Genomic DNA, 111231 nt, shown 5'->3' on the forward strand with positions numbered 1-111231 from the left:
GCGCGCATCATGCTGGCCGTGATTGCCGCCCAGGGCGCCACACTGATTCCGTTCCTGTTCGGCCTGTGCACGGCCACCCTGGTTGCAACCCAGGCACCGGACTACATCGCCGCCAACAATTATGTAGGTGGCCTGCTGGCCGTGGCCCCAACCTGGTTCTTCCTGCCGGTATGCCTGATTGCGGTGATCGGCGGCATGTCCACCGGCACCACGGCGCTGTATGGCACCGGTCTGGACATGTCCAGCGTGTTCCCGCGCTTGCTCAGCCGCGCCGGCGCCACGTTGCTGATCGGTGTACTGGCGATCGGCTTCATTTTCGTCGGCCGTTTCACCTTCAACCTGGTGCAGAGCGTGTCGACCTTTGCGGTGCTCATCATCACCTGCACCAGCCCGTGGATGGTGATCATGATCCTCGGCCTGATTACCCGCCGCGGCTTCTACCACGCCGATGACCTGCAGGTGTTCACCCGCGGCCAGCGCGGTGGCCACTACTGGTTCCTGCATGGCTGGAACTGGCGCGGCATGGGGGCGTGGATCCCCAGCGCAGCGGTCGGCCTGTGCTTCGTCAACCTGCCGGGGCAGTTCGTCGGCCCGCTGGGCGACCTGGCCGGGGGCATCGACCTGAGCCTACCGGTCACCCTGGGGCTGGCTGGCGTGCTGTACCTGCTGCTGCTCAACCTTTTCCCTGAACCTGCTGGCGTGTATGGCCCTCAAGGCCCGCGTTGGGTGCGTTGCAAAAGCACCAGGCACACGCCCGTGACCACTGCCGAAATGGCCTGACAGGAAACCGACCATGACCACTTCCCACTATATCGCCGGCCGCTGGGTCGAAGGCCAGGGCAGCGACTGCATCAGCGTCAACGACCCTGCGCTGGGGCAACCGTTCGCTGAATTCATGGCTGCCAGCGTTACCCAGGTCGACCAGGCCGTGGCCGCCGCCCGTAGCGCCCTGCCCGCCTGGAAAAGCACCGGCGCCAGCGAGCGTGCAGCCTTCCTGCGCGGTTTTGCCGAACAGCTCGGGCAGCGCCGCGAAGCGCTGATCACCTTGCAGATGCGCAACAACGGCAAGCCGCGCCATGAGGCCGAAATCGACCTGGACGACGCCATCGCCACCTTCACTTACTACGCCGAACTGGCAGAGCAGCTGCCCTCGAAAAACCGCGATGTACCGCTGGCCGTGCCAGGCTTCACTGCCCGTACCCGCCTGGAGCCGGTGGGTGTAGTCGGCCTGATCGTGCCGTGGAACTTCCCGCTGGTGACCAGCGCCTGGAAGCTCGCCCCGGCCTTGGCCGCTGGCTGCACCGTTGTGCTCAAACCGTCGGAAGTCACCCCGCTGATCGAGCAGGCCTACGGCCAGATCGCCGATGCCCTGGGCCTGCCGGCTGGCGTGTTGAACATCGTCAACGGCAAGGCCGAGACTGGCGCTGCGTTGAGCAACCACAACGGCCTGGACAAGCTGTCGTTCACTGGCAGCAACAGCGTCGGCAGCCAGGTGATGCGCAGCGCTTCGGCGCAGTGCCGGCCAGTCACGCTGGAGCTGGGCGGCAAGTCGGCGATCGTGGTGTTCGATGATTGCGATGTGGACCAGGCAGTGGAGTGGATCGTCGCCGGCATCACCTGGAACGCCGGGCAAATGTGCTCGGCCACTTCGCGCCTGCTGGTGCAGGACGGTATTGCCGATGCGCTGCTGCCGCGCCTGCAGGCGACACTGGAAAACTTGCGGGTGGGTAACCCGTTGACCGAAGAAGTCGACATGGGCCCGCTGACCAGCCAGGCACAATGGCTGAAGGTGGCCAGCTACTTTGCCACCGCACGCGAGGAGGGTTTGCAGTGCCTGGCCGGTGGCAAGGCGCTGGACCGGGACGGCTGGTTCGTCAGCCCGACGCTGTATGCCGATGTGCCGAAAGACAGCCGCCTGTGGAGCGAGGAGATCTTTGGCCCGGTGCTGTGTGCACGGCGGTTTGCCAGCGAGGAACAGGCGATTACCGAGGCCAACGAAAGCCGCTTCGGGCTGGTAGCCACCGTCTGCTCCGCGGACCTGGAACGTGCCGAGCGCGTGGCCGATGCGCTGGAAGTTGGCCATGTATGGATCAACTCGGTGCAGGCCGTGTTCGTCGAAACCTCGTGGGGCGGCACCAAAGGCAGCGGGATCGGCCGTGAGCTGGGGCCTTGGGGGTTGTCGGCCTACCAGTCGGTCAAGCATGTGACGCGGTGCCTCGGCTGATACTGCAGGGGCCGCGCTGCGGCCCTTTTCGCGATACAAACCCTCCCCCGCGTGACTTTCCCCTCCCCCCGCAAAGTCCCACTTCCTGGTACCCCCACAATCACAACACCAGGCCGGACCACCCATGCACCCTCAACGCACCGCCTTGCACAACGAACTGCACGCCCGCCCGTCGCTGTATTTCGACGGCCCGGCGCATGTCTTCCACCTGGCCCTGCTCGGCGGTGATGCTGCCTGTGCGGCCCTGCTGCAACGCTGCTGCCCGGCTGCCCTGGACACAACGGCAGCCCAAGGCATCACCCGCCTGGACGGCCACCCGTTCAAGTGGGAACGGCACACCGAGTTCTTCACCCTGACACTGGTAGTGCCCTGCACGGCTGCCGACACCGATTGGCAAGCCCTGCCACCCGTGCTGGCCGAGGCCATCGCCCCGCAGGCGGCACAGGTGATCAACGCCGTGCAGGTGCTGGTACGCGACGAGCAAGGCCTGGATCTGCCCCAATACGGTTTCAAAGACCCCTGCGGCTCGTGCGTCGGTGGTGGCGATGCGGTGGTATGGAGTGACTTCCGCCTGACCGAGGACGGCACCAACCGCTTCCTGTTCATCAACCGCCGCCTCAATGCCTACCGCCAGGGCCGCATGATCCGCCGCCTGCTGGAGATCGAGACGTACCGCATGATGGCCTCGCTGACCCTTACCACGGCCAAGGCCCTGAGCCAGGAGCTGGATGCCTTCGACAAAACCCTGGTCACCCTATCCGAGCGCAGTGCCGGGGGTGAAGGGCATGACGCCAAAGGACTGCTGGAAGCCATTGCCCACCTGTCACGCCAGGTTGTAAGCCGCACGGTAAAAACCCGCCACCGCTTCGGCGCCACCCAAGCCTATGCACAACTGGTGTTCGAACGCCTGGGCGAACTGCGGGAGAGCCATGTGGGGGACTGCCAGCGTTTGGGGGTGTTCATCGAACGTCGGTTCAAGCCGACCGTGCGCTACTGCGCGGCCACCGAGCAGCGTCTGGAACAAATGGCGAAGAACGTGGCGAACCTGGGCGACTTGCTGCAGGCGCGGGTGCAAGTGGAGATGGAAGAACAGAACGCCGGCATTCTGCACAGCCTCAATGCCCGGGCTGACGCCCAGGTAAAGATCCAGCGGGCGGTGGAGGGGCTGTCGATCATCGCCATCACCTACTACCTGCTGAATCTGTTCAAGCTGCTGTATGGCGGGCTGAATGTGCTGGGGTTGGGGCTGACGGCGCGGGATGGGTTATTGGCCATGGCGCCGCCAGTGTTGTTGGTGTTGCTGGTGATTTTGCTGCGGATCAGGCAGGCCAAGCAGCATTGAGGTCGGGGGCGCTTGGCGCCCCCGCTCTTTACACCGACTCGTCAGCGGGGCGAGCGCCCTCTTGCACCAGCACCATGCTCTGTGGCGATGACAGGGGAATGCCTTCGTCGCGCAACCGCCCGAGAATGGTGAACAGCAGGTCACTGCGGGTACCCGATACCTGTCGCGGCCCGGCTACATAACCGCTCACGCCAATCACCATTCCGCTGCTGGTCAGGTCCTTGAACGACACCGAAGTGGCCGGCGCATCCAGAATCGCCTCATGCTCGTGGTACGCCGCCAGCAGCAGCTCGCGCACACGGTTGGCATCGGTTTCCAGTGGCAGCGTCAGGGTAATGCCGACCACACCCAATGCATTGCCCATGGTCACGTTGCGCACGTTCTGCGAAATGAACTGCGAGTTGGGCACGATTACCGTCGAACGGTCCGACATCTGGATCTCGGTGGCGCGCACGTTGATGCGGCGGATATCACCCTCGACACCTGCCAGGCTCACCCAGTCGCCCACTTTCACAGGGCGCTCGGTCAGCAGGATCAGGCCGGAGATGAAGTTCTGCACGATTTGCTGCAAACCGAAACCGATACCGACCGACAGGGCACTGACCACCCAGGTCAGGCTGGTGAGGTTGATGCGCAAGGTCGACATCACCAGCATGGCCAGGAACAGGAAGCCCAGATAACCCACCAGGGTCACCAGCGAAGCGCGCATGCCGGCGTCCATGTCGGTTTCCGGCAGCAGGCGATCACTCAGCCAGCGCTTGACCACGCGAATGGCGAACAGCCCACCGAAGAAAATCGCCAGGGCCAGCAGAATATCCTGCGGCACGATGTTCAGGTTGCCGAGCAGCTTGCCGCCGGTGCCGTCCCAGTCGCCCAGGCTCAGCAACAGTTCGCTGGGGCTGGTGCCCGATGGCATCAATACCAGCAACAGCGCCAGGAACAGCACGATGGTGCGGCCGATGCCGGCCAGGATGGTGCTGGCCTGTGCCTGATGGCGCGGCGCCAGGCCCAGGGTAGAAGCCAGTGCCAGGCCACCGGGCTGACGTGGCGACAACAGGGTTTCGCACAGGTCGCCAAAGAACGTGGTCAGCAAGTAGGCACAGGTGACGACCAGGCTGACCCACAGCAACTTGGCGGTGAGGAAGTAGGCAAGCGTCAGGTAACCGGCGAGCAGCGCCAGCAGAATCAACGACAACCAGATGACCATCACGAACGGGATCAGCCCGGCCAGGCCCGTGGGGCGCTCCAGGTCATGCTTGCGCAGGGTGCGGCGGTAACGCAGCAACGCGCCGGCAAAGATGAACGCCACCACCAGCGCGGTCAGCCCGTTGACGGCCACCGTCAGCGCCAGGCTGGCGCCGATCACGCTGTTCATCCGCTCCATGGTCATCATGACCATCAGTGCCAATGCCAGCACCTTGGGGAACCAGCCCAGCGCGCTGGCCACTTCGTCGTGGATCGGCGGCAGCCGCCAGGACGGACGCTGCAGCATCAGCATGGCGCGGCCCAGGCCGGTGATGAAGGCACTGAACACCACCAGGGCGAGAATGTGGTTGGTCAGGCTGGCGATATCGCTGCCCAGCTCGGCGCTGCTCTCCAGCCCCCAGCGCAGCAGCGAAACAGAACCGGCGATGGTGCCCAGGGTTGCCAGGCTGACGCCCAGGGCCAAGGCACTGCGGCGAAGACGGCCCTCAGGCAACCAGCCCACCATGGCGCTGGCCAGCAACCGCTCAAGCACGCGCCGCACCAGAGTCCAGACCAGAATCGCCGCCACCAGGCTGGTAATGAACAGCCAGCGGTTTTCGGCGCTGAAGGCACTGCTGATGGCATCGGCTGCCTCGCCGCGCAGGTCACGCAGGCGCGCCACGTCGTCCTGGGTGGGGCGGATGATGCTCTGCCAGAACGCCGGGCTCAGTGGCGAGGCCGCACGGCTGGTGATCTGCGAGTTGAACTGACTGCGGCGCAGGTTGACGATCTGCGTGGACAGGTCGCGTGCTGACTGGGTCAGCTTGGTGGCCTGATCCTGCTGGGCTACCAGCGCCTTTTTTTCAGCCTCCAGGGCTTTGCGCTGCTGGGTCAGGGTGGCGGCCTCGTCCGGCTGGACCGGGCCAATCACCTTCAGCTTATCGTCGAGCTTTTCCACATCGGTGGTGCGCTGCGCACTCAAGGCGTCCGCCTGGCGCTGCACCTGCATCGCGGCCAGGCGCAATTGCGACAGCAGGTCGTCGTTGGCCTCACTGGTGACGCCCTGACGGACCTGATCCAACCGTTCGCTCAGTTGCTCGATGCTGGCGTTTTCATCCAGCGCTGGCGCTTCGGCTGCCGCCAGGTTGGACAATGGCGTGGCCGGGGCCGACCACGCCGGGCTGGCAAGCGCCAACAGCAGGACCATAAGGCCTGCGCAATAACGGGCAAGGCTGACACGCCTCATCGAATATTCCTCTTTACAACTCGATTTGGCGGAGGATTCTACGCGGCTTCAAGCCATCAGGAGAGTGCCGTCTCTCGTTTGAGTAGCTGCTGTTTGCGCTCGACGCCCCAACGGTAGCCGCTGATGTCGCCGTCCCGACGCACTACCCGGTGGCATGGGATGGCCACCGCGATGTGGTTGGCCGCGCAGGCCATGGCGACTGCGCGCACCGCTTTGGGCGCACCGATGCGCTCGGCGATGTCGGTGTAGCTGACCCGGCTGCCGGCCGGCACCTCACGCAGGGCCCGCCACACCCGCTCCTGAAACGCCGTGCCCTGTACATCCAGCGGCAAGCTCAGGCCCAGCGCCGGCGTTTCGACGAAACCCACCACTTCGGCAACCAGCTGTTCGTAGGCGCTGTCGCCGCCAATCAGACGGGCTTTGGGGAACTGGTCCTGCAAGTCTTGCAACAGGGCCTCGGGATCGTCGCCCAACAGAATCGCGCAAATACCCTTCTCACTTTGGGCCACCAGGATCGCGCCCAGTGAACACTGACCGATGGCGAAATGGATCGTTGCCCCGGTGCCGCCAGCACGGAATTGCCAGGGGCGCATGCCCAGGCGCTGACCGGCGCTTTCGTAGAAGCGGCTGTTGGAGTTGTAGCCCGCATCGTAGATGGCGTCAGTGACTGAACGCTCACCGTCTTCCAGGTGCGCACGTACACGCCGGGCGCGGAAGGCGGTGGCATAAGCCTTGGGGGTGACGCCGGTTTCAGCCTTGAACAGGCGGTGGAGGTGAAAGGGGCTGACGGCCAGTTGCGCACTGAGCTGGTCGAGGCTGGGTACAGGGTCGCTGGCTTCGATCAGGCGGCAGGCACGGGTGACCAGTTGACTGTGGCGGGTGGCGCTGGCCTTGCTGATACAACGTTTGCAGGCGCGGTAACCGGCCGCTTCGGCGGCAAAGGGGGTGTCGTAGAACTCGACGTTGCTGCGCTTGGCCATGCGAGACTTGCAACCGGGGTGGCAGTAGACGCCGGTGGTGCGCACGGCGTAGACGAAGTGGCCGATGGCAGCGGTGTCGCGGGATTCTACAGCGTGCCAGCGTTTGTCGGGGGTGGTGTAGGCGTTCATCTTTGATTTCCGAGTATGTGGTTGCTTGTACCGGCCTCTTCGCGGGTAAACCCGCGAAAGGGCAGGCACAGGCAGTGCAAAAGCCTCAGGCCCGCCACAGGTACCAGGCGGCCACCGTGCGGTACGGCCGCCAGGCGCCACCCAGCGAGCGCATCTGCGCAGGCGTTGGCGCCTTCTCCAGCCCCTTGAGCCGTCGATAGCCCTCACGCACACCAAAATCGTCCACTGGCAGAATGTCCGACCGTTCCAGGCTGTAGATCAGCAGCATCTCCACTGTCCACCGCCCTACCCCACGCAATGCCACCAGGCGCTCGATCAGGGCTTCATCAGCCATGGCCAATGCCTCTTCCCGCGTCGGCACCAGGCCTTCCAGCCGGGCCTGGGCAATGCCCTGCACCGTGGCCATCTTGCTTGCCGAAAACCCACAGCCGCGCAGGGTGTCGGGGCTGACAGCCAACAGTTGCTCAGGTGCCGGGAACGCAACCTGCGGGAACAGCGCCAGCAAACGACCCAGAATCGCCTCGGCGGCGCGGGCATGCAGCTGCTGGTAGGCAATCGCCCGCACCAGTGCCTCATAAGGCTCACGTCCCGGCGTGGCCTGGTGCAGGCACGGCCCGGTCACCGCGACGTGCCGCGACCAGTCCGGGTCGAGCGCAGCAAGGTAATCGGTGGCCTCGCGCAAGGCCTGCGGCGAAAGGTCGGCCAGAATCATGGCACCTCCATCAAGTCGATTGCAGGTCCAGCTTAGCGCAGCCGTTCATCGGGCAAACGCCGGTTCTTGCTCGGCTAATTCCTGGCATACCATTGCTCCACGCCATCATCCCCGCATAGAATTGAGAACAATTCACAATCGCACACATCAAGGGATCGGGCCTTCGCTACGATGCAGATCAACGACACGCTCAAACCGGCCGAGGTCGCTCTGCTGTACCAGTCCCACCATGCCTGGCTGCGCGGCTGGTTGCGTAGCCGGGTCGGTTGCGGCGAGCATGCCGCCGACCTGGCTCAGGATACCTTCGTACGCTTGCTGCGCGCCCGCCAGGTGTCGCCGCTGAAAGAGCCACGCGCCTACCTCAGCAGCATCGCCCGCGGCTTGATGATCGACCAGTTCCGCCGCCGCGCACTGGAGCGGGCCTACCAGGAAAGCCTTGCGCACTTGCCCGAGGCTGAAGTGCCCAGCGAGGAAGACCGGTTGGTCATCCTCGATGCCCTAGAGCACCTGGACCGTGCCCTGCACCAGTTGAAACCGCGTGTACGCCAGGCGTTTCTGCTGGCCCAACTGGACGGTTTGAGCATCGTGCAGATCGCGCAGCAGCTGGACGTATCCCGCGCCACCATCGAGCGCGACCTGGCCAAGGCCCTGGGCGTCTGCTACCGGTTGCGCTATGCCGACACCTGACAGCGCACCCGCGCAGGCACAGGTCGACCAGGCGATCGACTGGCTGGTGAAACTGCGCTTCGACCGCCCCAGCGCACATACCGAGCAACAGTTCCGGCAATGGCTGGCCAGCCACCCGCACAACCCGCTGGCCTGGCAGCGTGTCAGCCACCTCAGTGACGAGATGGCCGCGTTGCCCAAGGACTTGAGCCGGCGCACCCTGGAGGGCGGCCAGCGCCAACGCGTCAGCCGCCGAAACCACCTTAAGTTCCTAGGGCTCTTGGCCGTGGGCGGCAGCCTGGGCTGGGCCGCACGCGAACCGTTGGGCTTGCCACAACTGTTGGCCGACAGCAGCACCGCCACAGGTGAACGACGCCAATGGCAAGGCAGCGACGGCAGCCGCATCCAGCTCAACACCGCCAGCGCCATCGACTTGCGCTACAGCTCAGCGCAGCGCCGGCTGGAACTGATCCACGGCGAGGTCAGCCTGGACAGCAACCCGAATGACAACCGACCGTTCCGTATCGACACCCGTGTCGGCCCGCTGACCACACTCGGCAGCCAGTTGTTGCTGCGCGAAAACAGCCAGGGCCTGCTGCTGTCGGTGCGTCGTGGCGAAGTTACGCTGTTCCCCTCCTCCGCCTCTGCGCGGCAAATCGAGCAGGGCGAGACCTTGCAGATCGGGGCAAATGGCAGCATCCACGCAGTGACGCTGCACAGCGACCCGTGGGGCTGGACCGACGGTGTACTCAGTGTGCGGCAGATGCCATTGGCCGAGTTTGTCGCCGAACTCGGCCGGTACCGTCCAGGCCTGTTGCGCTGCGCGCCTGAAGTGGCAAGCTTGAAAGTGTCTGGCACCTTTCAGCTGGCTGACACCGAGCAGGTCCTGCAACTGCTTACTCGCAGCCTGCCTGTGCGGGTCGACTACCGGACGCGCTTCTGGGTAAACGTCGGCGCAGCCTGAAAGGTCATCACTGCGCCACAGCGCGTATGCGCCCCGCACGCCGGTACGACTGCCTGGCAAAACACACGAACAACCCGGCCATCAGCGCCAGCGCCATGGGCAAGCCATGTGGCGCCACATTCATTGCCGCGCCACTGAGCAGCGGCCCGATCAGGCTCCCCACGCCCCACAGCAACCCTACGCTGGCGTTGGCAGTGACCAGGTCCTGGCCTTTGAAGCGCTGCCCGATCAACACCAACGCCAAGGTGTAGATACCCCCTGCCACCGCGCCCAGTACCACCAACAGCGGCCACAGCAGCCAGGTGAGGTTCAACAGCCAAGGCAGGCCGATGCCGATCGCCATCGCCACCAGCCCGCACACCAGGTGCAGCCCGGTGCGCTCCATCCGGTCGGCTAGCCAGCCCAGCGGCAACTGGAACAGCATGTCGCCAGCAAACACCACAGTCACCATCAGCGCCGCGATGCCCACGGCAAACCCATGGCTGGTGGCATACACCGGCAACAGCGACAACACCACGGCATCGAAGAACGAAAAGAACAGCACCGCCACGCAAAGCGCCGGCGCCACACGGAAGAACCCGGCCAAGCCAAAGCTCTTTTCGCCCTCTTCATGTTCGACATGGTCGTTTGGCACGGTCAGTACGATGCACAGCAGCGCCAGGCCATAGCAGGCGGTGACCACCCCGGTGATCCACGGGCTATCGGCACCCAGCACCGCCAGCATGGCCGGGCCGAGCACCTGAAAGCCAGTGAAGCTGGTGGCATACAGGGCCATGATCTTGCCGCGGTTGTGCTCCGGGCACAGCTCGTTGACCCACGACTCGCCGAGGATGATGGCGATCCCCATGCCGAGCCCGAGGCCAAGGCGCAGCAGCGCCAGCAGCCACAGCGAACCGAATGCCGGCTCGAGCAAGGCAATGCTGACCGTGCACAGGCTGAAACACAGCAAGTAGATGGTGCGCCGGGTGAGGTGACGGCAGCAGGCATCGACCAGAAACGCGGAGAGCATCATGCCCGCAGCAGGGATGGCCGAGATGATGCCAATCTCCAGGGTGCTCGCCCCCGCTTCATGCAGGCGCAACGACACCAGCGGCAAGCTGGCCCCCAAACTGAAACCCACGACCGAAACGGCGAACAACAGGCCCGCCAGCAAACGCATGTTCATGTACCACTCCTTGCAAACCGAAAAGACGTGCAGACACAGGCGCGCACGCCAGGGTGGCGAGCGACGCAAAAGCGCAGATCAGTTCAGGCGAGGTGTGGCGAGAAGGTGAAGGCAAACAGCACGCTGCGGCGGCGCTTGAGCACCGTGTCGCTCGGCCACGCACGACGCAAGGCCTGGAAGGCAGGCTGACGGGCGTTTGGCAGGGACTGGGTACGGCGCATTGCTTTGACTACTACGCAGGTGGTTGGAAAAAGAGGCGGCACTCTAGGCCAAGGGTGTCAGGTCGTCAATCGTCGGGGCTGCAACGCAGCCCCAGGGATATCAGCGTTTACCCGTAGACGGCAAGAACACCGCCAACAAGCCGAACAACGGCAGGAACGAGCACAGCCCATACACATATTCGATACCGCGCAGGTCCGCCACATACCCCAGCAGCGCCGCACCAATGCCGCCGAAGCCGAACATCAGCCCGAAGAAGATTCCGGCGATCATGCCCACGCTGCCCGGTACCAGCTCCTGCGCATACACCACGATCGCGGAAAACGCCGACGCCAGGATAAAGCCGATCACCACGCTCAACACCGTGGTCCAGAACAGGTCGGCATACGGCAGTGCCAAGGTGAACGGCGTCACGCCCAAAATCGAGAACCAGATCACCGCCTTGCGCCCGATGCGGTCACCGATCGGCCCGCCAAAGAACGTGCCGGCCGCCACCGCGCCGAGGAACAGGAACAGGTGCAGCTGCGAGCTGGCCACCGACACATCGAACTTTTCGATCAGGTAGAAGGTGAAGTAACTGGTGAAGCTGGCCATGTAGAAGTACTTGGAGAACACCAGCAAGCCCAGCACGATCAGCGCCGCGATCACCCGGTTGCGCGAGATGCCGTGGGTGGCTTGCACCGCCTTGCGCGCCTTGGCCTGGTTGAGGTGCTCCTTGTACCAGCCACGCAGCATCAAGGTGACGCCAAAGAAGAACAGCGCGGCCAGGCCGAACCAGGCGACGTGGGTCTGACCGAATGGAATGACGATGGCCGCCGCCAGCAGCGGGCCCAGGGCCGAACCGGTGTTGCCGCCCACCTGGAAGGTTGATTGGGCCAGGCCGAAGCGCCCGCCAGAGGCGAGGCGTGCAATACGCGAGGTTTCCGGGTGGAACGTCGATGAGCCGATACCGACCAGCGCCGAGGCCAGCAAGATCATCGGGAAGCTGCCCACAAAGGCAAGCATCACGATGCCCACCAGCGTGCACAAGGTGCCCATCGGCAACAGGTTCGGTGTCGGCCGGCGGTCGGTGAAAAAGCCGACCCAGGGTTGCAGCAACGAAGCGGTGATCTGGAACGTCAGCGTGATCAGGCCGATCTGGGCAAAGCTCAGGTCGTAGTTGGCCTTGAGCATCGGGTAGATCGCCGGCAGCACCGACTGGATCAGGTCGTTGATCAGGTGCGCCAGGGCGCAGAAACCAATGATGCGCATCACCAGCGGCGTGGCTTGGTTCGCCGTTGCGTTGGTGGACGCGGTGGAGGCACTACTGATGGCCATTTGCCTAAATCTCCGTCCTTAGGTTTGGGATCCGATTATCAGGAAACAAATAGATACATAGCTACCTTTTTTATCCCCCTTTGCGACGCACTTGAAAATGGTTCTCAATATAATTAGCATCCTTGACCCATACCCCTGTCATCGTTGGGCGAAACGGCCCCTATCGTGAGCAGACCTACCCATGAGCCCGATGCCCGCCATGCAACTGCAGCCCGCCCCACAGCAGGAAGCGCTGGAGTGGTTTTCGCTATTGCACCAACCCGGCTGTGATGAAGCCCAGCGCCAGGCATTCGCGGCCTGGTGCCAGGCCCCCGAAAACGCTCGCGCCTACGCCGAGCTGGAAACGTGCTGGCAGCAGTTGCAGCCACCACCCGCCCGCCCCCGCCCACGGCAGGTCACCGTGCGCCGCAGTCACCTGGGCAAATGGCTGGCACTGGTGTTCCTGCTCGTATTAAGCGCCGCAGCCTACCTCTACTGGCCGCTGATGCAGCGCCTTGCCAGCGAGTTGCACACCGACGTGGGCGAACGCCGCAGCACGCGTCTGGCAGATGGCACCACGCTTAACCTGGACAGCGCCAGCGCCATGAACGTCGACCTGCGCGGCCGCACGCGTCAACTGCACCTGGTGCAGGGCCAGGTGTACCTGGAGGTTGTGCTCGATGGGCGGGCAATGGAAGTGGAAGTGGGCAACGCACGCATCCAGGTGTTCGGCACCCGCCTGCAGGTCGCCCGCCATGCAAATCATGATGAACTCGTGGTACTCAGTGGCAAGGCCATGGTCACCCAAGGGGGGGATCAACGCATGGTCTCGGCGGGTGAGCGAGTTACCTTTGATGACATGCGTATCGACCCGGTGCAGAAAGCCGACCTGAAAACCGCCGACAGCTGGCGCAACGGCCGCCTGAAAGCCACCGACATGCCTTTGGGGCAGGTGCTGGAGCGCCTTGCCGGGTACCAGGGGCAACGCCTGTGGATGATGGATGAACAAATGGCCCATCGGCGCGTAAGCGGTGATTTCAACCTCGACCGACCACAGGAAAGCCTGCAATCCCTGGCTGCGGCCCAGCATTTGCAGCTTCAGGGCGTGCTCGGCCACTGGCTTGTGGTGCGCTGAAACCGTGCCCGGCCGCTAAGCTTTTGAAAGCGTGCAAATTTTTTTTGAAATGAGTGTTGACAGGGGGGGCGTTCAAGAGAATAATGCGCGCCATCGGCTACATAGCTCAGTTGGTTAGAGCATAGCATTCATAATGCTGGGGTCCGGGGTTCAAGTCCCTGTGTAGCCACCAAACAAGACGAAGGGCTTACCGCAAGGTAAGCCCTTTTTCTTTGCCTGCGAAAAAGTTAGCGCCGGGCAATACCCTCACTTGCAGCCAAGGCCGCCCCTGCTGCAACTACAGCGCCAGAGCCAATGCCACGATCACGATCAGGGCTATCGCTTTCAGCCCCTGACTCGACAGGCAGTGGTTGCAGATAAAAAGCGCGCTGGCTGCAGGCGCCTGCCATGGCCATCACCCCGTCATGCAATCGACACTTCACCGTATGCCGGTTACGGCTACCGCAAGGCCAAGCCCGATCAGCGCCAGGCCTATGGCACGGTCCACCAGCATTTGCCGTTCGATCATGGCCTTGCGCAGTGCCGTACTGGAGAAGAACACCGCCACCAGGCTGAACCACAGCCAATGGGTCAAGGACATGAACGCGCCGTAGGCGAAATCCAGCACCAACGGGCTGTTGGGCTGGACGACCTGGGTGAACGCACTGATGACAAACAACATGGTCTTGGGGTTGAGGGCGTTGGTCAGAAAGCCCGACCGCAGGGCTTGCAGCACGCCACCATCGGCTTGCCCTACACCCTCCAGGCTGATGCGCCGCGTATTGGTCAATGACTGGTAACCCAGATAGATCAGGTAACCCGCACCCAGCACTTTCATGGTGAAGAACAAAGCCGGGCTCTGGCTGATGAGCACTGCAATGCCCAACACCGTGTACAGCACATGCACCTGCACTCCCAGCGCAATGCCCACGGCAGCGGCCAACCCGGCCCTTCGGCCCTGTGCATAACTGCTGCGGGTGACCATGGCGAAATCGGCGCCTGGGCTGATGACGGCGAGCAGGGTGAACAGGGCGACGGCGATGAGTTCGGTCATGCGGGTGGCTCTCGATAGGCGATGAAAATGCACAGAAGGGATGATTATCGAGCGCTTATAGGTGGGGAAAAATCGATTTATAGTGAGACATATCTGACAGTTTTTCTCACAGAGGTGTTTTGCCAGTACTGGCCTTTTCGCGGGCACGCCCGCGAAGAGGCCGGGCCTGAAAACATGCAAGCCATGAAATTGCCGCCCTTGAACGCTTTCCGCTACTTCGACATCGCCGCCCAGACCGAAAGCTTCGTGCGCGCCGCCGAGCACCTGCACGTCACCCACGGCGCCGTCAGCCGCCAGGTACGCCTGCTTGAAGAACACCTCGGCGTGGACCTGTTCGAACGCCGTAACCGGGCCATTTTCCTCAGCCCAGCCGGCCGCGCCCTGCAGGGCACCACCCAGGCGATCTTCGAACAGCTCGAAGGCGCCGTGCAGCGCTTGCAACAACAGGCCCGCGACAATGTGCTGGTGCTGTCCTGCGAGCCGACCATCGCCATGCGCTGGCTGATCCCGCGCCTGCCTCGCTTCCATGCCGACCACCCCGACCTGCAGTTGCACCTGGTAGCCGCAGGCGGGCCGCTGGACTTCGCCCGAAGCGGTGTCGACCTGGCAATCCGCCGCGACGACTTTCACTGGGATAACCAGCTGTACAACCAGAAAATCTGCGACGAATGGATCGGCCCGGTGTGTCATCCCACCGCCCCCAATCAGCTGAACGGCCAGCGCCTGCTGCACAGCACCACCCGCCCCGGCGCCTGGCCCACCTGGTTACGCCTCAGCGGCCAGCAGGCGCGGCATAACGAACGCAGCGACTACGAGCACTTCTACCTGTCGATCCAGGCCGCCAACGCCGGCCTGGGCGTGGCCATGGCCTCAGCCCTGATGGTGCGCGACGAACTCGACAGCGGGCAGTTGCAGGCACCCTTCGGTTTTGTGCGCGATGGCTCGGCCTACCACTTGCTGAGCCCACAACCGGTCGAAGACGGCGGAAAGCGCCAGCGTTTTGCCGAATGGGTCACAAGCGAATGCCAGCGCTGCCTGGCTCACCTGGGCTTGATGCAGAACGACGAGCCGGCGCTGCCATCGCCGCCCCAGGTGCGATAGCCGGCGGTATCCACATGGATACGCCCGGACGGGTAGCGCCCCAGGCCCATGTTCCAGGCCTGGCCATACTGCTGCCAGAAGCGGCACAGCGGGTTGGGATCAGCCCAGGCCGGCAACAGGATATCGACGGCGAAGGCGCGGGTATGGGCACTGTTGGCAGCACCACCCGCGCAGGTATTCAGGCGTGGGTTGCGGTAGGCGGAGACCACTTCGAACTGGCGCAGGATGCCTTGGTCATCAAGCGTCTTGATCAGCGAAAGGGTCGAACGTACAGCCGCCCAGTTGCTGGCAGGCGGCACGGCAAAGGGAGACGCCTGGCACAGCTTCCAGTCCGAAGCCGAGCGCAGCAACTGGTGGATAGGCACTACGCCGTAAAGGCGGGCATCCACCAGCATTTCACGGAAAGGCCGGGTTTGGTGGTCGCCAGCCCATTGGGCGAACATCCACAGGTCGCGTTCGTCGGCGTGTGCTGCACCAACAATCAGCAGGCCCGCCACCAGAAGCCGTTTTTTCATCCTTTATCCATCCGTGCATAGAGAACAAAGAAAACCAGGCCAAAGGTGGTAGCGGCTATGCTCGGTCAGTCCTCAAGCAGGGTGCACGCCATCACCAGCGCGTCTTCACGCCCCCCGGCAACCGGATAATAGTCGCGGCGGCGGCCGATTTCGTTGAAGCCGTAGCGCTCATACAAACGATAGGCGGACTGGTTGCTGGCACGCACCTCCAGGAAGCACTCGCGACCATTGAGCTGGTAGGCCCGGGCCATCAGGTGCTCCAGCAAACGCAGGCCCAGGCCACGGCCCTGGTTTTCAGGTTTGACGGTGATGTTGAGCAGGTGCGCCTCGTCGATGATCACGTTGATCACGCCATGGCCTACCTGCTGCTGGCCGTCGAACATCAGCCAGATTTCGTACGATTTGAGCGCATCCTGAAAGATCCCGCGGGTCCAGGGATGACTGAAGGCGGCATATTCGATCTTAAGTACGGCATCCAGATCCGCCTCGGTCATCGGGCGGAAACTGATCGATTCACTCATTCAACGCTCTTCCAGCGCGCCATCAGCTGGCGCATGGCTTTCCAGACGTCCGCCTTGCGCTGCGGCTCGTCCATCAACAGTTCAAGGCCCGGCAGTGCCCAGGCGTCGCCCAGGCCGTCGAGCGTCAGGGTTTGGTAATAGGCTTCGACGTCGGCATTGGCGGCAAAGCGCAGCGCCGGCAGGCCGATCAGCCACAGGCAGGTGCTCGGGGCATCTTCGAGGCGTGCCTGGACAAAGCCCCGGACAAAATCGCGCGCGGCTTCAGGCCCCTGGTCCATGTTGCCTCGCACCAGCAACGGCCAGCGCACCGGTTCACCGATGATCTGCGGGGCGTCAGGCAGGCCGGCGGCGCGCAGCATGTCTTTGAGCAGCAGGTAGGATGGATCGCGGCTCTGGAACGGCTGGCCGGTGGCCAGTTCGACCAGCAGCAGGCAACTGCCGGCGCGCAGCAGTTGCAGCGAGAAACGCGGGGGCGGCACGGGGGCCGGCCGTGGCGGTGCGGGCTGTTCCTCGGCCTCGACAGGCTTGGCAGCCGGTTTGGGCGCACTGCCCGGGCGCGGGATTTCGATTTTTGGCCGCTCGCCGGAGCGAGCCTGAGGGGCGGCGGGCGCAGTGTTTGCAGCCGGTGCCGGCCTGACCTCGAAATCGATGTCCTCGACCGGTGCCACCGGCAGCAGCAGCTCGGGCCGCGACGGTGCGGCGAACGGCAGTTCGGCGCGCGGCAGCCAATGCACCACTTGCATGGCGGAAAGGTAGGCGCGGCGGCGGGGTTCGGTCAGCAAGGCTCGGGGGTCCGGGGTATGAAACGTCGCACATTCTAGCGTGTACGCCTCGGTTTTTGCAGGGTCTGTCCGACCGAGCGCCGCCCCGATGCGCCGCGCGGGCGGCGCTCGGTCCCACATCCAGCACAAACCTCAAGCCAAACATCTCTCATTACAGACCAAGGGGTAAAAACCTCCCCCCCGGATGCAGTACAATCGCCCCCTTTTTCTTGGCAACGAGTCGAAGCCAATGATCGAACCCAAGCGCGTCCTGCGCGCCCTAGCCGAACACTGGGCCCTGATCGAGCCGCTGTGCGAGCGTTTCGACCAGGGCACCCTGAGCCTGGTCGAGCTGCGCCAGCACGTGGCCCGTCAGCAGGTCGAGAGCACCCCGCAGGACATCACCCAGCTGCTCGACGTATGGATCCGCCTGGATATCCTGGTCCCGGTGGCCAAAAGCCCGAACCGTTTCGAGCTCAACGCGCAGATCCACGACTTCCTCGCCTACCTGCGCCGCGAACACCGGCTGGGCCTGTGCCTGGAGATCGAAGCCTACCTGCGCCACCTGGAGCGCCTGGCCGGCCACATCCAGGATGCCTTCGACAACCGCGACAGCGACGACCTGGCGCGCCAGCTGCGCCTGCTCGACATGCGTGTGCGCGATGTACTGAAAAAGCTCGATAACGACGAGCAGGCGCTGGTGGCCGTGGCCGAGCGGGCCAAGACCAGCAACCGCCAGATCCCGCTGCGTCAGCGTTATGCTGAAGTCCTGGCCACCTGGGACGAATACGTCGAGCCGATGATCCAGCTGGTGAACGCCGACGGCGCCTTCGAACAAGGCGTGCGCAAGGTCGAGACCGTGCTGCTGAAGCTGCTGGGCGAACAGGCCCGTCTGGGCCACCTGGTCGACGACGACATGCTGCTGCGTACCCACGCGCGCATTCTGGAAATGCAGACCAGCGCCCAGCTCACCCTGCGCCATGCCCGTGAACTGCTGCTGCCGCTGCGTGAAGAAGCCCGCCGGCACAACGCCGTGACCCGTGGCGCTGCGCTGGCCCTGTCGGTGATCCGGCGCAAGGGCATCGATGCCGTGCCGCAAGCGGCCATGCCGATGTTCACCCGCCCGCAAAGCACCTTCCTGGGCAGCGCGAGCCAGGTCGAGGCCTATGTGTACGCCCTGGCCCGCTTCGAGCCCAAGCCGGCGCGCTTCCCCAAGGCCCACAAGACCCAGTCCGGCGCCCTGCCCCGCGCACCGCGCACGGTCAAAGAGATGGCCGAACGCTGCGAACAGGCCCTGCCGCTGCCCGACCTGATGGTCTGGCTGCTGGAGCAAGAACCCGAAGGCGCCACCGACGAGCTGCTGTACTGGTTCTCGCGCCTGTCGCGGGAAAAGCGCTTCAAGCGCGAACGCCTCGACCGCCGCGAATACACCACCCAGGAACACTTGGTCAGCCTGCGCTCGTTCGCCCTGACCTCCAGCCGCGAAGACGCCACCAGCGCGCCTACCGAACCCAACGCGAGCCCAGCCCATGCATCTTGATCTTTCCGAACTGTCCCAGCTCGCACCGATCTTCCGCGAGCTGTTCAAAGGCTTCCACGTCAGCCGCCGCGACCCGGAGCTGTACGCCCAGCTGTCGAACTTCCAGGACCAGTACCGCACCCTGTTCAAGGCCCTGGGCTTCGAGCTGGTGTGCGACACCCGTGGTTTCTACTACTTCGTGCCGGACATGACCGCCGCACAGGTGAACAAGACCGCACAGCGCCTGTCGCTGTTCACCTTCATTCTGGTCGAGCATCTGGCCGACCAGGGCCGCGACCCGATGGCCGTGCTCGATGGCGGCAGTATTGGCCGTGACGAGCTGCCCTCGCTGCTGGACAAGTACCGCGACCTGTTCCTGCAGGCCGAAGTGCAGACGGTGGACGAGCTGGAAGAAAAAATCCTGCGCCGCATGACCCAGCTTGGCTTTGCCCACGAAGAAGGCGGCATCTACCGCTTCTTGCCGCCGATGCACCGCTTCCTCGATGTGTGCCTGTCGGTGCAGCAGGACCGCGACCTGGCCGCCACCCTGCACAGCGACCTGCCGCTGCCCACCCCGGTGCTGGTCGAGGAAGAAAGCCCCGAAGAACTCAACCGCACCGACGATCCGCTGGACCTCAGCCCGTTCGACGGCGAGGAAAGCGAAGAGCAAGCCCTGGCCCGGGCCATCCGCGAAGAGCAACAGGAGATTGACGCATGAGCCAGGAACGCTACGGCATCCGCCGCTTCGCACTGCTCAACACCGCCGGCTACAGCCTTGGCCTGTTCCCGCTGGAACACCCGCTGTCGGTGTACGGCGCCAACAACCTGGGTAAATCGGCGTCGATCAACGCCCTGCAGTTCCCGATCCTGGCACGCATGTCGGACATGAGCTTCGGCAAGTACAGCCTGGAGCAGTCGCGCCGCTTCTACTTCGCCAGCGACACCTCGTACATTCTCTGCGAACTGAGCCTGCCGCACGGCCCGCACGTGATCGGCGTGGTCGGTCGCGGCCCGGGTGGCGGTTTCGGCCACCAGTTCTTTGCCTACAAGGGCGAACTGGACCTGGCCCACTACCAGAAGAACGACACCTGCCTGCGCCAGAAAGAGCTGTTCACCAACCTTGAACGCTTAGGGATCAAGGCTTACGAGCTGAAGCCGGATGAACTGCGCCGCCTGCTGGTTGGCGGCCACACCTCGGTGCCGCTGGACCTGACCATGATCCCGCTGCGCTCCACCAGCGAGCAAAGCCTGAAAACCTTCCGCGCACTGTTCATCAACCTGCTGCACATGCGCGAAATCACCGCCGCCAAGCTCAAGCAGCTGTTCCTCGATGCGTTCGAGCACAGCCTGCGTTCGGGCAGCGTCGACTACATCGCCGCGTGCGAGGAAGCGTTCCGCGACGTGCGCCGCATGGAGCAGGACTACAACGCCCTGGTCGCCGCCGGCCCGCTGGTCGAGGCCCTGGCCGGTGGTGTGGCCCAGCGCGACATCCTGCGCGGCAAACTGCACCGCATTTCGCCCGTACTCGACACCCTGCTGGGCACCTGGCAGGAATACGCCATGGCGCGCAAGGAAGAGCTGGTCATCCAGTCCGAGCACTACCGTGGCGAGCAGGATCGCCTGCAGAATGACCAGCGCGGCGGCACCCAGGAGCTGATGCGCCTGGAGCGTGAAATCACCGGCATCCAGCGCTGGCTGGGCGAGCTGTCGGTGCTCAAGCACCGCTTTGCCCTGGTCGATGACGTCAAGGTCCTGGAACAGCAACTGTTGGCAGCCAAGGACGCCCACGACGAACTGGCCGGCGCCCTGGCCCAGTCGCGGCAGTTCAGCGCCGAAGACCTCGACGAGCGCGTACGCGACCTGGAAAAACGCCTGAAACAGGTCAAGCAGCAGCTCGACCACGCCGACAACAACAGCTACGCCCGCCTGCGCGAAGAGTTCTCGCAAGCCGACGTCGACCGCCTGATGCGCCTGTTCAACGGCGCGCTGTTCAGCCTGCCGCTGGGCGACCGTGGCATCGAGCTGGACGACAGCGACCTGTGGGTAAAATCGCTGGAAGCGGTGCTCGACGGCTTCAAGGGCGAGCGCTTCGAAGCGCCGGGCCTGGCCATCGACCTGACCAACATCGACCCGCCGGCACTGCAGGCCCTGGCCGACCGTGCCGCCCTGCGCGACCAGAAGGAGCGCCTGGAAAAAGAGCTGAAACAGCTCAAGACCCAGCAAGCCGTAGCCGCCGACCGCTCCGCCTCCAAAGCGCAAACCGAAACCCTGTATCAGGAAGTGCTGGATGCGCAAAAGGCGCTGGAAGACTTCCGCCGCACTGAAACCCTCAGCGCCGAAGAGCCAGAGAAGCTGGAACAACTGTCGCAGCTGGAAGCTGCCCAGGACGAATTGAAGCGCTCCAGCGACGCCTTCACCGAGCGCGTCCAGCAGCTGTCGGCCAAGCTGCAGCTGGTCGGCCGCCAGATCGGCGACCTCGAGTCCAAGCAACGCACCCTGGAAGACGCCCTGCGCCGTCGTCAACTGCTGCCGGCCGACCTGCCCTACGGCACGCCGTTCATGGAAGCCATCGACGACTCGATGGACAACCTGCTGCCGCTGCTCAATGACTACCAGGACAGCTGGCAAGCCCTGCAGCGCGTGGATAACCAGATCGAGGCGCTGTACGCCCAGGTGCGCCTGAAAGGCGTGGCCAAGTTCGACAGCGAAGACGACATGGAACGCCGCCTGCAACTGCTGGTGAACGCCTACGCGCACCGCACCGACGAAGCCCTGACCCTGGCCAAGGCACGCCGCGCTGCAGTCACCGACATTGCCCGTACTCTGCGCAACATCCGCAGCGACTACGACAGCCTCGAGCACCAGCTGGCCCTGTTCAACCGCGAGATCAACAAGCGCCAGGTGTCCAACCTGGAAAGCTTCCGCGTGGTGCTGGCACCGAACAAGGAAGCGCTCAAGCACATCGACCAGATCATCCACAGTGCCGGCCAGTACGAAGAAGGCGAAACCCTGTCGGTGTTCGACCTGACCCAAAGCGCCGAGCAGGACAACAAGAACGAAGAGGCCAAGGAGTACCTGGCACGGCTGGTGGCGGCCAACCACAACCAGCTGGGCCTGAAGGACCTGTTCGAGCTGGCGTTCGAGATCACCAAGGTCAACGGCCAACCGGTCATCCACGCCGACATCGACGGCGCGGCGTCCAACGGCACCACCATGACCATCAAGGCGCTGACCAACATGTACCTGTTGCTGCACTTGATGGACCGTGACCTGGCCGGGCGCATTCGCCTGCCGTACTACCTGGATGAGGCAGCAGACATCGACGAACGCAACCAGGCAGCACTGCTGGAGACCAGCCAGCAGCTGGGCTTCGTGCCGATTCTGGCGAGTGTGAAGCCTCAGGTATCGGCGCGTGTGGCGATCGACCTGGAAGGCGGTAGCGGGCCGAATGGCATCTACATCGACGAGGCGGACTGGAAGTTCATCAGCCGGCTGGATGAGGTTAAGGCGATTGTGCGTGAGGATCAGGCCGAAGAGTTGGCCTGAGGTAACCAGGGCCGCTTTGCGGCCCATCGCGACCTGCGATCGCTTCTACAGGGGTATCGCAATCTCCCGTAGGAGCGACCGCTGGTCGCGATAGGAGGCCGAAGGCCTCCCGGCGATCTGCAAGGTTATCAATGCGCCCAAGGCAAGATCGGTATCGCGGTCACCGCATTCTGCGGGCTGCCTTCGATCATGCGGTCGCTGTACACCAGGTACACCAGCGTATTGCGCTTCTTGTCCAGGAAGCGCACCACCTGCATGGTCTTGAACACCAGCGAGGTGCGCTCCTTGAACACCTCCTCGCCGTCCTTCAACTCACCCTTGAAGTTGATCGGCCCGACCTGACGGCAGGCAATCGATGCCTCCGCCCGGTCCTCGGCCAGCCCCAACCCACCCTTCACACCGCCTGTCTTGGCCCGCGACAGGTAGCAGGTCACGCCCTCGACCTTGGGGTCGTCGAACGCCTCGACCACGATGCGGTCATTCGGCCCGAGGAACTTGAACACGGTGGACACCTGGCCGATTTCCTCGGCCCCGGCCAGCATTGGCAGCACCAGCACTGCCACTCCGATCACCCGCTTGAACAGGCTCATACCAGCACCAGGTTGTCGCGGTGCACCAGCTCCGGCTCGGCGCTGTAGCCCAGCAGGCTTTCGATGGCATCGGACGGTTGGCCAATGATCTTCTGCGCTTCCAGGGCGCTGTAGTTGGCCAACCCGCGCGCCACCTCCAGACCGTCCGGGCCGACGCACACCACCATCTCGCCACGGCGGAAACTGCCCTGCACGGTCTTCACGCCAACCGGCAGCAAGCTCTTGTTGGCCTGGCGCAGCGCCTGCACGGCACCGGCATCCAGCACCAACGTCCCACGGGTTTGCAGGTGACCTGCCAGCCACTGTTTACGCGCAGCGAGCATGCCGCGCTCGGGCGACAGCAAGGTACCCAGGCGCTCACCCGCCTTGAGGCGGTCCAGCACGCGCTCGATGCGGCCACCGATGATGATGGTGTGGGCACCGGAACGGGCAGCCAGGCGCGCAGCGCGCAGCTTGGTCTGCATGCCGCCACGGCCCAGGGCACCACCGGTGCCACCGGCCACGGCGTCCAGCGACGGGTCGTCGGCGCGGGCTTCGTAAATCAGCTGGGCTTCGGGGTTGTTGCGCGGGTCGGCGTCGAACATGCCATCGCGGTCGGTGAGGATCACCAGCAGGTCGGCCTCGACCAGGTTGGCCACCAGCGCCGCCAAGGTGTCGTTGTCGCCGAAACGGATCTCGTCGGTGACCACGGTGTCGTTTTCGTTGATCACCGGCACCACGCCCAGGTCGACCAGTGTGCGCAGGGTGCTGCGGGCGTTCAGGTAACGCTTGCGGTCGGACAGGTCGTCATGGGTCAGCAGGATCTGGGCGGTGTGCTTGCCGTGCTCGCCGAAGCTCGACTCCCACGCCTGCACCAGGCGCATCTGGCCGAGCGAGGCAGCCGCCTGCAACTCGTTCATCGCGCTCGGTCGCGTGGTCCAGCCCAGCTGGCTCATGCCGGCAGCCACGGCCCCGGAGGACACCAGTACCAACTCCACGCCCGCCTCACGCAGCGCGACCATCTGCTCGACCCAAACGGCCATGGCGCCGCGGTCGAGGCCTTTGCCATCGGCGGTCAGCAGAGCACTGCCAATCTTCACGACCCAGCGCTTGGCGCCCGTCACCTTGCTTCGCATCTTCTTCCAACCTATGTCGAATCTGTAGATACCGTGGATACAAAAACGCCGCTCCAGAGAGCGGCGTTTAGTGTACTGCAACCGATCAGTCGCGCACGTAAATGATTTCCGGGCCGTCTTCGTCGTCCTCGAAATCATCGTCCCAACCGTCATCGTCGCCGATGTCGTGCACGCTCTTGACGCCGGTACGGCGCAGGGTACGCGCGTCGTCCAGGGCCTGCAGCTGGGCACGGGCTTCGTCTTCGATACGCTGGTCGAGGTCGGCCAGTTCTTCGGCGTAGGCCGGGTCGTTGGCCAGGCGGTCGGCGCGGTCTTCGAGGTAGCGCATCAGGTCGTGGCTGAGCTTTTCGGTGCCCTGCTTGGAGATGGCCGAAATCACGTAGACCGGGCCTTCCCATTGCAGGCGCTCGACCACTTCCTGAACGCGCGCATCGCGCTCGTCTTCCATGACCATGTCGGCCTTGTTCAGCACCAGCCAGCGCTCACGCTCGGCCAGCGACGGGCTGAAGCGGGTCAGCTCGTTGACGATCACTTCGGCGGCATCGGCCGGGCTGCTTTCGTCCAGCGGCGCCATGTCGACCAGGTGCAGCAACACGCGGGTACGCGCCAGGTGCTTGAGGAAGCGGATACCCAGGCCGGCCCCCTCGGAGGCGCCTTCGATCAGGCCGGGGATGTCGGCGATGACGAAGCTCTTCCAACGGTCGACGCTGACCACACCCAGGTTCGGTACCAGGGTGGTGAACGGGTAGTCAGCCACTTTCGGCTTGGCTGCGGAAACCGAGCGAATGAAGGTGCTCTTGCCGGCGTTCGGCAGGCCCAGCAGGCCAACGTCGGCCAGCACTTTCATTTCCATCTTCAGGTCGCGCTGGTCACCTGGTTTGCCCGGGGTGGTCTGGCGCGGTGCACGGTTGGTGCTGGACTTGAAACGGGTGTTGCCCAAGCCGTGCCAGCCGCCTTGGGCGACCATCAGCTTCTGGCCCGGGGTCACCAGGTCACCGATCACTTCCTGGGTGGAAGCGTCGATCACGGTGGTGCCGACCGGCACACGCAGGAACAGGTCCTCGCCTTTCTTGCCGGTGCAGTCGGTGCTACCGCCGTTGGCGCCGCGCTGGGCCTCGTGGTGACGGGTGTAGCGATAGTCGACCAGGGTGTTGAGGTTTTCGTCGGCGACCATGTACACCGAGCCGCCGTCGCCACCGTCACCGCCGTTGGGGCCACCGTTCTCGATGAATTTTTCGCGACGGAAGCTCATGCAACCGTTGCCGCCGTCACCGGCCTTGACCCGAATGGATACTTCGTCAACAAACTTCATTAAAACCGCCTCTCGTCGGCAGACGAGCTGAATGACTCAAAAACATGAGGCTCTTGCAAAAATGAGCGCGGCGGCCCCGTACGACCGTAGAAACCAACGCCGGCAACCCAGACAAACAGCTTTGCAAGAGGCTCACCACAAACGAAAAAGCCCCGTCGCATGACGGGGCTTCTGGAGCGACGTCGCGATTAAGCGGCGACGATGCTCACGTAACGGCGCATGAACTCGCCTTTTTTCTCGAACTTGATCACGCCTTCGATCTTGGCGAACAAGGTGTGGTCCTTGCCCATGCCAACGCCGTAGCCAGCGTGGAATTCAGTGCCGCGCTGACGGACGATGATGTTGCCTGGCTTGATAACCTGGCCGCCATACATCTTCACGCCAAGGCGTTTAGATTCTGAGTCGCGACCGTTACGAGTACTACCACCAGCCTTCTTGTGAGCCATGGTTCAATTCTCCAAATAAATTCAGGGGATCTAGGGGATTAAGCCTGGATGCCGGTGATTTTGATCTCGGTGAACCACTGGCGGTGGCCCATACGCTTCATGTGGTGCTTACGACGACGGAACTTGATGATGCGAACCTTGTCGTGGCGGCCTTGCGAAACGACTTCGGCCACTACTTTAGCGCCAGCAACAACTGGAGCACCGATGGTGACTTCTTCACCGTTGGCGACCAGCAGAACGCGATCGAAGGTCACGGATTCGCCAGTGGCGACTTCCAGTTTTTCGATCTTGAGGAATTCACCTTCAGCGACTTTGTACTGCTTGCCGCCGGTAACGATTACTGCGTAAGACATGGTATTTCTCCGATAATCCTGCTCACCCAGCGCTTTATATGATGAGTATTGGCTGGCATGGCTGCATGGGGCTGGAACGGCCCGGTGCAATTGCGTAAGGCAGGTGCTGCCCAGGAAGTTAGGGTGCGCGATTGTACGCAACCCAGGTTTTGCTTGCAAGTGCCGCCCCCGGCCAGCTGGCACCGCGCCTTGACACACCGGGACCTGCGACCTAGCATGCCGCGCAACCTCACTGGAGCAGCCGATGCAACCCCAAACCTTCTACCGTGCGGTGGCTGATGATTTCAGCGCCGTCGACGAGATCATCAAGAAGCAGCTGACCTCGCGCGTGCCGCTGGTATCGAAGATCGGCGACTATATCACGTCCGCCGGTGGCAAGCGCCTGCGCCCCCTGCTGGTGCTGCTGTGCGGCAAAGCCCTGGGCCGCGAAGGCGACGACCTGCGCCTGCTGGCCGCCACCATCGAGTTCCTGCACACCGCCACCTTGCTGCACGACGACGTGGTCGACATGTCCGGCATGCGCCGCGGCCGCTCCACCGCCAATGCCCTGTGGGGTAACGCGCCAAGCGTGCTGGTGGGCGACTTCCTTTATTCGCGCTCGTTCGAAATGATGGTCGAGCTTGGCTCGATGCCGGTCATGCAGATCCTGTCCAAGGCCACCCGCGTGATTGCCGAGGGTGAGGTGCTGCAGCTGTCGCGAGTACGCGATGCCAGCACCACCGAAGAAGTCTACATGGAAGTCATCCGCGGCAAGACCGCGATGCTCTTCGAAGCCTCGACCCACAGCGCTGCCGCGCTGGCCGAAGCGACAGACGAACAACGCGAAGCCCTGCGCACCTTCGGTGACCACCTGGGTGTGGCCTTCCAGCTGGTCGACGACCTGCTGGACTATAAAGGCGACTCGCAAACCCTGGGCAAGAACGTGGGTGACGACCTGGCTGAAGGCAAGCCTACCCTGCCGCTGATCTACACCATGCGCGAAGGCACTGCCGAACAGGCTGCACTGGTGCGCCAGGCGATCCAGAAAGGTGGCCTGGAGGACCTTGAGCAGATTCGCGTGGCCGTGGAGGAATCGGGGGCGCTTAAGTACACCGCAGAGCTGGCCCGTGATTACGTGAAGCGTGCCATCGAGTGCCTCGAAGTGCTGCCGGCCAGCGAGTATCGGGATGCGCTTGTTGAATTGAGCGAGTTTGCGGTCGCGCGTACTCACTGATAGACCGAGCCGTCTTCATTCGCGGGCAAACCCGCTTCTACAGGATTTGCGACTGTAGGAGCGTGTTTGCCCGCGGTGCTTTTGTCCGGACATAATCCCTTCTGGAAAAATACCTTTTACAATGCAGGCCTTTAACCGCCCGTCTGTTTGTTTGAGGAACCGAAGTGAGCACTCTGCCACCCTGCCCTAAATGCAACTCCGAATACACCTATGAGGATGGCACTCAGCTGATCTGCCCTGAATGCGCCCACGAATGGTCGGCCAGCGGCGATACCGAGGCGGCCAGCGACGAGGTGGTGAAAAAGGATTCGGTCGGCAACATCCTGCAGGACGGCGACACCGTCACCGTGATCAAGGACCTCAAGGTCAAGGGCTCGTCCCTGGTGGTCAAGGTCGGCTCCAAGGTCAAGAACATCCGCCTGTGCGACGGCGACCACGACATCGACTGCAAAATCGACGGCATCGGCGCCATGAAGCTGAAGTCCGAGTTCGTGCGCAAAGTCTGATTACACAAAAACTGCCAATTGGCGCTTGCTATTTAGATAATAAGAATTATTCTCATTGGGACTGCTATCCAAGGAGAATAGCCATGACTTATCTGATCGACGCCTGGCTGGACCGCCCTCACCCCTACCTGCGCATTCTTCATCGGGAAACCGGCGAAGTGTGCGCGGTGCTTGAAGAGGAAGCACTCGACGAGCTGCGTGACCAGGGAGACCTGGACATGAGCGGGCTGAATTCGAGTGAACCGGGGGTGCTCAAGGAGCTGGTGCGGAATCTGTTTCTGTTCTGCTATGCGCGGGCGTTGCGCCCGGCGGGAACGGATTGGAACTGACAGGTCTGGCGAGGGCTTCGCCCTCGTTCGCGGCGCAAGGCCGCTCCTACAGGGGTACGCATATTCATGGGAAAATGCATACCCCTGTAGGAGCGGCCTTGTGCCGCGAATGGGCCGCAAAGCGGCCCCGAGGCATTACAGAACGTCGAGCAGCTCGACGTCGAACACCAGCACGCTGTGCGGCGGGATGCTGCCAACGCCTTGGGCGCCGTAAGCCAGCTCGCTCGGCACGTACAGGCGCCATTTGCTGCCTGCGTTCATCAGCTGCAGGGCTTCGGTCCAGCCCGCGATCACGCCGCCTACCGGGAATTCAGCCGGCTGACCACGGTCGTAGGAGCTGTCGAACACAGTGCCGTCGATCAGGGTGCCGTGGTAGTGCGTGCGCACGTTGTCTTCGCGGGTCGGCTTGGCGCCTTCACCGGCGGTCAGCACTTCGAACTGCAGGCCCGACGCCAGGGTGGTGATGCCTTCACGCTTGGCGTTCTCGACCAGGAATTCTTTGCCAGCAGCAGCAGCGGCTTCGGCCTTGGCTGCGGCTTCGGCTTGCATCACGTCACGGATGACCTTGAAGCTGGCCGACAGGTCGGCTTCGCTGACGCGGCTGTCGGCGCCATTGAAGGCATCGGTCAGGCCGGCCAGGATGGCCTCCAGGCTGACACCTGGTGGCGGGTTGTCGCGCAGCTGGCCGCCCAGCTGACGGCCGATGCCGTAGCTGACGCGGGTTTCGTCGGTGGACAGGTTGAGTTCGGACATTGTCGTGCTCCACTGCAGGGCGCAGTGCAGCCGCGCCCTTGATGAAAAGGGCGAGCAGCCTAGCACACTGGGGCGCTGCGAGCAGCTACCAGGCCGAACGCTGGGAAATCGGCACCTTCAGGTCTTCTTCCGGGTGCGTGCCCATGCCGCACATTTCATCTTGCACCGACCAGTGCACCAGGTTCATCGAAACCATGGGGATGGTTTGCAGCAACTTGCGCGCATCCTCCACCGAGTGCACACGCAAGCGCTCACCACGGGTGTCGGACAAGGGGTGGGCACGGCCTTTGACCCGGGCCTCGAGCAGGTAGTCACCGCCTTCGATGGCGATCAGGTTCAGTTCATCGACATGGCCAGCCCTGGCCTCGGTATTGAGCTGATGCAGGTTCATGAGAGCACCTCGCGACGGGAACCACGCATGAGAGCTCATTTTTTGTACAGGTCGGCTGAAAGCACAAGCCAGAAACAACACCGCCCGTCCGTTTTGCAACGGACGGGCGGCGCCAACAGCTATCTGGCTCAGTGCTTGGTCAGCTTGTCCAGGTAGCCCATGCAGAACGCCGACACCACGAAGGTCATGTGGATAATCACGTACCACATCAGGTAATCGGTGGAGATGTTCTGCGCATCCATGAACACCCGCAGCAGGTGAATGGATGAAATCGCCACGATCGAAGCAGCAACCTTCATCTTCAGCGACGAAGAGTCCATCTTGCCCAGCCAGTTGAGCTTCTCTTTGCTCTCGTCGATATCCAGTTGCGAAACGAAGTTCTCGTAGCCGGAAATCATCACCATCACCAGCAGGCCGCCCACCAGCGACATGTCGATCAGCGACAGGATCACCAGGATCAGGTCGGCTTCGCTCAGGGCGAAAACGTTGGGCAGGACGTGGACCACTTCCTGGAAGAATTTCAGCGCCAGGGCCAGCAGGCCGAGGGACAGGCCGAAGTAGATGGGTGCGAGCAGCCAGCGCGAGGCATACATCGCATTTTCGAGGATACGTTCCATGAAGTTCAGGACTCATCAGGTGACTAAAAAACGACGGCGAGTATAGCCAGCCACCTGTAACAGCAAAAGCCTGGGGCCGCAAAGCGGCCCCAGGCTCAATCAAGTCTCAGGATGAAACTGGTAATCCCCCAGGTTCCGGCACCGCTCGCCATTGATCTTGCGCAACTGCGCCTGCAGGTGCAGGCACCAGATCTGCGGGTCCTCGGCCACCTGGTACCCGTGCAAGGTCAGGCTGTCGACAATGGCATTGAGCACCGATTCGGCCACAAGCGGCCCATGGAAAGGCCCTTGAGCCTTGATCGCAGAGGGTTGTTCACCGGCCATGCCGGCGGCAAACAGCAGCGTCCACATGCCGTTGTCCCCAGCCAGTGGGCGGATACTGCATTCGATGCGGGTCACCAGGCCCAGGCACTGGCGTGTGAGGCTGAGGTTGCGCATGGCCGCGTCCCCTCCAAAGAGCCTTGTTCAGCCTGTACCTCAGGCTGTTTCCATCCTGAACGCTGTACCGTCCTTAAGTTCCAGCATAGAAGAACCGTACAGAAAGATGGAAAACCGGCGCTGAACGGTAGCACATCGCCGCTAGCGCCGGTTTATTGACTCAGGCCGGTTTGGCCTGGGCAATCACCTCTTCCAGGCGTTCCTTTTCTGCCTTCTCGATTTCTTCCTCGCTGATCATTTCGGCGATTTCGCGCAGGCGTTCCACCACCCGGGCATTGACGCTGCCCTCGGTGAACTGGCCGTTGTCATCGAGCACTCCGGCCTCCTCGCCTACCAGCAGGCTCAGCGCCTCATCGGCCTGGCTGACCGCGTAGACGTGGAACATGCCGTTCTCCACCGCCTGAAGCACGCGCTCGTCAAGCATCAGGGTGGCAACGTTGGCACGCGGGATGATCACCCCCTGCTCACCGGTCAGGCCACGGGCCTCGCAAAGGCGGAAGAAGCCCTCGATCTTCTCGTTCACCCCACCCACTGCCTGCACTTCACCAAACTGGTTGATAGAGCCGGTGATGGCGAAGCACTGCTTGAGCGGCGTGCGCGACAAGGCCGAAATCAGCGTGCAGGCTTCGCCCAGCGAGGCGCTGTCACCGTCCACATAGCCGTACGACTGCTCCAGCGCGATGCTCGCGGAAATCGCCAGCGGGAACTCCTGGGCATAGCGGCTACCCAGGTAACCGGTCAGGATCATCACCCCCTTGGAGTGAATCGGCTGACCCAGGTTGACCTCGCGCTCGATGTCGACGATGCCGCTGCCGCCCGGGTACACGGTGGCCGAGATGCGCGCCGGCATACCGAACGCCGAGTCGCCCACTTCCAGCACGGTCAGGCCGTTGCACTTGCCAATGGCCGCGCCCTCGGTGTCGATCAGGATGATGCCGGCAAGCATGTCGTCCAGCACCCGCTGCGACACACGCCCGGTGCGGGTGGCCTTGGCCTTCAGCGCACGTTCGATGTGCCCGGCGTCGGTCATTTCGTCACTGGCCAACTGGCGGATGAAGTCGGCTTCGCTGACCAGTTGGAACAGGTCACCGATGCGTGCCGACAGGCGCGACTGGTTCTCTGCCAGGCGGGCGCTGTAGGTCGCCAGGCGCGCGACCGCGTCACTGGTCAACGGCGCCATGCCCTCTTCGTTGGTGCGGGTACGCAACAGCTGGGCGAATTGCTCCAGGTTCTCGTCGACCATGGGCATGTCTTCGTCGAAGTCCACCAACACCCGGAACATCTCCTGGAAGTCCGAGTCGTGGTCCTGCAAGGCGTAGTACAGCTGGCGCGAACCGATAATCACCAGCTTGACGTTGAGCGGAATCATCTGCGGCTGCAGGCTGACAGTGGCAACACGGCCCAGCTCACCGATCGGTGATTCCATCTTCAGCTTGCGCGACTGCAAGGAACGCTTGAGCGCATCCCAGACGAACGGCTCGCCCAGCATCTTCTCGGCTTCGAGAATCAGGAAACCGCCGTTGGCACGGTGCAACGCGCCCGGGCGCAGTTGGCGATACGAGGTGTACAGCGCGCCTTGGTCGGTGCTGTATTCGATACGGCCAAACAAGTTGTCGTAGGTCGGGTGCGGCTCGAACACGACCGGCGCACCACCGGCAGCATGGTGGCCGACCACCAGGTTGGGGGCGTACTGCTCTTCGAGCAGCTTGCGCGCGGCAGCGTCGGTCTTGCTGTCGTCGACCAATTGCTCGACTACGGTGCGCAGCAGGTTCAGTTGCACCGACTGCAGGTAGGCGCACACTGCGGCGTTCTCGGCATACTTTTCCGACAACGGCGCCAGCAACGGTTGCAAGGCCAGGGTAATGGTTTCTTCATTCAGCTGGCGCAGCTGGTTGTTCGACTCACGCTTCCATTGCGGCAGGCTGGCCAGCTCTTCGTTCAACTGCTCTTCGAGCTGGGCAATGTCCTCATGGAACTGTTCGCGCACGTCTTCCGGCAACTGGGCGAACTCGGCTTCATCCAGCGCCTTGCCGTCTGCCATCGGGGTGAAGGCAACGTTGCTGGCATCGCGGTACAACGCTACGTCCTTTTCCAGCGAGGCGCGCTCGATCACATCCAGGGCGCGGTCATAACGCTGGTTGAAGGCACGGTCGATGGCGCCCTTCTTCTGCTGATACGACGGGTGTTCGAACACGGCCGGAAAGGTCGCCAGCAGGTTGTCGATCAGCCCGCCCATGTCGGCGATGAACGCTCCGGCGCTGCCGGATGGCAATTCCAGCGCACGCGGTTCACGGGTGTCGTCGAAGTGGTTGACGTAGACCCAGTCAGCCGGGGTCTGCTGGCGCTTGCCCTCGGCCTTGAGGTAGCGCTTGACGAACGAGAAGCGGCCGGTACCCGGCTCGCCCATGACGTACACGTTGTAACCGGGGCGTGGCATGGCCACACCAAACTGCAGGGCCTCGACAGCACGCTCCTGGCCCAGGACTCCGCGAAACGGCTCCAGATCGTCGGTATTGGTAAAGGCAAACTGCTCGGGTGAGAAACGCCGGGTCAGGGCTTCAGGCGCGAGACGCAGGCGCGCAGCGACAGGATCGGGCATTGGGTTTCCTTACTTCGGCGGGGCAGATACGCAGCATTCTGGCGCTGCCTGCGCGCGCCTTGCAAGGCTCTGCGGGACTTTATGTCGCAGCCCATGCACGTCATGTGACAGCAAATTTTTCGCAATCAACAACGCAACCTTTAGATCGTGCCTAAACTCCAAGCTGCGCGGGTGGGTGAAATGCTTTCCCGACCTGGCAACCGAGTTGCCAGAAACCCTGACCCTTGGTTAAGACAAAGAGAACAAATGCTATGAAACGGATTCTTCTGGGTACTCTGTTCACCGTGGTCTCGCTGAACGCCATGGCCGAAGCGCCAGGCGGCCCGAACTGCGGTTGGGGCAACATGCTGTTCGAAGGCCAGCGCGGCACGCCGGCACACTTCCTGGCCTCCACCACCAACGGCACCTCCGGTAACGCCACCTTCGGCATGACCTCCGGCACCAACGGCTGCTCCACCAAAGCCTCGCTGACCTACGGCGGCAAGTCGTGGTTCGCCATGAACGGCATGATGAACGAGCTTTCCGAAGACATGGCCATGGGCCAGGGCGAAGCACTGACCACCTATGCCGTGGTCCTCGGTGTGGCCCCGGAAGACCGCAGCTACTTCCAGTCGGTCGCCCACCAGCACTTCAACCAGATTTTCACCAGCGCCGACGTCACGGCTGAAACTGTCCACAGCAACACCCTGGCCGTTCTGAAGAACGACCCACGCCTGGCCAAATACGCTACCGAGGCCTAAGCCCTGCTGCTCCCGCCCCACCCGGGGCGGGTTTCGCCTTTTTCGGCATCGTCAAGAAGTAGTTGCCCGATATGCTCAAACGCCTCGCTGCCCTGGCGCTGTGTGCCTGCGCCCCTGTTCATGCCGCGCCCGTACTGGATCAAGGCCGTCTCCAGCAACTGGCCAACACCCCTTACTGGATTGCCCTGGGCCATTACGAAACCGCCAAGCTCGGGGGCTGGCGCAGCTATGTGGACGACGATGCGTTCTTCCTCGCCAAGGACGGTGCACACCACCCCGACCAGGAGCTGCAAGCCACGGTCGAGGCGCTGTATGCCCCGGCCAGCCTCGGCGACAAGCATGCCCAGTGTGTATTCCCAGCACGCACCCGCTGGCTACGTGAACAGCTTGGCCTGCAGGGCCTGCCGCAACCGGATTGCCAGGAATTCAAGACCTGGTACCAGTCGATCGACCCGCACAGCGCCGCGTTGATTTTCCCGGCGGCCTACCTGAACAGCCCATCGTCCATGTTCGGCCACACCCTGCTGCGCATCGACCAGTCCAACACCCGCAGCGACGACACCACGCTGCTGAGCTATGCGATCAACTTCGGTGCCTACATCGAAGGTAGCGACAACAGCATCCTGTACGCCTGGAAGGGCCTGATGGGCGGCTACCCGGGGCTGTTCGCGCTAATGCCCTACCAGGAGAAACTGTCCGAATACCGCAGCCTGGAAAACCGCGACCTGTGGGAGTACCAGCTGGACCTCACCCCCGAAGAAACCGGGCGCATGGTCGAACATGTGTGGGAGTTGAAGCAGATCCAGTTCGACTACTTCTTCTTCGACGAAAACTGCTCGTACCGCCTGCTGGAGCTGCTGCAAGTGGCCCGACCGAGCCTGGACCTGACCTCGCAGTTCCCGTTGACCGCCATCCCGACCGATACTGTGAAGGCCGTGAAGCAGTCCGGCCTGGTCGCCAGCGAGACATACCGCCCTTCTCGCGAACGTGAATTGCTGGCCCGCGCCGAGCCACTGGACCACGACGAAAAGCAGCAGGTGCTGGCCGTGAGTGCCGACACCGCACAATTGCAGAGCCCCGAATTCAAGGCCCTGCCCCGCGAACGGCAAGCGCTCGTGCAAGACGCCGCGTACCGCCTGGAGCGTTACCGGGCCAATGGCCAGGAGCGCGACCCTGGGCAGGCGAAGCGCAGCTTCGAGCTGCTGCGGGCGATCAACAGCAACCCGCCGCCACCCTTGCAGATCGAACGCCCCGGCTTACCCGAGGATGGCCACGATTCACGCACCTGGCAGCTGGGAGTGGGCACCCGTGAAGACCGCGCCTACGCCGAGTATGGGCTGCGCATGGCCTATCACGACCTCAACGACAACGCCTACGGTTTCCCGCTGGGTGCCCAAATCGAGATCCTGCAGTTGAAAGTGCGCCAGTACGAAGGCAACGACTGGCAAGTGCAGCGCCTTGACCTGGCCACCATCCGCTCGCTGACGCCGCGCAACGCCTTGCTCAAGCCCTGGTCATGGCAAGTGGCTGGCGGGCTGGAGCGCGTACCCGGCAAGCACGATGACGAAGTGCTGGTCAGCCATGTGAATGGTGGCGCCGGGGGTACCTGGCAGTTGGCCGACGGGTTGCTGGGCTTTGCCCTGGGGACCGTGCGGGTCGAGCATCACAACGATTTTTCCCAGTTCATCGCCCCTGCGGCGGGGTTCAATGGCGGCCTGCTGTGGCGCAACGGGCTGGGCAACATGACACTGGAGGCCAAGGGCGACTACTTCACCAATGGTGAAGTACGGCGCAGTGTGAGCCTGAACCAGCAGTGGGAGATCAGCCAGAATTTGGGCGTGCGGTTAAGTGCATCGCGCGCGTTCAGCCACCTGGCGACGGCGCAGAATGAGGTGATGCTGGAGCTGAAGTGGTATCACTACTAGTGACCCAATCGACTCTTTGACACCGTTTTGACAGCTCCCCGACAAATCGCCACCTAGACTTTCCATTATCAATTGGAGGGCTGGGTGGTTATGTCGCGGTACTGGTTCGGCGTGTGCATGGCGTTGTTGCTGTCAGGTTGCGAAACCACCCACGAGCAGATGGTCAACCGTGGTTATCCGCCTGCCTACGCCGATGGCTTTCAGGACGGCTGCAGCAGCGGCCGCCAGGCCGCCGGGCTGATGGTGGGCAACTTCCGCAAGGACGTGCCGCGCTACCTGCACGAACGTCAGTATGAAACCGGCTGGGACGACGGCTTTCGCCAGTGCCACGCCATGCAGAACAGCGAAGAACAGCGCGAGTACCATGAGCGTTTCTGGGACCAGCGCGACCGCGACTGGGAGCAGGAAAAAGACCGCGACGCGGCACGCGCCTATCGCCACAACTGAGTCGCAAACGGACATCCCTTGAAACCTGCGGCCTGCCATGCTGGTCTTCAGCACAAGGAGGCCCAGCATGAGCCGAGCATTCGTCAACGAAGACCAGGCTGCCGACCAGGCCGACCCGCCCGTCGAGCGCCGCGTCAGCGAACAACCCAACTACGTCACTGCCAACGGCCTGCGCCTTTTACAGGCGCGCCTGGCCGAACTGAATGCCCTGCGCAGCGAACTGCAGGCGCAGGGTGAGCGTGCCGACAAACAGCGCATGGCCGAGACCGAGCGGGACCTGCGTTATTTCACTGCGCGGGTGCAGAGTGCCCAGGTGGTGCCGGCAGCGACTTCACGCAGCAAGGTGCAGATTGGTAGCCGGGTGCGGTTTGTGGATGCCCAGGATCAGGAGCAGGTGGTGCAGCTGGTGGGCGAGGATGAAGCGGATGCCGGCCGGGGCTTGATTAATTGGGGCTCACCGTTGGGGCGGGCGTTGCTGGGCGCAGGGCCTGGGGATGAGGTGGTTTGGCGGCGGCCGGTGGGGGATCAGGAAATCGAGATTATCGAGATTGGTGGTTGAAAAACCTGGGGCCGTGTTGCGGCCCCAGGTGATCTCGAATCAGACCACGCCTTGAGCCAGCATCGCATCGGCCACTTTCACGAAGCCTGCGATATTCGCACCTTTGACGTAGTTGATACGGCCATCCGTCTCTTCACCGTAGTGCACGCACGCATGGTGAATCGACTGCATGATGTTGTGCAGCTTGCTGTCCACTTCACCGGCAGTCCACAGCAGGCGCATGGCGTTCTGCGACATTTCCAGGCCCGACACGGCCACGCCGCCGGCGTTGGAGGCCTTGCCCGGGGCGTACAGAATGCCTGCGTCCAGGAAGATATCCACAGCCTCAAGGGTGGTCGGCATGTTGGCGCCTTCGGCCACGCAGATGCAGCCGTTGCGCAGCAGGGTGCGGGCGTCTTCGGCGCCCAGTTCATTCTGCGTGGCGCACGGCAGGGCGATGTCGCACGGCAGGCTCCACGGAGTCTGGCCCTTGCGGAACTCCAGGCCGAACTGCCCGGCCAGCTCGCTGATGCGGCCACGCTTGAGGTTTTTCAGTTCCATCACCGCATCCCACTGGGCGTCGGTCAGGCCAGCTTCGGCGTACAGGGTGCCTTCGGAGTCGGACAGCGAGATCACCTTGCCGCCCAGGTCCATGACTTTGCGCGCCGCATACTGGGCCACGTTGCCCGAGCCGGAAATCGCCACGCGGCAGCCATCGATACGCTTGTCCTGGCGCTTGAGCATTTCTTCAGCGAAGTACACGCAGCCATAACCGGTGGCTTCGGGGCGGATCAGGCTGCCGCCGTAGGTCATGCCCTTGCCGGTCAGCACCGAGGTGAACTGGTTGGCCAGGCGCTTGTACTGGCCAAACATGAAGCCGATTTCGCGGGCACCCACGCCGATGTCACCGGCCGGTACGTCGCAGTCAGCACCGATGTGGCGGTACAGCTCGCTCATGAACGCCTGGCAGAAGCGCATCACTTCGGCGTCGCTCTTGCCTTTCGGGTCGAAGTCCGAGCCACCTTTGCCGCCACCCATGGGCAGCGAGGTCAGCGAGTTCTTGAACACCTGCTCGAAGGCCAGGAACTTCAGCACGCTGAGGTTCACCGACGGGTGGAAGCGCAGGCCGCCCTTGTACGGGCCGATGGCGCTGCTCATCTGGATGCGGTAGCCGCGGTTGACCTGCACCTTGCCCTGGTCATCGACCCAGGAAACGCGGAACAGCACAGCACGCTCCGGCTCGACCATACGTTCGAGGATGCCGGATTGCAGGTAATGTGGATTGGCTTCAAGGAATGGCCACAGGGTGCGCAGCACCTCTTCCACCGCCTGGTGGAACTCGGGTTGGCCTGGGTCACGCTGTTGCAGGCGTGCAAGGAAATTGTCGACAGATTCGATCATGGTAGACATCTCACCGAAGGTTTTGGACTTATTGGTTTTTTCAGGAATGTACCAAGAAGCAATCGCACTGGAATAGGGCGCGATGTCGTTTTTTTGAAATTATTTGGTGCGTTTTATGTAAGTGTATACAAAATACCTGCCGATACAGCCGTTTTCAAGGTTCACCAAGGCACAAAAATGGGGCTCCGTAGAGCCCCATCCTTGTGCATCTCAAACCGGCTTACTGGGCCAGTTTTTTGTGCCGTACACGGTGCGGCTGGGCAGCAGCATCGCCCAGGCGCTTTTTGCGGTCGGCTTCGTACTCGGTGTAGTTACCCTCGAAGAACACCACGTTCGAGTCGTCTTCGTACGCCAGGATGTGGGTAGCCACACGGTCCAGGAACCAACGGTCGTGGGAAATCACGATCGCGGCGCCCGGGAAGTCCAGCAGGGCTTCTTCCAGCGAACGCAGGGTTTCAACGTCCAGGTCGTTGGACGGTTCGTCGAGCAGCAGGACGTTGCCGCCCTCCTTCAGGGTCAGAGCCAGGTGCAGGCGGCCACGCTCACCACCGGACAGGTCCTTGACGAACTTCTGCTGGTCGCCCCCCTTGAAGTTGAAGCGGCCAACGTAGGTACGCGACGGGATCTCGTAGTTGCCGATGCGGATCATGTCGGAACCGTCGGAAATCTGCTGGAACACGGTCTTGGCGCCGTCCAGGTCTTCGCGGCTCTGGTCCACGCAGGCCAGTTGCACGGTTTCACCGATCTCGATGCTGCCCGAGTCCGGCTGTTCCTTGCCCATCAGCATGCGGAACAGGGTCGACTTACCGGCACCGTTACCACCGATAACGCCGACGATAGCGCCTTTTGGCATGGCGAACGACAGGTTGTCGATCAGCACGCGGTCGCCGTAGCCTTTGGTGACGTTCTTGAACTCGATGACCTTGTCGCCCAGGCGCGGGCCAGCCGGGATGTAGATCTCGTTGGTTTCGCTGCGCTTCTGAAATTCCTGCGACTGCATTTCTTCAAAGCGCTGCAGACGGGCCTTGGATTTGGACTGGCGAGCCTTGGCGCCTTTGCGCACCCACTCCAGTTCCTCTTTCATGGCCTTTTCGTGGGCGCTCTGCTGCTTGGATTCCTGCGCCAGACGGTCCGACTTGGCTTCCAGCCAGCCCGAGTAGTTGCCTTCGTACGGGATGCCGGCGCCGCGGTCCAGTTCCAGGATCCAGCCGGCGACGTTGTCGAGGAAGTAACGGTCGTGGGTAATCGCAACCACGGTGCCCGGGAAGTCGTGCAGGAAGCGCTCCAGCCAGGCCACCGAATCGGCATCCAGGTGGTTGGTGGGTTCGTCGAGCAGCAGCATGTCGGGGGCCGACAGCAGCAGGCGGCACAGGGCCACACGGCGCTTCTCGCCACCGGACAGGTGCTCGATGCGGGCATCCCAGGCTGGCAGGCGCAGAGCATCGGCGGCGACGTCCAGCTGGCGCTCCAGGTTGTGGCCATCGGCGGCTTGCAGAATGGCTTCCAGCTTGGCCTGTTCGGCAGCCAGCTTGTCGAAGTCGGCATCCGGTTCGGCGTAGGCGGCGTAGACCTCGTCCAGGCGCGCCTGGGCGTCCTTGATCACGCTGACGGCTTCCTCGACCACTTCGCGAACGGACTTGTTAGGGTCCAGTTGCGGTTCCTGCGGCAGGTAGCCTACGTTGATGTCGGGCATCGGACGGGCTTCGCCGTCGAATTCCTTGTCGACGCCCGCCATGATCCGCAGCAGGGTCGATTTACCGGCGCCGTTCAGGCCGAGCACGCCAATCTTGGCGCCCGGGAAGAACGACAGGGAAATGTTCTTGAGAATTTCCCGCTTCGGCGGCACGACCTTGCTCAGCCGATGCATGGTGTAGACGTATTGAGCCAAAACCAAGCCCTCTAATCAGATAGGTAAAGACATCGACGATCGCCCCGGCGCGCTGGCCAGGGAGATGTGTGTTTGGGTGTCGTTGAACAAAGTCGACCATTCTACGCCAACGCACGGCGTTGCATAGGAGGGGGCGATGGTGGGCTGGGATCGGAGTGATCCCTGGGAGAAACGTATTGCCTGTGCTGGCCCCTTCTCGGCTTTAGCCGCGAAAGGGCCGGCACAGCAGCCGAAAATAGCTCAGACGTGACGCTGTGGGGCCTTGCCACGCGGCAACCGACAACGGTCACCCTGCTCGGCCAGGCGCGCAGCCCAGGCAGACTTCACGCTGAAGCCACCGCTGCGGGCAGGCTGCTGCTCGGCAACCTTGGCGGGTTTGGCGGCCGCAGGCGCCGTGCTGACCACCTTGGCTGCCGGCTTGTTGGCCGCAGCAACTGCAACTGCCGGCTCTGCTGCCGCCTTGGCGGTCTTGCGCAGTTCAGCCAGCGATGGGGCCTTGCTTTTGGCGGCGTTGGCCGCCTCGGGTTTGCTCAGCGAACGCTGGCAAGACTTGCAGGATACGTCCTCGGTCACGGCAGTGCTGACAAGGGTCTGACTGCTGCGCCCACAGGCGGAATCGAGGCCATTGGAGGAAAAGTGAGTAACCAAAACCGAACATCTCCGATGCGTTGTCATGTGAAGCGGGCGCTATTCTCGCACAGGTTGCAGGGGCTTGCCGAACCACCCGGCAGGCACCATCGGTCAACATGGCTGGCACTTTGCCATAATCCTAGGCATGCTAGCCGGTTTCAGGTGTCCGGCCTTATAGTGCGCCACCGCGTTGCGCCAGCCAGGTACCGGCACACACCGTGCATGATCCTTCCCTGCCATCGCCAGCCCAATCGCAGGATCAACGCTTGACCAACCTAACTCATCCGTCGTCATTGCGTTCCGCGCCACAAGCGCCCGCCGCTACCCTGCGCGGGTCGATCAAGGGTGCGCTGGCGCTGCTGGCCCTGATCCTGCTGGGCCTGCTGCTGTGGCAGCTGTTCGCCCAGTTCAACCACACCCAGGCCGACCTGCGCAAACAAAGCCTGGACGCCACCGCAGAGCTGGCCGACCACCTGAGCCTGAACATGGCGTTCAAGGCCCAGCAGGCCGTGAACGTGGTACAGCCCTACGTCAATGCGCCGACGCCTGCCGCCCTGCCCAGCCTGCTGGATACCCTGCGCCAACGCCTGCCCGCCCTGCAGAGCATGGCCTGGCTGGACAGCGCCGGGCAGCTGCGCAGTGACAGCCTGCCAGGCAGCCCAGACCGCCAGTTGCTTGACGAGCTGCTCACGCTGAACCAGGGGCGCCCGTACTTCTTTACCAATTCGGTCGACAATCGAACCTTGTACCTGCTGCTGCGCCAGGCCGCCGAACAGGACCGCGGCTACTGGCTGCTGCGCCTGTCACCGGACTACTACCGCGAACTCACCACTCACCTCGATGGCGGCGGCCACCCGCTGTGGCTGCTGGAAAACAGCCGCAGCGGCGAAGTGCTGCAGCAGCACGCCCCAACCGACACCAGCCACGAGCCGTTGCAAAGCGTGATGCTGGCCTTCATCGACAACAGCACCTGGCAACTGCGCGGCCTGTTCGACGCCAAGCTGACCCAGCAAAAATTGCTGCCTGCGCTGATCGGCAAATGCCTGCTGGTGCTGTTCTGCGCCCTGCTACCCGTGTTGGCGCTGATCAACATGCGCCGCCGCCAGCGCGCGCTGCAGGAAGACCGCCGGCGCTACCAGGAAATTTTCGAAGGCACCGGCGTGGCCCTGTGCGTGCTCGACCTGTCCAGCCTGCCCGGCCAGCTCGACCGCTACCACCTGCGCAACCACGCCGCACTCAAGCACAGCCTGGCACTGGACCCGAACCTGCGCCGCTCGCTGTTGCTGGAGCTGAAGATTACCGAGGTCAACCAGGTAGCGCGCCAGCTGTTGAACATCGAATGCCACGAAGGGGCCTGGCAGCGGCTGATCGATGGCAGTGGCGATGGCCGCGACAGCGTCGGCATGCAACTGATCGACGCGCTGATCGAACAACGCCAGGTGCTGGAGCTTGAAGTGCGCCTGCCGGCTCCGCTGGGTGGTGAGTTGCACCTGTGGCTGATGGCGCGCTTGCCGCAGCAGCGCCGCGACTACCAGGCCGTGATCCTCAGCATCAGCGACATCACCAGCCGTAAACAGGTCGAGCTGTCGTTGCTGGAGCGCGAAAGTTTCTGGTCGGACGTGGTGCGTACCGTGCCCGATCAGCTGTACGTGCAAGACGTAATCAGCCAGCGGATGATTTTCAGCAACCGCCACCTGGGGCAGAGCCTGGGTTACGACCGTACCGAGCTTGCGCAAATGGGCGACCGCTTCTGGGAGCTGCTGCTGCACCCCGAAGATGCCGCGCACTACCAGGCATTGCGCCAGCAACAGCGTGACAACGGCCATGATCAACCGCTGCACTGCCAGCTGCGCTTCCGCCACCGTGATGACGGCTGGCGCTGCTACGACATCCGCGAACAGGTGCTGACCCGTGACGCCGATGGCCTGGTAACGCGCATCATCGGCGTGGGCAAGGACGTGACGGTGCAGATCGAGGCCAGCCAGTCGCTGCGCGACAGCGAACAGCGCTACCGCATGCTCGCCGAAAGCATCAGCGACGTGATCTTCTCCACCGACAGCCTGCTGCAGCTCAACTATGTCAGCCCCTCCGTGCAGAGCGTGCTGGGCTACCAGGCTGACTGGATTTTTGCCAACGGCTGGCAATCGATCATCGCCAACCCGGCCCAGCTCACCGGCATCTACAGCCTGATGGAACGCGTCAGCAACGCCATGGGCGACCCGGCACAACTGGCCCAGCTGCGCAGCCAGCTGCCAACCCAGCTGTTCCTGTTCGACTGCCTGCGCGCCGATGGCCGCAAGATCCCGATCGAGCTGCGCCTGGTGCTGGTGTGGGACGATGACCAACGCTTTGAAGGCGTACTTGGCGTGGGCCGCGACATCAGCCAGCAACGCCGCGCCGAAAAAGACCTGCGCATGGCCGCGACGGTATTCGAGCACTCCACGTCGGCGATCCTCATCACCGACCCGGCCGGCTATATCGTCCAGGCCAACGAGGCATTCAGCCGTGTCAGCGGTTATGCCGTCAGCGAAGTGCTCGACCAGCTGCCGGGCATGCTTACCGTCGATGAACAACAGGAAGGCCACCTGCGCTACGTGGTCAAGCAACTGCACCAGCGCGGCAGCTGGGAAGGCGAGGTGTGGCTCAAGCGCCGCGACGGCGACCACTACCCGGCGTGGGTCGGCATTACCGCCGTACTCGATGACGAGGGCGACCTGGCCAGCTACGTATGCTTCTTCACCGACATCAGCGAGCGCAAGGCCAGCGAACAGCGCATCCACCGCCTGGCCTACTACGACGCCCTCACCCACCTGCCCAACCGCACACTGTTCCAGGACCGCCTGTACAACGCCCTGCAGCAGGCCGAGCGGCAGAAGGCCTGGGTGGTGCTGATGTTCCTCGACCTGGACCGTTTCAAGCCGATCAACGACTCCCTCGGCCATGCCGCCGGCGACCGCATGCTCAAGGACATGGCCCTGCGCCTGCTGGCCTGCGTGGATGACGACGACACCGTGGCGCGCATGGGCGGCGACGAGTTTACCCTGCTGCTGCAACCGCGCCCCACGCGCGAGATGGCCCTTAACCGCGCCATCCACGTGGCCGAGAACATCCTCGGCAGCCTGGTGCGCCCGTTCGTGCTGGAAAACCGCGAGTTCTTCGTCACCGCCAGTATCGGCATCGCCCTCAGCCCGCAGGATGGGGGCGAGCTGAGCCAGTTGATGAAAAACGCCGATACCGCCATGTACCACGCCAAGGAACGCGGCAAGAACAACTTCCAGTTCTACCAGGCCGAAATGAACGCCAGCGCCCTGGAACGGCTGGAACTGGAAAGCGACCTGCGCCATGCCATGGAGCAGAACGAGTTCATCCTCTACTACCAGCCGCAGTTCAGCGGCGACGGCAAGCGCCTGACCGGCGCCGAAGCGCTGCTGCGCTGGCGCCATCCAACCCGTGGGCTGGTGCCACCGGGCGACTTCATCCCGGTGATCGAGGAACTGGGCCTGGTGGTGGATGTGGGCGACTGGGTGCTGCGCGAGGCCAGCCGGCAGCTCAAGGCCTGGCACAAGGCCAAAGTGCGAGTACCCAAGGTGTCGGTGAACATTTCCGCGCGGCAGTTCTCCGACGGCCAGTTGGGCACGCGCATTGCCAACATCCTTGAAGAAAGCGGCCTGCCGCCTGCGTGTCTGGAGCTGGAACTGACCGAAAGTATCCTGATGCGCGAAGTGAATGAGGCGCTGCAGATTCTTGCCAGCCTGAAGAACCTCGGCCTGAGCATTGCGGTCGACGACTTCGGCACCGGTTACTCGTCGCTCAACTACCTCAAGCAGTTCCCCATCGACGTACTGAAGATCGACCGCACCTTCGTCGACGGCCTGCCCGAAGGTGAGCAGGATGCGCAAATTGCCCGGGCGATCATCGCCATGGCCCACAGCCTCAACCTGGCGGTCATCGCCGAGGGTGTGGAAACCCACGAACAGCTGGAGTTCCTGCGCGAGCATGGTTGCGACGAAGTACAGGGCTACCTGTTCGGACGGCCGATGCCGGCGCATCAGTTCGAGGCGCAGTTCTCCAACGAGACCCTGTTCATGTTCCATTGAGGGGTGCAAAGCCCCTCAAAAGCGGACTTTCGGGTCAACTACCGCGCCCGCGCAGCCCAGACACGGCGCGGGATGCAACATGAAGCCCATTGGTCCGCGACTTGATGCCACTTCATATGCCAGCCGCGAATCAATCGGTTAGAATGCCCCCCCAAATTACCCCGATCCTTGAGGACCGCCATGTTCAGCCGTGATTTGACCATTGCCAAGTACGACGCCGAGCTCTTCGAAGCCATGCAGCAAGAAGCTCTGCGCCAGGAAGAGCATATCGAGCTGATCGCTTCGGAAAACTACACCAGCCCGGCAGTCATGGAAGCTCAGGGCTCGGTCCTGACCAACAAGTACGCCGAAGGCTACCCAGGCAAGCGCTACTACGGTGGTTGCGAGTACGTCGACGTCGTCGAGCAACTGGCCATCGACCGTGCCAAGGAGCTGTTCGGCGCCGACTACGCCAACGTCCAGCCGCACGCTGGCTCCCAGGCCAACGCTGCCGTCTACCTGGCCCTGCTGTCGGCCGGTGACACCATCCTGGGCATGAGCCTGGCCCACGGTGGCCACCTGACCCACGGTGCTTCCGTCAGCTCTTCGGGCAAGCTGTACAACGCCATCCAGTACGGCATCGACGGCAACGGCCTGATCGACTACGACGAAGTCGAGCGCCTGGCTGTCGAGCACAAGCCGAAGATGATCGTTGCCGGCTTCTCGGCCTACTCGCAGGTTCTGGACTTCGCCCGCTTCCGCGCCATCGCCGACAAGGTCGGTGCCTACCTGTTCGTCGACATGGCCCACGTTGCCGGCCTGGTTGCCGCTGGCGTGTACCCGAACCCTGTTCCGTTCGCCGACGTGGTCACCACCACCACTCACAAGACCCTGCGCGGCCCGCGCGGCGGCCTGATCCTGGCCCGCGCCAACGCCGACATCGAGAAGAAGCTGAACTCCGCTGTCTTCCCGGGCGCCCAAGGCGGCCCGCTGGAGCACGTCATCGCGGCGAAGGCCATCTGCTTCAAGGAAGCCCTGCAGCCTGAGTTCAAGGCTTACCAGCAGCAAGTGGTGAAAAACGCCCAGGCCATGGCCAGCGTGTTCATCGAGCGTGGTTTCGACGTGGTGTCCGGTGGCACCCAGAACCACCTGTTCCTGCTGTCGCTGATCAAGCAGGAAATCTCCGGTAAAGACGCTGACGCCGCACTGGGCAAAGCCTTCATCACCGTCAACAAGAACTCGGTACCGAACGACCCACGTTCGCCGTTCGTCACTTCGGGTCTGCGTTTCGGCACCCCAGCCGTTACCACCCGTGGTTTCAAGGAAGCCGAGTGCCGCGAGCTGGCCGGCTGGATCTGCGACATCCTGGCTGACCTGAACAACGAAGCGGTTATCGACGCTGTACGTGAGAAGGTCAAGGCCATCTGCAAGAAGCTGCCGGTTTACGGCAACTGATTGGCGATTGCCTGATGTGAAGAAGCCCGGCCTAGTGCCGGGCTTTTTCGTTTGCGCCGCTGCAATCACGTATTACCCTGTGCCCCCATTCACTCATCGAGCACAGGCCGCACCTTGACCAGGGAACAACTCGAAACCCACCAGATCCCGATCTACTTCGCCGCCGTGCTTGCTGCCGTAGCCTTCGGCTTGATGGCCAGCGACAGCGCCAGCCAGCTGGAAGCCCTGGTCACCCCCGCCATTGCCGTGCTGATGTATGCGATGTTTCTGCAGATCCCTTTCCTCGACCTGCGTCAGGGTTTGGGCAACCGCCGCTTCATCACCGCGCTGCTGCTCGCCAACTTCATCCTCGTGCCGCTACTGGTCTGGGCCATTACCCGTGGGCTGGTGGACCACCCGGCGATCCTCGTCGGCGCCTTGCTGGTGCTGCTTACGCCGTGCATCGACTATGTGGTGGTGTTCACCCACATCGGCAAAGGCGACTCGCGCCTTACCCTGGCCGCCACACCTGTGCTGCTGTTGCTGCAACTGGTGCTACTGCCGGTGTATCTGGCCTGGATGCTGGGAGACAGCAGCAACGTGGCCATCTCCATCATCCCGTTCGTGGAAGCCTTTGTAGTGTTGATTGTGCTGCCAATGATCCTGGCCGTGCTCACCAGTGCCGTGGCTCGTCGCTCAGGCGCGGTTTCGGCCTGGAACGACGCCTGGGCGTGGTTGCCCGTACCGGCGATGGCCCTGGTGCTGGTGGTTGTGATCGCCTCGCAGATTGCTGTGGTGCTGCGAGACTTCGACCGTTTGCTACCGGTCATTCCGGTGTACATCGGCTTCATGTTGCTAGCGCCCGTGCTCGGGTTCATTTCGGCGCGGCTGCTGCGCCTGCCGGTCGCCGAAGCACGCTCGGTCACCTTCAGCGCCGCCACGCGAAACTCGCTGGTGGTGCTGCCACTGGCATTGGCATTGCCCGAAGCGATACGCGGGTTGGCGGCTGCGGCGGTAATCACGCAGACACTGGTGGAGTTGATAAGCGAGCTTGTCTATGTAAGAGCGGTGCCACGGGCCATACGCTGACCCGTGGCTAAGGATCGCGCCGGTCACGAGCGCCAAGGGTATGCGGCAAACACCTGCACCTCGACCAGGTACCCCTCGCCCAGGTCTGCGCCGACGCACGCCCGTGGTGGTTTGGGAAAACCCTGCAGCCAGGTGTCGTACACCTCATTGACCAAGTCGAAATGGCGGTAGTCGGCAAGCCACAACTGAACCCTGGTCAGTTGCGCCTTGCCGATATCGGCCTCTGCCATCAGGCCGTCGATCGTGCTCAGCGCCTGACGCAGCTGCCCCTGCACATCTTCCTGCAGGTTGCCCGCCACCACCCCCGCCGTTTCGAACAACCCCCTGTAGCTGACCGCCAAGGACATCCGCTCGCCGGCCCCGAAACGAGTGATCATGAAGCGGCCTCCCCGCCGCCAATCTGGTTGAGGCAGACGACTTTGGGCTGGGTCATGTCTTCATAGGCGAACCGCACCCCTTCGCGCCCAAGGCTCCCATACTTGGAGCCACCAAATGGCATGGCATCGAAGCGGTAGTCGGACGAATCGTTGATCATCACCCCGCCAGCCTCAATACGCCGGGCCAAGCTCAACGCCAGCGACAGGTCGCGGGTAAACACGCCGGCATGCAGGCTGTAATCCGGGGCGTTGGCCTGCGCTACCGCCTGCTCGATGCTTTCGAACGGCGCCAGCATCACCACCGGTGCAAACACCTCTTCACGCCACAGCCTGCTGGCGTGGTCAACGCCCTCCAGCACTGTCGGGGCATAGGCGGCACCCTGACGCTGATGGCCGCAGAGCAGGCGAGCACCACCCTGAAGTGCTTGGTTGACGCGTTCTTCGATCTGCCGTGCAGCGGCTTCGGTGATCATCGGCCCCATGTCGGTTGCGCGCTGCCCCGGGTCGCCCAGCACCATTGCCTGGGTGAGGGCAACGAAGCGCTGGCGAAACGCCTCATAGATCGCGGCGTCCACCAGGATGCGCTGGGTACCGATACAGTTCTGGCCCGCCGCCCAAAACGCGCCCGACACGCACGACTCGACAGTCGCCTCGAGGTCGCAGTCCTTCAGCACCAGCACCGGCGCATTGCCGCCCAGGTCCATCGCCAGCTTTTTCAGGCCAGCCCCCCGCGCAATCTGTTCGCCGGTAGCGAAGCCTCCGGTAAAGGAAATCATGCGTACTTCACGTATGGCCACCAGGGCCTTGCCCAGCTCGGCGCCCCCCGTGGCTACCGTGACGACGGCCTCCGGCAGCCCTGCATCAACCAGGTACTGCACCAGCTTCACGGCAGAAAGCGGGGCCAGCTCCGAGGGTTTCAGAATGACTGCATTGCCGCCCGCAATGGCTGGCCCCAACTTGTGCGCGACCAGGTTAAGCGGGTCGTTGTACGGGGTAATGGCCAGGATCAACCCCAGCGGCTCGCGGGTGAACCAGCCCTGGCGCGACTCGGAGCCTTCATAGGCATCGAAAGGCACCACCTCACCGGCATTGCGCCGCGCTTCTTCTGCAGACAGCTTGAGCGTATTGATGCAGCGCTTCACCTCCTTCTCGGCCTGACGCAGGGTCTTGCCTGCTTCATCGACGATCAGGCCGGCAAAATCTGCAGCGTCGCGCTCGATGAGGCGGGCAGCCTGCTCCAGAATGCTGGCGCGTCGATGCCGGGGTAGCGCGGCACTTTCGCGCACGCCGCCGCGAGCACGGGCGAGCAGGCTTGGCACCGCGTCGGCGCAAAGGTTGGCAACGCTCCCCACCAGGCTGCCGTCGAAGGGGCTGAACACATCGATCAAGTCGGGTTGGCAATTGGCGACCCGGGACACGGAAGTCAGGCTCATGAACGTTGCTCCTCAGGCCGAACGGCCGGCGGTGTGAATGGCGACGATATCCGACAGCAGGGCAAATGCGGTTTCGACACGCCCTGCACCCGGGCCGGACACGGTCACCGCGCCCAGCAGCTCGGTGTTGAATGCAACCGCATTGATCGCACCGCAAATGCCCGCCAGCGGGTGCTGACCCGGCAACAGGCGGGCCTCGACACGGGCACTTACCGAACCATCGGCTTGCCGGCTGGCGCTGCCAACCAGCTTCCAACGCTGGCCCTGGGCCTGCGCCTGCTCGATAGCCGCGCTGTCGATGGCGCTGATACCGCTGCAGGCGACATCACTCACCTGCAGGCAGGCGCCGAGCAACTCATTGGCCAGAATGACCACCTTCAGGCGTACGTCATGGCCTTCCACATCGGCGGTCGGGTCTGCCTCGGCATACCCAAGTGCTTGTGCCTGGGCCACCGCCTCGGCAAAACCAAGCCCCTCCTCCATGCGCGTGAGCACGTAGTTCGAGGTGCCGTTGAGGATGCCCTCGAACCCCACCAGGCCCGCGCCTGCCAAGGTCTGGCGCGCCATGCGCAGCACTGGCGTACCGCTCATCACCGCGCCTTCGTATTCGAACGACACGCCATTGGCCCTGGCCAATGCCTTGAGCGCCTGGGCATGCAAGGCGATCGGCCCCTTGTTGGTGGTGACCACATGCTTGCCCGCTTCCAGCGCCCAGCGGCAGAAGGTTGCCGCTGGCTCACCGTCCGTTGGGTTGGTGAATGTGGCCTCGGCGATAATGTCGGCGCCAGACTGCTTGATCACCGCCTCATTGAAGGCTTCAGCCGAACCTTGAGGGATTTGCGCCAGCGCCCCCTTTTGAGCCGGCAACGCGGCCAGCGTGGCGGCATCCAGGCCATCGCGGTCGATTGCCGAACCCAGGAACAGGTCGGTGACGCCAACGATCTTCAAGCCAAAGCCCAGCTCTTGCTGCCAGCGCGCGTTGCGTTCGGCAATCAGTTGGGCCAGGGCACGGTTCACGCCACCAAAGCCAACGAGTGCAATTTTGTATTCGGTCATGGTTTGCTGTCCTTTCCAGGCGGTTGGTCGATGAGGACAAGCGTAAGAGCCGTGCAATGCCAGTTGAATATGGCAATCCGCTGTATTTATTGGTCAATCTGGCCAGTGCCCCTGCACGCCCGAGCGCCTGCTGGAATGCAAAACGCCGCCAGGGTGCAAGCCCGGGCGGCGTGGGTGTAAGGCGGGTCATCAAACGCAACAGCGCAGCTCAGATCACCGTGGCCAGCACAAACGATGTCACGGTGTTCTCGACCCCGGGCATGGCGGCGATTTCCTTCCACACATGGTGTACCCGCTCCGGGCTTGAGGCCTCGACGCGCAGCAGCAGGTCGAATTCACCGCTGAGCACTTCGCACTGGATCACCTCGGGGATTTGGCGCAGCGCATCAAGCACCGCGTCACCGCGCATGCGGTCATAGCGGTAGACGAATATCACCGCGTTGATCAGCGACGTCGGCCGTCGGCCCTCACCGATGCGCAAGGTATAGCCCTGGATGGCCCCGTCGCGCTCAAGTCGCTCGATGCGCTGGCGTACCGCATTGCGCGACAGGTTTACCTTCAGCCCCAATTCGGCATGGGCAATACGCGCATTGGCGGTGAGTTCGGCAAGAATGCGCTCGTCCAGGGGGTCGAGGATGCGCTTCATCGCCCGGCCTGCAAGCGTGCCAACAACGCATGAACCCCCGCCAGGTCCTCTGGTTTCAGCAGTGGCCCGGCGCCGGCAGTACCTTCGACGTCGGCCGGCACCTCACCGTGCCAGGCCCCCAGCTCCGCCAGCAGCCCGGCAGACTTTTCCGGGGCAAACTGCCCAAGCGTGACGATGGGCGCGCCGATGTTGCGCCGGTGTAAACGCCCGGCGAACACCCCTGTTGCGGCATGCGGGTCTACTGCGCTGCCGGTTTCGTGGAACAGCGTGATGATCTCCTCGCGAATCAACGCGTCGTCCACGGCGTAGGAGTCAAACAGCATGCGTGCATGCAACCACTGGCGGTTGCCGATGCTCAGCTCGCCACAGGCCTCGAAATGCTCCATCAGCGCGCGGGTCGCCCCGCCATCGCGGTCATACAGCTCCCAGACGAAGCGCTCCAGATTGGAGAACAGCGAGAAGTCCATGACCGGTGACAACGTTTGGTGGGTTGAACCACGGCTGTAGCGATTGCAGTGAATGAACCGGTGCAAGGCATCGTTGCAGTTGGTGGAGACGATGATCTGGTTGATGGGCAGGCCCATCTTCTGGGCAATGAACCCTGCGTAGATTTCGGCAAAGCTGGCCGTGGGGATGCTGAAGCCCACGGGGCGTGTCCCACCGCCCAGTTGCAGCGCCGCATGGAAATAGAACACGATCTGCGCCAGCACACCGACCCAGTTGGTCGAATTGAAACTCACCGGAATCAGCCCGGGGCATGGCCAGGCACGCAGCAGCGCCGACACCAGCGACTGACAGTCGTCAAAGCTGCCATCCACGGCCACGCAGCTGACGCTGTCGGACGCGGCACGGCGCATCACCGCTGCCCGGTCAGCGGGTGTGCCTGCATTGGGATACAGCGCCAGCAAGCCCGCTGCCGGGCAATGCTGCAGGGCTTCGATCGCCGCCACCGCCGTATCGCCGTTACTGGCGCCCACCAGCATGACCCGCTCGCAATCCGGCCCCAAAAAGTGCCGGATAAGCCGCGCCTGCAACTGTGCGGCAAAGTCCTTCGAGGAGCGGGTAGGCCCGTGAAACAGCTGCAGGATCCATTCGTTATGGCCCAACTGCTGCAACGGCGCGATGCCACGGTGTTTGAACCCACGATAGCTGTCGCTGACCAGCGCCCTGAGGGTCGGTTCGTCGAGGGTATCGCCCACAAACGGTGCCATCACCCGCCAGGCCAGTTCATCGAACGGCAACCACGACCAGCTGGCAATCTCCTGCGGGCTGAACACCGGCACCGAGGTGGGCACGTAAAGCCCGCCATCGTCGGCCAGGCCAGAAAGCAACGCCGTGCGGAAATCGACTCGTGTTTCGTTGCCGCGCGTGGATGTGTACTGCATCGGTGCTCCAGACAGGTACTTGAATTAACGGTGCGCCATGGCCACCAGCCAGTGGCTGAACGCCTGGGCATCCGGGGACAACGCCTCACCCAGGCCGCGTACCAGGTAAAACGATTCGCTCGCCTCGATGCGCGGGTTAAAGGGCGCGACCAGCCGCCCCTCCTGCAGCAAGTCCTCTACCAGCGATGAGCGCGCCAGCGCCACACCCAGCCCCAACTCAGCCATGCGCAAGGTCGACACCAGCGTGTCGAATTGCAGGCCGCTCGAAGAGTCGACCTGATCGGCCCCCACCCGCTCCAGCCAGTAGCCCCAGCCTTCCTCGTAACCCAGCACATGCAGCAACGGGGCACGGGCCAGGTCACGCGGCTCGCGCAGCGGGCAATCGGCGGCCAGCGCGGGTGCGCAGACCGGCACCAGCACGTCGCGGGTCAGGCGTTGCGCCTCCACACCGGCCCACTGCCCGCTGCCCCAGCGGATTTCCAGGTCGTCCTCGGCATCCAGCTCCTTGACCCACAGGTTGCTGATGTAGCGGATGTCCACCTGGGGGTGCGAACGCCGAAAATCGGCCAACCGGGGCGCCAGCCAGAAGTGCAGGAACGACAGGCTGCCGCGCACCTTCAAGGGCCGACGCTGGCGCTGCCCGAAGATTTCGTTGGTGCCTACCGCCAGCCGGCTGATCGCGTCCTGCACCACCGGCAGGTAGGACTGCCCTTCTTCGGTCAGCCCCAGCCCACGCGGCAGTCGCTTGAACAGCGCTACCCCCAACTGGCTCTCCAGGTGGCGAATCTGCTGGCTCACCGCCCCCTGGGTGAGGTGCAGCTCTTCTGCTGCATGGGTGAAGTTCAGGTAGCGCGCCGAAACTTCGAAGGCTCTGAGCCAGTTCAAGGGGGGCAGGGTTTTCTGGGTCATCGGCGATTTCTCGTGGCAACGTTCCGGTGGCCTAGTATCACCCTGCTCAGGCGGCCTCGGAACCGGGCGCCACGGTTTCCAGCGGCAACGGACGACGCTGGCGGAATTTGCAGGTCAGCCAGAACGCCAGGTAACACCAGGCGATAAAGGGCAAACCAAAGTACAGCGCCACACGCTGGGCCGGGTCGAAGGCGATACCCACACAGGCCAGCACACAGCAGAAGATGGCTGCCAGCGGCACGAACGGGTAACCACGCACGCGGCACTTGAGGTCTTCGAGCTTGCCGCCATTGGCGATGTAATGACGGCGGAACGCAATCTGGCTGGCGGCGATGCTGATCCACACCACAACCACCGCCAACCCGGAAATGGACACCAGCGCCAGGTAGATGGTATCGGGCGCAAACACGCTGCTCAGCAGTGAAGCCATACCGCCCGCCATGCTCAGCACGATGGCATTGAAGGGCGTGCCGCGACGGGACAGCGAGGCATACCGGCGTGGCATGTTGCCTTGGTCGCTGAGGGTCCAGAGCATGCGCGCGGCTGCGTACAACCCGGAGTTGGCCGCCGACAACAGCGCGGTGATGATGACGAAGTTCATGATGTCCGCCGCGTAGGGGATCCCTATCATTTCAAAGACCATCACGAACGGGCTTTCCACCACACCGGCCTGTTCGCGCGGCAACAAGGTGGCGAGCACGAAGATGGTGCCGACGAAGAACAACGCCAGGCGAAGCACGGTGGTACGGATGGCTTTGGGTACGTTCTTTTCAGGGTCTTGGGTTTCGCCGGCAGCAATGCCGATCAGCTCGGTGCCGGAGAAGGCGAAGGCCACTGCCAGCAAGGTCATGGCAATCGACCAGAACCCCGTGGGGAAGAGCCCTTCGCGGGTAAAATTACCCAGCCCGACACTCTGCGCGTGGGCAACCTCGAAGCCGCCCAGGATGGCGCCGCCACCCACCACCAGGAAAGCGATCACCGCCAGCACCTTGACCAACGACAACCAGAATTCGGTCTCGGCGAACGAACGTACCGAAATGATGTTGCTGATGAATACCGCAAGCCCGAACAGCGCACTCCATATCCATACCGGCGTGTCCGGGAACCAGCGCACCATGAGAATGCCGGCGGCGGTGAACTCCGAGCCAATGGCTACCGTCCAGGTCAGCCAGTACATCCAGGCCACCATGTAACCGGTGCCTGGGCCGATATAGCGGGTGGCGTAACTGCTGAACGAACCGACTTCCGGCATGTGTACCGCCAGCTCGCCCAGGCACATCATCACCAGGTAAACCATGATCGCGCCGAGCACATAGGCGATGACCGCGCCCAGCGGCCCCGCCTGATTGACGGTGTAGCCCGACGTCAGGAACAGGCCGGTACCGATGACACCGCCCAGCGCCAGCATGACGATATGGCGGGTTTGCATGTCCTGTTTGAAGCCATGCGCCGAAGCATTTCTCGTTGTCGTTGTTTGCAGGGACATTGTGGGTTTCTCATGAAAGTGGGCGGGCAAGGACGTTACGACGACCTCGTCTTGGCAGAGCGAAGCGAATGGCCTTGCATATTGTTTTTGTTCGACTTCATGAAGTGGCACTCACCGCGAGGGTGAGTGCTACGCGTCAGCCTCAGGCCTGCGCCTGGCCCAGGCCGGCATACGCGTCACCGTGCAACTCCTTTGCTGCGGCCAACTCCTGGCGCACCGATGCACAGGCCTGGGCAAGGTCTGCCAGCAGGTCTTCGGTGTCCTCGATACCCACCGAAACGCGCACCAGCCCTTCGGAAATACCCAGGGCCAGCCGCTCTTCGAGGGTGTTCTCCACATGGCTGGTGGTGCGGGCCGGGCCGTAGATGGTTTCTACCGCGCCAAGGTTGCCGGCACGGTGGGCATACTTGAGCCGTGGCAGCAAACGCGCAACGGTCGGCATACCGCCCTTGAGCACAAAGCTGACGATGGCGCCGAAGCCACGCATCTGCGCCTTGGCAATCGCATGGCCAGGGTGCTGGGGCAAACCGGGGTAGTTGACCGCCTCGACCAAGGGTTCGGTGCTCAGGTACTGCGCCAACACGAGCGCACTGGCCTGCTGCTGACGCAGGCGCAGAGCCAGGGTCTTGATGCCCCGGATGATCAGGTAGGCCGAAAACGGGTCCAGCGCCGCACCGTTGATCTCGCGGTAGTGGCGTACCTGCGCCATCAACGGCTCCGCACCGCAGACCACACCGCCCAGCACGTCACCGTGACCGGACAGGAACTTGGTGGCGCTGTGCACCACCACATCCACACCCAGGGCCAGCGGGTTCTGGTTCAGCGGGGTGGCGAAGGTATTGTCGGCCACCACCACAGCGCCCACCTGCCGAGCGGCAGCGCTCAAGCGCCGGATGTCCAGCACCTTCAAGGTGGGGTTGGTGGGGGTTTCGAGGTACAGCAGGTCGCAGCCCGCAGCGATTTCGCGTTCCAGCGCCTCGGTGTCCAGCGTGTCGCACAGGCACACCTGCACGCCCATGCGGGGCAGGAACTCTTCAAAAATCTTGTTGGTACCGCCGTAGCTGTCTCGGGTGGATACCACGCGTTTACCGCTGGAGAGGAAGGTATGCAGCACGGCACTGATGGCCGCCATGCCGCTACTGAACGCCACTGCCGACTCCGACTGCTCCAGTTCGCACAGCTTCGATTCCAGGGTAGCGACTGTAGGGTTGCTCATGCGGCTGTAGATGTAGCCCGGCAGTTTGCCTTGAGCCACGTCGTACCAGGCGTCGATGTCGTTGTAGCCGTAGGCGGCACTGACCACGATCGGGGTCTGAGTGGCATTGTACGGGTGCTGCACCTGCTCGCCGCCCCACACCACGCGCGTACCGACACCGGCCGCTGCATTACCCTCGATTTTTTCGTTGTTGTTCATATCCGGTTCCCGCACAGCTGAGTTGTGTACACCGATTCAGGATCGGCCTTCAGCGGACTATAGGGACATGGCGGGAGACTGAAAAACGATGGAATCCGGGTCTGAGTGGCGTTTTTTTTAATGGCAGGGGACCGGGCGCTCGCAGCAGCCGCCCAGCCACCTGCCAGGCTTTACGCCAAATTGCGTTTCAGCTCGGCGATATGCTCCGGGCCGATACCACAGCAGCCACCGATCATGCTGGCGCCCCGTTTACGCCAGTCATTGGCCCAGGCCAGATAGCCCGGCGGGTCAAGGTCTTCGCGCAGCTCATCCAGGCCGTCGTTGGCGGTGGCCTCCTTCGGCTGCGGCGGGAAGGCGTTGGCATAGGCGCCGATCGCGACGTCGGCGTTGCGTTGCTCGATCAACGCGTGCGCCACATCGACCGCAGCGCCAATGACCTCGGGCTGGCTGCAGTTGAACAGCACTGCGGCGGCGCCCAGATCGACCACGGCGGCAATGGCATCTGCCACCGGCTCACCGGAACGCAGACGCGGGACTTCATCAACCTCTTCGTCCTGCAGGGTGAACGACACCCAGAACGGCTTGCCGTCTGCCGGCAAGTGGGCGTGAATGGCCCGCACCTCGGCTACCGAACTCTGGGTTTCTGCCAGCCACAGGTCGACATGTGGCGCCAGGCCCTGCAGCAGCGGCGACAGCACTTCTGCCACGCGTTCGGGCTGGAACAGGTCTGGGCGATAGGAGCCGAAAAGCGGCGGCAGCGACCCCGCCACCCGGACCGGGTGCGGGCCGGCATCTGCCGCGTGGCGCGCGAGTTGGCCTGCGATATTGGCCAGTTGCCGCCCTTCTTTGGCAAAGCGCTCTTCGCCGATGTGGAACGGCACCACCGCATAGCTGTTGCTGGTGATGACTTGCGCACCGGCGGCGATGAACGCTGCGTGCACCCCCACCACTGCCTCGGGCGCTTCGCTCAGCGCCAGTGCCGACCATTCGGGCTGGCGAAACGGCGCCCCACTGCGCTGCAGCTCACGGCCCATGCCGCCGTCAAGAATCACCATCGCTCGCTGTTTCATATAACTACTCTGAAGGTTCTTATGAATTAAATTCATTAGTTCACGGAGGTTTATAACTATTAAATACCCTATCACTCCTTTGCCCAACATATCAGGTATGTACATGCGATTTTCTACCGTGCTCGGTGCAGGCCTCGTGCTGCTCGCCACTGCTTCCCAGGCCTTTGCCGGCGCCACGCTCGAGCGGGTTGAATCGCGCAAGGAGCTGGTCAACGTGCTGATGGAAAGCTACCCGCCGTTTTCCTTCCTCAACGACCAGAACCAGCTGGACGGTTTTGACGTGGACGTCGCCAAGGCCGTGGCAGACAAACTCGGCGTCAAGCTGCGCCTCGAAACCCCCTCCTGGGACGTGATCGCGGCGGGCCGCTGGAGCGGACGCTACGACATCTGCATCTGCTCGATGACCCCGAGCAAGGCACGCAGCGAAGTGTTCGACTTCCCGGTGGAGTACTACGCTTCCCCTGCGGTGATCGTGGTCAATGCCAAGGACGAACGTATCCACACCGCCAAGGACCTGGATGGCCGCAAGGTGGGCCTGACCAGCGCCTCGAGCTACGAAAGCTACCTGAACAAGAACCTGGTCATCGAAGGCGACGAAGACAAGAAAATCGAATACCCCTTCGACTTCGTGCAGATTGCGCCATACGACACCGACAACGTCGCCTTCCAGGACCTGGGCCTGGGCGCCGGTGTACGCCTGGACGCCATTCTCACCAACCTGGTGACCGCGCAACCGCGTCTGGACCAGGACAAACGCTTCAAGCTGGCCGGCGCCCCGCTGTATGAAGAGCCGAACTCGGTGGCCATCGAAAAGGGCGACGCGGAGTGGGATGCCAAAGTGCGCCAGGTGTTTGCCGAGCTGAAGGCTGATGGCACCCTGGCCAAGCTCTCGCAGAAATGGATTGGCGCCGATATCAGCAAATGAGCACCTTCCCCCCCTCCCCCAAGCCTGTGGTCAAGCCCACGGGCGCCGGCCTGTTCGGCTTTCGCACCCGGTTATTGCTGACCTGGCTGGCATTGTTCGGCCTGTTCGTTGCGTTTTTCCTCAGCTTCGATCTGAAGTTTTCGATCATTCTGGAGAAGTTTCCGAACCTTGCCGGCTTCCAGCTGGGGCCTAACGGCTTTCTGCAAGGCGCAGCGCTGACCCTGTTTCTGTGCCTGTGCTCGATGGTGGTATCGATGCTGCTCGGCTTTGCCGCTGCACTGGCGCGGTTGTCGAACAGCGCGGTGCTGGTGGGCATCGCCAGCTTCTACACCTCGTTCTTCCGCGGCACCCCACTGCTTATCCAGATTTTGCTGATCTACCTGGGGTTGCCCCAACTTGGCCTGGTACCCGGCGCCATCAGTGCCGGCATCATCGCGCTGTCGCTGAACTATGGCGCCTACCTGAGCGAGATCTTCCGCGCCGGCATCCTGGGCGTAGCGCGGGGCCAACGTGAAGCGGCACTGGCCCTGGGTATGCGCACACCACAGATCTTCTGGTACATCACCCTGCCCCAGGCCATGCGGGTGATCATTCCGCCTACGGCCAACCAGTTCATCTCGATGCTGAAGGATTCATCGCTGATTTCGGTCATGGGGGTGTGGGAAGTGATGTTCCTTGCGCAATCGTATGGGCGATCGAGCTATCGCTACCTGGAGATGCTGACGACGGCGGCGGTTATCTACTGGGTGCTGTCGATCCTGCTGGAGCTGGTGCAGGCGCGGCTGGAGCGGCATTTTGGCAAGGCCTATCAGCGGTAGCTGACAGGCCCAGCCGCGGGCTAGGCAGTCAGAACCTGGCCCGCAGGGCCAGGTTGAATCTTGTAGTCTTCGCCAACCTCGGTCTGGGTCATCTTGCTCTGACCGCTGTTTCCAATAAGCCTTATCGCCGACCAGTGCGCCGACGATAAGGCCAGCCTTTCATTCACAACGCCTTCATCTCAGCAATATCCCGCGCCACCTGATCGGCTGAATGGTCAAACATCGCCTGCTCCTGCGCATCCAGCGGCAACTCGATCACCCGCGTAAGCCCCGCGTCCGCCATTACACAGGGCACGCCCATGGCAATATCCTTGCGCCCGTATTCCCCTTCCAGAATGGCCACTGCCGGCAAAATGCGGTTTCGCCCATTGGCGATGGCATCCACCATCTGCGCAATGGCCACGCCTGGTGCATCACAGGCGCTGCCCATCTTCTTCAAGCCCAGAATCTCGCCGCCGCCCTTACGCGTGCGCTCCACAATTTGCTCGATCTGCTCATTGGACAGGAAGTGGGAAAGCGGCACCGAGCCGATCTGGCAGTAGCGCATCAGCGGCACCATGCTGTCGCCATGCCCGCCCAGCACCAACGCCGTGATGTCTCGCGCAGAGAACCCGGTTGCCTCGGCAATGAAGCACTTCATGCGCGCAGTATCCAGCACCCCCGCCTGCCCGAACACCTTGTCGCGCCCCAGGCCGCTGAGGCTCCAAGCACGGTAGGTGAGCACGTCGACCGGGTTGGACACCACCAGCACCGTTGCCGCCGGGGCATGGCGTTTGATGTCCGCCATGATGCCATCCAGTATCGGCAGGTTGATGCTCAGCACGTCCTGGCGCGACTGGCCGGGCTTGCGCGGCACGCCTGCGGTGATCACCACCAGCTCGGAGCCCACCAGCATTTCAGCCTTGGCCCCGCCGTACACACGGGTATCGGAGCCGGACTCCACAGCGGCCTGCCACACATCCAGCGCCTTGCCCTGCGCCAGCTCACCCTGCACGTCCATCAACACCAGCTCACGGCACAACTCATCCCGGGCGATGATCTGCGCCGCCGCCTCGCCGACCAGGCCGGCACCCACGATTGAAAGTTTGTTCACCAGACACCTCCCAGCGGCGCGCGCCACCAGGAACACGCCTGCGTATAGAGAGAAGTATTGCCCGCCGGGGCTAAAAGGCCACTCGAATGTGATACCTGACAACAGAGCGCCCCCTCCCCGCCCCCACAGGAATGGCTCTGTGCATTTCTCTAGAGACCACCACCTGCGCTTGACAGTGTCCGGTCACAACCGAAATACTTTGAAACGATTCATATAGATGACCAAATAACAAGGTGAATCGGTCCATGAATACCCCACCAAACAATGTTCATTTGCCGTGTGCGGAACCTCCATCCGCAGGCCTCAGTGCCATTCCTCTCGACGTCGAATCGTCCGCCTTCAAATCCTGAGTGCCGCCAGAGCGCCTGCCCAACCGAGATTCCTTGCATGACTCCTTTAGATATACAGCTGTTGCTGACTGCCTTGGTCAGTGTCCTGGTGCTGGTGGCACTCATTGTGTCGCGCCTGAAGATGCATCCCCTCCTGGCCTTGCTGGTGGTGTCCATCGGCGTGGGTTTCGCTACCCACATGGAGCCCGGCAGCATCGTCTCCCACCTGCTCACAGGCGCCGGAAAGACCCTGGGCGCAGTCGGGGTGGTGATCGCGCTTGGTGCCATGCTTGGCAAAATCCTGGCTGACGCGGGCGTCACCGAGCAGGTCGCGGATGTGATCCTCAAACGCACCCCGGACCGCATGATCCCGTGGGCCATGATGCTGGTTGCCTTTGTCATCGGCATCCCGATGTTTTTCGAAGTGGGCCTGGTGATCATGCTGCCGCTGATTTTCAGCGTGGCACGCAAGCTGGAAGGCCAGGCGCGCTTCAAAGGCTCGGCGTATGTGTACGTTGGTGTGCCGGTGATTTCGGCGCTGGCCGCCATGCACGGCATGGTACCCCCGCACCCAGGCCCCTTGACCGCCATTGCCGTGCTCAAGACCTCGGTGGGGCCGACCATGCTCTATGGCTTCCTGGCCGCTATCCCGGCAATGATTCTGGGCGGCCCGCTGTATGGCATGTTCATCTCGAAGCGTATGAGCACGCGGCCTGATCAGGCATTGCTGGACCAGTTCACCCTGACTGAAAAAGCCGACAACCAGCCCCGCCCCGGCGTATTCATCGGCATGCTGGCCGCGCTGCTGCCGGCAATCCTGATGCTGGTGCATGCCGTTGCCGAGATGCTGCTGCCCAAAGGCAACGCGCTGCTGGAAATGGCCAGCTTCCTGGGCAACCCGCTGATCGCCATGCTGCTGGGCGTGCTGTTCGCCGGCGCCAGCCTGGTATTGGCGCGCGGCGGAGACGCCGAACAGCTGCGTGATGCGTTGGGCAAAAGCCTCAAGCCTATCGCCTCCATCATCATGATCATTGCCGGCGGCGGCGCCTTTCAGGAGATGCTGACCAGCGCCAAGGTGGGTGATGCCATTGTGCACCTGACCCAGCAATCGGCGTTCCCGCCCTTGATCCTGGGGTGGTTGATCGCGATGTTGCTCTCGGTGTCTACCGGTTCCGCCACGGTGGGTATCGTCGGGGCTGCCGGCTTGCTGGCACCGCTTGCGGGGGCAGACCCTAGCCTCAACCTGCCGTTGCTGGCCTTGTCCATCGGCTGCGGGTCGCTGTTCTTCAACTATGCCAACCATGCAGGGTTCTGGATGGTGAAGGAATCGTTCGGCATGACCATGGGCGAAGCCACCAAGACCATTTCGGTGGTGCAGTCCATCGTGGCTTTGGTCGGGTTGGTGGTGGTGTTGGTGTTGAATGCGGCGATTACGGTGGGTTGAACCGAGTTCAAGAAGGGCTTGGCCACGGAGCCGACGGGGAGCGAGAACTTAAACACCTACTCCAGGTCTGATTCGCACTTTGCTCCCCCTCACGCCTCTGGAGGCGAATAAAAATGAGAAAAACCCTGGTTGCTGTCTTTGCGTGTGCATTGGCGCTCGGGATAACGGCCGTGATGCCTGCCGATCTCTCACCTATGGCCTCTGCCTATGCCAAAGGCGGTGGCGGTGGCGGTGGCGGTGGCGGTGGCGGTGGCGGTGGACACGGTGGCGGTCATGGCGGTGGGCATTCGGGCGGAAATAGCGGAAACGGCAAAGGCTCTAAGAGTGATCACGCTGGCAAGGCAACACGCGATCACGGTGTGAGCGGCAATCATTACGGTAGCTCGCGCAACAGCGACAACGGCCATGGAACCACCACCTCAGGTATCGCTCATTCCAAGGACACCCGCGGCCTGGCCAAATCCACAGCCATCTCTCGCACCACCCCTGGCGATCATAATGCCAAAGGTCTGAGCAACGCCGGCCGATCTTCATCAAAGAATGATCGATGACAATAGCCCAGCTTAGGCTGGGCTTTTTGCACCCGCGCTGCCACGACGCCAGCTGCGTTCAGACACGCGCGCCCCTGTAAGAGCTGGCCTGCCGGCGATGGGCGTAGCAGCCCCAAGAACCTTACACGCCAGGAATAAACCACCTGGCGTTCTTTAGCCGAGGGCCCGCCGCAATGCTGGTATCTGGCCCATCATTCATCAATGATCTGGCCTAACTCTCCAGCCCCTGGCCATTTCGTTCCATCACCTTGCCACACTGCTCACTGGCCAAACGGCTGATGATCCGAATCGCCTGATGGATACCGGCCGTGTTGCGGAAGCTCAGGCGCGGGTTGTGTTCGCACTCCAGCACTTCGTCGTGTTGGACCAAGGCCTCGCCGAGTAATTCGAGGGTCCAGGCGTAGCTTTGGATGGTGGATAGACGTTCTTGGTCAGTCATGATGGGCCTCCGACTGGGCGGAGACAAAGCGGGGTTGGCTGACGGTGAATTCACTGAAGGCAGTCGAGGAACAACGGAGGCGAACGAATACGAGGGTCTGTAACGGATTTACGGTGGTCATGCATGAGTTCCTTTCGTGATGGAACTGCCACCGCTCGCGGCCAAGCAAGTTAAGGTGGCAGCAGTACGCGGGTTGGCCGACCGGGACGAAAGGAGCCCGGCACACCCGAAGGTGTCCCGCGCACCACCGCCATAACACAACATCGCGGGCACAAAAAAAGCGCCTGCGATGAAGACTGGGCGCTGATGCGCCTTTCGATTCCGACCGGCCAAGGTCGCATCGCCGATGCTTCGACGACCAGAGGACTTTATTCCTGGGCGGCTGTTTTCGCAAGTTTCAGCGGGTAGGAAAAGGCCGCGCGCCTTGTAGGACGATGGCTTGCCTCAGATTGACAGTCACGCGGAATCAACGTTTCACAAAGCGGAAACGCTCGTCGCTTGGACTTCAACGTAGCTAGACTCACCACCACCCTGTGCCCCCGACAGCCACCCCCAAACGAAATGCAGCGTAGTGCGCCCTGATTCATCGACCCCTACCCTGCCACGAGACCAACCGGCGAGAGTTTCGCCATCGTTAGTGATGCAGTGGTAAAGCAGCTCGATGGTATCGGGGCCAGTTACTCGGCCCACTTGATGGCCGGTACGAATCCGGCCGCCTTGGTAGGTACTGGTGATAGCAAACTCTTCGACCAGATAATGGAAAACCGTGCCGGTGCCCGAGAGGCCCTGGGAGTTGTTGGCGACAGCAAAACGACGATTGTGCAGCCGGTCTTTGACTTGGGCGTAAGCGCTTTCCATAGCGGTGTATTCTCAATGTGGAATACTGAGACAAAAGCGCTTGCCATCGTGGTTGCAACGGCGGTGACATTAACCGATCAATTAGAGGAATATGGGGTGGGACTTTATTTGCACCCCTCATCAATCTCACTTTTCCTGACTGTTTTTCCGTGCCCGTGGCGATGCCGGCCTCGACACATCCTTCTTCGCTTTGGCTGCCGCAGGGCTTTTCCCGCGTTTCGGTCCGGCCACCACGTAAGAGTTGGCCAGGGGCGAAAGATTCGCCACCGGCCGCGCAACCACAGCGATTGGCCCACCCGCCTTCAACTGGCCAACAGTGTTGCCGGCGACCGTTGCAGTGGGATCATCTTTGGCAGTCATCACCATACCCATCCGAATGCCAAAGAGACGCAGCACGGCCTCTAAAGTACTGAGCTTCGGATTCGATTTCCCGCTCTCCAGTTCGTACAGGCTTTTCGTAGAGATCTTGCACATGGCAGCGAAGGTCTCTTGGTCAAGCCCAGTCACTTCGAGCCGCAGACGGCGGATGGATGTCCCAATTGGATCGAGCCCCGCCGCATTGCGCTTGACGATTTCCTCTACGAGCTGAGCGCGCTCTTCAGGCTGTAGTTTTTTCATCGCAGTCCCCACTCCACGAGTCGCTTGTCCAGGTTATTCACGGGTAGAGAGGCTGCATTGCGCATCGATTCAGGAACATCAATCAGCAGATCGGGCAACGCCCTGAATTCCTCAGCCGCATTCATCAACCGTTGCAGCAGAACATCGGGATCCGTGTAACCAATAAGCTCAGCGCAGTTGTCGCTCCAGTTAGAAGACCCCTTACGCTCCGCAGCCCACTTCGTCGTCCGCGTAATACCCTCTTCATCCAGGATCATTGGCGCGAGGTCATAGATTGGGGCCAAACGAAACCTCCCACCCACACGCATGATGGAGGTGTTGCGACCGTGGTTATCGGTGTTCCCTAGAATGCGGTTCAGCAGATCGCGCCTTACATACTCGAACACCAGGTCGTCTACCTCATCCTGCTGGCCGTTATCGACCCATAGACTTACCAGCCGGTGAACCACTTCGACGTGCGCCATCGGATGCGCGTAGCCGGTAATGCCGCAGATCGAGTACACCGACTCCAGCGGTATCCGCTCCACCACGCCATCTACTACCTGGCGATCAAACCGTGGCATCCAGAGGCTTGGCTTCACTGCCTCTTCAAGCGCCAGACCATCAGTGGGAACCGTATCAAGACCGAGGGCAGCAACCGCCTTGTAGTAATGAAACTCTGTTCGCAGGATGTCTTTGTCGCGCTCGCCGCCTCGATTACGCGCGAACTTGATCAGCCAGTGACGGCACGCCTGGTCATCGGGAAGCATCGCATCAGCGTACAGAGCACCGTCGTGTGCTTCGGTCATGACCAGTTTGGGGGCTTGACCGTTCGCACCGGTAGCGCCGCCCAATGCCGCGCCGGTTTCGTAGGCATATTCAAGAAACTCGTTCGTCCTGTTCACGACCTCAGCATGCGCGAAAGCCTCGCTCCGATCCGGTTGAAGGCCTTCCACCGACTCCTTGATGCGCAGATGCCCAACAGGGGCCGGCGTGAAGTGTTCTAGCAGGTACAGCTCCAGTTCCACGCCTTCGGGCTTGAGACGCCCGTAGCGGGATTCAAGAGAGTCCTTGGCAGCACCAGAGGGAATGATGTCGTAGAGGAATGCGGGATACCCTTTGACGTCATGGTGGTCCCAGTTCAACGGAAGGTTAACGCTTAGGGCCCGTTCGCAACGATCCTCCATGCGATCAAAGTTCGCGATGATGTAGTCGCTGTCGTATGCGACAAGACAACGTCCATCAGCCACACGCTCGGGGTTCTCAACCGTGAGCGTCGCTGCATCGCGCCATGCCCCCTCTGAGAAAGCTTGGATCGTGAGTCTGAGCGGCATCGCCACACCATTAATCAGCAGTTTAATGCTGATTATCATAGTGCACACGGCAGGAACCGGCAATATCTTGCTGATTAGAAACCTTGCACGCGAAAAACCGGCACCCCACTACCGATTATGTGTTCACCGCAATTTATCCTCACACAAACGCAACACCCTAAGTCGGCAGGGAGCTGTCGGATTCCGACGGAACGCCATAACGCCCCCCGCCAGAAGGCGGGTTTTACGGGGTTCCAGAGATTTTGGTAGCCTTCGCTGGAACCTGAACTGGTGCGGAGACAGGAATCGTATCAACACGAAAGACTATGAATTCAATCGGTATGATTCTTCAGGGTAAAACTCTTTATCTCTAAAATTACCCTCAGACTATTTCCAGATTGCGAACCGCTGTGAAAAGCCCTAACAAAAGGATGGAAGGCACTGGAGCATTCTGTCACTCATTCGCCAGAGCTTGCCTCAAGCGCTTCTCAAGGATGGCAGCTATCGATCCAAAGCGGCCCATCACATGAGGCAGAAAATTGCCAATGGCAAAATTTGCAGGGTATCTCTAACGGTGATGACACACTGCTTGCCTATAAGATGTTGATTGCCCACAAATAAAACTGCATCAATAAACACCCAAACCTTGTTTCCTATAAAATTCGTGAGACTTGAAAAAAAGATGAAAAAAAGCAATCATAGATGAATATCAAAGTGCCTGCATCGCTGATAGACAGACCGAGGTGCGCACTGCTAAATCAATATTACTAATGGAGGAAGCATGGATCTGGAAATTAATACGATGATGGTCTGCGTCCACACGACTGACAACTCAAAAGAAAACACCGACCCTATTCCAATCCCAGACATTAGATCCAACAAGCCTATCGGATTTCATGACCAAGAAGATAACAGCACCGCTTTTTTTCAAAAACTTGTAACAGCAAACTTTTACGGAAAGGAAATTTCTATTGCAATTCCAAACGAGATCTCACTCTCTCTAAGCATATCGAAGAAAGCCATGGTTGCTGCGAGCAAAAAAAGAGATGAGCTAAACAAATATTCCACTGAGCAACAAACGCTCTTTGAATCAGACGTAAAAAGTGCATACGACTTCCTTGAAGAAGTTCAAAAATCTGTTGTATTCGCATACAGAGCGGTAGAGTCTTTTTGCAATGCAAGTATTCCAGACGCGTACATTTATAAAAAAACCACAAACAAAGGAGTTGTTGAGCACTATGGCAAAGAGCAAATAGAACGATGGATTTCGACATCAGAAAAAGTGTCTTCAATACTACCGGAAATACTGGCCTGCGGCTCTCCTACAGAGCAAAAATTCTGGGGAGACTTTAAAAATCTCGAACGGATACGAAATGAGTTAATACACAGCAAGTCCAGCAATAGTGCGAGCATACTCGCTGAGTTATTTTCGGAAGTGGTGACTAGATACATAGCGTCAGGCACTGAGCTCTTGGAGTTCTTTATAAAACTTGACCCTTGCAACCCCATATTCCCACTTGGATTTGGCACATCTCAAATTAAGATCATCTCCGTTCCAAATGCTGAGGAATATTTACAAAAAATTTAGATACCAAAAATCCACCTTTGGCCATTGCGCGCATGAAGCGCGTCACAAATATTTCCAGCATCAATTGTATGGTATCTTGCCAACCAAACTAACTTATAAATTCTAAGGAAGAAATTATGGGCAACCTTATAGTTGACATTATGCCTCCTGCCTATTGGCAGGACTTCGAGCGCCTAACTTTAGATTTTGCCAAACACCGGTGGCAGGATGACTTTGCAGAGAGAAATGGGCGCCAGGGCCAAGAGCAAGCAGGAGTGGATGTTTACGGTTATAATTATAAGCAAAAAGAACATACCGGCATTCAGTGCAAAAAGCGTGTGTGGAAGACGAAGCCGGGATTCGACACTCCCTCAAACACATTAAGCACAGATGAAATTGATAAAGAGATAGAGTTAGCAAAAGGATTCGCCCCAGCATTAGAAAGATTCATTATCAGTACTACTGCACCGCGAGACTCCGAACTCCAAGAGCACGTCCGAAAAATCAATAAAAACAACAAGGACTTCTCTGTATCCTTAATGTTCTGGGAGGATTATGTTGACTTCCTAAATGACAACCCAGAGTTCATGTATAGATACTATGAGAATATACTAAAATACCGCAGCACTTATAAACATGAGGAACACTATTATCGACTTCTATCCATGGCTTTTGATCGCCCAGCCATTAGAACGCCATTTCACCTAGAGAATAGGGCCACTTATTTTATTGAGGCGTTATCTGCAACTCAAAATGCAATTACAACTGGATGCTTAAAAGATCGAGATGGCCGCGTTATTGATCAGGCAAGAGTCCCGAGCAAAAGACCAAAGGAACTTCACAGCGCTGCCAAAAAATTACAAAGCGCACGAGAAATCTCAACAAAAGCCTTATCTGAAGGGCGTATTATTGAACACTCTACAGTTATTGAGATCCCAGACCAAGAAATTGTTAAAAAACTTAACGATCTTCGGTTTGAGTCAGTTGCGTTACTGAATAAACTCCTAGAATCAAGGGGACTTCCAACAATCTCAATAGATACATAATTGACTGTTTTAGGTCGAGTTTTTATATTGAAATTTCAATGAAAAATGCTCTATTAAAAACAGCTATGCGCTGCCAGCATAGACTTTTGGTCGAAAGCGGAATTCCGTCCTGAAACTGAAGAACACTCCGATTGCCCTGGAGTATTGGCAAAGAAGAGGCCTACATGCAAAGGGCTTGGGCCCTTTTTAGTGCCTAATCGAGAAACGTCAAAGGCCATAGAGGGGCACAGAATAGCGCTCGGCTTGCGCCATTTATGCCCCATTGGGCCGCCAAGGATGTGTTGCGCAGCACCCAATCGCGATTGAAGTCATCAGTGATATCGACCACCCAGCCCGTATGCGCCTGCAAGCGCTCCTCCTTCTGGTTGGCAAGCTTTGTCAGGGTCTTGGTTCGGGCGATCCCGACACCGACGAGGATGTCAGCGCAACGCAGCACCTTGGCGCGCACATCCCGGCCAAACTGGGTCAGGCTCCCCCTGCACGCTCGCAAGATCAGTGAAGCATTCATCGTTCGGGTAGACCTCTGCCACCGCCACCATCGACTAAATCAGCGACATGACCCGTCCGCTCATATCGCCATTCATGTGGAGTAGAAATTCAACGCCTCTCCAAGACATTGTTTTGGTCCGAGACAGATCAGGCAGTGGATCCAGACAAGAGAAACAGGCTGGTGCGTGATCTCTACCTGGAGGTAGGATTCTGCCTCCTGCCCTAAACGCCGAGAAAAGGACTTCGCTTGAACCAGTGCCAATATGATTTCGCGCGTTCGTTGGGTGACAGCCACCTCCACTCCGGCGTGCTCCCGCCAGTAACTCAAACCTTTGAGCGCGGCGAGCTCCATGTCCACATGAACGGCGCTATTCCAGCAGCGACCATACGCGAGATCCTGAGCGACGAAGCAACGGAGCTGCCAACGGATTTCGTAATTGAGAAGGACCTAATTCGCAGCGAACCCTGCACATCCCTGGCTACCTACCTGAGACCTTGGCAGGTTCTGCGGCTGTTTCCGAAAAAGCGCGAGAACCTGGATAGAATCTCCCAGGCAGTTGTCGCGGGCCTGGCCGGAAACGGTGTACGTTTTGCCGAGTTACGCAGTAGCGTGTTGTACTTGGCAACCCTCCAACGATGCTCACTTACTCAGGCTTTGGAACACCTCATAGAATCGACCCGTCATGCCGCCGAGCAATTCGGTATGCGTAGAGGATTGATCATGACGGTAACTCGCGGCGACTACGCTGCGGTTGGACTTGCCGCCCTGCTTCAGGCGTACCGAGATCTGGGAGAGCCAGACGATGTGGTGGGGCTTGATCTTGCCGGCGATGAGGAGATTCCCTACCCCGCAGAGCTGCCCTCGTTGTTCCGTGAGGCTAAGGAGCGATTGGGGCTTGGCGTAACTATCCATGCGGGCGAAACCGGACGCGTGGATAACGTTAGAGCCGCCGTCGAACTGTTTGGTGCAGACCGCATTGGTCATGGCACAGCCGCTAGCCAAGACCCTGCCTTGCTTGAGTTGCTGGCTGCGCGCGACATCTGTATCGAGGTCTGCCCGATCAGCAACCGACTAACCGGAGCGGTCCCTGTGAACCAGGCCCATCCGTTGCAGGAGTTCCGACGGCGCGGAGTTCCATTTGTAATTTGTTCAGACAATCCAGCCATCCATCAACGTGGGCTGGCGGACGATTATGCAGCAGCCATGTCCGAAGGTCTCACTGCGGATGAGCTAGACCGACAGTATGCAACCGCCAAACGTTATTCCTTCCTAGAGGGCCTAAATTGAAAATTCGTTTTATGTCTGGCAATCATCACAAGATTGCCGAAGTCCAACGCATTCTCGGCCCTGTTGGGGTGGAAATCGTGCCAGTGTCGCGGAAGATCGAGGAGTTACAAATCGAAGATGTCGAGCGCTTAGTAAGAGATAAATTAATCAAAGCGTTTGAGAAGATCGGTCACCCACTTTTTATCGAGCATACCGGGCTGTACCTGAAAGGCCTAAATGGACTACCAGCAGGCCTAACTCAAATTTTTTGGGACCGGCTGGAAGCGGATCGGTTCGCTGCCCTCGTTGCGGGGCTTGGGGAGGCAGCAGTCACGGCGAAGACGGTGTTGGGATACTGTGATGGATGTGAAATACATTTGTTCGAAGGCGCCATCGATGGCACGGTCCCCCCTTTGCCGGCTGGCTCCAAAGATTTTCAGTGGGATTGTGTTTTCGTACCAGATGGCTACACCCAAACCTTTGCTGAAATGGGTGCCGCCAAGGACGAGATCTCTATGCGACGGAAAGCCTTGGACCAGTTCGCTGCTCACTTGAAAAGTGCAAGAGGTCTACGATGAACGCCGAATTACTGCAGGCCTACCGCACCAACAAATTGATGCTATTCGTCGGCGCCGGTGTCTCCGCCAACCTAAAGCTGCCTACCTGGGACGAGTTGATTGCGCACATCGCGAGAGAGTTAGGCTACGACCCCAAGATTTTCGCGACCTATGGCACGCCGCTTGCCTTGGCAGAGTACTACATAAAGAAAAAAGGCAGCTTGGGTGCGCTTCGCAGCTGGATGGATCGTGAATGGCACAAAACTACCACCGACGTTACTCAGTCCGACATTCACCGCCTGATAGCGGAGGGAAAATTTTCGCGGATTTACACCACAAACTATGACCGTTGGCTGGAGTTGGCCCATAAGGGCTTCGGCATTGCATATGATAGGATTGCGAATGTGGCAGACCTCGCCAATTCATCCGAGGATCGCCGTCAAATCATAAAGTTCCATGGTGACTTTGAGGACGACGCCACAATCGTCTTAGGCGAAACCAGTTACTTTCAACGGTTGAATTACGATTCCCCGCTCGACATTAAGCTTAGCCACGACATCCTCTGCAATTCGGTATTATTTATCGGATATAGCCTTAATGATATCAACATCCGTCTAATGTTCTCTAGGCTGAGTCAGATGTGGGGACGTTCTTCTCTTGCATCCACTCGCCCCAAGTCTTATTTCTTCACGAACCGCCCAAATCCAGTCGCTAAGGAAGTGCTTGGCCAATGGGGCATTGAGATGATCATTGCCGAGGAAGACGATCCGAAGCACGCGCTAACCATATTGCTTAAGCAACTGGTGACTGAGCCCGACACAACGCGGTAACCGATACCTTAACATCAATACAAGCTTTAGTAGTGCAAAAGAGTCATGGAGACAATATGAATAACGAACCTGAGAAAATCAAGCTCGAGCAAGCGGTTTTGGAAAGGGCTCACTCGCTACTGCTAAGGCTGTATGGCGCCTACTCAATTGATGAGAGCCAGAAGGATCGGCCAGATGCTGCAATCGATGTCGCTCGCCCTCACAAGCGATTTGGTCGCGATCGAAAGCCAATAAAAGTCGGAATAGAAATCACTACGATAGATCCAAAGGAGTACCTCGCCTACTTCAATAACAAGAAATTTGGCCAAGACCTAATGGACGCTCAGTTCGAAGCTTCTCTAAAGAATGGTATTGACCCAGAAAAAATAAACAAATATATTAAGATACCGATTCCCGACACCTTTATTTACGATGGCATAAAGAGCAAGGCTAGAGCGCACGAAACATACAAATCCAGCGGATCCTATGAGGAAATCATACTGCTTTGTTATACGGATATTTTGGAGCCCAACATAGCATTCTTAAAAAGAGGGCTACTTGAGTGGTCGAATTATCACGCAAGCCAAAATAATTTCCCGTTCGATAAAGTTCTATTTTTAGCGAAAGATAGCGACTCCGCAATTAAAATCTATGATCGAAGAACCCCTTTGCGCTTGCAGCCGCCCCCTTATGATTTTTCTGACCCATGGACTATGCCATCTGACATGCCGTTATTCCTAACAAATAGAACTTACAACCTCAATGAACTTTACTCCAGGCCACCACTTATCCAGCCAAAAGAAAAGAAAAAGAAAAAGAAAAAGAAAAACATTTGAGAGACGAAAACTACAACACCAATAAGTTTGACCGATTGCTGACCAGAAGCCTCTAACGCACGCATGTAAATTAACGACCGCCTTGGGTCAAAGGCGGTCAGTCGTGACTATCAATCAGTTCTTAGCGTGGCATTTGAAGGCCCATGGCTTTTTTAATCGACGAACTAGCATCCGCGCTGTTAGCACATAGTAGTACTGAGTCGCTGCGCATCGGCCAGCTAGTCGATGCTCAAAAAACCAGATCATATGTTTTCTCTGCCAAGCCCAAGGTGTTTCAAGATGCCAGCGTTCAGATATCTCAGCTTGGATGAGCTTTGCTTGCCGTAAATGGCGCTGCCGCGTTGCGTACGATCCCGTCAGCACCGCAGCCAAGAACAGTTCCATATCGAATGGCTTACTCATATGCGTCCTCCAATGTAGGCCGCGACCACATCGATCCGACCGTGCCCCAACTCATAGCTGATTTGCCTCCGAGCCTCGCGATCAAGGTGCTGATTTAACTGGCAGCATTGGCCGCCGATGATAGGCGCGCTGTGTAGAGTGATTTGCTCATAGCGCTCACATGCATACGCCGCTCGTAGCTCAGGAAGCCTTTGAGCCTGTGTGCATGCAGGACGTCCCGCGCTGGGCGGATGATTTCCTGCAGAACATTCAGATAGCTTTCGTCTGGCGCAATCAGGTTGTGGCTACTCGCAGGCGACACCTGCCGTGCAAACCCAAGTGCGTCTTGAACATGGTGGTCCACCGCAATCCATCGTGGCGCTGAGGCGCCAGCGCGACCGCCTTTGGTGCCATCTTGAATGTTGATCCTGCCTAGGTCTTCAGCCTCACGGCTCAGCCGTGGCAGGTCAGCCAGGATGGCCTCACGCAGGCGCATGCCGGTGGCTCGCGCCAACAGAACAATCGCTGCGGCCCGTTGCTGATGATCGCGACAAAGCGCATCGACGATCTGCTTAACCTGTTCGCGGTCTTGGCCTTGCGGAGCCGATTGGCGAACTCCGGTGCGCTGCATTCCCAACGCCTTGCTCGGACTGGGCAATTTCACACACTGATCACCGCGCAGCGCCGCCATGGTCCTGTTAACGCTGGATAGACGGTTTTGTGCGGTGCTGATGGCGAGGCTACCGCACTCAACAGCATCGCGCAGATACGCTGCATAGTCCGCCAATACCTTCCGATCAATCTGCCGCGCATCATTGATACCTGGCCCTTGTTCGGAGCGGCACCACTTCACGAATGCCTGCCATCGACCACTGTGCGCCTTGACCGTACCGTAATGGCCGCCGCCGAACATGTCTTTCAGTGCCTGCGGCCCTGCATAGCTCAATTGCCTGCCGTAGCCAAAATTGCGGCCGTCGCGCCTACCAATGCCATGTCGGTCTCCTCATCGTTCGCTCTCCGATACTCGCCCCACGTCATCCCGCCAAGAATGCTGAGTGTTATCAGGGATCAAGGCCCCTGCGACCTGTGGGGAATGTCCTCTACGCGGGACTGGCGGCTCCTTACAACCGGGAGCAAGGGCATCTCATGATCTGGCCTCCTGAGCACCGTTACCGGTGGGCGGGTGGAGGCAGCACTGGCTGACGAGACCAGCGCCTGAAGATCCTGAGCCAGGTGCAAGCAGCAATGCGATGACCGGGGCATGCCTGACTGTCAGTCAGGTGCAGTCCATTCCTTGGTCTGCGGCACCATCATCTACAGCGCTGTCGCTGGTGACATCGGCGTTTGTCACGCCGATTGTCACGAGGGGGAATGCCGCAAAGCCATGTGCGATCAGGGCTGCAGCAGTGTTAGAAGCGCCCGTCTCTCCAGAATAAAGAGACGGGCGCAGGTTGGCGCAATATTCGGCCAAGCGGATAGGTTGCTGCAGGGCAGCGAGGTACGGTGTGTCTGGCGCACGAGCGCCATATGTGTAAGAGCATCCATCACATGGGTAGTGACCGGGCGAGCTGCCGAATGCTAATCGCCCTTGGGGAGAACCACCGCGAGAGCGGCGTGACCTTGAAGGCTCGGGTCACCTGGGGTGCTGTCAACGACAGCCTTTGCACTGTCTTTTCTACGCCCGCAATCCGAGGGGGTCAAGCGACTCGCCCGCTGGATTTTGTGGTTGAAAATGACATTGGGCATGTACGGAATCCCGTGGTTTCCACTGGCCGATTTGGTGCTTTTGACTTTTTAGGTGAGGTCCATCCAAACAGGGCGGCTTTGCAGCCCTGTTTGGATGGACCCGCATGGAAAGCGGATCATCGAAATTTCAAAACTGTGCGCTCACTCGACTGCGCCACGCCTTGCTCGTAGGCTAGAAACGTTTGCCCCGGTCTGATTCGCGAACTCATGTGGCGAGATATGCTCCTGCCGGTTCGCTTCGAGGTAACGGCTCCACCAGCTCATGATCATTCGCCGTTCCTCCAGGAACTCGGCCTTGTGGGTATACGCCGCCCGAACGTTGTTGCGCTCCCTGTGGCTCATCTGCCGCTCGATAGCGGTCTCTGACCACAGTCCGGACTCGACCAAGGCACTACACGCCATGGACCGAAAGCCATGCCCGCAGATTTCGGTCTTGCTGTCATAGCCCATGTTCCGCAAAGCGCTGTTGACCGTGTTCTCGGACATAGGCTTCCACGAGCGAGCATCACTGGTGAACACCAGATCGAAGTACCCCGTGATCGCATGAATCTGTTCGAGCAACGCCACAGCTTGCGGTGACAGAGGGACCAAATGAATGTCGCCCGCCATCTTCGTTCCTCTGGTCGAGTAAGGAACACCTTCCAACGCGGGGCGCGTGTCAGGTATCTCCCATATGCCGCGCTTCAAGTCGAACTCACTCCAACGTGCGAAGCGCAATTCGCTGGAGCGTACGAACACATGCAGCGACAGCATGACAGTCAACCGAGTGAGCGTGCGTCCCTTGTAGTTCTCGATGCGGTCCATCAACTCAGGCAGCCGAGACAGCAGGAGTGCAGGCCGATGCGTAACCCGTGGCGCGCTAATGAAGCCCTCAAGATCATATGCAGGGTTCACCGTGATCAGCCGCAGCCGCTTCGCCTCACGCATGATGCTCTGAAGGTAGTTTTGTACCCTTATCGCCACATCGATCGTGCCGCGCTTCTTGATTGCCTCAAGCGGCTGCATGAGGTCAAAAGTATCCAGATCAACGATGGCGCGTGCGCCTAGCAGCGGGAATACGTGAGTCTTCAAGCGACTCAAAACGGTCCTCGAATGGCCAGGCGCCCACTTCACGGACATTTCCTTATGCCAGTCCAAGGCAACGCGTTCGAATGTGTGGCCTCTGACAACCGCCTCGGCCTTGGCCTGCTGCTTGGACGCAATCGGATCAATGCTTTCAGCCAGCATCCGCTTAGTCTCCAGACGCTTCTGCCGAGCATCTGCGAGACCAATAACGGGATAGTTGCCAAACGAGGTCAGCCCCTCTCGCCCATCCGGTTTCACATACCGGAAGCGCCAGCCTTTGCGGCCATTGGGGTAAACGAGGAGGTAAAGACCGTCACCGTCAAAAAGCTTGTAGGGGCGGTCAGTAGGCTTGGCCGAACGGCAGGCGGTGTCGGTCAGGGGAGCAGTAGTACGAGCCATAAGGGTAAACCCCTTTATCGAATCGACTTTATCCCAAACGTTACCCCTAAATCGGCTGGCAGCTGTCGGATTCCCACGGAACGCCATAACGAAAAAACCCGCCAGAAGGCGGGTTTACGGGGGTTCCAGAGATTTTGGTAGCCTTCGCTGGAACCTGAACTGGTGCCGGAGACAGGAATGATAGGAATCGAACCGGGGTGTGGCGACCAATGAATTCGGGTGCAATCGCGTGCAGGGCCGGGGAGGTTACCACAGGATTACCACAGAGCTACCACAAGGGGCTTTCTGAGCTATCGCCCCTAGATGGGGCCTGCCCTCGGGTGCCTGACGTATTTCAGGTTGCGGTGGAGATGGGATGGGATGGGATGGGATGGAGTAAGCAATCGGCTGAGCGACTCGACTCCACCTGCGCGTACCATGGGCACAGCTATGTTCCTAACAGAGGCTTCCATAGCGAAGCAAGCTACTGGGTGGATGGCTCGGATCTCGCCGATCTTCCCAGTGATTCGTGACCTAGCCGCTGCAAACGCTTGGTCATTAGACGATGACCCAAATGGCGAGACGCCAGAAATAAAAAAACGTTTATTAGGTTGACGAGGGTGTCAACTCCGGTAGAATTGACCCCGTAGCCCCATTTTGACGTCCCACACCAGGCAATTAGAGCCGAAATGTCGTGTCAATTGGGGCTTTGTTTTGCCTACGATTTCCACAGCAGCAGCCCTGCCTTTTCCCATTTCTCCTGCGGATCAGGTCCTTCCTTGGCGTACATGCTAGCGATCACGTTGCAAGAGCGATCACGACCCACCCGCTTATTCGCATGAATTGGGATGATCAGTGGGTATCCCCGCTGAATCTCAAATGTCATGACCACGATGCCATCAGGGCCAGTAGCCGACTGGTAGATCGCTTTAGGCGATTGCAGGATATCAGGCAGACGCTCGATGACCCCTTTCGATACCCCATGATCGAAATGCATCTTGCCAATAGTCTTGCCCTTGATGATCAGATCCAGTCCCTGGAAATTCTGTCCCACCGACTGAAGGATCTGGGCTGGTGTTGGCCCCAGTTCCAATATCAGCTCGTGACGTGGCTTCTCGTCCACTTCGGCTTGGATCACTACGCCCACCAGCGTTTTGAAATTCAAATCATTGCCTTCGGTACTCAATTTTTTGTCGCCCCTATGTTGTTGTCATAGGGTTAGAATACAGGGCCAAGTCGCTGTATGAGAAGGGTTTCCAGGCGGCATGTGGGGTGCACAGATGCACCCCTGTGGGGGGCACCCACGCGCCCCAGTGGGCGGCTGGGGTGCTCTAGGAAACACAGTCATCCGAATGGAAACACAGTCATCCGAATTGTGAATACTCATTGCGAGAACACGAGAACATATAGCTAATTAACGTGGGGTTCACTGGTGCACCCCAGGGTATGTCAGTCAGTCGCGGATTGTTTCTGTCGTGGGCGACATCTAGCCTAGCAAGTACCACTAAGCATTTATGCACAAGGATCCGTATGACTGCGATCACTTCCCCCCAGACTCCTACTGCGGAGGCTGAACCGGCTAACGCTGATGAGACCAACGTTTCATCAGCAAATGATGCCTCCGCCCCCCCCAAAGAAAGCAAGAAGGTGTTGGAGAAGAAATGGGGGAAATCCAACATAGCGGCAGGCTGGACCTGCATCCCAAATATTCTCATCAAGCGGCAAGTCACGCTTGGCCTTGATGCCGTCGACCTGAACATCCTTTTGCACCTACTCACCTATTGGTGGGAGGATGAAAACCACCCTCACCCATCCAAGGACACCTTGGCAAAGGCGATGGGAATCAGCGCATCGACTGTACAGAGAAGAATTCGGGCGATGGAAGCGGGGAAACTCATAAAGCGTGTCGTGCGCCCCAGGGCGAAGGACCGCAATGACACGAACTTGTACGATTTGACACCGCTAAAAATGCTGTTGGAGCCTCACGCAAAGGTTGAGCTAGAAGAACGCGCAGCAAGCCATGCAAACCGCCGGAAGCGCATGACAACGGTTACGAAGGCTGTGGCTTCAAAGTAGGCCCACAAATACTGTCCTGCGCCGCCAGGGGCTTCTGAACAGCCATCCTTGGATTAGGCTGTTCAGTTGTTGAAGGTTTCAGCGATGCACAACATGCGCGGATCCTTCACACACGCTGTAAACCATGGCAGCGTTTCGCGTATCGCTTGGGTGGTAAGAACACAGCGATCCAGGAGGACGATGTTCCGACCGTGAAATCCAGGTGTTTGTTAAGTGAACCCGTGGGCGGCAAGGAGCACCTCCACAGCTTCGGAAGTTACACCAGGATCAGGTCAAGGGAGTCTGCATCCAGGGGGTACATGGAGCCTTCTCTGGGTGTAATGCGCCGAGTCTACCTCAGCAGCGCTATGGCTCCCCAAGGGCAGCCACGGCTCTCGTGATGGTGGTGGGGAAACCACGGGCACCTAGGCACAGCGAAGGAGCCGTCAATCCTTCTTAGACGGTCCCATGAGGTCTTTCATGTATCCGAGGATCAAGCCTCCGAAAGCACTGCTGAAGAGCATCTTATCCATCGACTGGAGTTCTGTGTCACTAAGCCAGCGCGTGGATAGGCCGAAGATGGAACCTGGGCCCGCTAGGTGCCAGAACCTGACAAGGATCAGCACAGCAAAGAGAATAGCGCCAAATCGAATGGCGTAGATTGCGAGGGAGTGGACTTCTTTCTGGACCTTCTGCTTCGGGTCCTCAAGAACACTCTCCTCCTTCTGAGCCTTTTTCAGGTCTTGAGAGGATGTTTCCAAAGGAGCCGCCGATCCGATGGCGGCAAACGGATCATCCTGCTGCATGCTGAGAGGCTACCGCAATCTTGTGCTTGTAGTGCTCTTCGATCCAGTCATTGGGGATGATGGCCCCATGGTACTGATCCCCGCCAGATGCTTTCCAGGTGCGATCCCACGGGGTGCCCTGCTGGTGGGTCATAGCTGACAGAGCAATGCCATCGTAATTGGCATAGGAATTCCAGACCCGATCCAGCAGCGGAAGGGTTTGGGCATTCGGCACCTGGTTCTGCGGATCGCCTGCCACGCCGTAGCATTCGATAGGCGCGAAGATATTGTTGCGGCCGTATTTCTTCACTTTCTGATACAAATCAGGGATTACGGGGCCATATCTCCAGGCTTGAACCGCATCGTTGATCAGGTTCTGCGAGAAATAGCCGCGGTGCCATCCATGGGCAATGTACACGAGCTTAATCAGCTTCATCGGCGTCAACGGGATGCCCGTGTCAAAGGACTTCTGGATGAAGTAGTTGGCAACGGCTTCGCTGTTCAGCATGACCACTCCTCCTTTAGTTGATTGACAGTGAACGCTTAACAAAATGGTGCGGAATTATGAATATTTCAAGCGTCCTGTCAAGAAAAGGCTGAATCGCACCACTGTCTATCCGTACAGTATACAGCATCTACCCCAGGATCCACATAGCTGTAGACTCGCAGGAGCGTAGGAAATGTCCACAGCTCCGTCCATCACCCCGCCTCACATGAGCCAGGATATGGTGTTTACCCGTATCGCCGGAAACGCGAAAAAAACAGATAGCGGAATGCTCACGTCTCAGCATTCTGACGGCTCTTTACAAGCCTCTGCAGCGTGCTCCGGGAGGCCCCAGTAGCCGAACAGACCTCCGACCAACTGCTCCCCTTATCCAGCATCGCCAGAATTGCTGTGTTGCGCTCATGGTTCGCTGGACGGCCTTTGTAGGCCCTTTCCGCTTGTGGCTTGAGCTTGTCGCGTTCCTTGGCCTGAGCGATGCCCTGAGTGGTCCTGCGGCGTCTGTCCTCATAATCCTTGCGCGCGATAGCAGCCAACATATCCAGCATCATCGAGTTAAGGGCGTCCATCATCCTCATGGTCATCTCATCCTCCGCCTTAACCATCATGTGGGAGGTTGGTAGGTCGAGGGCGACCACACGAACTTTGCGGCCCAGCAGCTCAGCCTTGAGGCGGTCCCAGTCCTCAGCATTAAGTCGCGAAAGGCGGTCCACTTGCTCAATCAAGAGCACGTCTCCGGGATGACTATCAGCCAGCAGCCTGAACAGCTCTGGACGCTTGAGGCTAGCTCCGGATTCGTTCTCTGCGTACCAGGCTGCGATTCGCAAACCGCGCTCCCGGGCGAACGCTTCGAGGTCTGCTCGGGCCCGCTGAGCATCTTGGTCTTGGGTTGAGGCGCGGAGGTAGGCGCGGATGTACATGGAACGGCTCCGGTTCGCTTTGGATGGTTCGCATAATATCGGTTCGTTTTGATTGATCAACCATAAATTATCGAACCAGTTCCGGAACCGACTTGCTTGGTTCGCTAAAAGCATACCCATTTCGAACTATTGTGAAAGCGTTGGGGACATTCTCAGCGGTTTAGCCTATGGGGCGTCTACAACCGGCACGACGTTCCAGCATCGCTGGCCTGGCTGTGTGCCTATTGAGGCTTGGGATTGTGTGAGTGATGGGCCATCGGGCCGCGTGTGGTTAGGTGAGTGGTGAGATAGGCCATGGGATGTCCAGGGCTCGGAGTTGAGGCTGTCGCTCAGCGAGTCCGCCAGGGGCCATGGGGGGTAATCACGATCCGGTCTCTATCGAGGTAGGCTTTCAAATTTTTTCGGAAAAATTATCTGGGTGTCACAGCGTAGTTAAGCGCGGGAAATTTCCTAATCGACAGGGAATGAACCGCCCTCAAGCTGCTCGTGGCCGTTCAGCAAGCATAAGAGTGAATGACGGAGCCGATGGTTGCACAGCACAACTAAACATGGTTGTATTATGCAACCATTACCCATGAGACATTGAAAAATGATCGACCCTTCAGTCGTGGAAAAAGTCCGCTCTGCTTCACGCACGATGGTTCGTGAGTTGGGCTTTATGCGCACCACTCTGGCAGGCACGGAATACTCACCTTCTGCCGTACACACTTTGCTCGAATTAGGAGAGCACGGGGCGCTGACTGCGGCTCAGCTTGTGCAAACCCTCGGGCTTGAGAAGTCCAGTGTCAGTCGTATGGTTGCCAAGCTGGTTCAGGTGGGTGAGCTGGAAGAAAGCGAAGGTGAGCAGGATGCCCGCACGAAACAGCTAAGCCTGACTGAGCAAGGGAAGCGTACCCTTGACGCAATTCATGCTTACGGACAGATGCAGGTCAGCTCGACATTGGCTCCGCTCCCCCCTCAGGAGCAGCAGGCCATCGCCCTGGGGCTGAACGCCTATGCCCAGGCGTTGAAGGCATATCGTCAGGAACCCGCTGGAACTGCGGCATCCAAGATTCAAATCACCCTCGGATACCGCCCAGGTTTGATCGGGCGGGTAGCGGAGATGCACGCCAGCTACTACTCGCGCCATTCCGGTTTTGGCCAGTTCTTCGAAAGCAGAGTTGCAACTGACATTGCGGAGTTTGCAGGACGGCTGGAGAGTTCGCGCAACGCCATTTGGGTCGCTGAAATGGCTGGCAGGATTGTGGGGTCGGTGGCTATTGATGGGGAGGATCTCGGAAACAATGAAGCCCATCTGCGCTGGTTTATTCTTGATGATGGTTGCCGTGGTGGCGGTATAGGTCGTCGTCTGCTAACCGAGGCGGTCGCTTTCTGTGACCGGCAGAATTTCTCGGCAATCCAGCTTCACACCTTCAAAGGGTTAGAGGCTGCCCGGCACCTCTACGAATCGTTGGGCTTCGAACTGGCTCATGAGGAGCAAGGAAGCCAATGGGGTTCGACAGTCACTGAACAGCAATTCACGCGTAAACGCTGACAATGCCAGCCCAAACCATTCGCAGTACTCACAAGCGAAGCGATTGCTGCTTTCTAACGGCCGCACGTACGGTCGGCCTTGCAGCTGGCTACGTGGTGGCACAGTTCGCACCTTTGGTAGCCGCCCCGTTCACCCTGGCTGCAACGGCATTACTGCATTTCACATGGCGCACACCTACAGACAGCTGATCGCTCGCAGGTCCCTGCACAGCATGGGACAGAGCCTAACGGCCGCATGTAAGCAGTGAATTATGACCGTCCCCGTAGAGAGACCTTAGAGATGCCCCTAGGGGCACTACCCATGATCGACCAGCAGGAGCCCCAGTATGCCCCCCTACCCCCCCATCGCTGGTGGTGTAGGTGGTCCGTGGTCTCAGTGGTCGCTCAGGGGTAGATGGCCCATGATCTGACACAGCGAGGATGCCCACAGCCCGGAACAAGTCCGGCACCACGCAAAACGTGATGAAGCCCCCGAATCACGGCTCGGTGATCCTAATGTGGCCCCTCGGGAATGCTGGTATGTATGCGTGGCACTCTATTGCAATGGCATACCGCCTCGCACGTCACCAGTGGAGCTGCTCTCAGGCAAAAAATACTCCAGCGCAAATGCCTTACCGAGCCCGTCTTGGGCGTGCCTGCCAGGCTTCCTCGACTATTTCCGGATGATTGTGTTCCTGGAGGATGCGCAGTGCGTTATCAGAGAAACGCGCGTGCCGCTGGCTTCCAAACTCGAAGATCATCATGTTTGCTTGATCCTGATCCACGCCCAGCAGCTCTCGCAACGCCTTGCACTTGTTCACGGTCAACCCCAGACGGTCAGCCAGGGCCGTGGGGCTCATGTGATACTTCTTCTGGAGGTCCACTTCCCGGATTGCACCAGCGGCTTCAGGATCATCACCAGATACGTACCTGACAGGCGCGCCATCCTTTTTACTGAAATGAACGCGAAGCGTGGGCCCCTCACCAGTGACATTGCTGGATAGCGCCACCAGCCTTGGGAAGACTTGATCGACCTGTGTGCCGGTCCTGATGGCTTTCTCGATACGGTCTATGTCGCGCTCGGATACCTCCACTGTTTCAGTGACGTGAGCCTCCATCGCCAACAGAGTGCGAATACGCCCGCGAGCCTCATCCCTTGCACGCTTGTTAGGGGCAAGAAGTTCAGCGATGTGCCGAAACTCACGGTCCACGAGCACATCAAAACTGGGGAGGGCCGTTGTGGAAAGAGGCATCACGCGAAGGGGAAGATTGTCTGCCAGCGTATCCGCGAAATGCTGCGCTAAGACCTCATCCAGTGTCGTTATCAGCGCACGAGCGGTCACGAAAAGCGCATCCTCTGGAACGACAATCATCCAATGCTGGGCCGCGTCTCGCATCGTGTCTATCGCCCGAATGGAGCCTGCTTGAGCGGGCGTTATGTAGCCACTCGCGGTAGCAACGTTCAGCGCTTTTTCCAGCCCGATGGCAATCCCTTTCTGCTTGTCGAAGACCTCTTTGGATTTTTGGACCAGTAGTGCCTTGGTTAGCATTTCACTGCTGTGTTGGAGATGCAGCAAAACCGACTCTGTGCGTCCATGGTCATCGTGGCCATTGAACACTTCCAGTCCCCGTCGAAGGGAGGCGATTGCTTTGCTCTTGAGAGTCCTAGCTTCCCGCTTGAGCTTCATACGATGCGCATCCAAATGTTTGTGCACGGATGTCAGAATGATAGCTACGATTTCACGCGCCAGTTGCGCTGAAGCAGTACTCCATGGCGTCAACCTGCAAGTAGACAAGGACTGCTGACGATGGCTGATAAACTCTCACGGCGATTGCTTCTCCTGAGCCCGGTGCTACTGCTGGCAGACAATACTTCTGCACGTGGAGGGCGGGGTGGTCGAGGTGGAAGGGGCTACTCAGGAGGCCGTAGGGGCTCACTATCTGGAAAAGGGCTGCTTTGGCTTCTAGGTATCGGAGCTGGGATATTTGCGCTCGTGAAGCTCAATGATCGGAAGAACGCCAAAGAAGAGGCCGTAAGGCGCGCCGCTGAAGCAGCTCGCCTCGAATCAATCGAAAGAGCAAAGCCGCCGAAAGATCAGTGGGACGCTCTCTCCCTGTGCCTACTTTGCGGTAGCCCCATGGTAACTCGAACCGCTAAGACGGGAAGGAGCAGAGGTAAGCAGTTCCTCGGCTGCACTTCCTACCCTCGGTGCTTAGGAACACGAAAGATTGAAAAAGCAGCCGCCAAGGCGAAAAGCCCTGGTCCCCACGCTAGCTGAGCTCTGTTTTCAATAGCCACTCTCGCATCACATGAAGCGAGTATCCCTTCCCGTACCGGCTGGCTACATCGGCGCTAGCCCACCCGCCGATGCTCTTTCGTATGTCCTCAGGGCATTGAATCTCACGAAGCCGATCAGCCATCGTGTGACGAAGCTCGTGAGCAGTATGAGCAACACCCTGCCCCCTCAGCCACTTGGCGATGGTGGCGGAGGCACTGTTGGCATTGCATCCTTTCGCAGACGTGTATTTAGGGAACGCAAATACTGCGCCCGGAAGTGAGCCCGCCACAGCGCGCTGGGCTGCCCACAGGGACGCCCCAACGAGCGGCACAACACGCTTGCTGTCTTTGTTCTTGAGCGAACGCCATGGGTGTTCCTGGATGACGATATGAGGCACCTCAGCGTCCAGTTTGATGTCATCGAGGGGCAGACCTACCACCTCCGCCAAACGGGCTCCAGTGTCCGCCAGCATCGCAGTGATCCAGCGCGGTTCATCGTCCTTTTCCCTGCACCTCGCTACCGTCCTTTGAAGCTCTTCCGGGGTGAATGGTTGGCGCTCTTTCGAGTCGTTGCCCTCGCCCATAATCTTCAGCTCAGTAAACGGGTTCGGTCTCGAAAGCTCATGTTCCCGCGCATAACGAGTGAACACCGCCACGATGGTGGATAGCCTGCGCCGAACGCTGGTGGTGGCAGAGCCGCGAGCCAGCTCAGCATCAACGTAAGCCCTCGCATCCGCCCGAGTGACAGACTCAAAGGGCTTGTCACCAAGCACATTCATCATGCCATCGAAGACACGCCGAGCATCTGCGGAGAACTTGGCATCGTCACGCTTGGTGTGGGTGTTCAGATAGAACTCCAGAGCATCGCTCAGCCGTATCTCAACCCGTCCAGCCAGCAGCTTTGCCGCTTCCCGCTCAGTGGGCGATAGGTAGTCCACTGGGTTGGGTTGCGCACGCTGATCTTCATCTTCCACTGCGTGATTTGGCCGCTTGCCATCTAGGAAGTCGAAAAACACCTCGACGATGGAAGGATCATTCTTCGCGGGCTGATCGGCGAGCCCCCAATCACGGAGGAGAGACACGGCGTGGGCCCTGAGAGCTTGTGGGGAGGATGTCGGCTCCGCCCTCAGGCGCTCCCACTCAGCCTCAACCTGTCGGTTCAAGCGATCCACCTCACGGCTAGCCAGGAGCACGTCCGCGCTCTTGAGCTTCACCTTCACGAGTTTTTTGCCGTATCGGGGCTGGAGTTCTTTCGGAATGGGTCGCTGATAGTACAGCGTCCCTTTGCGGGAGTAGGTGTAGCGGAGGTTCACTTGGAGGGGGCCAAAGCTAGCTTTCATCGAGTAGTTACCACAAAGGTTACCACGCGAGAGGGGCTTTAGAGGCCGCAAACCCTTGATTTCAAAGGGTTTCATGGAGATTTCATGGTGCCGGAGACAGGAATCGAACCTGCGACCTTCGCGTTACGAGTGCGCTGCTCTACCGACTGAGCTACACCGGCGTGTAGCGCAACGTACCACTGCTCACACCCGCAACGCAAACCCCTGTTTCCGCTAGTTTAATCCCCTACCCTCAAGCCCCCTTGCAACCCTTGGGCGCCAGGTCTTCCTCGATGTCGGTAGTGCATGCCCACCCACTGGCCGAGCGCGTCAAGGTCAGTGCCTTACCCACCACATTGGCCGGCGCATCCACCAGCGTACATTCAATTTTCCCGCTGCCATCCGCCGCCTTGCCTCCGGCGGTGATCGCACAATGCGTCGTGGCAGATTGGCCACCCAGCTCGGCCACGCCCCCCACGTCTTTCCCGTCATTCAGGCGCAGGTCCATCGCCGTCTTCAGCGCGCTGATTTCCAGCAACCCGGCCGCCGCTTTGGAGCGTGCCTGGTGGTTGGTGTACATCGGTAAGGCGATGGTCGCCAGAATGCCGATGATCGCGACAACGATCATCAGTTCGATCAGGGTGATACCGCGTTGCCCGTTCATGAACGTATTTCCTTTTTCATTCGCTAACACGTTGAGGTCGGTTGCGCCCCAACCGGCAGCGGCGCAGTAGGCCTGAACAGACACCTTTTGTCACCCCTGCCCGCTTGGGCGTCATCTTCGCTGAACTACTCTAGTGAGCATCACGGACGCGCGCCCTTGCATGAACGCGGCAAGCTGTTTCCAGGCTTGTCGCACGGGCAGAAAAAGGACCTTTGCATGACTTCATCTTCACCCCTCTACCGCTGGCATGGCACCGACGCCAACGGCACGCCGGTCAGTGGCCAAACACCCGGGCGCAGCCCGGCTTATGTGCGCGCCGGGCTGATTCGCCAGGGCATCACGGTGGCCAGTTTACGGCCGGCCAGCGGGCTGACGTTCAGTTTGCCGAAGCGCCGCGAGAAGGCCGACCCGGCGGGTTTCAGCCGGCAGTTGGCGACCTTGCTCAGGGCCGGCGTGCCGCTGCTGCAGGCGTTCGAGGTGATGGGGCGCAGTGGCTGCAATGCGGCGCAGGCGGCGTTGCTGGAAAGATTGAAACACGATGTGGCCTCGGGCCTGGGGTTGGCGGATGCGTTGCAGCGTCACCCGGCATGGTTCGATGCGCTGTATTGCAACCTGGTGCGGGTGGGTGAGCAGTCTGGCACGCTCAATCGCCAGCTGGAGCAGCTGGCGGGCATGCTGGAACAGCGGCGGGCGCTACACAAGAAGGTGCGCAAGGCGATGATCTACCCGCTTTTGCTGTTGCTGACCGGGCTGGGGGTGTCGGCCATTTTGTTGCTAGAGGTTATTCCGAAATTCGAGAGCCTGTTTGCGGGTGTAGGGGCAGCCTTGCCGGCATTTACCCAGTGGGTGATCGACTTGTCCACAGGGCTGAGTCGGTTTGCGCCGCTGTTGCTGGTGATCGCTGCGGTGTTAGGTTTTGCCGGGCGCCAAGTGTACCGACAGCATGCGCCAGCGCGCCTGTGGATATCTCGGCAGGTGCTGGGTTTGCCGGTGTTCGGCAAATTGCTGGGGCAGGCGGCGCTGGCGCGGTTTGCGCGTAGCCTGGCAACGTCCTACAGCGCCGGGGTGCCGTTGCTGGATGGGTTGGGTACGGTGGCCCGGGTAACCGGTGGCGATCTGCACGAGCAGGCGGTGTTGCGGCTGCGCCAGGGCATGGCCAATGGGCAGGGGCTGAACCAGGCGATGGCGGGTGAACCGCTGTTTCCACCGTTGCTGGTGCAGCTGACGGCCATCGGTGAATCCAGCGGCACGCTGGACCAGATGCTGGAAAAGGCCGCCAGCCATTACGAGGAACAGGTCAGCCAGGCGCTGGACCAGTTGACCAGCCTGCTGGAGCCGGCCATCGTGCTGATCCTGGGCCTGCTGGTCGGTGGCCTGGTGGTGGCGATGTACCTGCCGATCTTCCAGTTGGGTAGCTTGATCTGAACATGACTTTATGGACTTTGCTGGCAGAGCAGCCGGCGTACTTCCTCACCCTGGCCACGCTGCTCGGCCTGTTGGTGGGCAGTTTTCTCAATGTGCTGGTGTATCGGCTGCCGATCATGCTGGAGCGGCAATGGCAGCGTGAGGCACAAGAAGTGTTGGGGTTGCCGGTTACGCAGCACGAACGGTTCGACCTGTGCCTGCCCGCCTCCCGCTGCCCACATTGCGCGCATCAGATTCGCGCGTGGGAGAACATTCCGGTTATCAGTTACCTGGCATTGCGCGGGCGTTGCTCAGCCTGCAAAACCCGTATCAGCCCGCGCTACCCGATGGTGGAAATCGCCAGCGCGCTGCTGTCGCTGGTGGTGGCGTGGCGTTTTGGCGCTTCGGTAGAGGCGTTGCTGGCACTGCCACTGACCTGGTGCCTGCTGGCCCTGAGCCTGATCGATGCAGAACACCAATTGCTGCCGGATGTGCTGGTGCTGCCGATGCTGTGGCTGGGGCTGATCGTCAATGCCTTCAACCTGTACGCCCCGCTAACCGACGCGCTGTTGGGCGCGGTGGCCGGGTACCTCAGCCTGTGGACGGTGTACTGGGTGTTCAAGCTGGTCACCGGCAAGGAAGGCATGGGCTATGGCGACTTCAAGCTGATGGCGCTGATCGGGGCCTGGGGTGGCTGGCAGGTGTTGCCGCTGACGTTGTTGCTGTCATCGGTGGTGGGGGCGCTGGTTGGCCTGTGCCTGCTGCGTTTGCGCAGGCATGCCATGGGCACGGCGATGCCGTTCGGGCCTTATCTGGCGATTGCGGGGTGGATTGCCGTGCTCTGGGGTGATGAAATAGTCGCCTCTTACATGCAACTGCTTGGATACTGATGGCCACTGCAGCCTTTACCCCCTGGATTCTCGGCCTTACCGGCGGCATTGGTAGCGGCAAGAGCGCCGCTGCCGAGCGCTTTGTCGAGCTTGGCGTGCACCTGGTCGATGCCGATCAGGCAGCGCGCTGGGTGGTCGAACCCGGCCGTCCGGCCTTGGCCAGCATTGTCGAGCGCTTCGGCCCGGGTGTGCTGCAGGCCGACGGCCAGCTGGATCGCGCCGCCCTGCGCCAGCTGATCTTCGCCGACCCGGCGCAGCGCAAATGGCTGGAGCAACTGCTGCACCCGTTGATCGGGCAAGAGATTTTCAGCTACCTGGCCAAGGCCCAGTCGCCGTATGCGGTATATGTGTCGCCGCTGCTGATCGAGTCGGGGCAATACCATAAGACCCAGCGCGTGCTGGTGATCGATGCGCCACAGGAAGTGCAAATAGCCCGTACCCTGGCACGGGACAACACCAGTGCCGAGCAGGTGCAGGCCATTTTGCAGGCCCAACTGGCCCGTGAGGATCGCCTGCGCCATGCCGATGACGTGGTGGTCAATGACGGCGACCTGGCCGCGCTGCATCAGCAGATAGACCGCCTGCACCACTTTTACCTGACTTTGAAAGGAGGCCAGCCATGAGCCAGCCATTGACCGTCGACTGCCCAACCTGTGGCGCACCTGTGGAATGGAACGAGAAAAGCGCGTTCCGGCCGTTTTGCTCGGACCGTTGCAAGCTGATCGACCTGGGGGCCTGGGCGGCTGAGGAACACAAGATTCCGGGGGCTGAAGAATCTGAGGATGAGCTGTATTCGGGGGACCTGGAGCCTCGGCACTAAGCGGATTTCAAGGTGGCTGTGCCCGCGAAGAGGCCGGCACGGCCACCACACATTCACCGCTCATCCTCCTTCCAGGGCGCCTGCAAATACCTTGTGCGGTTAAAGGTTTCCAACCACTCCGGGCAAAACACCACCAGCGCACTGATCACCATGCCGTTGATGAACGCCTCGGGGAACATCATCAGCCACAGGTAGCCCACAAAGTCGCTGAGCCATTCCGGCATGGCAAAACGCCCATCCAGCCACAACACCCCTAGCGCCGCAGGCACGCAAACAAGCACAGTCAGCGCCGCAGGAAAGAACCCTGAACAAAAAATATAAACGAACAGGTTTCGCGGCTGAGCGCGCTCGACCACGATCGCGCACACTTCGGTAATCAGCACCGGCAAGCCAATCAGCAACAAGCCGTTCACCCCCAGCGCCGCCAAATCCTGCCGCCCCAGCGCCAGCAAACCGAGCTGGGCCATGAACCCACCCAGCACCGCCAGCGGCCAGTCCAGCAACAGGGTAACTGCCGTCATGCCGATGAAGTGGTACGACACCCCGGTATCGAAATCACGCCTCACCAGCCACAACGCAAACAAACAAAACACGGTGCCAAACAACAGATGCTGCCGGCGCCGGTCGGTGAACAGTTCAACCCAGCGCACCCGGCTGACCGCCCACACCAGCAACGGCACATAACCCAGCCAGCCAAGGGTAAGGGTGGTACCGGACAACACCTGCGCGCTGATCACCTGAGCAATGCCCTTTGCAGCCATGTGGATAAACCCGAGTCTACACCCATTCTCCGTTTCATTCGGCTGCGGTAGGCTGGCGCCCTCATTCGATGCGGGAAGCATTGGCCATGCCGGAAGGAATCAACCCTACCCTGCTGCTGGCAGCGGCACTCAACGCCATCATTGGCCTACTTCACCTGGCGGTGATCGCCGTTGGGCCACGCTGGTACCGTTTGTTCGGGGCGGGTGAACGTATGGCGGTAGCCGCCGAGAAGGGCCGCTGGTACCCGGCACTTGTCACTGCCGCCATCGCCTGCGTGCTGCTGGCCTGGTCGGCCTATGCGCTGTCGGCTGCCGGGGCAATCGGGCGGCTGCCGTTGTTGCTGCCAGCCATCTGCCTCATCACCCTGGTGTACCTGCTGCGCGGTCTGCTGGGGCCAAGATTGCTGGCGGGCACCGGGCGTTCGCAGCGTTTTATCGTAGTCAGTTCACTGATCTGCCTGGGCTTCGGCCTGGTGCACCTGGTCGGGCTGGTGCAGCAGTGGCCAGTGCTGGGCTGATTCCCGCGCTTAAACAGCATCTTACCGTCATCGATTAACGGCTAAGCTTGTCTGCATGGATGACTCAGACTACCTGCGCCTGCTTACCATCCAGGCCGAACAAGCCAATGCCTTTCTCTCCAACGCCCGCAAGTGGGAGCGGGAGCGTTGGGTGTGCCAGCGTCTGTTGCAGGGGCTGAACATCCCCTACCGCAGCGAAGACTTCACCCCGGCCGGCCAAGAGCCGCCAGACGTACTGTTCCGCGATGCGGCGTTCGAGGTGTTTTTCGTGCTCGACGAAGGCCGCCGGCTGAACGATGAATGGCGCGAAGAGCTGCAACGCCGGCGCAGTGCGTTTTCCCTGGCGCAGCTGGTGCGTCGCGAAGCGCGCCCCCGGCGCATCAGTGCCACCGAGTTGCTGGGGCGCCTGGCGCCGACCTTGCGCAAGAAGGCGCACAACTACCGGGAACGCGGGCTGGAGCTGAACGAGCTGGACATCATCGCCTTCGCCAGCCTCAAGCGCGAAGTGCTCGACCTCAACACCCACTTCCCGCCGCCTACCGAATACCTGCGCCAGGGCTGGCGCTCACTGTCGCTGGTGGGGCCGACCTTTGCCCGGGTGCTGTTCGCCCACCCAGACGCGCCAGACTTCTTGCGCGGTAACCTGGGCCGCAGCATCGTGTTCGACGTGGGCATCAGTCTTTGATCCAGTGCAGCGAATGTTTGCGATGGCGTACACTCGGCGCCAGGGATAGAAAGCATTATCATTTGTTTCAAGCGCTTGCGCGAACGCTGTAGCGTTTGCGCAGTCACAAACGTCTACCTGACGAGGCCCACCATGACCAGCCGCCTGAATCCGGAAGATCAGCGTCGTGTCGATGAGTATCTGCGAGCCCCCCAGCACCAAGTCGAGCGCAGGCCCTTCCGGCCGTGGCTGCTCCTTGTGCTGGTGGTGGCCGTGACCATCGGGTTGGGTCTTATCAGCCGCATGCTGAGTGGACTGGTGCTATGAGCTGCTTCGCGCTCGCCCTCCCCTCGTGCAGTTTGCGGCCGGCCCCCTGGGCCACGAATTCCGTAAACCTTATGAGATATCCCCATGACTCATCGCATCGTGATTGTCGGCGGCGGCGCCGGCGGCCTGGAACTGGCGACCCGCCTGGGTAAAAGCCTAGGCAAGCGCAAGCAGGCCGAAATTACCTTGGTCGACGCCAACCTCACGCACATCTGGAAACCACTGCTGCACGAAGTGGCTGCCGGCTCGCTGAACTCCTCGGAAGACGAACTGAACTACGTGGCCCAGGCCAAGTGGAACCACTTCAACTTCCAACTTGGGCGCATGAGCGGCCTGGACCGTGAAGGCAAACAGATTCAACTGGCCGCTACCCTCGACGAAGAGGGCCGCGAGCTACTGCCTGCGCGTACCCTGGGCTACGACACCCTGGTCATTGCCGTGGGTTCCAACACCAACGACTTCGGCACCCTGGGCGCGGCGCAGCACTGCCTGTTCCTGGACACCCGCAAGCAGGCCGAGCGCTTCCACCAACAGTTGCTCAACCACTACCTGCGCGCCCATGCCGGTGATGTGGCCAGTGAAAAAATCAGCGTCGCCATCGTCGGCGCGGGTGCTACTGGTGTGGAACTGGCGGCCGAGCTGCACCACGCCGCACACGAACTGGCAGCCTATGGCCTGGACCGCATCCAGCCCAAGGATATGCACATCACCCTCATCGAGGCAGGCCCTCGCGTGCTGCCAGCGCTGCCAGAGCGCATCAGCGTGCCGGTGCACAAGACCCTGGAAAAACTCGGCGTGAAGGTGATGACCAACGCTGCCGTCAGTGAAGTGACCGAAGACGGCCTGAAAACCAAGGACGGCGAAGTGATCCAGGCCAGCTTGAAGGTGTGGGCGGCCGGTATCCGTGCGCCGGGCTTCCTGAAAGACATCGATGGCCTGGAAACCAACCGCATCAACCAGCTGGTCGTGCGCCCTACCCTGCAAACCACCCGCGACGACAACATCTTCGCCTTCGGCGACTGCGCCGCTTGCCCGCAACCAGGCAGCGACCGCAGTGTGCCGCCACGGGCACAGGCCGCGCACCAGCAGGCTTCGATGCTGGCGCAAAGCCTTAAGGCGCGTCTGGAGAACAAGCCGCTGCCGACTTACGCGTACAAGGACTACGGCTCGCTGGTGTCGCTGTCGCGCTTCTCGGCGGTGGGCAACCTGATGGGCAACCTGATGGGCAGCGTGAAGCTGGAAGGCTGGCTGGCGCGGATGTTCTACGTGTCGCTGTACCGCATGCACCAGATGGCGTTGTACGGGTTCTTCCGTACGGCGTTGATGATGCTGGGCAGCAAGATTGGCCGGGGAACCGAGCCGCGGCTGAAGCTGCACTGATTGAAAGCCAAGGGTCGCTGATGCGGCCCTTCTTTTTGCTCGTTTACCAGCTGTTGGCCAAGCATTTTCGCCAGGCAAAAGAAAAAGGGCATCTCTTTCGAGATGCCCTTTGTTCATGGTGGGTCGTGTAGGATTCGAACCTACGACCAATTGGTTAAAAGCCAACTGCTCTACCAACTGAGCTAACGACCCAAAAATGGTCGGGGTGAGGGGATTCGAACTCCTGACATCCTGCTCCCAAAGCAGGCGCGCTACCGGACTGCGCTACACCCCGGGTCTTTCAAAAAAAAGGGCATCTCTTTGAGATGCCCTTCTTTACATGGTGGGTCGTGTAGGATTCGAACCTACGACCAATTGGTTAAAAGCCAACTGCTCTACCAACTGAGCTAACGACCCGGAAAATGGTCGGGGTGAGGGGATTCGAACTCCTGACATCCTGCTCCCAAAGCAGGCGCGCTACCGGACTGCGCTACACCCCGAGATTGGCTCCGCGACCTGGACTCGAACCAGGGACCCAATGATTAACAGTCATTTGCTCTACCGACTGAGCTATCGCGGAACTGAACTTCGGTACAACTTACCGATTTGCTACTCCGAAGACTGTGTTCGCCTCGGACTCTTTGGCTTCTTCGCTTTCGCGTTGTCGCTGCTGAGGCCGGCTATTCTACATTCTTCGTTTTGCTTGTCAACCACTTTTTTTCAGTCAACTTACTGATTTGTAAGTTGTTTTGCGGTCACCGATGTTGCTGGTGATTCGCTTAGTGCCTGACAACGCGGCGTATATTAGGGGCACTCGGAAATTGATGCAAGCAAAAATTTCAAAAATTTCAGCAGGTTATCCAAAATATCCGCGAAACCCCGATTTTACTGGGGCCGGTATAGGTTAGCGGCCAAAAAAAGCCCCGCAAATGCGGGGCTCATGGTGCAACAGAATCAGCCAAAGACGATTTCGTCGCCTTCCACCTTGGCGGTGATCGCCGTACCCGGCAAGAACTTGCCCGCCAGAATCAGCTGCGCCAGCGGGTTTTCGATCCAGCGCTGGATGGCACGCTTCAGCGGCCGTGCGCCGTACACCGGGTCGTAACCCACGGCAATCAGCTTGTCCAACGCCTCCGGGCTCAGGCTCAGCGACAGTTCGCGTTCCAGCAAGCGGCTGCGCAGGCGGCCCAGCTGGATTTCGGTAATGCCGGCAATCTGCTCGCGGCCCAGTGGTTCGAACACCACCACTTCGTCGATACGGTTGATGAACTCTGGGCGGAAGTGCGAACCCACCGCATCCATCACCGCTGCACGCTGTGCTTCGCGGTCGCCCACCAGTTCCTGGATCTGCGCCGACCCCAGGTTGGAGGTCATCACGATCACGGTGTTGCGGAAGTCTACCGTGCGCCCGTGGCTGTCGGTCAGACGGCCGTCTTCCAGCACCTGCAACAGCACGTTGAACACATCCGGGTGGGCTTTCTCCACCTCATCCAGCAGCACCACCGAGTAAGGCTTGCGCCGTACGGCCTCGGTCAGGTAACCGCCCTCTTCGTAGCCGACGTAGCCTGGTGGTGCACCGATCAGGCGAGCCACGGAGTGTTTCTCCATGAACTCGGACATGTCGATACGCACCATGGCCTCTTCGGTGTCGAACAGGAACTCGGCCAGCGCCTTGCACAGCTCGGTCTTGCCCACACCGGTCGGGCCGAGGAACAGGAACGAGCCACTTGGCCGGTTAGGGTCGGACAGCCCGGCACGCGAGCGGCGCACGGCGTTGGCCACGGCGGTTACCGCCTCGCCCTGGCCAATCACGCGCTGGTGCAGCAGCTCTTCCATTTTCAGCAGCTTTTCGCGCTCGCCTTCGAGCATCTTGGCCACCGGAATACCGGTCCACTTCGATACCACTTCGGCAATTTCTTCCTCGGTCACCTTGTTACGCAGCAACTGGTTCTCGGTCTTGCCGTGCTGATCGACCATCTGCAGGCTGCGCTCCAGGTCCGGGATTACCCCGTACTGCAGTTCGGCCATGCGGCTCAGGTCGCCTTTGCGACGGGCTGTTTCCAGCTCTTGGCGGGCCTGCTCGATCTTTTGCTGGATCTGCGCCGAGCCCTGCACTTCGGCCTTCTCCGACGCCCAGATTTCTTCCAGGTCGGAATACTCACGCTCCAGCCGCTCGATTTCTTCGGTCAGCTTCTCCAGGCGTTTTTTCGCCGCCTCGTCTTCTTCTTTCTTCAGCGCCTGCGATTCCACCTTCAACTGGATCAGGCGGCGATCAAGGCGGTCGAGCACTTCCGGCTTGGAGTCGATCTCCATGCGGATGCGGCTGGCGGCTTCGTCGATCAGGTCGATGGCCTTGTCGGGCAGCTGGCGATCAGTGATGTAGCGGTGGCTGAGCTTGGCCGCAGCGATAATGGCACCGTCAGTGATGGCCACCTTGTGGTGCACTTCATAGCGCTCTTTCAGGCCACGCAGAATGGCAATGGTGTCTTCTTCGCTCGGCTCTTCTACCAGCACCTTCTGGAAGCGGCGCTCCAGCGCAGCGTCCTTCTCGATGAACTGGCGGTACTCGTTAAGCGTCGTAGCGCCAACGCAGTGCAGTTCGCCACGGGCCAAGGCTGGCTTGAGCATGTTCCCGGCGTCCATGGCGCCCTCGCCTTTGCCGGCGCCGACCATGGTGTGCAGTTCGTCAATGAACAGGATGATCTGGCCTTCCTGCTTGGACAGCTCGTTCAGCAGGCCTTTCAAACGCTCTTCGAACTCGCCACGGTACTTGGCACCGGCAATCAGCGCGCCCATGTCCAGCGCCAGCAGGCGCTTGCCTTTGAGGCCGTCGGGCACTTCACCGTTGATGATGCGCTGGGCCAGGCCTTCGGCGATGGCGGTTTTACCCACGCCAGGCTCACCGATCAGCACCGGGTTGTTCTTGGTGCGGCGTTGCAGCACCTGCACGGTACGGCGGATTTCATCGTCACGGCCAATCACCGGGTCCAGCTTGCCTTCTTCGGCACGCTTGGTCAGGTCGACGGTGTACTTGTCCAGCGCCTGACGCGACTCTTCGGCGTTGGCATCATTCACTGCCGCGCCGCCGCGCAGGTTGTTGATGGCATTTTCCAGGGCCTTCTTGGTCACACCCTGGCTCAGCAGCAGTTTGCCGAGCTTGCTGTTCTCGTCCATGGCGGCCAACAGCACCAGCTCGCTGGAAATGAACTGGTCGCCCTTCTGCTGGGCCAGGCGGTCGGCCTGGTTGAGCAGGCGCGCCAGGTCCTGCGACATGTTCACGTCACCGGTGGGGTTCTGGATTTTCGGCAGCTGGTCGAGCTCTTTCACCAGCCCCTGGCGCAGGCTGTTGATGTCGAAGCCAACCTGCATCAGCAGGGGCTTGATGGAGCCGCCCTGCTGTTCGAGCAGTGCCTGCAGCAGGTGCACGGGCTCGATGGCGGGGTGGTCCATGCCAACGGCCAGGGATTGGGCATCGGATATTGCAAGTTGCAGCTTGCTGGTCAAACGGTCTATTCGCATGGTGTACCTTCCTTTAAAGGGCAGGTCGGAGCGATGGACAGCGCCTGTTTATGAAGAAACCTGCCTGAGATGACCTTATAGATAAGGCTGATTCTGGAAGATTCAAGCGTAGCGGGGTTGACCAAGGTCAACCTGTTGGATTGTCGCTGGGGCATTCGCGGGTAAACCCGCGAAGAGACCGGTACAGGCTAGCGCGGGTCCAGCCAGACCAACGATGCAAACCGCCCACCCTGCGGGGTACGGCGATAAGAGAAGAACCGCGCATCGCTGACCGTGCACAATCCGCCACCATACACAGCGGTCACCCCACGGGCAGCCAGGCGAATACGCGCCAGCTCGTAGATATCCGCCATCAACTTGCCCGGCCGCTCACCCTCGACAAAAGCACGGGCCGCTTCCGGATGCACCGCCGTAAAGGCATCACGCACTTCCAGCCCTACTTCGAAGGCCTGCGGGCCAATGGCCGGTCCCAACCACACCAGCACCTCTTCTGGCGGCAGCGCCAGGCGGTCCAGCGTGGCTTCCAGCACGCCACCGGCCAACCCGCGCCAGCCCGCATGCGCGGCTGCCACGCGCGTCCCCGCCCGGTCGCAGAACAGCGCAGGCAGGCAATCGGCAGTCATCACGGTGCAGGCAATGCCTGGCTGGTCGGTCCAGCTGGCGTCGGCCTCGGCCACCACAGCCGGGTCGGCATCCGCCACCACCAGGCCATGCACCTGCTTGAGCCAGGCCGGCTGGATGGCGAACGCGTCGCTCAGCCGGCGGCGGTTTTCGGCGACCGCCGCAGGGGCATCCCCTACGTGGTCGCCAAGGTTGAAGGTTTCGTAGGGCGGCAGGCTGACGCCGCCCTGACGGGTGGTGACACAGGCGCGAACCGAGGCCGGGGCCGGCCAGTCGGGGAACAACAGCGACTGCGTCAGGCCACTCATCCGATAAAGCTCTCGCGGTCTTCGTTCAGCAGCGTCAGCAACCAGAGGAAGTCATCCGGCAGTGGCGATTCCCACTTCATGACTTCACCGGTAATCGGGTGGGCCAAGGCGAGGAAACGCGCATGCAGTGCCTGGCGCGGGAAGGTTTTCACCGCCTCGACCATGGTTGGGCTGGCGGCCGGCGGAATGCGGAAGCGCCCACCGTACGTCTGATCACCCACCAGCGGGAAGCCGACATGGGCCATGTGCACGCGAATCTGGTGAGTACGGCCGGTTTCCAGCTTGACCCGCACATGGGTGTGCGAGCGGAAGCGCTTGAGCACACGGTAGTGGCTGACCGCCGGCTTGCCGCCGTCGGTGACGGCCATGCGCTGGCGCATACCGCCGTGGCGGCCGATCGGGGCATCGATCTTGCCACCGGACGTCACCACGCCAATCACGATGCACTCATAGATGCGGCTGACTTTGCGGGCTTGCATCTGCTCAACCAGCTTGGTCTGCGCTTGCAAGGTCTTGGCCACCACCATCAGGCCCGTGGTGTCTTTATCCAGGCGATGAACGATACCGGCACGCGGCACGTTGATGATGTCTGGCACGTGGTGCAGCAGCGCATTGAGCAGGGTGCCGCTGGCATGGCCGGCGGCCGGGTGCACAACCAGGCCCGCAGGCTTGTTGATCACCAGGATGTGGTCGTCTTCATAGACGATATCCAGCTCGATGTCTTCTGCGATCCACTCGCCCTGGGCCTCTTGCTCGGCCTCCAGCGCAAGCACTGAGCCACCATAAACGGTATCGCGAGGGCGCACGACGGCGCCATCGACCGTCAGGCGGCCTTCTTTGATCCACGTAGTAAGCCGCGAACGCGAGTACTCGGCGAACAATTGGGCGGCGACCTGGTCGAGGCGTTGACCGCCCAGATCGGACGGTACCTCTGCGCTAAGTTGAATGATCTCGGACATGCTCGATTCGGCGGGCGCACAGCCTTTGGTTTCGGCTGCGAGCTTGTGGTTAAATACGGCTTCTTTTGTCCCGGGGTTGGCCGGGGCGCTCATCATAACAGGACGGCACCGCCCAAGACAGCGGCCGTCAAAGGGACGCAAGCCGCCATGCAAGTGAAACACCTGCTGCTGATCGCCATCCTCGGGCTTACCGCGGCCTGTTCCTCTAATAAAGAGGTCATTGACGAGAACCTCAGCGAAGCCGAGCTGTACCAGCAGGCGCAAGCTGACCTGGACAACTCCAGCTACACCAGCGCCGTGAACAAGCTCAAGGCCCTGGAATCGCGCTACCCGTTCGGCCGCTATGCCGACCAGGCGCAGCTCGAGTTGATCTACGCCAACTACAAGAACTCCGAGCCCGAGGCTGCCAAGTCGGCTGCGGAGCGCTTCATCCGCCTGCACCCGCAGCACCCGAACGTGGATTACGCCTACTACCTCAAGGGCCTGACCTCGTTCGACCAGGACCGTGGCCTGCTGGCGCGTTTCCTGCCGCTGGACATGACCAAGCGTGACCCGGGTGCCGCCCGCGACTCGTACAACGAGTTCGCCCAGCTGACCAGCCGCTTCCCCAACAGCCGCTACGCGCCAGACGCCAAGCAGCGCATGATCTACCTGCGCAACCTGCTGGCCTCGTATGAAATCCACGTGGCCGATTACTACCTGAGCCGCCAGGCTTATGTGGCCGCCGCCAACCGTGGCCGCTACGTGGTCGAAAACTTCCAGGAAACCCCCTCGGTCGGTGACGGCCTGGCGGTGATGGTCGAGTCGTACCAGAAGATGCACCTGGACGAACTGGCCGCCAGCAGCCTGGAAACCCTCAAGCTCAACTACCCGGACCACCCGAGCCTGGTCGATGGCGAGTTCCAGCCCAAGCAGACCGAGTCTGACGGCCGTGGCTGGCTGTCCAAGGCCACCCTGGGCCTGATCGAAACCGATACCCCGCTGCCGCCGGGCGAAACCCGCGCCAACCAGGACGTGGTCAAGCAGTTCCAGGACGCCCGCGACGAGATGCCGCAAGAGCTGCTGCCGAAGGACGAGAACGGCGACCCGATCGTGCCGGAAGGCCCGAAAGAAGCCGAGAAAGACCGCTCCTGGTTCAGCTACATGACCTTTGGTCTGTTTGACTGACACACAGCGGTAAATGAAAGGGAGGCCTTGGGCCTCCCTTTTTTATTGGCCGCGTCCTAGACTGTCGGCTTCTTCAACCGACAAGCTGGACACCATGGTTCGCCTACTTTTCTGGATCGCCCTGATCGCCGCCGCGTTCTGGCTGTGGCGCAAGTTCAAAGTCAGCCAGCAGTCGCACCCCGAGGCGAAGCTGGATGCGCCGCTGAAGATGGTGCGCTGTGCCCATTGTGGCGTGCATTTGCCCAACGACCGGGCGCTGCAGCAGGGCAATGAGTGGTATTGCAGCCAGGCACACCTGCAACAAGGCCCTGGTCGCCAAGGCTGAGCCAGTATCACCTGAATCCCTTCGCGGGCATGCCCGCGAAGAGGCCTGTGAACCCTGCATCACTTATCCCTCCCCGACCCTTTCACACCAATTACGACCCCTCCCCCGACGCCAGCATTGACCCATCCCGGTAAAATTCGCTAAATCCTATTTATCCGCATAAATATGAAAAATAGCGAAATGCTCAAACCCAAACGCAAGCGCCAGAAGCTGTCCGATGTGATCGTCGAATCGGTCAAGCGCTCGATCGTCACCGAAGCGCTGCACCCCGGTGACCGCCTGCCCACCGAGCGTGAGCTGATGGAGCATTTCGAGTGTTCCAAGGGCACCGCCCGCGAAGCGCTCAAGGCGCTGGAGGTCGAAGGGCTGGTCAGTACCCGTACCGGCCCGACCGGCGGCGCCTACCTCAATGAAGTAGGTACCGAGCCGGCCAGCCGCGCGCTGCGCAATTACCTGCACTTCCAGCACCTGGACGGCGAGCAGGTTTACCAGCTGCGCAAAGTCATCGAGGTAGAGCTGGCGGTGTCGGTGATGGGCAAGCTGAGCGAAGCCGACTACGCCGCGCTGCAAGCCAACATCGACTTCTGCAGCGCACCGGAAGACAGCGAGGAAGGCCAGCGCGAGCAGCGCCTGGCAGAGCTGGAGTTCCACACCCTGCTGGCCGACCGTTGCCCGAACCCGTTGCTGCGGTTCATGGCGGTGTTCCTCAACGACCTGCTGCGCGACCTGGTGGTGCTGAAAAAGGCCTACCTGCCCAAGCGCCAGCAGTTCGCCGCCGCCAACATCGACTACCACAAGCAACTGCTGACCGCCCTGCGCGCCAGCGACGAACCCGCTGTACGCCGGCTGATGCATGAACACATGTGCGACGCCGAGCACCACATGACCGCGCTGGAAGGCGAGGTTGCCCGCAACTTCCTGCTGGAGTTCGACCACCACCACTGATGCGCCTGGAAAGAGGCCTGCACACAGGCCCGGCCGTACCCGCTTTGTCATTGCCACTCCTGCCTAATAACCACAACCAAGGAGTTACTCATGCAAAGACGTACCCTGCTCAAGGCAGGCCTTGCCCTGGGTGCCTTAGGTAGCCTCCCCTTGGGAGCGCTCCGGGCATTCGCCGACCAACCGCTGACCTTCTATGGGCTCAAGTCCATGTCGGGCGCCTTCGCCAGCTACGGCAAGTACGCCGACATGGGGTCGCGCCTGGCCATCGCCGAGTACCCGCAGTTGCTCGGCCACCCGCTCAAGTACAAGGTCATCGACACCGAAGGCAACGCCGGCAAGGCGGTGCGCAAGGTACAGGAAGCCATCGGCCAGGATGGCGCACGCTTCTTCCAGGGCTGCACCCTGTCGTCTTCGGCACTGGCGGTGTCGAAGGAAATCCACAAAGCCGGCGGCGTGTTCATGACGCCCGTGGGCGCCGACGAAATCACCGGTAAAGACTGTAACGCATCGACCTTTCGCTGGTCGGTGCCCACCTACGGCGCCATCCGCGAAACCCTGGTGCCCATGATCCGCCAGCTGCCCCAGGCCAAGCGCTGGTACACCATCACCCCGCAATACGTGTTCGGCGACGCCCTGCTGGATAACGCCCGCAAGGTGTTCGCCGAGCTTGGTGTGGAACACATCGGCAACAGCTACCACTCGTTGCAGGAACAGGAGTTCTCCGGCTACCTCACCAACGCCATCGCCGCCAAACCCGATGTGCTGGTGCTGCTCAACTTCGGCAGCCAGGCCTCCAACGCCCTGCGCCAGGCCGTCAACTTCGGCATCAAGGACCGCATGAAAGTGCTGATGGTGTGGTCTGCCGGCCTCGACCAGTTTCAGGAGCTGGGCAGCGACGTGCTCGAAGGCGTGTACCTGGGTGCCCAGTACTGGCACCAGGTCGATACACCGCTGAACAAGCAACTGGTTGCCGCCACCCGCAAGGCCTATGGCATCAACCCCAACTACCCGCTGGCTGCCGACTATATCGGCACCAAGGTCATGCTCGAAGCCATCGTCAAGGCCGGCAGCCTGGAGGGCGCCGCCGTGTCGGCGGCATTGCAGGGCATGCGCTTCCAGGGCCCGACCGGCGAAGAACTGATCCGCCCTGGCGACCATCAGGTACTCAAGGATTACTACCTGCTGCGCGGCAAGCCCCAGGGGCAGATGCGCGACGAGGACGACCTGGCCGAAGTCATCAGCTCAGGGCGTTCGTTCGTCGAGGTCGACCACACCGGTTGCGCCCTGGCCTGAAGCCGCGGCGTTAGTCACACACACTCGTACAGGCAGCCGCACCGCGCGCTGTCGAGGGCACGCTCATGCTCGATTTGTACCTGTTCCAACTGCTCAACGGCCTGGGCCTGGGGATGATCTACTTCCTCATCGCCGTGGGCCTGACGATCATTTTCGGCCTGCTCAACTTCGTCAACTTCGCCCACGGCGCGTTCTTCTTGCTGGGCGCCTACCTGTGCTACACCGCCGTGGCCATCACCGGCAACTTCTGGCTGGCACTGCTGATTGCACCGCTGGTGGTGGCCGCCCTGGCCTGGGCGGTCGAGCGCCTGTTGATCAAGCGCATCTACCACCTGCCGCACACCTTCCAGATCCTCGTCACCCTCGGCATCGCACTGATCATCCAGGAAGCCTCAGTGCTGATCTGGGGCCCGGTGGGCAAGAACATTGCCGTACCGCCCGAGCTGCGCGGGGTGCTGATCCTCGGGGACTTCATCTACCCCTACTACCGCCTGTTCCTGATCGGTTTCGCCGCGCTGATCGGCCTTGGCCTGTGGCTGCTGCTGGAGCGCACCCGCTTCGGCGCACTGGTGCGGGCCGGTAGCGAAAGCACCGAGACCGTGTCGCTGCTGGGCACCAACATTTTCCGCCTGTTTTCCCTGACCTTCGCCCTGGGCGTGGGCCTGGCCGGCGTGGCGGGTGTGCTGTTCGCCCCGCTACGGGGTGCGCAACCCTTCGTCGGCCCGGAAATTCTCGGCATTGCCTTCGTGGTGGTGGTAATCGGCGGCATGGGCTCGTTCGGCGGTGCGCTGGTTGGCGGCCTGCTGGTAGGTGTGGTGCAAAGCATGATGACCAGCCTCTGGCCGCAAGGCGCCAGCCTGATGATCTACGGCGCCATGGCCGCCGTGATTCTGGTCCGTCCCTATGGCCTGTTCGGGAGAGCCTGATATGAGCGAGAAAAATCCATTGCCAGTCGCCAAAGGCCGCGCCCCGGCGCTGCTGTTGCTGGTGGTTGCCAGCCTGGTGGCACTGCCACTGTTGCTGCCGTCGGCCACCTTGGCCACCGAGATCCTGATCTTTGCTCTGGCCGCGCTGGCCTGCAACCTGCTGCTCGGCTACACCGGCCTGCTGTCGTTCGGCCAGGGCATCTTCTTTGGCGTGGGTGCCTATGGCGCGGCGCTGCTGATGATCCACCTGCAGTGGGGCATGTTCGCCGCGCTACTGGGTGCCGCCGTGTTCGGTGCCTTCCTGGCATTGCTGGTGGGCGCACTGGCGATTCGCCGCACCGGCATCTACTTCGTCATGTTGACCCTGGCCTTCAGCCAGATGGCCTACTTCCTGGCCTACACCCTCAGCGGCTGGACCGGCGGTGACAACGGCCTGCTCGATGTGCCCCGGCCGAACATCGAAATCGCCGGCCATGTGCTGGTCGACCTGGCCGACCCGCGGCACTTCTATGTGTTTGTGGCGGTGCTGTTCCTGCTGATCTTCGCCGCAGCCCTGCGGGTCATCCGCTCGCCGTTCGGCAGCACCCTGCTGGCCATCCGCGAGAACGAAACCCGCGCCGCGGCCATCGGCTACGACACCCGCCACTTCAAGACCCTGGTGTTCATGCTGTCGGGCGCCATCACCGGTATCGCCGGGGCGCTGTACGCCATGCTGCTGCACTTTGCACCGCTGTCGAACATCGACCTGATGATGAGCGAGAACATCCTCATCATGACTATCGTCGGCGGGACCGGCTCGCTGTTCGGCTCGCTGCTGGGGGCCGGCGCCATCGTGCTGCTGGGCGACGTGCTGTCGGAGCTGTGGCCACGCTGGCTGATGCTGCTGGGGGTCATCCTGATCCTCGTCGTGGTGTTCATGCGTGGCGGCCTGTGGGGTGGCCTGGCCGAACTGGGCAAACGCCTGCTGGCCACCCGCAATGCCAATGACAAACCTCAGGCCAAGACCAAGGAGACCCTGTGATGAGCGACTACCTCCTGGAAACCCGCCAGCTGGAGCTGGCCTACGGGCCGTTCAAGGCGGTTGCGGGCGTTGACCTGAAAGTGCGCGCCGGCACCATCCACACCATCATCGGCCCCAACGGCGCCGGCAAGACCAGCCTGTTCCACTGCCTGACCGGCGAACGCCAGGCCACCGCAGGCAAGATCCTGTTCAACGGCCAGGACATCATCCGCAAGCCATCCCACGGGCGGGTGGCGCTGGGCATGGCCCGTTCGTTCCAGCTCACCAGCCTGTTCCAGAACCTGTCCGTGCGCGAAAACCTGCGCCTGGCCGCCCAAGGCCGTGATGGCCTGGGCGCGCTCAACTTCTGGCGCAGTGTCGAGCACAAGCGCAGCCACTGGAACACCGCCGACCAGGTGCTGGAGCGCCTGAAACTGAGCGCCCGCGCCGAAACCCTGGCCGGTGAGCTGTCGCACGGCCAGCAACGGGTACTGGAAGTGGGCATGTCGATCTGCGCCAAGCCCACCCTGCTGATGCTCGACGAGCCCACCTCGGGCATGGGTATCGACGACATCCCGGTAATGACCGACCTGATCAGCGACCTTGGCCGCGACCATACCGTGCTGCTGATAGAGCACAACATGAGCATCGTCATGTCGATCAGCCAGCGCATCACGGTGATGAGCCACGGCCAGATTCTGGTCGAGGGTACCCCTGAACAGGTGCGCAACGACGAGCGCGTACGCACCGCTTACCTTGGAGAGGCTGCCTGATGCTCAACGTCGATTCGATCCACGCCTACTACGACAAGAGCCATGTCCTCGAAGGGGTTTCGCTCAAGGTCGAGGCCGGCGAGCTGGTAACCCTGCTTGGGCGCAACGGTGCCGGCAAGACCACCACCTTGCGCAGTATCCTCGGCATCGTCCGCCCACGGCAGGGGCAGATCAGCTTCAACGGCCAGCCGCTGGTGGGCCGCGAAATTTTCGATATCGCCCGGCTCGGCATTGCCCTGGTGCCCGAACACCGCGGCATCTTCCGCCAGCTCAGCGTCGAGGAGAACCTGAAAATTGCCGTGCGCAAAACCAGCCGCTGGCAGCTGGAAGACGTCTACAGCATGTTCCCACGGCTCAAGGAGCGCCGCCGCAATGGTGGTTTCGCGCTGTCCGGTGGCGAGCAGCAGATGCTGGCCATCGCCCGCGCCCTGCTCAACGGCCCCAAGCTGCTGATCCTCGATGAACCCACCGAAGGCCTGGCCCCGGTGATTGTCGACGAGCTGGTGAAGATCTTGCGGCGCATCAAGGACGAGGGCCTGTCGATCCTGCTGGTGGAACAGAACCTGATGGTCTGCGATGCCCTTGCCGACCGCCATTACGTGCTGGAGCAGGGCCGGGTCGCTTACCAGGGCAGCGCGGCGCAGTTCCGTGAGGACCCGAGCATCAAGAACCGTTACCTGGCCCTGAGCGCCTGAAAGGAGAACGCCCATGAACACCCGCATCGATCCCTCACAGCACCTGCTCGGCCAAGGTTCGCAGGTCAACCGCGAGCGCCTGTGGCAATCGCTGATGGACCTGGCCCTGCTCGGCGCCACCGCCAAGGGCGGCGTATGCCGCCTGGCGCTGACCGACCTCGACCGCCAGGCCCGCGACCTGTTCGTGCGCTGGTGCGAAGATGCCGGCTGCACCGTCAGCATCGACGCCATCGGCAACATCTTCGCCCGCCGCCCCGGCCGCAACCCTGCCCTGCCACCCGTGATGACCGGCAGCCACATCGACACCCAACCCACCGGCGGCAAGTTCGATGGCTGCTATGGCGTCATGGCTGGCCTCGAAGTGATCCGCACCCTGAACGATCTCGGCCTGACCACCGAAGCGCCCTTGGAAGTGGTGGTGTGGACCAACGAAGAAGGCTCGCGCTTCCCGCCCTGCATGATGGGCTCGGGTGTGTTCGCCGGTAAGTTCGGCCTGCAGGAAACCCTTGATAAGGTCGACGATCAGGGCCTGTCGGTCGGCGCCGAGCTGCAGCGCATTGGGTACGCCGGCCCGCGTGTGCCCACCGGGCATCCCGTCGGTGCCTACTTCGAAGCACATATCGAGCAGGGCCCGGTGCTGGAAGACCAGCGCACCACCATCGGTGTTGTCCAGGGCTGCCTGGGCCAGAAATGGTTCGATCTGGTGCTGACTGGTGTCGAGGCCCATGCCGGCCCCACCCCGATGCACCTGCGCAAGGACGCCCTGGTTGGCGCGGCCGAGGTGGTGGCTGCGGTCAACCGCGTGGCCCACGCCCACCAGCCGCATGCCTGCGGCACGGTCGGCTGCCTGACCCTGCACCCGGGCTCGCGCAACGTCATCCCCGGCCAGGTGCACATGACCATCGACTTGCGCCACCTCGACCCCGGACACCTCGCTGCCATGGTCAGCGAAGTACGCACGGCCATCGAAAGCAGCACGGCCAGGCACGGGCTGAGCTACCAGCTGACCCCCACCGCCGACTTCCCGCCACTGTATTTCGCCGAGCAGTGCGTAGACGCCGTGCGCCAGGGCGCACGCACACTGGGGCTGAGCCATATGGATATCGTCAGTGGCGCCGGTCACGATGCCATCTTCCTCGCCGAGCTGGGCCCGGCCGGGATGATCTTCGTGCCATGCGAGGGTGGCATCAGCCACAACGAAATCGAAAATGCCGCGCCGCAGGACCTGGCCGACGGCTGTGACGTCCTGCTGCGTGCCATGTTCCAGGCCGCCAACCCGGGAGCCCGTTGAGATGACCCAGAAAACCGAGTTGGGTGAGTTCACCGCCGTCGAATTGCTCGAACTGTACCAGCGCCGTGAGCTGTCGCCGGTCGAGGTGATCGACGACGTGTTAGCGCGCATCGACCTGCACAACCCGGCGGTAAACGCCTTCTGCCATGTCGACGGTGAAGGTGCTCGCGCCGCCGCCCGCGCCAGCGAGCAGCGCTGGCAACGGGGCGAGCCCTGTGGCCGGCTGGATGGCGTACCCGCCTCGATAAAGGACCTGACCCTGACCCGTGGCATGCCGACCCGCAAGGGGTCACGCACCACCTCCGGCGCAGGGCCATGGGACGTCGATGCCCCCTTCAACGCGTTCATGCGTGAAGCCGGCGCAGTGCTGGTGGGCAAAACCACCACGCCGGAGTTCGGCTGGAAGGGGGTGACAGACAACCCGCTGTACGGCATCACCCGCAACCCCTGGGATACAAGGCTGACTGCCGGAGGCTCGTCGGGGGGAGCTGCGGCCGCCGCCGCACTGAACCTGGGGGTGCTGCACCAGGGTAGCGATGCCGGGGGCTCGATTCGTATCCCGTGTGCCTTTACCGGCACCTTCGGCATCAAACCGACCTTCGGCTATGTGCCGCAATGGCCGGCCAGCGCCATGACCGTGCTGTCGCACCTGGGGCCGATGACGCGCACCGTAGACGACGCGGTACTGATGCTCGACTGCGTCGCCCGCCCCGATGCCCGTGACGGGCTGTCCGGTGCACCACGGCAGGCGCCGTGGATGGGCCAGCAGCAAGACCTGAGCGGCCTGCGCATCGCCTACAGTGCCAACTTCGGTTACGTGCAGGTCGACCCGCAAATCCAGGCACTGGTGGCGCAAGCAGTGCAGCGCCTGGTACGGCTGGGCGCCCAGGTGGAAGAGGTGGACCCGGGATTCAACGACCCGCTGGAAACCTTCAATACCCTGTGGTTTGCCGGCGCGGCGCGGTTAGCCAGTGCCTTGAGCGATGAACAGCGAACGTTGCTTGACCCCGGGCTACGCTGGATTGCCGAGCAAGGCGCAAAGATCGGCCTTGGCGAATACACCCAGGCGCTGGAGGCACGGGCGGCGCTGATTGCGCAGATGAATGCCTTCCACCAGCGCTATGACGTGCTGGTATCGCCGATGCTGCCGCTGGTGGCATTCGAAGCCGGGCACAACGTGCCGCCTGGGTCGGGGATGGCGCAGTGGATGGAGTGGACGCCCTTCAGCTATCCCTTCAACCTGACCCAGCAGCCGGCGGCTTCGGTGCCTTGTGGGTTTACCCGCGAAGGATTACCGGTGGGGCTGCAGGTGGTGGCCGGGCGCTTTGCCGATGAGCAGGTGCTGCGGGTGTGCAAGGTGTATGAGCAGCATTACCCGAGCCGGCACTTGCAGGCACCGCGTTGACATTCCGGGGCTGCAAAGCAGCCCCGGCAATCTCAGCCCAAACGCCCTTCTGGCGCATATGGCGCCGGGTCGATGATCGGCTCGGCCCCTGTCAATAAGTCAGTAAACAGCTGACACGAAGCCGGCGCCAGCACCAGCCCGTTGCGGTAATGCCCGCAGTTCAGCCACAACCCCGCATGCCCTGGCACCGGCCCGATATACGGAATGCCTTCCGGCGACCCCGGCCGCAGTCCCGCCCAGTGTCCAACCACGGTGGCCCCCTCAAGCTCAGGCAACAACTCCACCGCCGATGCCTTCAGGCTTTCCAGCGCATCCCCGGTCGGCGTTTTGTCATACCCGGCATGTTCCAGCGTACTGCCCACCAGAATGTGCCCATCGCGACGCGGGATCGCATAGCGCCCCTTGGCCAGCACCATGCTCGGCAAGAAGTCTTCGGCGCATTTGAACAGGATCATCTGGCCCTTCACCGGCTCCACCGGCAGCTCGAGGCCAAGGGTACGCAAGAGGTCGCCACTCCAGGCGCCCGCACTGAGCACCACCTCATCGGCCGGCAGCACGCCATCAGCCGTCTGCACACCGGTCACACGCCCGTCTTGCTGAACGAAGCCAGTGATCTGACAGTGTTCGCGCAGGGTTACGTTCGGCAGCGCCAGCAACGCCGCCTTCAGCGACTTGACCAAGCGCGGGTTGCGCACATTGGCCACGCCAGCCATGTAGATGGCGCGCTTGAAGCCCGGGCCCAGCACCGGCACCGCATCATAGGCCGCCGAGATATCCACGGCACTTAGCGGCCGCTGTTCGCGCTCGGCCCAGGCCAGCGCTTCGGCCTCGTCGTCCAGGTCCAGCCAGTACAGGCCAGTGGTGTGCACTTCGGGGTCGACGCCGGTGCTGGCGAACAAACGCTCGCCCAGCTGTGGATAAAAGTCCTGCGACCAGTGCGCCAGGGCGGTCACCGCCGGGCTGTAGCGCCACGGGTACAGCGGCGAAACAATGCCGCCACCGGCCCACGACGACTCACGGCCGACCTCGCCCTGGTCACACACCACGACCTGCCCAACCTTCGCCGCCAGGTTGAACGCCGTCAGCAGGCCGATGACCCCGCCGCCGACCACCACTACTTGCTTGCTCATCTGTCGATCCAACACCTGAAGTAAAACCGCGATGCACGGGGCATCATTCAACCTTCAGCTTCCCCAGCAGTGGGCGCCATGTTCAACAGCACCCGGATTGCGCTGCACACCGGCCTGGTCAAGCTGGAAGTCGCCACAGCCATCCTGCGCCATCAGCCCATGCGGCAGCCGCCGGGCGCGCAGCGTGAAGGTGTCGCTGTCACGCTGGGCCTGCAGGCTGTAATAGCGGGTGCCGTCGGGCAAGGCCGGGTCGCCTTCGGCGTATTGGCCGGTGCGCACGCGGTGGCGCTCCAGGCGCAAGGCGGCATCGTGCAGCAGGCCAACCACTTCGCTGCGCGCGGCTCGCCGAAGCTGGTCGCTGTAACTGGGGTAGGCAATGGCTGCCAGAATGCCGGTCACGGCCAGCACAATCAACAACTCGATCAGGCTCAAGCCTTGCTGCATGTCAGTCTCCTCTGAGTCTTTGGCGCCAGGTGATGCGCTGGATTGTGTCGCCGGCCACGGCGTAGACGGCTTCCAGTACTTGCCGGGCTTGTGCTTGCTGGCTGACGGCAGTTACCCGGTACAACACAACTGGCTGCCCTTCCGGCATGTACGCAACGCGCGTGCTCATGCCCAGATGCTGGACCTGAAAGTAGCCGCTGCTGCTGCGCTGCCACTGCCCAGTCAAATCGTGCGGGTGCGGCGGAGGCAGGCACATCTGGCATTTGCCTGGAGGTGCCCGCAGCAGTTCATCTGCCCCGGCCTGCAATGTGGCCTCTGCCTCTTCGAACGCCAGCAGGCCATCGCGCAGGTAGCCGGCCATTCGCGTCTCTACCAAGGCATCACGCAAGGCAGAGGCTGTCAGCAAGCCGAGCAGCAGGCTCAGTACCAACGCCAACAGCAGCACGACACCGCGTTGGCGCTTCATGGCCCCGGCACCCGATTGCGCAGCGCCACGCTCAGTTCATGGCGCTGTTCGAGTTTGAGCGTGGGCTCGTACAACATCAGCGTGATGTCTACCCTCTCCCCCTGCGGCGTTTGCACACGTTCGAAACGCGCCTCTCGCACATTCTCGACCAGCGGTTGGAAGTTGCCTTTTCGCTTGAACCTCAGCCTATTGCCATGGAACTGATAGACGTACTGGCTGATGGGGAACGTCAGTGGGTACCCCTCTACTGTTTTTTCATCCACGCGCACTTTTTCGATGCAGTCCGTCTGCAAAACCCAGTCACCGTTGCCAGTTTTTCCGGACAACTCCGCCACAACCAGGCTGAGGGTAGTGGGTTCAACCTCCAGGGGGCGGGCGAAAGCCTGCCGCGCAGCCGGGTCCTCAAAGTCGTCAGGTTTAATCCGCAGGCAACCAAACATCCCTGCCATGCGGATATCCTGCGCCATGCGCAGCAAAGCAAGTCGTGCCTCCTCCTGCATGCGCACTGCCGTACTTTGCAGACGCCAGGTCTGGTGTGCAGAGGTAAAGAGCTGGCTGGCCGCTGCCAGTAGCATCAATCCGATGGCCAGCGCCATCACCATCTCAACCAGACCGAACCCAATCTGGCGGCGCCTCATCGCCGCCTCCGCTCATGCTCGCTGTGCACCGCCATCGCGGCCTGCCCATCACGACGTGCGCCGTCCGCAGCCTGCAATGCCTGCAACTGCATCGCTGCTGTTGCGAACATGCCCACGGCCACAACCACGACTGCCAACAACACTTCCAGGAGCGTCATGCCCCGTTGCCTTGCGTGCATCCCTGCACCTCCCGCGACTTTTCCTGCAATAGCCCTGAACCCGGCCGACTAGACGGTTTGGCCGATGAACGTGAAGCTATAGCCAAGCACTTCCAGGGAGGAATGCACGGTGAAGCAACGAGGCGTAACACTGATTCAAATGTTGTCGGCCTTGGCCGTGGCCGTCTTGCTGACACAGCTCGGTATGCCGGCTTACGCCAGAATGACTGATGACCTACACAGGGCAGCAGTTGCCCGAGATTTGGCACAGGCACTGCGCAGTGCTCGCAGCCATGCACTGCTGCAGGGCCAGAACGTGCGGGTCCAGGGCATTGAGAGCGATTGGGGAAAAGGATGGCGAGTGTTGCTGGAGCACAATGAGCAGGTATTGCGTGAACAACGTCTTTCAAGGCACATAAGGATAATGGCCAATACAGGCGATCAGATCAGGTTCAGCGCACTGGGTGTCCCACTGGGCAAGAGAGGTGGCACGCTGGAGCTCTGCGAGAAAAACGCCGCCACCAGTTTTACTCAGGTGGTGATGGCTTCCACCGGGCGAATCAGACTGCGCACAGGTGAACCGGAAAAGGTTTCCCTGTGCGCAGGCCATTGATCAGATCAGCGAACGAACCCGCAGCTCTTTAGGCATCGAGAACGTGATGTTCTCTTCCCGCCCATCCAGCTCTTCAGCGCCAGTGGCACCCCAGGCCTTGAGCTGCTCGATCACGCCACGCACCAGCACTTCTGGGGCAGAAGCACCGGCGGTGATGCCGATTCGAGCGGCCTGGTCGAACCAACCTTGTTGCAGGTCTTCAGCACCGTCGATCAGGTAAGCCGGGGTGCCCATACGCTCGGCCAGCTCGCGCAGGCGGTTGGAGTTGGAGCTGTTAGGGCTGCCCACCACCAGCACCACGTCGCATTCACCGGCCAGTTGCTTCACGGCATCCTGGCGGTTCTGGGTGGCGTAGCAGATGTCGTCCTTGCGCGGGCCACCGATGTTCGGGAAGCGTGCACGCA

109 protein-coding genes, 7 tRNA genes and 1 pseudogene (2 of these 117 only partly in view) are annotated in these 111231 nt (G+C 61.1%); 53 read left to right on the top strand and 64 right to left on the bottom strand.

Annotated elements, in window-relative coordinates; translation table 11 throughout:
- The 3 genes from B9A31_RS23225 to B9A31_RS23235 all read left to right on the top strand — a co-directional run.
- A protein-coding gene (locus tag B9A31_RS23225) for a purine-cytosine permease family protein (protein ID WP_084297407.1) crosses the window boundary here: on the top strand, positions 1 to 780 show its 3' portion. Its footprint begins 720 nt before the window's first position; only the last 780 of its 1500 coding nucleotides appear in the window; its start codon lies beyond the left edge, outside the window; its stop codon occupies positions 778 to 780.
- 13 nt (positions 781 to 793) lie between these two features.
- The gene (locus B9A31_RS23230) at positions 794 to 2224 is read left to right on the top strand and encodes an aldehyde dehydrogenase family protein (protein ID WP_084297408.1); all 1431 of its coding nucleotides are present in this window, start codon (positions 794 to 796) and stop codon (positions 2222 to 2224) included.
- A 124-nt stretch (positions 2225 to 2348) separates the two neighbouring features.
- Positions 2349 to 3566: a DUF3422 domain-containing protein gene (locus B9A31_RS23235; RefSeq protein WP_084297409.1), complete on the top strand. Its 1218-nt coding sequence runs from the start codon at positions 2349 to 2351 to the stop codon at positions 3564 to 3566.
- A 28-nt stretch (positions 3567 to 3594) separates the two neighbouring features.
- Here B9A31_RS23235 and B9A31_RS23240 read toward each other — a convergent pair whose 3' ends face one another.
- The 3 genes from B9A31_RS23240 to B9A31_RS23250 all read right to left on the bottom strand — a co-directional run bounded on the left by B9A31_RS23240 (position 3595) and on the right by B9A31_RS23250 (position 7818).
- A complete protein-coding gene (locus B9A31_RS23240) occupies positions 3595 to 5997 on the bottom strand; it encodes a DUF3772 domain-containing protein (protein ID WP_084297410.1) in 2403 nt (800 codons plus the stop codon).
- A gap of 56 nt (positions 5998 to 6053) precedes the next feature.
- Complete coding sequence (ada, locus tag B9A31_RS23245) at positions 6054 to 7106, bottom strand: bifunctional DNA-binding transcriptional regulator/O6-methylguanine-DNA methyltransferase Ada (protein WP_084297411.1); 1053 nt, start codon at positions 7104 to 7106, stop codon at positions 6054 to 6056.
- A gap of 85 nt (positions 7107 to 7191) precedes the next feature.
- On the bottom strand, positions 7192 to 7818 hold the full coding sequence (locus tag B9A31_RS23250; protein WP_019098872.1) for a DNA-3-methyladenine glycosylase family protein: 627 nt from the start codon (positions 7816 to 7818) through the stop codon (positions 7192 to 7194).
- A 171-nt stretch (positions 7819 to 7989) separates the two neighbouring features.
- Here B9A31_RS23250 and B9A31_RS23255 point away from each other — a divergent pair, with 171 nt between their 5' ends.
- Complete coding sequence (locus tag B9A31_RS23255; RefSeq protein WP_025754686.1) at positions 7990 to 8505, top strand: sigma-70 family RNA polymerase sigma factor; 516 nt, start codon at positions 7990 to 7992, stop codon at positions 8503 to 8505.
- Complete coding sequence (locus B9A31_RS23260) at positions 8492 to 9448, top strand: FecR domain-containing protein (protein ID WP_084297412.1); 957 nt, start codon at positions 8492 to 8494, stop codon at positions 9446 to 9448. The genes B9A31_RS23255 and B9A31_RS23260 overlap by 14 nt, the downstream gene beginning before the upstream one ends.
- Positions 9449 to 9455: 7 nt before the next feature.
- On the opposite strand, the gene B9A31_RS23265 is transcribed toward B9A31_RS23260, so the two are convergent.
- The 3 genes from B9A31_RS23265 to B9A31_RS23270 form a co-directional block, all read right to left on the bottom strand.
- The gene (locus tag B9A31_RS23265) at positions 9456 to 10613 is read right to left on the bottom strand and encodes an MFS transporter (protein ID WP_084297413.1); all 1158 of its coding nucleotides are present in this window, start codon (positions 10611 to 10613) and stop codon (positions 9456 to 9458) included.
- Between the two features lie 83 nt (positions 10614 to 10696).
- On the bottom strand, positions 10697 to 10834 hold the full coding sequence (locus B9A31_RS27355; protein ID WP_016713334.1) for a hypothetical protein: 138 nt from the start codon (positions 10832 to 10834) through the stop codon (positions 10697 to 10699).
- Between the two features lie 100 nt (positions 10835 to 10934).
- Positions 10935 to 12149 carry an MFS transporter gene (locus B9A31_RS23270; protein WP_016713335.1) on the bottom strand — a complete coding sequence of 405 codons (1215 nt, stop codon included), beginning with the start codon at positions 12147 to 12149 and terminating at the stop codon, positions 10935 to 10937.
- A gap of 190 nt (positions 12150 to 12339) precedes the next feature.
- Between B9A31_RS23270 and B9A31_RS23275 the strand changes: the two genes are divergently transcribed.
- Both B9A31_RS23275 and B9A31_RS23280 read left to right on the top strand, forming a co-directional pair.
- Positions 12340 to 13263, top strand: a complete 924-nt coding sequence (locus tag B9A31_RS23275) for a FecR family protein (protein WP_084297414.1) — start codon at positions 12340 to 12342, stop codon at positions 13261 to 13263.
- A gap of 95 nt (positions 13264 to 13358) precedes the next feature.
- Positions 13359 to 13435, top strand: a tRNA-Met gene (locus B9A31_RS23280).
- Positions 13436 to 13681: 246 nt separating this feature from the next.
- Here B9A31_RS23280 and B9A31_RS23285 read toward each other — a convergent pair.
- Positions 13682 to 14296, bottom strand: a complete 615-nt coding sequence (locus B9A31_RS23285) for a LysE family translocator (protein WP_016713337.1) — start codon at positions 14294 to 14296, stop codon at positions 13682 to 13684.
- Positions 14297 to 14479: 183 nt separating this feature from the next.
- Here B9A31_RS23285 and B9A31_RS23290 point away from each other — a divergent pair, with 183 nt between their 5' ends.
- Positions 14480 to 15397 carry a LysR substrate-binding domain-containing protein gene (locus B9A31_RS23290; RefSeq protein WP_025754690.1) on the top strand — a complete coding sequence of 306 codons (918 nt, stop codon included), beginning with the start codon at positions 14480 to 14482 and terminating at the stop codon, positions 15395 to 15397.
- Here B9A31_RS23290 and B9A31_RS23295 read toward each other — a convergent pair.
- From B9A31_RS23295 to B9A31_RS23305, 3 genes are all read right to left on the bottom strand, one after another.
- Positions 15337 to 15912 (bottom strand): D-Ala-D-Ala carboxypeptidase family metallohydrolase, encoded by a 576-nt coding sequence (locus B9A31_RS23295; RefSeq protein WP_016713339.1) that lies wholly within the window; start codon positions 15910 to 15912, stop codon positions 15337 to 15339. The two genes, B9A31_RS23290 and B9A31_RS23295, sit on opposite strands and share 61 nt — an antisense overlap.
- A gap of 65 nt (positions 15913 to 15977) precedes the next feature.
- On the bottom strand, positions 15978 to 16433 hold the full coding sequence (rimI, locus tag B9A31_RS23300; protein ID WP_016713340.1) for a ribosomal protein S18-alanine N-acetyltransferase: 456 nt from the start codon (positions 16431 to 16433) through the stop codon (positions 15978 to 15980).
- On the bottom strand, positions 16430 to 17215 hold the full coding sequence (locus B9A31_RS23305) for a hypothetical protein (RefSeq protein WP_016713341.1): 786 nt from the start codon (positions 17213 to 17215) through the stop codon (positions 16430 to 16432). The genes rimI and B9A31_RS23305 overlap by 4 nt, the downstream gene beginning before the upstream one ends.
- 229 nt (positions 17216 to 17444) lie before the next feature.
- On the opposite strand from B9A31_RS23305, the gene mksB reads away from it, so the two are divergent.
- Genes mksB through mksF form a run of 3 tightly spaced genes read left to right on the top strand, consistent with a single transcriptional unit; the run spans position 17445 to position 22259 of the window.
- Positions 17445 to 18734 carry an Mks condensin complex protein MksB gene (mksB, locus tag B9A31_RS23310; protein WP_016713342.1) on the top strand — a complete coding sequence of 430 codons (1290 nt, stop codon included), beginning with the start codon at positions 17445 to 17447 and terminating at the stop codon, positions 18732 to 18734.
- Positions 18724 to 19431, top strand: coding sequence for an Mks condensin complex protein MksE (gene mksE / locus B9A31_RS23315; RefSeq protein WP_016713343.1), 708 nt, complete (start codon positions 18724 to 18726; stop codon positions 19429 to 19431). The genes mksB and mksE overlap by 11 nt, the downstream gene beginning before the upstream one ends.
- Complete coding sequence (gene mksF, locus B9A31_RS23320; protein ID WP_084297415.1) at positions 19428 to 22259, top strand: Mks condensin complex protein MksF; 2832 nt, start codon at positions 19428 to 19430, stop codon at positions 22257 to 22259. Before mksE ends, mksF begins: the two co-directional genes overlap by 4 nt.
- 128 nt (positions 22260 to 22387) lie before the next feature.
- On the opposite strand, the gene B9A31_RS23325 is transcribed toward mksF, so the two are convergent.
- From B9A31_RS23325 to rplU, 5 genes are all read right to left on the bottom strand, one after another.
- A complete protein-coding gene (locus B9A31_RS23325) occupies positions 22388 to 22849 on the bottom strand; it encodes a CreA family protein (RefSeq protein ID WP_084297416.1) in 462 nt (153 codons plus the stop codon).
- The gene (gene proB, locus B9A31_RS23330) at positions 22846 to 23964 is read right to left on the bottom strand and encodes a glutamate 5-kinase (RefSeq protein WP_025754691.1); all 1119 of its coding nucleotides are present in this window, start codon (positions 23962 to 23964) and stop codon (positions 22846 to 22848) included. The genes B9A31_RS23325 and proB overlap by 4 nt, the downstream gene beginning before the upstream one ends.
- A gap of 85 nt (positions 23965 to 24049) precedes the next feature.
- Positions 24050 to 25276 (bottom strand): Obg family GTPase CgtA, encoded by a 1227-nt coding sequence (cgtA, locus tag B9A31_RS23335; protein WP_016713347.1) that lies wholly within the window; start codon positions 25274 to 25276, stop codon positions 24050 to 24052.
- 188 nt (positions 25277 to 25464) lie between these two features.
- Positions 25465 to 25722, bottom strand: a complete 258-nt coding sequence (rpmA, locus tag B9A31_RS23340) for a 50S ribosomal protein L27 (RefSeq protein ID WP_003247464.1) — start codon at positions 25720 to 25722, stop codon at positions 25465 to 25467.
- Positions 25723 to 25760: 38 nt separating this feature from the next.
- Positions 25761 to 26075, bottom strand: a complete 315-nt coding sequence (gene rplU, locus B9A31_RS23345) for a 50S ribosomal protein L21 (protein ID WP_003247466.1) — start codon at positions 26073 to 26075, stop codon at positions 25761 to 25763.
- A 244-nt stretch (positions 26076 to 26319) separates the two neighbouring features.
- Between rplU and B9A31_RS23350 the strand changes: the two genes are divergently transcribed.
- The 3 genes from B9A31_RS23350 to B9A31_RS23360 all read left to right on the top strand — a co-directional run bounded on the left by B9A31_RS23350 (position 26320) and on the right by B9A31_RS23360 (position 28123).
- Positions 26320 to 27288: a polyprenyl synthetase family protein gene (locus B9A31_RS23350; RefSeq protein ID WP_016713348.1), complete on the top strand. Its 969-nt coding sequence runs from the start codon at positions 26320 to 26322 to the stop codon at positions 27286 to 27288.
- A gap of 164 nt (positions 27289 to 27452) precedes the next feature.
- Positions 27453 to 27794 carry a zinc ribbon domain-containing protein YjdM gene (locus B9A31_RS23355; protein ID WP_084297417.1) on the top strand — a complete coding sequence of 114 codons (342 nt, stop codon included), beginning with the start codon at positions 27453 to 27455 and terminating at the stop codon, positions 27792 to 27794.
- Positions 27795 to 27877: 83 nt separating this feature from the next.
- Complete coding sequence (locus B9A31_RS23360) at positions 27878 to 28123, top strand: PA4570 family protein (protein WP_016713350.1); 246 nt, start codon at positions 27878 to 27880, stop codon at positions 28121 to 28123.
- Positions 28124 to 28258: 135 nt separating this feature from the next.
- Here B9A31_RS23360 and B9A31_RS23365 read toward each other — a convergent pair whose 3' ends face one another.
- The 5 genes from B9A31_RS23365 to B9A31_RS23385 all read right to left on the bottom strand — a co-directional run bounded on the left by B9A31_RS23365 (position 28259) and on the right by B9A31_RS23385 (position 32921).
- Positions 28259 to 28876: an FKBP-type peptidyl-prolyl cis-trans isomerase gene (locus tag B9A31_RS23365; protein WP_016713351.1), complete on the bottom strand. Its 618-nt coding sequence runs from the start codon at positions 28874 to 28876 to the stop codon at positions 28259 to 28261.
- Between the two features lie 85 nt (positions 28877 to 28961).
- Positions 28962 to 29267 carry a DUF6482 family protein gene (locus B9A31_RS23370; RefSeq protein ID WP_016713352.1) on the bottom strand — a complete coding sequence of 102 codons (306 nt, stop codon included), beginning with the start codon at positions 29265 to 29267 and terminating at the stop codon, positions 28962 to 28964.
- Between the two features lie 128 nt (positions 29268 to 29395).
- Positions 29396 to 29884, bottom strand: a complete 489-nt coding sequence (locus B9A31_RS23375) for a TIGR00645 family protein (protein WP_003247486.1) — start codon at positions 29882 to 29884, stop codon at positions 29396 to 29398.
- Between the two features lie 99 nt (positions 29885 to 29983).
- The gene (locus B9A31_RS23380) at positions 29984 to 30322 is read right to left on the bottom strand and encodes a PA4575 family protein (RefSeq protein ID WP_084297418.1); all 339 of its coding nucleotides are present in this window, start codon (positions 30320 to 30322) and stop codon (positions 29984 to 29986) included.
- A gap of 160 nt (positions 30323 to 30482) precedes the next feature.
- The gene (locus B9A31_RS23385; protein ID WP_019099374.1) at positions 30483 to 32921 is read right to left on the bottom strand and encodes a Lon protease family protein; all 2439 of its coding nucleotides are present in this window, start codon (positions 32919 to 32921) and stop codon (positions 30483 to 30485) included.
- A gap of 251 nt (positions 32922 to 33172) precedes the next feature.
- On the opposite strand from B9A31_RS23385, the gene B9A31_RS23390 reads away from it, so the two are divergent.
- From B9A31_RS23390 to B9A31_RS23405, 4 genes are all read left to right on the top strand, one after another.
- Positions 33173 to 33661 (top strand): DUF3015 domain-containing protein, encoded by a 489-nt coding sequence (locus tag B9A31_RS23390; protein ID WP_016713355.1) that lies wholly within the window; start codon positions 33173 to 33175, stop codon positions 33659 to 33661.
- 71 nt (positions 33662 to 33732) lie between these two features.
- A complete protein-coding gene (locus B9A31_RS23395; RefSeq protein WP_025754693.1) occupies positions 33733 to 35586 on the top strand; it encodes an Lnb N-terminal periplasmic domain-containing protein in 1854 nt (617 codons plus the stop codon).
- Between the two features lie 90 nt (positions 35587 to 35676).
- A complete protein-coding gene (locus tag B9A31_RS23400; protein ID WP_025754694.1) occupies positions 35677 to 36033 on the top strand; it encodes a hypothetical protein in 357 nt (118 codons plus the stop codon).
- A 67-nt stretch (positions 36034 to 36100) separates the two neighbouring features.
- Positions 36101 to 36592, top strand: a complete 492-nt coding sequence (locus B9A31_RS23405) for a GreA/GreB family elongation factor (RefSeq protein ID WP_025754695.1) — start codon at positions 36101 to 36103, stop codon at positions 36590 to 36592.
- Positions 36593 to 36631: 39 nt separating this feature from the next.
- On the opposite strand, the gene gdhA is transcribed toward B9A31_RS23405, so the two are convergent.
- The 3 genes from gdhA to B9A31_RS23420 all read right to left on the bottom strand — a co-directional run bounded on the left by gdhA (position 36632) and on the right by B9A31_RS23420 (position 40508).
- Positions 36632 to 37972: an NADP-specific glutamate dehydrogenase gene (gene gdhA / locus B9A31_RS23410; RefSeq protein WP_084297419.1), complete on the bottom strand. Its 1341-nt coding sequence runs from the start codon at positions 37970 to 37972 to the stop codon at positions 36632 to 36634.
- A gap of 220 nt (positions 37973 to 38192) precedes the next feature.
- Positions 38193 to 39860, bottom strand: coding sequence for an energy-dependent translational throttle protein EttA (ettA, locus tag B9A31_RS23415; RefSeq protein ID WP_025754696.1), 1668 nt, complete (start codon positions 39858 to 39860; stop codon positions 38193 to 38195).
- Positions 39861 to 40100: 240 nt separating this feature from the next.
- Positions 40101 to 40508 carry a hypothetical protein gene (locus tag B9A31_RS23420; RefSeq protein WP_025754697.1) on the bottom strand — a complete coding sequence of 136 codons (408 nt, stop codon included), beginning with the start codon at positions 40506 to 40508 and terminating at the stop codon, positions 40101 to 40103.
- Positions 40509 to 40756: 248 nt separating this feature from the next.
- On the opposite strand from B9A31_RS23420, the gene B9A31_RS23425 reads away from it, so the two are divergent.
- From B9A31_RS23425 to B9A31_RS23435, 3 genes are all read left to right on the top strand, one after another.
- Positions 40757 to 44587, top strand: a complete 3831-nt coding sequence (locus B9A31_RS23425; RefSeq protein ID WP_025754698.1) for a sensor domain-containing protein — start codon at positions 40757 to 40759, stop codon at positions 44585 to 44587.
- Between the two features lie 180 nt (positions 44588 to 44767).
- A complete protein-coding gene (gene glyA / locus B9A31_RS23430) occupies positions 44768 to 46021 on the top strand; it encodes a serine hydroxymethyltransferase (RefSeq protein ID WP_016713363.1) in 1254 nt (417 codons plus the stop codon).
- Between the two features lie 114 nt (positions 46022 to 46135).
- Positions 46136 to 47089, top strand: coding sequence for an arsenic resistance protein (locus B9A31_RS23435; protein ID WP_084297420.1), 954 nt, complete (start codon positions 46136 to 46138; stop codon positions 47087 to 47089).
- A gap of 23 nt (positions 47090 to 47112) precedes the next feature.
- Here B9A31_RS23435 and B9A31_RS23440 read toward each other — a convergent pair whose 3' ends face one another.
- From B9A31_RS23440 to B9A31_RS23480, 9 genes are all read right to left on the bottom strand, one after another.
- Positions 47113 to 47466 carry a RidA family protein gene (locus B9A31_RS23440; RefSeq protein ID WP_016713365.1) on the bottom strand — a complete coding sequence of 118 codons (354 nt, stop codon included), beginning with the start codon at positions 47464 to 47466 and terminating at the stop codon, positions 47113 to 47115.
- Positions 47463 to 48899, bottom strand: coding sequence for an aldehyde dehydrogenase family protein (locus B9A31_RS23445; protein ID WP_019099382.1), 1437 nt, complete (start codon positions 48897 to 48899; stop codon positions 47463 to 47465). The genes B9A31_RS23440 and B9A31_RS23445 overlap by 4 nt, the downstream gene beginning before the upstream one ends.
- A gap of 12 nt (positions 48900 to 48911) precedes the next feature.
- Positions 48912 to 49955, bottom strand: a complete 1044-nt coding sequence (locus B9A31_RS23450; protein ID WP_025754700.1) for a homoserine dehydrogenase — start codon at positions 49953 to 49955, stop codon at positions 48912 to 48914.
- A gap of 208 nt (positions 49956 to 50163) precedes the next feature.
- Positions 50164 to 50601, bottom strand: coding sequence for an Lrp/AsnC family transcriptional regulator (locus B9A31_RS23455; RefSeq protein WP_016713368.1), 438 nt, complete (start codon positions 50599 to 50601; stop codon positions 50164 to 50166).
- Complete coding sequence (locus tag B9A31_RS23460) at positions 50598 to 51986, bottom strand: threonine synthase (RefSeq protein WP_027609770.1); 1389 nt, start codon at positions 51984 to 51986, stop codon at positions 50598 to 50600. Before B9A31_RS23460 ends, B9A31_RS23455 begins: the two co-directional genes overlap by 4 nt.
- A 24-nt stretch (positions 51987 to 52010) precedes the next feature.
- Entirely contained in the window at positions 52011 to 52895 is an 885-nt protein-coding gene (locus B9A31_RS23465; RefSeq protein ID WP_028699914.1) for a LysR substrate-binding domain-containing protein, read from the bottom strand.
- Between the two features lie 46 nt (positions 52896 to 52941).
- Complete coding sequence (locus B9A31_RS23470; RefSeq protein ID WP_026020391.1) at positions 52942 to 54381, bottom strand: amino acid permease; 1440 nt, start codon at positions 54379 to 54381, stop codon at positions 52942 to 52944.
- Between the two features lie 142 nt (positions 54382 to 54523).
- Positions 54524 to 55795 carry a cystathionine gamma-synthase family protein gene (locus tag B9A31_RS23475; RefSeq protein WP_016713372.1) on the bottom strand — a complete coding sequence of 424 codons (1272 nt, stop codon included), beginning with the start codon at positions 55793 to 55795 and terminating at the stop codon, positions 54524 to 54526.
- Positions 55796 to 55965: 170 nt separating this feature from the next.
- Positions 55966 to 56850, bottom strand: coding sequence for a homocysteine S-methyltransferase family protein (locus tag B9A31_RS23480; RefSeq protein ID WP_178092350.1), 885 nt, complete (start codon positions 56848 to 56850; stop codon positions 55966 to 55968).
- A 118-nt stretch (positions 56851 to 56968) separates the two neighbouring features.
- Here B9A31_RS23480 and B9A31_RS23485 point away from each other — a divergent pair, with 118 nt between their 5' ends.
- On the top strand, positions 56969 to 57790 hold the full coding sequence (locus B9A31_RS23485; RefSeq protein WP_019097802.1) for an ABC transporter substrate-binding protein: 822 nt from the start codon (positions 56969 to 56971) through the stop codon (positions 57788 to 57790).
- The gene (locus B9A31_RS23490) at positions 57787 to 58608 is read left to right on the top strand and encodes an amino acid ABC transporter permease (RefSeq protein WP_084297421.1); all 822 of its coding nucleotides are present in this window, start codon (positions 57787 to 57789) and stop codon (positions 58606 to 58608) included. The genes B9A31_RS23485 and B9A31_RS23490 overlap by 4 nt, the downstream gene beginning before the upstream one ends.
- Before the next feature lie 163 nt (positions 58609 to 58771).
- Here B9A31_RS23490 and B9A31_RS23495 read toward each other — a convergent pair whose 3' ends face one another.
- A complete protein-coding gene (locus B9A31_RS23495; RefSeq protein WP_084297422.1) occupies positions 58772 to 59701 on the bottom strand; it encodes a malate dehydrogenase in 930 nt (309 codons plus the stop codon).
- 387 nt (positions 59702 to 60088) lie between these two features.
- Here B9A31_RS23495 and B9A31_RS23500 point away from each other — a divergent pair, with 387 nt between their 5' ends.
- A complete protein-coding gene (locus tag B9A31_RS23500; RefSeq protein ID WP_084297423.1) occupies positions 60089 to 61474 on the top strand; it encodes a GntP family permease in 1386 nt (461 codons plus the stop codon).
- A 113-nt stretch (positions 61475 to 61587) separates the two neighbouring features.
- Positions 61588 to 62025 carry a hypothetical protein gene (locus tag B9A31_RS27360; RefSeq protein WP_178092349.1) on the top strand — a complete coding sequence of 146 codons (438 nt, stop codon included), beginning with the start codon at positions 61588 to 61590 and terminating at the stop codon, positions 62023 to 62025.
- A gap of 211 nt (positions 62026 to 62236) precedes the next feature.
- Here the strand turns inward: B9A31_RS27360 and B9A31_RS23505 are convergent, their stop codons facing one another.
- From B9A31_RS23505 to B9A31_RS23520, 4 genes are all read right to left on the bottom strand, one after another.
- A complete protein-coding gene (locus B9A31_RS23505; RefSeq protein ID WP_084297424.1) occupies positions 62237 to 62464 on the bottom strand; it encodes a hypothetical protein in 228 nt (75 codons plus the stop codon).
- 474 nt (positions 62465 to 62938) lie between these two features.
- On the bottom strand, positions 62939 to 63322 hold the full coding sequence (locus B9A31_RS23510) for a hypothetical protein (RefSeq protein ID WP_019097795.1): 384 nt from the start codon (positions 63320 to 63322) through the stop codon (positions 62939 to 62941).
- Positions 63323 to 63448: 126 nt separating this feature from the next.
- Complete coding sequence (locus tag B9A31_RS23515) at positions 63449 to 63940, bottom strand: helix-turn-helix domain-containing protein (RefSeq protein ID WP_084297425.1); 492 nt, start codon at positions 63938 to 63940, stop codon at positions 63449 to 63451.
- On the bottom strand, positions 63937 to 65292 hold the full coding sequence (locus tag B9A31_RS23520) for a type II toxin-antitoxin system HipA family toxin (RefSeq protein WP_084297426.1): 1356 nt from the start codon (positions 65290 to 65292) through the stop codon (positions 63937 to 63939). Before B9A31_RS23520 ends, B9A31_RS23515 begins: the two co-directional genes overlap by 4 nt.
- Positions 65293 to 66013: 721 nt before the next feature.
- On the opposite strand from B9A31_RS23520, the gene B9A31_RS23525 reads away from it, so the two are divergent.
- Positions 66014 to 66820: a hypothetical protein gene (locus tag B9A31_RS23525; RefSeq protein WP_084297427.1), complete on the top strand. Its 807-nt coding sequence runs from the start codon at positions 66014 to 66016 to the stop codon at positions 66818 to 66820.
- A gap of 116 nt (positions 66821 to 66936) precedes the next feature.
- Positions 66937 to 67845 (top strand): PDDEXK family nuclease, encoded by a 909-nt coding sequence (locus B9A31_RS27140; protein WP_143512089.1) that lies wholly within the window; start codon positions 66937 to 66939, stop codon positions 67843 to 67845.
- Positions 67846 to 68038: 193 nt separating this feature from the next.
- Here B9A31_RS27140 and B9A31_RS23535 read toward each other — a convergent pair whose 3' ends face one another.
- Entirely contained in the window at positions 68039 to 68353 is a 315-nt protein-coding gene (locus tag B9A31_RS23535; protein ID WP_084297429.1) for a DNA polymerase Y subunit UmuC family protein, read from the bottom strand.
- A gap of 228 nt (positions 68354 to 68581) precedes the next feature.
- Here B9A31_RS23535 and B9A31_RS23540 point away from each other — a divergent pair, with 228 nt between their 5' ends.
- From B9A31_RS23540 to B9A31_RS23555, 4 genes are read left to right on the top strand one after another with little or no spacing between them, the layout of a single operon-like run.
- Complete coding sequence (locus B9A31_RS23540) at positions 68582 to 69622, top strand: adenosine deaminase family protein (RefSeq protein ID WP_256576289.1); 1041 nt, start codon at positions 68582 to 68584, stop codon at positions 69620 to 69622.
- Positions 69619 to 70179, top strand: a complete 561-nt coding sequence (locus tag B9A31_RS23545; RefSeq protein ID WP_084297430.1) for a non-canonical purine NTP pyrophosphatase — start codon at positions 69619 to 69621, stop codon at positions 70177 to 70179. The genes B9A31_RS23540 and B9A31_RS23545 overlap by 4 nt, the downstream gene beginning before the upstream one ends.
- Entirely contained in the window at positions 70176 to 70988 is an 813-nt protein-coding gene (locus B9A31_RS23550) for an SIR2 family protein (RefSeq protein ID WP_084297431.1), read from the top strand. The genes B9A31_RS23545 and B9A31_RS23550 overlap by 4 nt, the downstream gene beginning before the upstream one ends.
- A gap of 56 nt (positions 70989 to 71044) precedes the next feature.
- Positions 71045 to 71803, top strand: a complete 759-nt coding sequence (locus tag B9A31_RS23555) for a hypothetical protein (RefSeq protein ID WP_084297432.1) — start codon at positions 71045 to 71047, stop codon at positions 71801 to 71803.
- Positions 71804 to 71917: 114 nt separating this feature from the next.
- On the opposite strand, the gene B9A31_RS23560 is transcribed toward B9A31_RS23555, so the two are convergent.
- From B9A31_RS23560 to B9A31_RS23580, 4 genes and pseudogenes are all read right to left on the bottom strand, one after another.
- Complete coding sequence (locus B9A31_RS23560) at positions 71918 to 72205, bottom strand: hypothetical protein (RefSeq protein WP_084297433.1); 288 nt, start codon at positions 72203 to 72205, stop codon at positions 71918 to 71920.
- Positions 72202 to 73172: pseudogene (locus B9A31_RS23565) on the bottom strand (integrase domain-containing protein). Before B9A31_RS23565 ends, B9A31_RS23560 begins: the two are co-directional and overlap by 4 nt.
- An 899-nt stretch (positions 73173 to 74071) precedes the next feature.
- Entirely contained in the window at positions 74072 to 75394 is a 1323-nt protein-coding gene (locus B9A31_RS23575; protein WP_084297435.1) for a tyrosine-type recombinase/integrase, read from the bottom strand.
- A gap of 697 nt (positions 75395 to 76091) precedes the next feature.
- The gene (locus tag B9A31_RS23580; RefSeq protein ID WP_143512091.1) at positions 76092 to 76559 is read right to left on the bottom strand and encodes a MuF-C-terminal domain-containing protein; all 468 of its coding nucleotides are present in this window, start codon (positions 76557 to 76559) and stop codon (positions 76092 to 76094) included.
- A 344-nt stretch (positions 76560 to 76903) separates the two neighbouring features.
- Between B9A31_RS23580 and B9A31_RS23585 the strand changes: the two genes are divergently transcribed.
- Positions 76904 to 77449 carry a helix-turn-helix domain-containing protein gene (locus B9A31_RS23585; protein WP_084297437.1) on the top strand — a complete coding sequence of 182 codons (546 nt, stop codon included), beginning with the start codon at positions 76904 to 76906 and terminating at the stop codon, positions 77447 to 77449.
- Positions 77450 to 77874: 425 nt separating this feature from the next.
- Here B9A31_RS23585 and B9A31_RS23590 read toward each other — a convergent pair whose 3' ends face one another.
- The 3 genes from B9A31_RS23590 to B9A31_RS23600 all read right to left on the bottom strand — a co-directional run bounded on the left by B9A31_RS23590 (position 77875) and on the right by B9A31_RS23600 (position 79635).
- Positions 77875 to 78234, bottom strand: a complete 360-nt coding sequence (locus tag B9A31_RS23590; RefSeq protein ID WP_084297438.1) for a hypothetical protein — start codon at positions 78232 to 78234, stop codon at positions 77875 to 77877.
- Positions 78221 to 78721 (bottom strand): Panacea domain-containing protein, encoded by a 501-nt coding sequence (locus tag B9A31_RS23595; RefSeq protein ID WP_084297439.1) that lies wholly within the window; start codon positions 78719 to 78721, stop codon positions 78221 to 78223. The genes B9A31_RS23590 and B9A31_RS23595 overlap by 14 nt, the downstream gene beginning before the upstream one ends.
- 269 nt (positions 78722 to 78990) lie before the next feature.
- Positions 78991 to 79635, bottom strand: a complete 645-nt coding sequence (locus B9A31_RS23600; protein WP_084297440.1) for a recombinase family protein — start codon at positions 79633 to 79635, stop codon at positions 78991 to 78993.
- A 589-nt stretch (positions 79636 to 80224) separates the two neighbouring features.
- Here B9A31_RS23600 and B9A31_RS23605 point away from each other — a divergent pair.
- Entirely contained in the window at positions 80225 to 81169 is a 945-nt protein-coding gene (locus B9A31_RS23605) for a bifunctional helix-turn-helix transcriptional regulator/GNAT family N-acetyltransferase (RefSeq protein ID WP_084297441.1), read from the top strand.
- Between the two features lie 610 nt (positions 81170 to 81779).
- Here the strand turns inward: B9A31_RS23605 and B9A31_RS23610 are convergent.
- Entirely contained in the window at positions 81780 to 82835 is a 1056-nt protein-coding gene (locus B9A31_RS23610; protein WP_027915710.1) for a hypothetical protein, read from the bottom strand.
- 120 nt (positions 82836 to 82955) lie between these two features.
- Here B9A31_RS23610 and B9A31_RS27855 point away from each other — a divergent pair, with 120 nt between their 5' ends.
- Positions 82956 to 83426, top strand: coding sequence for a topoisomerase DNA-binding C4 zinc finger domain-containing protein (locus tag B9A31_RS27855; protein WP_084297442.1), 471 nt, complete (start codon positions 82956 to 82958; stop codon positions 83424 to 83426).
- On the opposite strand, the gene B9A31_RS23620 is transcribed toward B9A31_RS27855, so the two are convergent.
- The 3 genes from B9A31_RS23620 to B9A31_RS23630 all read right to left on the bottom strand — a co-directional run bounded on the left by B9A31_RS23620 (position 83419) and on the right by B9A31_RS23630 (position 85408).
- On the bottom strand, positions 83419 to 84840 hold the full coding sequence (locus tag B9A31_RS23620; protein ID WP_084297443.1) for a tyrosine-type recombinase/integrase: 1422 nt from the start codon (positions 84838 to 84840) through the stop codon (positions 83419 to 83421). The two genes, B9A31_RS27855 and B9A31_RS23620, sit on opposite strands and share 8 nt — an antisense overlap.
- 10 nt (positions 84841 to 84850) lie before the next feature.
- A tRNA-Thr gene (locus tag B9A31_RS23625) sits at positions 84851 to 84926 on the bottom strand.
- 71 nt (positions 84927 to 84997) lie between these two features.
- Positions 84998 to 85408, bottom strand: a complete 411-nt coding sequence (locus B9A31_RS23630) for a pilin (protein WP_084297444.1) — start codon at positions 85406 to 85408, stop codon at positions 84998 to 85000.
- 216 nt (positions 85409 to 85624) lie between these two features.
- Between B9A31_RS23630 and B9A31_RS23635 the strand changes: the two genes are divergently transcribed.
- The 4 genes from B9A31_RS23635 to yacG are packed head-to-tail and all read left to right on the top strand — an operon-like array spanning position 85625 to position 88522.
- Positions 85625 to 86833, top strand: coding sequence for a type II secretion system F family protein (locus B9A31_RS23635; RefSeq protein WP_084297445.1), 1209 nt, complete (start codon positions 85625 to 85627; stop codon positions 86831 to 86833).
- A gap of 2 nt (positions 86834 to 86835) precedes the next feature.
- Entirely contained in the window at positions 86836 to 87702 is an 867-nt protein-coding gene (locus tag B9A31_RS23640; protein ID WP_084297446.1) for a prepilin peptidase, read from the top strand.
- Positions 87702 to 88325 carry a dephospho-CoA kinase gene (gene coaE, locus B9A31_RS23645; protein ID WP_084297447.1) on the top strand — a complete coding sequence of 208 codons (624 nt, stop codon included), beginning with the start codon at positions 87702 to 87704 and terminating at the stop codon, positions 88323 to 88325. The genes B9A31_RS23640 and coaE overlap by 1 nt, the downstream gene beginning before the upstream one ends.
- Positions 88322 to 88522, top strand: a complete 201-nt coding sequence (yacG, locus tag B9A31_RS23650; protein WP_016484797.1) for a DNA gyrase inhibitor YacG — start codon at positions 88322 to 88324, stop codon at positions 88520 to 88522. Before coaE ends, yacG begins: the two co-directional genes overlap by 4 nt.
- Before the next feature lie 53 nt (positions 88523 to 88575).
- Here the strand turns inward: yacG and B9A31_RS23655 are convergent, their stop codons facing one another.
- Positions 88576 to 89283: an energy-coupling factor ABC transporter permease gene (locus B9A31_RS23655; protein ID WP_019097626.1), complete on the bottom strand. Its 708-nt coding sequence runs from the start codon at positions 89281 to 89283 to the stop codon at positions 88576 to 88578.
- An 86-nt stretch (positions 89284 to 89369) separates the two neighbouring features.
- On the opposite strand from B9A31_RS23655, the gene B9A31_RS23660 reads away from it, so the two are divergent.
- From B9A31_RS23660 to B9A31_RS23675, 4 genes are all read left to right on the top strand, one after another.
- A complete protein-coding gene (locus B9A31_RS23660; protein ID WP_028699901.1) occupies positions 89370 to 89801 on the top strand; it encodes a hypothetical protein in 432 nt (143 codons plus the stop codon).
- A gap of 55 nt (positions 89802 to 89856) precedes the next feature.
- On the top strand, positions 89857 to 90486 hold the full coding sequence (locus B9A31_RS23665) for a DUF1780 domain-containing protein (RefSeq protein WP_013970766.1): 630 nt from the start codon (positions 89857 to 89859) through the stop codon (positions 90484 to 90486).
- Positions 90487 to 90618: 132 nt separating this feature from the next.
- The gene (locus B9A31_RS23670; protein ID WP_084297448.1) at positions 90619 to 90792 is read left to right on the top strand and encodes a DUF3094 family protein; all 174 of its coding nucleotides are present in this window, start codon (positions 90619 to 90621) and stop codon (positions 90790 to 90792) included.
- A gap of 84 nt (positions 90793 to 90876) precedes the next feature.
- Complete coding sequence (locus tag B9A31_RS23675) at positions 90877 to 92172, top strand: NAD(P)/FAD-dependent oxidoreductase (protein ID WP_016713389.1); 1296 nt, start codon at positions 90877 to 90879, stop codon at positions 92170 to 92172.
- 116 nt (positions 92173 to 92288) lie between these two features.
- Here B9A31_RS23675 and B9A31_RS23680 read toward each other — a convergent pair.
- The 8 genes from B9A31_RS23680 to rluD form a co-directional block, all read right to left on the bottom strand.
- Positions 92289 to 92364: transfer RNA gene (locus tag B9A31_RS23680), tRNA-Lys, on the bottom strand.
- A gap of 5 nt (positions 92365 to 92369) precedes the next feature.
- Positions 92370 to 92446 (bottom strand) — tRNA-Pro (locus B9A31_RS23685).
- Between the two features lie 46 nt (positions 92447 to 92492).
- A tRNA-Lys gene (locus tag B9A31_RS23690) sits at positions 92493 to 92568 on the bottom strand.
- Positions 92569 to 92574: 6 nt separating this feature from the next.
- Positions 92575 to 92651, bottom strand: a tRNA-Pro gene (locus tag B9A31_RS23695).
- 4 nt (positions 92652 to 92655) lie between these two features.
- Positions 92656 to 92731 (bottom strand) — tRNA-Asn (locus B9A31_RS23700).
- A 374-nt stretch (positions 92732 to 93105) separates the two neighbouring features.
- Positions 93106 to 95670, bottom strand: a complete 2565-nt coding sequence (gene clpB / locus B9A31_RS23705; protein ID WP_025754954.1) for an ATP-dependent chaperone ClpB — start codon at positions 95668 to 95670, stop codon at positions 93106 to 93108.
- Positions 95671 to 95858: 188 nt separating this feature from the next.
- The gene (gene pgeF, locus B9A31_RS23710) at positions 95859 to 96599 is read right to left on the bottom strand and encodes a peptidoglycan editing factor PgeF (RefSeq protein WP_016713391.1); all 741 of its coding nucleotides are present in this window, start codon (positions 96597 to 96599) and stop codon (positions 95859 to 95861) included.
- Positions 96596 to 97558, bottom strand: coding sequence for a 23S rRNA pseudouridine(1911/1915/1917) synthase RluD (gene rluD, locus B9A31_RS23715; protein WP_026020366.1), 963 nt, complete (start codon positions 97556 to 97558; stop codon positions 96596 to 96598). The genes pgeF and rluD overlap by 4 nt, the downstream gene beginning before the upstream one ends.
- Positions 97559 to 97705: 147 nt before the next feature.
- Between rluD and B9A31_RS23720 the strand changes: the two genes are divergently transcribed.
- From B9A31_RS23720 to B9A31_RS23765, 10 genes are all read left to right on the top strand, one after another.
- Positions 97706 to 98725 (top strand): outer membrane protein assembly factor BamD, encoded by a 1020-nt coding sequence (locus tag B9A31_RS23720; RefSeq protein ID WP_016713393.1) that lies wholly within the window; start codon positions 97706 to 97708, stop codon positions 98723 to 98725.
- Between the two features lie 94 nt (positions 98726 to 98819).
- Complete coding sequence (locus tag B9A31_RS23725; RefSeq protein WP_016713394.1) at positions 98820 to 99050, top strand: PP0621 family protein; 231 nt, start codon at positions 98820 to 98822, stop codon at positions 99048 to 99050.
- A 180-nt stretch (positions 99051 to 99230) separates the two neighbouring features.
- Positions 99231 to 99995 carry a FadR/GntR family transcriptional regulator gene (locus B9A31_RS23730; RefSeq protein WP_003247561.1) on the top strand — a complete coding sequence of 255 codons (765 nt, stop codon included), beginning with the start codon at positions 99231 to 99233 and terminating at the stop codon, positions 99993 to 99995.
- Positions 99996 to 100085: 90 nt separating this feature from the next.
- Positions 100086 to 101288: an ABC transporter substrate-binding protein gene (locus tag B9A31_RS23735; protein WP_016713396.1), complete on the top strand. Its 1203-nt coding sequence runs from the start codon at positions 100086 to 100088 to the stop codon at positions 101286 to 101288.
- A 65-nt stretch (positions 101289 to 101353) separates the two neighbouring features.
- On the top strand, positions 101354 to 102214 hold the full coding sequence (locus B9A31_RS23740) for a branched-chain amino acid ABC transporter permease (RefSeq protein WP_016713397.1): 861 nt from the start codon (positions 101354 to 101356) through the stop codon (positions 102212 to 102214).
- A gap of 1 nt (position 102215) precedes the next feature.
- Positions 102216 to 103235: a branched-chain amino acid ABC transporter permease gene (locus B9A31_RS23745; protein WP_084297449.1), complete on the top strand. Its 1020-nt coding sequence runs from the start codon at positions 102216 to 102218 to the stop codon at positions 103233 to 103235.
- Positions 103235 to 103987 carry an ABC transporter ATP-binding protein gene (locus tag B9A31_RS23750; RefSeq protein ID WP_012051121.1) on the top strand — a complete coding sequence of 251 codons (753 nt, stop codon included), beginning with the start codon at positions 103235 to 103237 and terminating at the stop codon, positions 103985 to 103987. Before B9A31_RS23745 ends, B9A31_RS23750 begins: the two co-directional genes overlap by 1 nt.
- Positions 103987 to 104682: an ABC transporter ATP-binding protein gene (locus B9A31_RS23755; protein ID WP_016713401.1), complete on the top strand. Its 696-nt coding sequence runs from the start codon at positions 103987 to 103989 to the stop codon at positions 104680 to 104682. Before B9A31_RS23750 ends, B9A31_RS23755 begins: the two co-directional genes overlap by 1 nt.
- A 13-nt stretch (positions 104683 to 104695) precedes the next feature.
- Complete coding sequence (locus tag B9A31_RS23760) at positions 104696 to 105973, top strand: Zn-dependent hydrolase (protein ID WP_025754950.1); 1278 nt, start codon at positions 104696 to 104698, stop codon at positions 105971 to 105973.
- 1 nt (position 105974) lies between these two features.
- On the top strand, positions 105975 to 107378 hold the full coding sequence (locus B9A31_RS23765) for an amidase (protein ID WP_084297450.1): 1404 nt from the start codon (positions 105975 to 105977) through the stop codon (positions 107376 to 107378).
- A 32-nt stretch (positions 107379 to 107410) separates the two neighbouring features.
- On the opposite strand, the gene thiO is transcribed toward B9A31_RS23765, so the two are convergent.
- From thiO to B9A31_RS23790, 5 genes are read right to left on the bottom strand one after another with little or no spacing between them, the layout of a single operon-like run.
- The gene (gene thiO / locus B9A31_RS23770) at positions 107411 to 108508 is read right to left on the bottom strand and encodes a glycine oxidase ThiO (protein WP_084297451.1); all 1098 of its coding nucleotides are present in this window, start codon (positions 108506 to 108508) and stop codon (positions 107411 to 107413) included.
- Positions 108509 to 108562: 54 nt separating this feature from the next.
- Positions 108563 to 108952 carry a type IV pilin protein gene (locus B9A31_RS23775; RefSeq protein WP_019099324.1) on the bottom strand — a complete coding sequence of 130 codons (390 nt, stop codon included), beginning with the start codon at positions 108950 to 108952 and terminating at the stop codon, positions 108563 to 108565.
- Position 108953: 1 nt separating this feature from the next.
- Positions 108954 to 109418 carry a hypothetical protein gene (locus B9A31_RS23780; protein WP_019099325.1) on the bottom strand — a complete coding sequence of 155 codons (465 nt, stop codon included), beginning with the start codon at positions 109416 to 109418 and terminating at the stop codon, positions 108954 to 108956.
- Positions 109415 to 110056, bottom strand: coding sequence for a PilW family protein (locus B9A31_RS23785; RefSeq protein WP_084297452.1), 642 nt, complete (start codon positions 110054 to 110056; stop codon positions 109415 to 109417). Before B9A31_RS23785 ends, B9A31_RS23780 begins: the two co-directional genes overlap by 4 nt.
- On the bottom strand, positions 110053 to 110235 hold the full coding sequence (locus tag B9A31_RS23790; RefSeq protein ID WP_025754948.1) for a prepilin-type N-terminal cleavage/methylation domain-containing protein: 183 nt from the start codon (positions 110233 to 110235) through the stop codon (positions 110053 to 110055). The genes B9A31_RS23785 and B9A31_RS23790 overlap by 4 nt, the downstream gene beginning before the upstream one ends.
- A 109-nt stretch (positions 110236 to 110344) precedes the next feature.
- Between B9A31_RS23790 and B9A31_RS23795 the strand changes: the two genes are divergently transcribed.
- The gene (locus B9A31_RS23795; protein ID WP_084297453.1) at positions 110345 to 110827 is read left to right on the top strand and encodes a GspH/FimT family pseudopilin; all 483 of its coding nucleotides are present in this window, start codon (positions 110345 to 110347) and stop codon (positions 110825 to 110827) included.
- Here the strand turns inward: B9A31_RS23795 and ispH are convergent, their stop codons facing one another.
- On the bottom strand, positions 110828 to 111231 hold the end of the coding sequence (gene ispH, locus B9A31_RS23800; protein WP_016713410.1) for a 4-hydroxy-3-methylbut-2-enyl diphosphate reductase. Its footprint extends 544 nt past the window's final position; the window shows 404 of its 948 coding nt (coding positions 545-948); the start codon falls outside the window, past its right edge; the stop codon is at positions 110828 to 110830.

The organism is Pseudomonas sp. URIL14HWK12:I5 (assembly GCF_900176445.1).
In the GTDB taxonomy this organism is placed as follows: Bacteria; Pseudomonadota; Gammaproteobacteria; order Pseudomonadales; family Pseudomonadaceae; genus Aquipseudomonas; species Aquipseudomonas monteilii.

Bases quoted from the DNA above. Each gene is read 5' to 3' on its own strand.
- B9A31_RS23230 (WP_084297408.1), top strand. From the start codon at position 794: ATGACCACTTCCCACTATATCGCCGGCCGCTGGGTCGAAGGCCAGGGC.
- B9A31_RS23235 (WP_084297409.1), top strand. From the start codon at position 2,349: ATGCACCCTCAACGCACCGCCTTGCACAACGAACTGCACGCCCGCCCG.
- B9A31_RS23240 (WP_084297410.1), bottom strand. From the start codon at position 5,997: ATGAGGCGTGTCAGCCTTGCCCGTTATTGCGCAGGCCTTATGGTCCTG.
- ada (WP_084297411.1), bottom strand. From the start codon at position 7,106: ATGAACGCCTACACCACCCCCGACAAACGCTGGCACGCTGTAGAATCC.
- B9A31_RS23250 (WP_019098872.1), bottom strand. From the start codon at position 7,818: ATGATTCTGGCCGACCTTTCGCCGCAGGCCTTGCGCGAGGCCACCGAT.
- B9A31_RS23255 (WP_025754686.1), top strand. From the start codon at position 7,990: ATGCAGATCAACGACACGCTCAAACCGGCCGAGGTCGCTCTGCTGTAC.
- B9A31_RS23260 (WP_084297412.1), top strand. From the start codon at position 8,492: ATGCCGACACCTGACAGCGCACCCGCGCAGGCACAGGTCGACCAGGCG.
- B9A31_RS23265 (WP_084297413.1), bottom strand. From the start codon at position 10,613: ATGAACATGCGTTTGCTGGCGGGCCTGTTGTTCGCCGTTTCGGTCGTG.
- B9A31_RS27355 (WP_016713334.1), bottom strand. From the start codon at position 10,834: ATGCGCCGTACCCAGTCCCTGCCAAACGCCCGTCAGCCTGCCTTCCAG.
- B9A31_RS23270 (WP_016713335.1), bottom strand. From the start codon at position 12,149: ATGGCCATCAGTAGTGCCTCCACCGCGTCCACCAACGCAACGGCGAAC.
- B9A31_RS23275 (WP_084297414.1), top strand. From the start codon at position 12,340: ATGCCCGCCATGCAACTGCAGCCCGCCCCACAGCAGGAAGCGCTGGAG.
- B9A31_RS23285 (WP_016713337.1), bottom strand. From the start codon at position 14,296: ATGACCGAACTCATCGCCGTCGCCCTGTTCACCCTGCTCGCCGTCATC.
- B9A31_RS23290 (WP_025754690.1), top strand. From the start codon at position 14,480: ATGAAATTGCCGCCCTTGAACGCTTTCCGCTACTTCGACATCGCCGCC.
- B9A31_RS23295 (WP_016713339.1), bottom strand. From the start codon at position 15,912: ATGAAAAAACGGCTTCTGGTGGCGGGCCTGCTGATTGTTGGTGCAGCA.
- rimI (WP_016713340.1), bottom strand. From the start codon at position 16,433: ATGAGTGAATCGATCAGTTTCCGCCCGATGACCGAGGCGGATCTGGAT.
- mksB (WP_016713342.1), top strand. From the start codon at position 17,445: ATGATCGAACCCAAGCGCGTCCTGCGCGCCCTAGCCGAACACTGGGCC.
- mksE (WP_016713343.1), top strand. From the start codon at position 18,724: ATGCATCTTGATCTTTCCGAACTGTCCCAGCTCGCACCGATCTTCCGC.
- mksF (WP_084297415.1), top strand. From the start codon at position 19,428: ATGAGCCAGGAACGCTACGGCATCCGCCGCTTCGCACTGCTCAACACC.
- B9A31_RS23325 (WP_084297416.1), bottom strand. From the start codon at position 22,849: ATGAGCCTGTTCAAGCGGGTGATCGGAGTGGCAGTGCTGGTGCTGCCA.
- proB (WP_025754691.1), bottom strand. From the start codon at position 23,964: ATGCGAAGCAAGGTGACGGGCGCCAAGCGCTGGGTCGTGAAGATTGGC.
- cgtA (WP_016713347.1), bottom strand. From the start codon at position 25,276: ATGAAGTTTGTTGACGAAGTATCCATTCGGGTCAAGGCCGGTGACGGC.
- rpmA (WP_003247464.1), bottom strand. From the start codon at position 25,722: ATGGCTCACAAGAAGGCTGGTGGTAGTACTCGTAACGGTCGCGACTCA.
- rplU (WP_003247466.1), bottom strand. From the start codon at position 26,075: ATGTCTTACGCAGTAATCGTTACCGGCGGCAAGCAGTACAAAGTCGCT.
- B9A31_RS23350 (WP_016713348.1), top strand. From the start codon at position 26,320: ATGCAACCCCAAACCTTCTACCGTGCGGTGGCTGATGATTTCAGCGCC.
- B9A31_RS23360 (WP_016713350.1), top strand. From the start codon at position 27,878: ATGACTTATCTGATCGACGCCTGGCTGGACCGCCCTCACCCCTACCTG.
- B9A31_RS23365 (WP_016713351.1), bottom strand. From the start codon at position 28,876: ATGTCCGAACTCAACCTGTCCACCGACGAAACCCGCGTCAGCTACGGC.
- B9A31_RS23370 (WP_016713352.1), bottom strand. From the start codon at position 29,267: ATGAACCTGCATCAGCTCAATACCGAGGCCAGGGCTGGCCATGTCGAT.
- B9A31_RS23375 (WP_003247486.1), bottom strand. From the start codon at position 29,884: ATGGAACGTATCCTCGAAAATGCGATGTATGCCTCGCGCTGGCTGCTC.
- B9A31_RS23380 (WP_084297418.1), bottom strand. From the start codon at position 30,322: ATGCGCAACCTCAGCCTCACACGCCAGTGCCTGGGCCTGGTGACCCGC.
- B9A31_RS23385 (WP_019099374.1), bottom strand. From the start codon at position 32,921: ATGCCCGATCCTGTCGCTGCGCGCCTGCGTCTCGCGCCTGAAGCCCTG.
- B9A31_RS23390 (WP_016713355.1), top strand. From the start codon at position 33,173: ATGAAACGGATTCTTCTGGGTACTCTGTTCACCGTGGTCTCGCTGAAC.
- B9A31_RS23395 (WP_025754693.1), top strand. From the start codon at position 33,733: ATGCTCAAACGCCTCGCTGCCCTGGCGCTGTGTGCCTGCGCCCCTGTT.
- B9A31_RS23400 (WP_025754694.1), top strand. From the start codon at position 35,677: ATGTCGCGGTACTGGTTCGGCGTGTGCATGGCGTTGTTGCTGTCAGGT.
- B9A31_RS23405 (WP_025754695.1), top strand. From the start codon at position 36,101: ATGAGCCGAGCATTCGTCAACGAAGACCAGGCTGCCGACCAGGCCGAC.
- gdhA (WP_084297419.1), bottom strand. From the start codon at position 37,972: ATGATCGAATCTGTCGACAATTTCCTTGCACGCCTGCAACAGCGTGAC.
- glyA (WP_016713363.1), top strand. From the start codon at position 44,768: ATGTTCAGCCGTGATTTGACCATTGCCAAGTACGACGCCGAGCTCTTC.
- B9A31_RS23440 (WP_016713365.1), bottom strand. From the start codon at position 47,466: ATGATCACTCGTTTCGGGGCCGGCGAGCGGATGTCCTTGGCGGTCAGC.
- B9A31_RS23445 (WP_019099382.1), bottom strand. From the start codon at position 48,899: ATGAGCCTGACTTCCGTGTCCCGGGTCGCCAATTGCCAACCCGACTTG.
- B9A31_RS23450 (WP_025754700.1), bottom strand. From the start codon at position 49,955: ATGACCGAATACAAAATTGCACTCGTTGGCTTTGGTGGCGTGAACCGT.
- B9A31_RS23455 (WP_016713368.1), bottom strand. From the start codon at position 50,601: ATGAAGCGCATCCTCGACCCCCTGGACGAGCGCATTCTTGCCGAACTC.
- B9A31_RS23460 (WP_027609770.1), bottom strand. From the start codon at position 51,986: ATGCAGTACACATCCACGCGCGGCAACGAAACACGAGTCGATTTCCGC.
- B9A31_RS23465 (WP_028699914.1), bottom strand. From the start codon at position 52,895: ATGACCCAGAAAACCCTGCCCCCCTTGAACTGGCTCAGAGCCTTCGAA.
- B9A31_RS23470 (WP_026020391.1), bottom strand. From the start codon at position 54,381: ATGTCCCTGCAAACAACGACAACGAGAAATGCTTCGGCGCATGGCTTC.
- B9A31_RS23475 (WP_016713372.1), bottom strand. From the start codon at position 55,795: ATGAACAACAACGAAAAAATCGAGGGTAATGCAGCGGCCGGTGTCGGT.
- B9A31_RS23480 (WP_178092350.1), bottom strand. From the start codon at position 56,850: ATGGTGATTCTTGACGGCGGCATGGGCCGTGAGCTGCAGCGCAGTGGG.
- B9A31_RS23485 (WP_019097802.1), top strand. From the start codon at position 56,969: ATGCGATTTTCTACCGTGCTCGGTGCAGGCCTCGTGCTGCTCGCCACT.
- B9A31_RS23490 (WP_084297421.1), top strand. From the start codon at position 57,787: ATGAGCACCTTCCCCCCCTCCCCCAAGCCTGTGGTCAAGCCCACGGGC.
- B9A31_RS23500 (WP_084297423.1), top strand. From the start codon at position 60,089: ATGACTCCTTTAGATATACAGCTGTTGCTGACTGCCTTGGTCAGTGTC.
- B9A31_RS27360 (WP_178092349.1), top strand. From the start codon at position 61,588: ATGAGAAAAACCCTGGTTGCTGTCTTTGCGTGTGCATTGGCGCTCGGG.
- B9A31_RS23505 (WP_084297424.1), bottom strand. From the start codon at position 62,464: ATGACTGACCAAGAACGTCTATCCACCATCCAAAGCTACGCCTGGACC.
- B9A31_RS23510 (WP_019097795.1), bottom strand. From the start codon at position 63,322: ATGGAAAGCGCTTACGCCCAAGTCAAAGACCGGCTGCACAATCGTCGT.
- B9A31_RS23515 (WP_084297425.1), bottom strand. From the start codon at position 63,940: ATGAAAAAACTACAGCCTGAAGAGCGCGCTCAGCTCGTAGAGGAAATC.
- B9A31_RS23520 (WP_084297426.1), bottom strand. From the start codon at position 65,292: ATGATAATCAGCATTAAACTGCTGATTAATGGTGTGGCGATGCCGCTC.
- B9A31_RS23525 (WP_084297427.1), top strand. From the start codon at position 66,014: ATGGATCTGGAAATTAATACGATGATGGTCTGCGTCCACACGACTGAC.
- B9A31_RS27140 (WP_143512089.1), top strand. From the start codon at position 66,937: ATGGGCAACCTTATAGTTGACATTATGCCTCCTGCCTATTGGCAGGAC.
- B9A31_RS23535 (WP_084297429.1), bottom strand. From the start codon at position 68,353: ATGAATGCTTCACTGATCTTGCGAGCGTGCAGGGGGAGCCTGACCCAG.
- B9A31_RS23550 (WP_084297431.1), top strand. From the start codon at position 70,176: ATGAACGCCGAATTACTGCAGGCCTACCGCACCAACAAATTGATGCTA.
- B9A31_RS23555 (WP_084297432.1), top strand. From the start codon at position 71,045: ATGAATAACGAACCTGAGAAAATCAAGCTCGAGCAAGCGGTTTTGGAA.
- B9A31_RS23560 (WP_084297433.1), bottom strand. From the start codon at position 72,205: ATGAGTAAGCCATTCGATATGGAACTGTTCTTGGCTGCGGTGCTGACG.
- B9A31_RS23575 (WP_084297435.1), bottom strand. From the start codon at position 75,394: ATGGCTCGTACTACTGCTCCCCTGACCGACACCGCCTGCCGTTCGGCC.
- B9A31_RS23585 (WP_084297437.1), top strand. From the start codon at position 76,904: ATGACTGCGATCACTTCCCCCCAGACTCCTACTGCGGAGGCTGAACCG.
- B9A31_RS23590 (WP_084297438.1), bottom strand. From the start codon at position 78,234: ATGCAGCAGGATGATCCGTTTGCCGCCATCGGATCGGCGGCTCCTTTG.
- B9A31_RS23595 (WP_084297439.1), bottom strand. From the start codon at position 78,721: ATGCTGAACAGCGAAGCCGTTGCCAACTACTTCATCCAGAAGTCCTTT.
- B9A31_RS23600 (WP_084297440.1), bottom strand. From the start codon at position 79,635: ATGTACATCCGCGCCTACCTCCGCGCCTCAACCCAAGACCAAGATGCT.
- B9A31_RS23605 (WP_084297441.1), top strand. From the start codon at position 80,225: ATGATCGACCCTTCAGTCGTGGAAAAAGTCCGCTCTGCTTCACGCACG.
- B9A31_RS23610 (WP_027915710.1), bottom strand. From the start codon at position 82,835: ATGAAGCTCAAGCGGGAAGCTAGGACTCTCAAGAGCAAAGCAATCGCC.
- B9A31_RS27855 (WP_084297442.1), top strand. From the start codon at position 82,956: ATGGCTGATAAACTCTCACGGCGATTGCTTCTCCTGAGCCCGGTGCTA.
- B9A31_RS23620 (WP_084297443.1), bottom strand. From the start codon at position 84,840: ATGAAACCCTTTGAAATCAAGGGTTTGCGGCCTCTAAAGCCCCTCTCG.
- B9A31_RS23630 (WP_084297444.1), bottom strand. From the start codon at position 85,408: ATGAACGGGCAACGCGGTATCACCCTGATCGAACTGATGATCGTTGTC.
- B9A31_RS23635 (WP_084297445.1), top strand. From the start codon at position 85,625: ATGACTTCATCTTCACCCCTCTACCGCTGGCATGGCACCGACGCCAAC.
- B9A31_RS23640 (WP_084297446.1), top strand. From the start codon at position 86,836: ATGACTTTATGGACTTTGCTGGCAGAGCAGCCGGCGTACTTCCTCACC.
- coaE (WP_084297447.1), top strand. From the start codon at position 87,702: ATGGCCACTGCAGCCTTTACCCCCTGGATTCTCGGCCTTACCGGCGGC.
- yacG (WP_016484797.1), top strand. From the start codon at position 88,322: ATGAGCCAGCCATTGACCGTCGACTGCCCAACCTGTGGCGCACCTGTG.
- B9A31_RS23655 (WP_019097626.1), bottom strand. From the start codon at position 89,283: ATGGCTGCAAAGGGCATTGCTCAGGTGATCAGCGCGCAGGTGTTGTCC.
- B9A31_RS23660 (WP_028699901.1), top strand. From the start codon at position 89,370: ATGCCGGAAGGAATCAACCCTACCCTGCTGCTGGCAGCGGCACTCAAC.
- B9A31_RS23665 (WP_013970766.1), top strand. From the start codon at position 89,857: ATGGATGACTCAGACTACCTGCGCCTGCTTACCATCCAGGCCGAACAA.
- B9A31_RS23670 (WP_084297448.1), top strand. From the start codon at position 90,619: ATGACCAGCCGCCTGAATCCGGAAGATCAGCGTCGTGTCGATGAGTAT.
- B9A31_RS23675 (WP_016713389.1), top strand. From the start codon at position 90,877: ATGACTCATCGCATCGTGATTGTCGGCGGCGGCGCCGGCGGCCTGGAA.
- clpB (WP_025754954.1), bottom strand. From the start codon at position 95,670: ATGCGAATAGACCGTTTGACCAGCAAGCTGCAACTTGCAATATCCGAT.
- pgeF (WP_016713391.1), bottom strand. From the start codon at position 96,599: ATGAGTGGCCTGACGCAGTCGCTGTTGTTCCCCGACTGGCCGGCCCCG.
- rluD (WP_026020366.1), bottom strand. From the start codon at position 97,558: ATGTCCGAGATCATTCAACTTAGCGCAGAGGTACCGTCCGATCTGGGC.
- B9A31_RS23720 (WP_016713393.1), top strand. From the start codon at position 97,706: ATGCAAGTGAAACACCTGCTGCTGATCGCCATCCTCGGGCTTACCGCG.
- B9A31_RS23725 (WP_016713394.1), top strand. From the start codon at position 98,820: ATGGTTCGCCTACTTTTCTGGATCGCCCTGATCGCCGCCGCGTTCTGG.
- B9A31_RS23730 (WP_003247561.1), top strand. From the start codon at position 99,231: ATGCTCAAACCCAAACGCAAGCGCCAGAAGCTGTCCGATGTGATCGTC.
- B9A31_RS23735 (WP_016713396.1), top strand. From the start codon at position 100,086: ATGCAAAGACGTACCCTGCTCAAGGCAGGCCTTGCCCTGGGTGCCTTA.
- B9A31_RS23740 (WP_016713397.1), top strand. From the start codon at position 101,354: ATGCTCGATTTGTACCTGTTCCAACTGCTCAACGGCCTGGGCCTGGGG.
- B9A31_RS23745 (WP_084297449.1), top strand. From the start codon at position 102,216: ATGAGCGAGAAAAATCCATTGCCAGTCGCCAAAGGCCGCGCCCCGGCG.
- B9A31_RS23750 (WP_012051121.1), top strand. From the start codon at position 103,235: ATGAGCGACTACCTCCTGGAAACCCGCCAGCTGGAGCTGGCCTACGGG.
- B9A31_RS23755 (WP_016713401.1), top strand. From the start codon at position 103,987: ATGCTCAACGTCGATTCGATCCACGCCTACTACGACAAGAGCCATGTC.
- B9A31_RS23760 (WP_025754950.1), top strand. From the start codon at position 104,696: ATGAACACCCGCATCGATCCCTCACAGCACCTGCTCGGCCAAGGTTCG.
- B9A31_RS23765 (WP_084297450.1), top strand. From the start codon at position 105,975: ATGACCCAGAAAACCGAGTTGGGTGAGTTCACCGCCGTCGAATTGCTC.
- thiO (WP_084297451.1), bottom strand. From the start codon at position 108,508: ATGAGCAAGCAAGTAGTGGTGGTCGGCGGCGGGGTCATCGGCCTGCTG.
- B9A31_RS23775 (WP_019099324.1), bottom strand. From the start codon at position 108,952: ATGCAGCAAGGCTTGAGCCTGATCGAGTTGTTGATTGTGCTGGCCGTG.
- B9A31_RS23780 (WP_019099325.1), bottom strand. From the start codon at position 109,418: ATGAAGCGCCAACGCGGTGTCGTGCTGCTGTTGGCGTTGGTACTGAGC.
- B9A31_RS23785 (WP_084297452.1), bottom strand. From the start codon at position 110,056: ATGAGGCGCCGCCAGATTGGGTTCGGTCTGGTTGAGATGGTGATGGCG.
- B9A31_RS23790 (WP_025754948.1), bottom strand. From the start codon at position 110,235: ATGCACGCAAGGCAACGGGGCATGACGCTCCTGGAAGTGTTGTTGGCA.